Origin of the sequence: Nitrospira sp. (genome assembly GCA_016715825.1) — a bacterium.
Classification (GTDB): domain Bacteria; phylum Nitrospirota; class Nitrospiria; order Nitrospirales; family Nitrospiraceae; genus Nitrospira_D.
On the sequence record JADJXO010000013.1, the window covers coordinates 113,734 to 229,076 of the forward strand.

At 54.0% G+C, this 115,343-nt stretch carries 108 protein-coding genes and 2 pseudogenes (2 of these 110 only partly in view); 12 read left to right on the plus strand and 98 right to left on the minus strand.

Annotated elements, in window-relative coordinates:
• The 7 genes from IPM58_17590 to IPM58_17620 form a co-directional block, all read right to left on the minus strand.
• Nucleotides 1-624, minus strand: partial view of a DUF3386 family protein gene (locus IPM58_17590; protein MBK9308853.1) — the 5' portion only. The gene continues 84 nt to the left of window position 1, outside the view; only the first 624 of its 708 coding nucleotides appear in the window; the start codon lies at nucleotides 622-624; its stop codon lies beyond the left edge, outside the window.
• Nucleotides 621-1,655, minus strand: coding sequence for a GTP-binding protein (locus IPM58_17595; protein ID MBK9308854.1), 1,035 nt, complete (start codon nucleotides 1,653-1,655; stop codon nucleotides 621-623). The genes IPM58_17590 and IPM58_17595 overlap by 4 nt, the downstream gene beginning before the upstream one ends.
• Nucleotides 1,642-1,923, minus strand: a complete 282-nt coding sequence (locus tag IPM58_17600) for a hypothetical protein (protein ID MBK9308855.1) — start codon at nucleotides 1,921-1,923, stop codon at nucleotides 1,642-1,644. The genes IPM58_17595 and IPM58_17600 overlap by 14 nt, the downstream gene beginning before the upstream one ends.
• Nucleotides 1,920-2,987: a hypothetical protein gene (locus IPM58_17605; GenBank protein ID MBK9308856.1), complete on the minus strand. Its 1,068-nt coding sequence runs from the start codon at nucleotides 2,985-2,987 to the stop codon at nucleotides 1,920-1,922. Before IPM58_17605 ends, IPM58_17600 begins: the two co-directional genes overlap by 4 nt.
• Nucleotides 2,975-3,952 carry a GTP-binding protein gene (locus IPM58_17610; GenBank protein ID MBK9308857.1) on the minus strand — a complete coding sequence of 326 codons (978 nt, stop codon included), beginning with the start codon at nucleotides 3,950-3,952 and terminating at the stop codon, nucleotides 2,975-2,977. The genes IPM58_17605 and IPM58_17610 overlap by 13 nt, the downstream gene beginning before the upstream one ends.
• Before the next feature lie 205 nt (nucleotides 3,953-4,157).
• A complete protein-coding gene (locus IPM58_17615; GenBank protein MBK9308858.1) occupies nucleotides 4,158-4,463 on the minus strand; it encodes a hypothetical protein in 306 nt (101 codons plus the stop codon).
• On the minus strand, nucleotides 4,454-4,870 hold the full coding sequence (locus tag IPM58_17620; protein MBK9308859.1) for a transcriptional repressor: 417 nt from the start codon (nucleotides 4,868-4,870) through the stop codon (nucleotides 4,454-4,456). The genes IPM58_17615 and IPM58_17620 overlap by 10 nt, the downstream gene beginning before the upstream one ends.
• 153 nt (nucleotides 4,871-5,023) lie before the next feature.
• Here IPM58_17620 and IPM58_17625 point away from each other — a divergent pair, with 153 nt between their 5' ends.
• Nucleotides 5,024-5,797: a TatD family hydrolase gene (locus IPM58_17625; protein MBK9308860.1), complete on the plus strand. Its 774-nt coding sequence runs from the start codon at nucleotides 5,024-5,026 to the stop codon at nucleotides 5,795-5,797.
• On the opposite strand, the gene IPM58_17630 is transcribed toward IPM58_17625, so the two are convergent.
• Nucleotides 5,784-6,305 (minus strand): NYN domain-containing protein, encoded by a 522-nt coding sequence (locus IPM58_17630; GenBank protein ID MBK9308861.1) that lies wholly within the window; start codon nucleotides 6,303-6,305, stop codon nucleotides 5,784-5,786. The two genes, IPM58_17625 and IPM58_17630, sit on opposite strands and share 14 nt — an antisense overlap.
• A 127-nt stretch (nucleotides 6,306-6,432) precedes the next feature.
• On the opposite strand from IPM58_17630, the gene IPM58_17635 reads away from it, so the two are divergent.
• Entirely contained in the window at nucleotides 6,433-7,731 is a 1,299-nt protein-coding gene (locus IPM58_17635; protein ID MBK9308862.1) for an N-acetylmuramoyl-L-alanine amidase, read from the plus strand.
• 43 nt (nucleotides 7,732-7,774) lie between these two features.
• The gene (truA, locus tag IPM58_17640) at nucleotides 7,775-8,512 is read left to right on the plus strand and encodes a tRNA pseudouridine(38-40) synthase TruA (GenBank protein MBK9308863.1); all 738 of its coding nucleotides are present in this window, start codon (nucleotides 7,775-7,777) and stop codon (nucleotides 8,510-8,512) included.
• A 20-nt stretch (nucleotides 8,513-8,532) separates the two neighbouring features.
• Here the strand turns inward: truA and aepX are convergent, their stop codons facing one another.
• Nucleotides 8,533-10,167: a phosphoenolpyruvate mutase gene (gene aepX, locus IPM58_17645; GenBank protein MBK9308864.1), complete on the minus strand. Its 1,635-nt coding sequence runs from the start codon at nucleotides 10,165-10,167 to the stop codon at nucleotides 8,533-8,535.
• A gap of 229 nt (nucleotides 10,168-10,396) precedes the next feature.
• Here aepX and IPM58_17650 point away from each other — a divergent pair, with 229 nt between their 5' ends.
• Nucleotides 10,397-10,705, plus strand: coding sequence for a phosphate starvation-inducible protein PsiF (locus IPM58_17650; GenBank protein ID MBK9308865.1), 309 nt, complete (start codon nucleotides 10,397-10,399; stop codon nucleotides 10,703-10,705).
• Between the two features lie 107 nt (nucleotides 10,706-10,812).
• On the opposite strand, the gene IPM58_17655 is transcribed toward IPM58_17650, so the two are convergent.
• Entirely contained in the window at nucleotides 10,813-11,115 is a 303-nt protein-coding gene (locus tag IPM58_17655; GenBank protein ID MBK9308866.1) for an antibiotic biosynthesis monooxygenase, read from the minus strand.
• Between the two features lie 101 nt (nucleotides 11,116-11,216).
• Here IPM58_17655 and IPM58_17660 point away from each other — a divergent pair.
• A pseudogene (locus tag IPM58_17660) lies at nucleotides 11,217-12,184 on the plus strand (helix-turn-helix domain-containing protein).
• Between the two features lie 190 nt (nucleotides 12,185-12,374).
• Here the strand turns inward: IPM58_17660 and cysE are convergent.
• From cysE to bamA, 68 genes are all read right to left on the minus strand, one after another.
• Nucleotides 12,375-13,013, minus strand: coding sequence for a serine O-acetyltransferase (gene cysE, locus IPM58_17665; protein MBK9308867.1), 639 nt, complete (start codon nucleotides 13,011-13,013; stop codon nucleotides 12,375-12,377).
• 20 nt (nucleotides 13,014-13,033) lie between these two features.
• On the minus strand, nucleotides 13,034-13,507 hold the full coding sequence (locus tag IPM58_17670; GenBank protein MBK9308868.1) for a 2-C-methyl-D-erythritol 2,4-cyclodiphosphate synthase: 474 nt from the start codon (nucleotides 13,505-13,507) through the stop codon (nucleotides 13,034-13,036).
• 92 nt (nucleotides 13,508-13,599) lie between these two features.
• Nucleotides 13,600-14,310, minus strand: a complete 711-nt coding sequence (gene ispD, locus IPM58_17675) for a 2-C-methyl-D-erythritol 4-phosphate cytidylyltransferase (protein ID MBK9308869.1) — start codon at nucleotides 14,308-14,310, stop codon at nucleotides 13,600-13,602.
• Between the two features lie 124 nt (nucleotides 14,311-14,434).
• Nucleotides 14,435-15,985, minus strand: coding sequence for a DegQ family serine endoprotease (locus IPM58_17680; GenBank protein ID MBK9308870.1), 1,551 nt, complete (start codon nucleotides 15,983-15,985; stop codon nucleotides 14,435-14,437).
• 36 nt (nucleotides 15,986-16,021) lie between these two features.
• Nucleotides 16,022-16,945 (minus strand): class I fructose-bisphosphate aldolase, encoded by a 924-nt coding sequence (locus IPM58_17685; protein MBK9308871.1) that lies wholly within the window; start codon nucleotides 16,943-16,945, stop codon nucleotides 16,022-16,024.
• Nucleotides 16,946-16,998: 53 nt separating this feature from the next.
• Entirely contained in the window at nucleotides 16,999-17,997 is a 999-nt protein-coding gene (gene fbp / locus IPM58_17690; protein ID MBK9308872.1) for a class 1 fructose-bisphosphatase, read from the minus strand.
• Nucleotides 17,998-18,074: 77 nt separating this feature from the next.
• Complete coding sequence (locus IPM58_17695) at nucleotides 18,075-18,896, minus strand: DUF3108 domain-containing protein (GenBank protein MBK9308873.1); 822 nt, start codon at nucleotides 18,894-18,896, stop codon at nucleotides 18,075-18,077.
• Nucleotides 18,890-20,290 (minus strand): phosphomannomutase/phosphoglucomutase, encoded by a 1,401-nt coding sequence (locus tag IPM58_17700; GenBank protein ID MBK9308874.1) that lies wholly within the window; start codon nucleotides 20,288-20,290, stop codon nucleotides 18,890-18,892. The genes IPM58_17695 and IPM58_17700 overlap by 7 nt, the downstream gene beginning before the upstream one ends.
• Before the next feature lie 76 nt (nucleotides 20,291-20,366).
• Nucleotides 20,367-21,818: a mannose-1-phosphate guanylyltransferase/mannose-6-phosphate isomerase gene (locus tag IPM58_17705; protein ID MBK9308875.1), complete on the minus strand. Its 1,452-nt coding sequence runs from the start codon at nucleotides 21,816-21,818 to the stop codon at nucleotides 20,367-20,369.
• Between the two features lie 9 nt (nucleotides 21,819-21,827).
• Nucleotides 21,828-22,307 (minus strand): HAD-IIIA family hydrolase, encoded by a 480-nt coding sequence (locus tag IPM58_17710; GenBank protein MBK9308876.1) that lies wholly within the window; start codon nucleotides 22,305-22,307, stop codon nucleotides 21,828-21,830.
• 185 nt (nucleotides 22,308-22,492) lie between these two features.
• Nucleotides 22,493-23,377: a glucose-1-phosphate thymidylyltransferase RfbA gene (gene rfbA / locus IPM58_17715; GenBank protein MBK9308877.1), complete on the minus strand. Its 885-nt coding sequence runs from the start codon at nucleotides 23,375-23,377 to the stop codon at nucleotides 22,493-22,495.
• The gene (gene rfbD, locus IPM58_17720) at nucleotides 23,374-24,270 is read right to left on the minus strand and encodes a dTDP-4-dehydrorhamnose reductase (GenBank protein ID MBK9308878.1); all 897 of its coding nucleotides are present in this window, start codon (nucleotides 24,268-24,270) and stop codon (nucleotides 23,374-23,376) included. The genes rfbA and rfbD overlap by 4 nt, the downstream gene beginning before the upstream one ends.
• Before the next feature lie 5 nt (nucleotides 24,271-24,275).
• Nucleotides 24,276-25,337 (minus strand): dTDP-glucose 4,6-dehydratase, encoded by a 1,062-nt coding sequence (gene rfbB, locus IPM58_17725; protein ID MBK9308879.1) that lies wholly within the window; start codon nucleotides 25,335-25,337, stop codon nucleotides 24,276-24,278.
• An 81-nt stretch (nucleotides 25,338-25,418) separates the two neighbouring features.
• Nucleotides 25,419-26,417, minus strand: a complete 999-nt coding sequence (locus IPM58_17730) for a polysaccharide biosynthesis protein (protein MBK9308880.1) — start codon at nucleotides 26,415-26,417, stop codon at nucleotides 25,419-25,421.
• Nucleotides 26,363-27,313, minus strand: coding sequence for a hypothetical protein (locus IPM58_17735; protein ID MBK9308881.1), 951 nt, complete (start codon nucleotides 27,311-27,313; stop codon nucleotides 26,363-26,365). Before IPM58_17735 ends, IPM58_17730 begins: the two co-directional genes overlap by 55 nt.
• Nucleotides 27,310-28,422: a glycosyltransferase family 9 protein gene (locus IPM58_17740; protein MBK9308882.1), complete on the minus strand. Its 1,113-nt coding sequence runs from the start codon at nucleotides 28,420-28,422 to the stop codon at nucleotides 27,310-27,312. The genes IPM58_17735 and IPM58_17740 overlap by 4 nt, the downstream gene beginning before the upstream one ends.
• Before the next feature lie 70 nt (nucleotides 28,423-28,492).
• Nucleotides 28,493-29,308 carry a glycosyltransferase family 2 protein gene (locus IPM58_17745; GenBank protein MBK9308883.1) on the minus strand — a complete coding sequence of 272 codons (816 nt, stop codon included), beginning with the start codon at nucleotides 29,306-29,308 and terminating at the stop codon, nucleotides 28,493-28,495.
• The gene (locus IPM58_17750; GenBank protein ID MBK9308884.1) at nucleotides 29,305-30,105 is read right to left on the minus strand and encodes a glycosyltransferase family 2 protein; all 801 of its coding nucleotides are present in this window, start codon (nucleotides 30,103-30,105) and stop codon (nucleotides 29,305-29,307) included. The genes IPM58_17745 and IPM58_17750 overlap by 4 nt, the downstream gene beginning before the upstream one ends.
• A complete protein-coding gene (locus IPM58_17755) occupies nucleotides 30,102-31,424 on the minus strand; it encodes an O-antigen ligase family protein (GenBank protein ID MBK9308885.1) in 1,323 nt (440 codons plus the stop codon). Before IPM58_17755 ends, IPM58_17750 begins: the two co-directional genes overlap by 4 nt.
• A gap of 59 nt (nucleotides 31,425-31,483) precedes the next feature.
• Nucleotides 31,484-32,644: a glycosyltransferase family 4 protein gene (locus IPM58_17760; protein ID MBK9308886.1), complete on the minus strand. Its 1,161-nt coding sequence runs from the start codon at nucleotides 32,642-32,644 to the stop codon at nucleotides 31,484-31,486.
• 201 nt (nucleotides 32,645-32,845) lie between these two features.
• Entirely contained in the window at nucleotides 32,846-33,841 is a 996-nt protein-coding gene (locus IPM58_17765; GenBank protein MBK9308887.1) for an NAD-dependent epimerase/dehydratase family protein, read from the minus strand.
• A complete protein-coding gene (locus IPM58_17770; protein ID MBK9308888.1) occupies nucleotides 33,838-34,995 on the minus strand; it encodes a glycosyltransferase family 4 protein in 1,158 nt (385 codons plus the stop codon). The genes IPM58_17765 and IPM58_17770 overlap by 4 nt, the downstream gene beginning before the upstream one ends.
• A complete protein-coding gene (gene asnB / locus IPM58_17775) occupies nucleotides 34,958-36,925 on the minus strand; it encodes an asparagine synthase (glutamine-hydrolyzing) (GenBank protein MBK9308889.1) in 1,968 nt (655 codons plus the stop codon). Before asnB ends, IPM58_17770 begins: the two co-directional genes overlap by 38 nt.
• A gap of 24 nt (nucleotides 36,926-36,949) precedes the next feature.
• Complete coding sequence (locus tag IPM58_17780; GenBank protein MBK9308890.1) at nucleotides 36,950-37,840, minus strand: glycosyltransferase family 2 protein; 891 nt, start codon at nucleotides 37,838-37,840, stop codon at nucleotides 36,950-36,952.
• A complete protein-coding gene (locus tag IPM58_17785; protein MBK9308891.1) occupies nucleotides 37,841-39,055 on the minus strand; it encodes a glycosyltransferase in 1,215 nt (404 codons plus the stop codon). It lies immediately after the preceding gene.
• A 121-nt stretch (nucleotides 39,056-39,176) separates the two neighbouring features.
• The gene (locus IPM58_17790) at nucleotides 39,177-39,938 is read right to left on the minus strand and encodes an FkbM family methyltransferase (protein ID MBK9308892.1); all 762 of its coding nucleotides are present in this window, start codon (nucleotides 39,936-39,938) and stop codon (nucleotides 39,177-39,179) included.
• Nucleotides 39,939-40,072: 134 nt separating this feature from the next.
• Complete coding sequence (locus IPM58_17795; GenBank protein ID MBK9308893.1) at nucleotides 40,073-40,822, minus strand: class I SAM-dependent methyltransferase; 750 nt, start codon at nucleotides 40,820-40,822, stop codon at nucleotides 40,073-40,075.
• Nucleotides 40,815-41,552, minus strand: a complete 738-nt coding sequence (locus IPM58_17800; protein MBK9308894.1) for a DUF268 domain-containing protein — start codon at nucleotides 41,550-41,552, stop codon at nucleotides 40,815-40,817. The genes IPM58_17795 and IPM58_17800 overlap by 8 nt, the downstream gene beginning before the upstream one ends.
• Before the next feature lie 96 nt (nucleotides 41,553-41,648).
• The gene (locus IPM58_17805) at nucleotides 41,649-42,674 is read right to left on the minus strand and encodes a hypothetical protein (protein ID MBK9308895.1); all 1,026 of its coding nucleotides are present in this window, start codon (nucleotides 42,672-42,674) and stop codon (nucleotides 41,649-41,651) included.
• Nucleotides 42,611-44,941, minus strand: a complete 2,331-nt coding sequence (locus IPM58_17810) for a hypothetical protein (GenBank protein ID MBK9308896.1) — start codon at nucleotides 44,939-44,941, stop codon at nucleotides 42,611-42,613. Before IPM58_17810 ends, IPM58_17805 begins: the two co-directional genes overlap by 64 nt.
• Nucleotides 44,942-44,968: 27 nt before the next feature.
• Nucleotides 44,969-45,841 (minus strand): SDR family oxidoreductase, encoded by an 873-nt coding sequence (locus IPM58_17815; protein MBK9308897.1) that lies wholly within the window; start codon nucleotides 45,839-45,841, stop codon nucleotides 44,969-44,971.
• A complete protein-coding gene (locus tag IPM58_17820; protein ID MBK9308898.1) occupies nucleotides 45,838-49,320 on the minus strand; it encodes a B12-binding domain-containing radical SAM protein in 3,483 nt (1,160 codons plus the stop codon). The genes IPM58_17815 and IPM58_17820 overlap by 4 nt, the downstream gene beginning before the upstream one ends.
• A gap of 270 nt (nucleotides 49,321-49,590) precedes the next feature.
• Entirely contained in the window at nucleotides 49,591-50,055 is a 465-nt protein-coding gene (locus IPM58_17825) for a TIR domain-containing protein (protein ID MBK9308899.1), read from the minus strand.
• A gap of 27 nt (nucleotides 50,056-50,082) precedes the next feature.
• A complete protein-coding gene (locus tag IPM58_17830) occupies nucleotides 50,083-51,360 on the minus strand; it encodes a glycosyltransferase (protein MBK9308900.1) in 1,278 nt (425 codons plus the stop codon).
• On the minus strand, nucleotides 51,357-52,991 hold the full coding sequence (locus IPM58_17835) for a hypothetical protein (protein MBK9308901.1): 1,635 nt from the start codon (nucleotides 52,989-52,991) through the stop codon (nucleotides 51,357-51,359). The genes IPM58_17830 and IPM58_17835 overlap by 4 nt, the downstream gene beginning before the upstream one ends.
• Nucleotides 52,988-54,463 carry a hypothetical protein gene (locus IPM58_17840; protein MBK9308902.1) on the minus strand — a complete coding sequence of 492 codons (1,476 nt, stop codon included), beginning with the start codon at nucleotides 54,461-54,463 and terminating at the stop codon, nucleotides 52,988-52,990. The genes IPM58_17835 and IPM58_17840 overlap by 4 nt, the downstream gene beginning before the upstream one ends.
• 70 nt (nucleotides 54,464-54,533) lie before the next feature.
• The gene (locus tag IPM58_17845; protein ID MBK9308903.1) at nucleotides 54,534-55,721 is read right to left on the minus strand and encodes an ABC transporter ATP-binding protein; all 1,188 of its coding nucleotides are present in this window, start codon (nucleotides 55,719-55,721) and stop codon (nucleotides 54,534-54,536) included.
• Nucleotides 55,722-55,899: 178 nt separating this feature from the next.
• Nucleotides 55,900-56,721 carry an ABC transporter permease gene (locus IPM58_17850; GenBank protein MBK9308904.1) on the minus strand — a complete coding sequence of 274 codons (822 nt, stop codon included), beginning with the start codon at nucleotides 56,719-56,721 and terminating at the stop codon, nucleotides 55,900-55,902.
• Between the two features lie 129 nt (nucleotides 56,722-56,850).
• Nucleotides 56,851-57,483 (minus strand): adenylyl-sulfate kinase, encoded by a 633-nt coding sequence (gene cysC / locus IPM58_17855; protein MBK9308905.1) that lies wholly within the window; start codon nucleotides 57,481-57,483, stop codon nucleotides 56,851-56,853.
• A gap of 163 nt (nucleotides 57,484-57,646) precedes the next feature.
• A complete protein-coding gene (locus IPM58_17860; protein MBK9308906.1) occupies nucleotides 57,647-58,585 on the minus strand; it encodes an NAD(P)-dependent oxidoreductase in 939 nt (312 codons plus the stop codon).
• A 42-nt stretch (nucleotides 58,586-58,627) separates the two neighbouring features.
• On the minus strand, nucleotides 58,628-59,329 hold the full coding sequence (locus tag IPM58_17865) for a nucleotidyltransferase family protein (GenBank protein MBK9308907.1): 702 nt from the start codon (nucleotides 59,327-59,329) through the stop codon (nucleotides 58,628-58,630).
• A 7-nt stretch (nucleotides 59,330-59,336) separates the two neighbouring features.
• Entirely contained in the window at nucleotides 59,337-60,491 is a 1,155-nt protein-coding gene (locus IPM58_17870) for a DegT/DnrJ/EryC1/StrS aminotransferase family protein (protein ID MBK9308908.1), read from the minus strand.
• Between the two features lie 81 nt (nucleotides 60,492-60,572).
• Complete coding sequence (locus IPM58_17875; protein MBK9308909.1) at nucleotides 60,573-61,109, minus strand: hypothetical protein; 537 nt, start codon at nucleotides 61,107-61,109, stop codon at nucleotides 60,573-60,575.
• 8 nt (nucleotides 61,110-61,117) lie between these two features.
• Nucleotides 61,118-61,717: a hypothetical protein gene (locus IPM58_17880; protein ID MBK9308910.1), complete on the minus strand. Its 600-nt coding sequence runs from the start codon at nucleotides 61,715-61,717 to the stop codon at nucleotides 61,118-61,120.
• A 99-nt stretch (nucleotides 61,718-61,816) separates the two neighbouring features.
• Nucleotides 61,817-62,782, minus strand: coding sequence for a GDP-L-fucose synthase (locus tag IPM58_17885; protein ID MBK9308911.1), 966 nt, complete (start codon nucleotides 62,780-62,782; stop codon nucleotides 61,817-61,819).
• A 7-nt stretch (nucleotides 62,783-62,789) separates the two neighbouring features.
• The gene (locus IPM58_17890) at nucleotides 62,790-63,791 is read right to left on the minus strand and encodes a kinase (protein ID MBK9308912.1); all 1,002 of its coding nucleotides are present in this window, start codon (nucleotides 63,789-63,791) and stop codon (nucleotides 62,790-62,792) included.
• A 48-nt stretch (nucleotides 63,792-63,839) separates the two neighbouring features.
• Nucleotides 63,840-65,366, minus strand: a complete 1,527-nt coding sequence (locus tag IPM58_17895) for a B12-binding domain-containing radical SAM protein (protein MBK9308913.1) — start codon at nucleotides 65,364-65,366, stop codon at nucleotides 63,840-63,842.
• Nucleotides 65,367-65,533: 167 nt separating this feature from the next.
• Nucleotides 65,534-66,481, minus strand: coding sequence for a glycosyltransferase (locus IPM58_17900; protein ID MBK9308914.1), 948 nt, complete (start codon nucleotides 66,479-66,481; stop codon nucleotides 65,534-65,536).
• Nucleotides 66,482-66,615: 134 nt separating this feature from the next.
• Nucleotides 66,616-68,127, minus strand: coding sequence for a hypothetical protein (locus IPM58_17905; GenBank protein MBK9308915.1), 1,512 nt, complete (start codon nucleotides 68,125-68,127; stop codon nucleotides 66,616-66,618).
• A gap of 12 nt (nucleotides 68,128-68,139) precedes the next feature.
• Nucleotides 68,140-68,616, minus strand: coding sequence for an NUDIX domain-containing protein (locus IPM58_17910; GenBank protein ID MBK9308916.1), 477 nt, complete (start codon nucleotides 68,614-68,616; stop codon nucleotides 68,140-68,142).
• A 125-nt stretch (nucleotides 68,617-68,741) separates the two neighbouring features.
• Nucleotides 68,742-69,278, minus strand: a complete 537-nt coding sequence (locus IPM58_17915) for a UpxY family transcription antiterminator (protein ID MBK9308917.1) — start codon at nucleotides 69,276-69,278, stop codon at nucleotides 68,742-68,744.
• Nucleotides 69,279-69,329: 51 nt separating this feature from the next.
• A complete protein-coding gene (locus IPM58_17920) occupies nucleotides 69,330-69,917 on the minus strand; it encodes a winged helix-turn-helix transcriptional regulator (GenBank protein ID MBK9308918.1) in 588 nt (195 codons plus the stop codon).
• A gap of 105 nt (nucleotides 69,918-70,022) precedes the next feature.
• Entirely contained in the window at nucleotides 70,023-71,042 is a 1,020-nt protein-coding gene (locus tag IPM58_17925) for a glycosyltransferase family 9 protein (protein MBK9308919.1), read from the minus strand.
• On the minus strand, nucleotides 71,039-72,127 hold the full coding sequence (gene waaF / locus IPM58_17930; protein ID MBK9308920.1) for a lipopolysaccharide heptosyltransferase II: 1,089 nt from the start codon (nucleotides 72,125-72,127) through the stop codon (nucleotides 71,039-71,041). Before waaF (IPM58_17930) ends, IPM58_17925 begins: the two co-directional genes overlap by 4 nt.
• Nucleotides 72,128-72,200: 73 nt before the next feature.
• Complete coding sequence (locus IPM58_17935; GenBank protein MBK9308921.1) at nucleotides 72,201-73,193, minus strand: class I SAM-dependent methyltransferase; 993 nt, start codon at nucleotides 73,191-73,193, stop codon at nucleotides 72,201-72,203.
• 54 nt (nucleotides 73,194-73,247) lie between these two features.
• On the minus strand, nucleotides 73,248-74,999 hold the full coding sequence (gene waaF / locus IPM58_17940) for a lipopolysaccharide heptosyltransferase II (GenBank protein ID MBK9308922.1): 1,752 nt from the start codon (nucleotides 74,997-74,999) through the stop codon (nucleotides 73,248-73,250).
• The gene (gene lpxK, locus IPM58_17945) at nucleotides 74,992-76,083 is read right to left on the minus strand and encodes a tetraacyldisaccharide 4'-kinase (GenBank protein MBK9308923.1); all 1,092 of its coding nucleotides are present in this window, start codon (nucleotides 76,081-76,083) and stop codon (nucleotides 74,992-74,994) included. The genes waaF (IPM58_17940) and lpxK overlap by 8 nt, the downstream gene beginning before the upstream one ends.
• 5 nt (nucleotides 76,084-76,088) lie before the next feature.
• Nucleotides 76,089-77,444, minus strand: coding sequence for a 3-deoxy-D-manno-octulosonic acid transferase (locus tag IPM58_17950; GenBank protein ID MBK9308924.1), 1,356 nt, complete (start codon nucleotides 77,442-77,444; stop codon nucleotides 76,089-76,091).
• 101 nt (nucleotides 77,445-77,545) lie between these two features.
• A complete protein-coding gene (locus tag IPM58_17955) occupies nucleotides 77,546-78,091 on the minus strand; it encodes a DUF374 domain-containing protein (GenBank protein ID MBK9308925.1) in 546 nt (181 codons plus the stop codon).
• A gap of 85 nt (nucleotides 78,092-78,176) precedes the next feature.
• Nucleotides 78,177-79,922 carry a lipid A export permease/ATP-binding protein MsbA gene (msbA, locus tag IPM58_17960; GenBank protein MBK9308926.1) on the minus strand — a complete coding sequence of 582 codons (1,746 nt, stop codon included), beginning with the start codon at nucleotides 79,920-79,922 and terminating at the stop codon, nucleotides 78,177-78,179.
• On the minus strand, nucleotides 79,910-81,040 hold the full coding sequence (lpxB, locus tag IPM58_17965; protein ID MBK9308927.1) for a lipid-A-disaccharide synthase: 1,131 nt from the start codon (nucleotides 81,038-81,040) through the stop codon (nucleotides 79,910-79,912). The genes msbA and lpxB overlap by 13 nt, the downstream gene beginning before the upstream one ends.
• A 59-nt stretch (nucleotides 81,041-81,099) precedes the next feature.
• Nucleotides 81,100-82,074 (minus strand): Gfo/Idh/MocA family oxidoreductase, encoded by a 975-nt coding sequence (locus IPM58_17970; protein ID MBK9308928.1) that lies wholly within the window; start codon nucleotides 82,072-82,074, stop codon nucleotides 81,100-81,102.
• Between the two features lie 96 nt (nucleotides 82,075-82,170).
• On the minus strand, nucleotides 82,171-83,025 hold the full coding sequence (gene lpxI, locus IPM58_17975) for a UDP-2,3-diacylglucosamine diphosphatase LpxI (protein MBK9308929.1): 855 nt from the start codon (nucleotides 83,023-83,025) through the stop codon (nucleotides 82,171-82,173).
• Nucleotides 83,026-83,048: 23 nt separating this feature from the next.
• The gene (gene lpxA, locus IPM58_17980) at nucleotides 83,049-83,867 is read right to left on the minus strand and encodes an acyl-ACP--UDP-N-acetylglucosamine O-acyltransferase (GenBank protein MBK9308930.1); all 819 of its coding nucleotides are present in this window, start codon (nucleotides 83,865-83,867) and stop codon (nucleotides 83,049-83,051) included.
• Nucleotides 83,868-83,974: 107 nt separating this feature from the next.
• Entirely contained in the window at nucleotides 83,975-84,430 is a 456-nt protein-coding gene (gene fabZ, locus IPM58_17985) for a 3-hydroxyacyl-ACP dehydratase FabZ (protein MBK9308931.1), read from the minus strand.
• A 38-nt stretch (nucleotides 84,431-84,468) separates the two neighbouring features.
• The gene (locus tag IPM58_17990) at nucleotides 84,469-85,011 is read right to left on the minus strand and encodes an OmpH family outer membrane protein (protein ID MBK9308932.1); all 543 of its coding nucleotides are present in this window, start codon (nucleotides 85,009-85,011) and stop codon (nucleotides 84,469-84,471) included.
• Between the two features lie 21 nt (nucleotides 85,012-85,032).
• Nucleotides 85,033-85,530, minus strand: coding sequence for an OmpH family outer membrane protein (locus IPM58_17995; protein MBK9308933.1), 498 nt, complete (start codon nucleotides 85,528-85,530; stop codon nucleotides 85,033-85,035).
• Nucleotides 85,531-85,612: 82 nt separating this feature from the next.
• Nucleotides 85,613-87,850: an outer membrane protein assembly factor BamA gene (gene bamA / locus IPM58_18000; protein ID MBK9308934.1), complete on the minus strand. Its 2,238-nt coding sequence runs from the start codon at nucleotides 87,848-87,850 to the stop codon at nucleotides 85,613-85,615.
• 505 nt (nucleotides 87,851-88,355) lie between these two features.
• On the opposite strand from bamA, the gene galU reads away from it, so the two are divergent.
• The 4 genes from galU (at nucleotide 88,356) to IPM58_18020 (ending at nucleotide 94,980) form a co-directional block, all read left to right on the plus strand.
• Complete coding sequence (gene galU, locus IPM58_18005; GenBank protein MBK9308935.1) at nucleotides 88,356-89,252, plus strand: UTP--glucose-1-phosphate uridylyltransferase GalU; 897 nt, start codon at nucleotides 88,356-88,358, stop codon at nucleotides 89,250-89,252.
• Nucleotides 89,253-89,482: 230 nt separating this feature from the next.
• Nucleotides 89,483-91,981: an endopeptidase La gene (lon, locus tag IPM58_18010; GenBank protein ID MBK9308936.1), complete on the plus strand. Its 2,499-nt coding sequence runs from the start codon at nucleotides 89,483-89,485 to the stop codon at nucleotides 91,979-91,981.
• A gap of 21 nt (nucleotides 91,982-92,002) precedes the next feature.
• Nucleotides 92,003-93,547: a thiamine-phosphate kinase gene (thiL, locus tag IPM58_18015; protein MBK9308937.1), complete on the plus strand. Its 1,545-nt coding sequence runs from the start codon at nucleotides 92,003-92,005 to the stop codon at nucleotides 93,545-93,547.
• 14 nt (nucleotides 93,548-93,561) lie between these two features.
• On the plus strand, nucleotides 93,562-94,980 hold the full coding sequence (locus IPM58_18020; GenBank protein MBK9308938.1) for an HD domain-containing protein: 1,419 nt from the start codon (nucleotides 93,562-93,564) through the stop codon (nucleotides 94,978-94,980).
• A 32-nt stretch (nucleotides 94,981-95,012) separates the two neighbouring features.
• On the opposite strand, the gene IPM58_18025 is transcribed toward IPM58_18020, so the two are convergent.
• Nucleotides 95,013-95,780, minus strand: coding sequence for a hypothetical protein (locus IPM58_18025; protein MBK9308939.1), 768 nt, complete (start codon nucleotides 95,778-95,780; stop codon nucleotides 95,013-95,015).
• 225 nt (nucleotides 95,781-96,005) lie between these two features.
• On the opposite strand from IPM58_18025, the gene IPM58_18030 reads away from it, so the two are divergent.
• Complete coding sequence (locus IPM58_18030; GenBank protein MBK9308940.1) at nucleotides 96,006-96,377, plus strand: hypothetical protein; 372 nt, start codon at nucleotides 96,006-96,008, stop codon at nucleotides 96,375-96,377.
• A gap of 14 nt (nucleotides 96,378-96,391) precedes the next feature.
• Here IPM58_18030 and IPM58_18035 read toward each other — a convergent pair whose 3' ends face one another.
• Nucleotides 96,392-97,123, minus strand: coding sequence for a Fic family protein (locus IPM58_18035; GenBank protein MBK9308941.1), 732 nt, complete (start codon nucleotides 97,121-97,123; stop codon nucleotides 96,392-96,394).
• Between the two features lie 463 nt (nucleotides 97,124-97,586).
• Here IPM58_18035 and IPM58_18040 point away from each other — a divergent pair, with 463 nt between their 5' ends.
• Nucleotides 97,587-98,423 (plus strand): hypothetical protein, encoded by an 837-nt coding sequence (locus IPM58_18040; GenBank protein ID MBK9308942.1) that lies wholly within the window; start codon nucleotides 97,587-97,589, stop codon nucleotides 98,421-98,423.
• A 202-nt stretch (nucleotides 98,424-98,625) separates the two neighbouring features.
• Here IPM58_18040 and IPM58_18045 read toward each other — a convergent pair whose 3' ends face one another.
• The 9 genes and pseudogenes from IPM58_18045 to thiS all read right to left on the minus strand — a co-directional run bounded on the left by IPM58_18045 (nucleotide 98,626) and on the right by thiS (nucleotide 108,111).
• The gene (locus tag IPM58_18045; protein MBK9308943.1) at nucleotides 98,626-98,883 is read right to left on the minus strand and encodes a hypothetical protein; all 258 of its coding nucleotides are present in this window, start codon (nucleotides 98,881-98,883) and stop codon (nucleotides 98,626-98,628) included.
• Between the two features lie 104 nt (nucleotides 98,884-98,987).
• On the minus strand, nucleotides 98,988-99,974 hold the full coding sequence (locus IPM58_18050; protein ID MBK9308944.1) for a M23 family metallopeptidase: 987 nt from the start codon (nucleotides 99,972-99,974) through the stop codon (nucleotides 98,988-98,990).
• Nucleotides 99,975-99,979: 5 nt separating this feature from the next.
• Complete coding sequence (gene pafA, locus IPM58_18055) at nucleotides 99,980-101,356, minus strand: Pup--protein ligase (GenBank protein MBK9308945.1); 1,377 nt, start codon at nucleotides 101,354-101,356, stop codon at nucleotides 99,980-99,982.
• An 89-nt stretch (nucleotides 101,357-101,445) separates the two neighbouring features.
• Nucleotides 101,446-102,132, minus strand: coding sequence for a proteasome subunit alpha (gene prcA, locus IPM58_18060; protein MBK9308946.1), 687 nt, complete (start codon nucleotides 102,130-102,132; stop codon nucleotides 101,446-101,448).
• A gap of 2 nt (nucleotides 102,133-102,134) precedes the next feature.
• Nucleotides 102,135-102,950, minus strand: coding sequence for a proteasome subunit beta (gene prcB, locus IPM58_18065; GenBank protein MBK9308947.1), 816 nt, complete (start codon nucleotides 102,948-102,950; stop codon nucleotides 102,135-102,137).
• Nucleotides 102,951-102,972: 22 nt separating this feature from the next.
• A complete protein-coding gene (locus IPM58_18070; protein MBK9308948.1) occupies nucleotides 102,973-104,472 on the minus strand; it encodes a proteasome accessory factor PafA2 in 1,500 nt (499 codons plus the stop codon).
• A gap of 7 nt (nucleotides 104,473-104,479) precedes the next feature.
• Entirely contained in the window at nucleotides 104,480-106,249 is a 1,770-nt protein-coding gene (arc, locus tag IPM58_18075; protein ID MBK9308949.1) for a proteasome ATPase, read from the minus strand.
• A 136-nt stretch (nucleotides 106,250-106,385) separates the two neighbouring features.
• Entirely contained in the window at nucleotides 106,386-107,012 is a 627-nt protein-coding gene (thiE, locus tag IPM58_18080) for a thiamine phosphate synthase (protein MBK9308950.1), read from the minus strand.
• Between the two features lie 109 nt (nucleotides 107,013-107,121).
• Nucleotides 107,122-108,111 (minus strand): annotated as a pseudogene (gene thiS, locus IPM58_18085) (sulfur carrier protein ThiS).
• Nucleotides 108,112-108,210: 99 nt separating this feature from the next.
• Between thiS and IPM58_18090 the strand changes: the two are divergent.
• Nucleotides 108,211-108,681: a histidinol-phosphatase gene (locus IPM58_18090; protein MBK9308951.1), complete on the plus strand. Its 471-nt coding sequence runs from the start codon at nucleotides 108,211-108,213 to the stop codon at nucleotides 108,679-108,681.
• Here the strand turns inward: IPM58_18090 and IPM58_18095 are convergent.
• The 9 genes from IPM58_18095 to rimM all read right to left on the minus strand — a co-directional run.
• Complete coding sequence (locus IPM58_18095; protein MBK9308952.1) at nucleotides 108,678-110,039, minus strand: S41 family peptidase; 1,362 nt, start codon at nucleotides 110,037-110,039, stop codon at nucleotides 108,678-108,680. The genes IPM58_18090 and IPM58_18095 overlap by 4 nt on opposite strands.
• 67 nt (nucleotides 110,040-110,106) lie before the next feature.
• Complete coding sequence (locus IPM58_18100; protein MBK9308953.1) at nucleotides 110,107-111,303, minus strand: peptidoglycan DD-metalloendopeptidase family protein; 1,197 nt, start codon at nucleotides 111,301-111,303, stop codon at nucleotides 110,107-110,109.
• Entirely contained in the window at nucleotides 111,300-112,199 is a 900-nt protein-coding gene (locus tag IPM58_18105; GenBank protein MBK9308954.1) for an ABC transporter permease, read from the minus strand. The genes IPM58_18100 and IPM58_18105 overlap by 4 nt, the downstream gene beginning before the upstream one ends.
• Nucleotides 112,196-112,876, minus strand: a complete 681-nt coding sequence (ftsE, locus tag IPM58_18110) for a cell division ATP-binding protein FtsE (protein ID MBK9308955.1) — start codon at nucleotides 112,874-112,876, stop codon at nucleotides 112,196-112,198. Before ftsE ends, IPM58_18105 begins: the two co-directional genes overlap by 4 nt.
• Nucleotides 112,877-112,914: 38 nt before the next feature.
• The gene (locus IPM58_18115) at nucleotides 112,915-113,295 is read right to left on the minus strand and encodes a YraN family protein (protein ID MBK9308956.1); all 381 of its coding nucleotides are present in this window, start codon (nucleotides 113,293-113,295) and stop codon (nucleotides 112,915-112,917) included.
• A gap of 11 nt (nucleotides 113,296-113,306) precedes the next feature.
• Complete coding sequence (locus tag IPM58_18120) at nucleotides 113,307-113,960, minus strand: ribonuclease HII (GenBank protein ID MBK9308957.1); 654 nt, start codon at nucleotides 113,958-113,960, stop codon at nucleotides 113,307-113,309.
• A gap of 67 nt (nucleotides 113,961-114,027) precedes the next feature.
• Nucleotides 114,028-114,438 (minus strand): 50S ribosomal protein L19, encoded by a 411-nt coding sequence (rplS, locus tag IPM58_18125; protein ID MBK9308958.1) that lies wholly within the window; start codon nucleotides 114,436-114,438, stop codon nucleotides 114,028-114,030.
• Between the two features lie 4 nt (nucleotides 114,439-114,442).
• Nucleotides 114,443-115,228: a tRNA (guanosine(37)-N1)-methyltransferase TrmD gene (gene trmD, locus IPM58_18130; GenBank protein MBK9308959.1), complete on the minus strand. Its 786-nt coding sequence runs from the start codon at nucleotides 115,226-115,228 to the stop codon at nucleotides 114,443-114,445.
• Between the two features lie 3 nt (nucleotides 115,229-115,231).
• Nucleotides 115,232-115,343 carry the 3' portion of a 16S rRNA processing protein RimM gene (gene rimM / locus IPM58_18135; protein ID MBK9308960.1) on the minus strand. Its footprint extends 407 nt past the window's final position, so 112 of the gene's 519 nt are visible here — the last part of the coding sequence; its start codon lies off the right edge, out of view — the gene reads right to left on this strand; the stop codon is at nucleotides 115,232-115,234.

A 115,343-nucleotide genomic window follows, 5' to 3' on the forward strand; every position in this document is an offset into this window, starting at 1 on the left:
CCATAGACCGTTGACGTCGGTATATTCGTTGACGTAGCTTTCCATTCCGATCACGGCCTGCCCATCGAGCGAGAAATAGGTCATCACATAGTGGCTGGAGTATTGTTTCCCGTCCGGCGCGTGATCACAGCGCTCGATGGTATTGACTCGCCGCTCCGTCATCGGCGTCAACCGCCCGATCTGGGTGTATTGTCCATCCTTGATCCGGTACCAAGAGTCGAGTCGCCCCCCGGTCAGCAGCACACGGCGACCCCGTGGATGCGGCACAGCGGGGTCATCTTGGGGATCGAAGGACAGCACATACTTGCCGTCACCCTCCTCGAACGTGGAAAACGCCAGGTGCATCCCCTGGGTCCAGAGCCGTTCTCGCACCCACTCTTGAAGGGTCGCGTCGGCTCCATCCAACCCAACCGTCGTCTCCTTCTTCGGCACCAGACTGACCCGACCGGTGTAGACACGCCTCTCATCGTTCAGCGAGAGTCTCGCTCGATAGCCTCCAAAGCCGGTCGGCCACCGATACATGCGACCATGGGCATCTTGAACCAGCCGGCGCGCCGCAGGATCATCGGCGGGCGATGCCGTCTGGGCTTCCATCGGTTTCGCAGTCCCACTTCCTTGCATCATGACCTCCTCCTTGTTGCACCACTCCATTGCTTTGTTTGGCGCTTCTTCCGGCGGACCGGCTTCACAAGACAGGTCTCCAAGCCTTCGAGAAATCGTTGCCAAGGCACGCGCCGTCCAATGACGACGAGTCTGGCTTGTGATTGCCTGACTCCTGTGTAGGGAGTCAGTGCCAACGACCCCATAATCCATTGAAGCTCTTGAAACCCAGTTCGCCCCTGCACTTTCACGAAGCCCTTCATGCGGATCACGGATCGCTCGAACCGCTTCAACCAGGCTTCGAGACGAACGGGATCAAAGGGTTTCAGAATCTTGAAACTCCCACTCTGATACCCAGTCGCTGAATCCTTGACCGTCCCCTGTTCAATCGATGGCGTCTTCATCGTCGCCATTCCCGTGAACAGTCGGCCCACTTCCACCTCGGCATGCACCGCCCGGACGATTGTGGCCGTCGGATTCACAGCCTTGATGAGCCGTTCCACGAGATTCGCCTGACGACTGTTGATTTGATCAAGCTTGTTTAACACCACCACATCAGCCTGCTTGAGGTGATCTTCCGCTGCAGGCCAATAGGTCCCGAGCTTCAAGAACCGAGGCCCATCGACCATGACGATCACCGAGGCCAACGTCCCTCTGGTTCTTACATTCGACTGGGTCAGCGCCTTCTCCACTCCCATGACCACTTGGCCGGTATCCGCCAGCCCGGTGGTCTCGATAAAGAGCGGCGCCCCCTTCGTCTCCTTCACCAGGTGTTCGACTTTTTCACTGAATTCTCCCGACAGGTCACAACAAATACAGCCGCTGAGCAGTGCCTGAAGCTCGATGTCCTTTGAACGAGGATGGTCGTGGAGCAACGCTCCATCCACATCGACTTCCCCAAATTCATTCATGAGCACGGCCGGCTTCACGCCCCTGTTCAGTTCATGCTCCAGTGCCCGCTTGAGCAGAGTGGTTTTTCCACTCCCCAAAAATCCGGCGATCACGTAGATCGGTGTCACCTTGTTGCGGCGGCGGGCATGATCAGTGCCGGTCATGATGCGCCTCTCCCTTGACGGCCAACTCCTCGACATCGGATAGCCCGATTTCGTTGGCTGTCTTATGAATCTTGTACTGTTGGGTATTGCCCGGTCCTTTGAGTACGGCAATCACGGTTTCGATCGGTGGACAGCCTGGTTCGCGACATTCCAATTCCGTGACCATAACAGTCGTCTCGTCGTTTAGATGAAACACCGTTCGAGCCCAAGCTTTGATGCGATCGGCTTGGTCCACCGGAATTGTCCGCTTTCCACTGAACAGGTTCATGCCCGATCCTCAAGACCATGAACGGAAAAGAGTGATACCCCTCCGTCACTGGCGCCGGTCGCCAACCAGGCATCGGTGGAACTCCAGGCCACGCAGGACAAGCCACCCGTCTTATTCACCTCTTGGCTCAACAGCGGTTTCGTCGTCTGCGGTTCCCAGAGGTAGAGCAAACCCTCTTCTCCCACCGTCGCCACAAGCGATCGGGCGGGATGGCAGGCAATCTCCTGAATCCATCCCAAATGTCCCTTGAAGAGCCGACCGCCGGTCCCTTCGAACTTCTTCATGTTCCACGAGACCAACGATGGACCGGAGGCAGTGAACAGATTGAGCCCGTTGTGGTCGAATCGCACCGAGGTCACCTTTACGGGGTAGCCGGACATGTGCCAGTTCTGCTCACTGTCCGTGCGGAACAAATGGACCGATCCGTCGAGGTTTCCCGAGGCCAGATATTCCCCACTCGGACTCACGGCAATCGTCAACAGGGCCCCATCGTAGGGAAATGGGCGAACCGGCTGCTCCTGGCCAACCTTCCACAACCAGGCCCCACCATAGGCAGAGGCGACAATACCGCCTCCACGTGGCATCCAGGTCAGGGCTGAAATCGTGGTTTTAGCGGCCGGCACCTCTGCAGCGAGTTGAGGAGTCGACGCAGGATCGATATTCCAAATACGAAGCACTTTGCCTGCCGATGCGGCCAGCAACTGGCCGTCCGGCGACCAAGCTAGATGTTCGACCCACGAACCCTGCCCGCCAACAGGAAGCGCTGCTCGTTCTTCCCCTGTATCCGTATTCCAGACTCGGACGACGCCATCTTGCCCCCCTGTCGCCAGATCCGACCGCGTTGGATGCCAAGCCAGCGTGAGGGCTGACTGCTGATGCCCCTTTAGGTCGCAGATCGGGTTGAGCGATGCCGTTTTCCAAACTGCCACCTGGCCCGACGCAGAGCACGCGGCAAATCTGGTTCCATCGGAGGCGAATGCCACGCGATGGACATAGTCACCAAGCATGGCTCGCCCGATCGGACCGAGCGTAACAGTCGCCTGGCGCTTGGCTAGACGAGGCATGATCGGAACCCCTTCGTCAGCGCATCCCGGTCCAAGTCTTTTCCGATGAACACCAGCTGGTTATTGCGGACTTCACCGGCTTTCCAGGCACGATCAGCCTTCCCGTCGAACAGCATATGCACGCCCTGGAACACAAACCGATGGTCACGATCTTCGACATTCAGAATGCCCTTCATCCGATAGATCTTTGTCCCCATGGTACTCAGTACTTCACGAAACCAGTCGTTCACTTTCCCCTCATCCACCAGTCCATCCTCAACAAGAGCCACGGAAAACACAGCGGGGTCGTGCTGGTGCGCCTCTTCTCCGAGAAAATTCGGGTCGATTTCGAGCTTGCGGCTCAGATCGAACGCGCCGATATTCAACAATCGATTGATCTCAATTTGCGCATCCTTGGTCCGATGAATCTTTGCCATCACGTTGATCGCCCGTACTCGCGCTTCCAATTCGTTGACCTCTCCCGCCGGAACGAGATCGATTTTGTTCAACAGGATGACGTCGGCAAAGGCGATTTGCTCCTTGGCCTCCGGGCTCTTATTGAGGTGCTCCCAGATATGTTTAGAGTCGACGACGGTCACGATGCCATCCAGCAACAGTCGCCGCTTCATCTCATCATCCACAAAGAATGTCTGCGCAACCGGCGCAGGATCGGCCAATCCGGTCGTCTCAATCACCATGTAATCGAATCGATCTTTCCGCTTGAGAAGATTCCCGATGATCCTGATCAAATCGCCGCGCACGGTGCAGCAGATGCAGCCGTTGTTCATCTCAAAGATCTCTTCATCTGCCCCGATGACGAGCTGGTTATCGATCCCGACCTCACCGAATTCGTTGACGATGACCGCCACACGCTTGCCGTGCTCGGTCGTCAAGATTCGATTGAGCAGCGTCGTCTTTCCTGCCCCTAGAAAACCGGCGAGTACCGTCACCGGCACTGGAGCCATCAATTCCGTCGCAGTTGCCATAGACACCTCCTGATGACACAGATTAAGAACCCCCACAGGCACCTTCTGCAGGAGAAGATCGGATGCCGTTCTTCAGGACAAGTGAAGAACGCCCAACCCCTTGAGTGTCGGACTCCGAGAGGCGGAGTGCGACAACTACCCGATCTTCCCCGCACAAGGTGCAGAGAGACACGATCAACAGAACGCTATTCAGCGTGAATGATTCCTAGGAGAATGAAGGAGGACCGCGGACAGAATCAGATAAGCGGGAAACTGACTTGAAGACGATACGAGATGGGGAGACCGTCGTAACAAGAACGGGAACAAGGACTGGCGGCGGTGTAACCGAATGCAATCCGGTACTGGCGGCATGATCCAGCCAGGTGCAGACATCTTGATCCGAATGTTCGTGGGATGTACCAGCCGCGAAGGTGTGCTCCAGCAACAACGGCTGAAGGGTCAGCACCAGCAACACATAGCCAACAACGAGGGCCCAACGGCTCACCGTCCTGAGCCAGACCTTTATCGGCATTGTGGACACCATCCGAAAAACTCCAAGGAATGACCATCCACGGAGAATCGAGTCTGTTCTTCAATGAGCTTTGTCAACTTCTTCAACGGGCAGAGCATCAGATCGATGATTTTCCCACAACCCCGGCACTGAATATGGTGGTGATGCGCCCGCCCATGCACCACTTCATAGCGCATCTGTCCTTCCTGAAATCCGACGGCATTCACCAGACCGAGCTCTTGGAGCATCGCCAGGTTACGGTAGACCGTCACAAGATCGACATCCGTTTTGGCCTTGACCAAACCCGCATGCACCTCAGCCACTGTAATGGGGAGTGTATTCCGCTCAAGAACGGCGAGAATGGCCTTCCTGGCCCTCGTGAGCTTCTTTCCACCCGACTTGAGGCTCTCAACAATAGAGGTGGTCATCACATTCCTAATTGCCATTTATTTGCATTTATCATCTTTGGAGATGCGATGTCAACTCTTGTGAGTGAAGCCCCTCTTGAAGAGGTTTACTCCATGAGCGGACGTTCAAAAATATCTAGCGACCTCCCCCCTGCACCATGTAGGATGCCACCCATGTTGATTGATACCCATACGCATCTCGACGACGCACGCTACAACGACGACCGTGAGGCCATGATCGCCCGTGCGCGGGAAGCCGGCGTTGAAGCCTTTCTCACCATCGGCTGCGATTTGACGACCAGTCGGGCAGCCGTTGCACTCGGTGATCACTACCCGTTTGTCTACGCCTCAGTCGGGGTCCATCCACACGAGGTCAAACACATCCAGGACGACTGGTACGATGAGTTTCGCCGCCTTGCAAGAAGCCAAAAGGTTGTCGCCTATGGCGAGATCGGACTCGACTACCACTACAACCATTCTTCACCGAAGGAACAGCGGGATCGATTCCGCGAACAGATTCAACTCGCACGCGAACTCACGCTTCCCGTGATCATCCACACACGGGAGGCGCAGGAAGATACGATCACAATTTTAAGAGAAGAGAAGGCCTCGGATGTCGGCGGGGTGTTTCACTGCTTTGCTGGAGATGTCTGGCTGGCGAAAGAAGCGTTGGACCTTGGGTTTTATCTGTCGTTTTCTGGAATCTTAACGTTTCACAATGCGACGGCGCTACGCGAGATCGCCAAGCAAGCACCGCTGGACCGCGTGCTCATCGAGACCGATTGCCCGTATCTCACCCCGGTTCCCCATCGCGGAAAGCGCAATGAGCCGGCTTACGTGACTCAGGTCGCACAGCAATTAGCATCCGTTCACGGCTCGGCTCTGTCTTTCGAGCAGATCGGCAGACAGACCAGCGACAACGCAAAGCGACTCTTCAAAATCGTTTGAATTGGCGATCGCGTTGCCGTTGAGACTTCGGCAGCTTTCTGGGGTTCCCCTTTTTCCCGGGACCACGGCTTGAACGAACGTCATCCCCTGGATCCAGTTCCTTGTGTGGAATCGTTCTGGGCGAAGCCGAGGCTCCCCGGAGCTTCTGGGCAAACTCCTGAGCCCCTATGATAAATGCTCCATGAGCCCGGGCGACGTTCATGATTTCATGGTCAGAACTGACGATCGCACAATCCGCCCCATACTCCCGTGCCGAACGCTGGATAACCTGATCCGCCCGCTCACCTCGTTTTGAATAGATCACCTGGACTCCGGCACGATGCTCCCGCTGTTCGGTTGATCGCCCCTGTTGCCACCCATCGAACACCACGGTGATGGCATGCCCTGTGCGATGCCGATAGCCGGCCAAATCATGCAGTAATCGTTCACGGTCAGATTCACTATATCCCCTGCGAACTCCACCGGTTCCGAGAAGATTATACCCATCGATGATCACATGTGTCGGCATCCCCGACGCTACCGTGGCAGTACCCGGGTAGTCAATACGGATCCCGCGCTACGTAAGCGGCGTAATCCTTGACAAGCTGCGGGACATCTGAGAATAGTTTCAGGATATCTATTTCCTGACTACAACCATGAGACATCAAGATCGCCGACCGTTAGTGCTCCCGCCCCGTCCCATTCTCTTGTCTTGTGTCGCTCTGTTCTTCTTGGTGGATGTGCTGGTCACTCAATCGGTTTGGTCCGACACCAAGGAGAGTCGTTCCCCCAACGTCTCAACCCCGTCGAAGAAGGCTCGCGTGAATAGCAGGCCGGCTTCCCTTGCCCCCGTCACCGTCATGGATCTGCGTGGCGCAAGCGGTCCAAGTAAATCCAGGCTTGTGCTGGATTTAGATCGCCAGCCCGATATCACTGAGAAGCGCGTGAATAATCCAAGTCGTGTGGTCATCTCCCTTCCCAACGCCTCCCTCAGCCAAACCGCACGCGCAAAGATGGACGATGGCACAGTCCCAGCTCCATTCATCGTCACGGAAACGACTCCCCACGCCGTTGCTATATCTCTTCCAACCGCATCCTACGGATCATACAGTCAGTTCACACTGTCCGATCCACCACGGTTAGTCATCGATGTGACGCCTCCCCTGGAACAAAGCGCTCCTCCGGCCGAAGAGACGCAGGCCTCTCCCCCGGCCGAAGAAAGCCCGAGCTCACCCTCACTCACGGTGGCTCCGGTCATCCCACAATCTCCGCCTCGGACGAAAGACTATACGACGATTGTGATCGACCCCGGCCATGGGGGGAAAGACCCTGGAGCGCTCGGCACTCGACGGACTGCGGAAAAGGACATCACGCTCAAAGTCGCACTCCATCTCAAGGAACTGCTCCGTAAACGACCCGACATGCGTGTGTTGATGACTCGAGATCGTGACGTGTATGTTGAGCTCGAAGAGCGAGCCAAGTTTGCCAACAGCCACGGTGCCGACTTGTTCGTCTCCATCCATGTCAATTCACATCCGTCTCGCTTAGTCAAAGGTATCGAAATCTATCACTTTGGTGAAGCGAAGGATCAGCGAGCCCTGGAGGTGGCGGCGCGGGAGAACGGGACACCCATCAGCAACACCGGAGTGGGATGGGAATATCTCGTCGCCGATCTCCTGACGACGAAGAAAATTGAGGCATCGCTGGAGCTCGCGTGGAATGCGAAGGAGGCCATGGTCACCCAGATGAATGAGGCCTACGACGTCATCGACCACGGTGTCAAGACAGCCCCGTTTTACGTGTTGAGATTTACGAGCATGCCCAGCATTTTGGCGGAAGTTGCGTATATTTCGAACCCTGACGAAGAAGCCCTCCTTCGAAGACCAACCTTCATCAAGGGCGTCGCGCAATCGCTCTACCAAGGAATTCTCTCGTTCCTTGCCAATAATAAGTAAGGCCCACGATAGTTCCCTCGGTGGTCAGCGTCCCAATTATTCCATGCCTACCATCAAACTCGTCCTTGAATATGACGGCACACCCTATGCCGGTTGGCAACGCCAGCCCGACCGGCCGACGGTTCAAGAGGCCATTGAAATCGCTATTCGCGGTGTCACTCAGACCCACGTACCGGTCATTGGAGCCGGGCGTACTGATGCGGGGGTTCATGCGCTCGGACAGGTCGCGAGTTTCCGTATCGGGCGTGACATGACGCCGCGTGAATGGACGAGAGCGTTGAATGCGCATCTCCCTGCCAGCATCGTGGTCCGCTCAGCCGCGCTCATGCCGGACTCATTCCACGCGAGACACTCGGCGAAGGGCAAACTGTACGAATACCGAATTCTGAACCGTCCAGAGCGTCCAGCCGTCCTACGTGATTACTGCTGGCATATCCATCAGACACTCGACGACGACGCGATGAATACGGCGGCCTCTCACCTCATCGGTACACATGATTTTTCTTCATTCCAAACTCAGCCGACTGAAAATGAGGACCCTATCTGCAACCTGCAGCAACTTGTTGTCGCCCGAGAGGGAGACCGATTGCGGATCGAGGCCTATGCCGATCGATTCCTGAAACAGATGGTGCGTTCACTCGTAGGAACACTCGTGGAAGTCGGCTTGAAGAAGCGCCAACCAGAAAGCCTAACGACAATCCTCACGGCACGAAACCGTTCGGCTGCCGGCAAAACGGCCCCACCGCAAGGACTCTTTTTAATTCGCGTGGACTACCAGTAACCAAGATTGCAGGGAGAAGATTAAAACACGCCTGCTTGAAGCACATCGTCCAGACTGTTGATATCCAGCCAGTGGCCAACCGTATACAGGACTCGAACGGCGTGCTGACGTTTCAGCAGCTCCTGGAGCAGATGCGGGATTCCAGCGGTGCGGTTAGCCGGATCGGCCATCATGATCCCAAGGATCGCCTGAAGCTGATCTCCTCCAGCCGGAGACACTTTTAGAAATCCCATCCATACACCATGGATGCGCTCGCTAGACACGGTATCCCCGAGCTGTTTGAGATAGATCTTCGCATTGAAGGCTTTCTTTGAATTCGGCAATGAGCATTCGGCAAAGCCCCCCAGTCGGGCGTAACTACTTTGGTTCTTCCAGTCGCTATCGACAAAGATCACGAAATCTTCTTTTTCCTGACACAAGGCCTGCGGGATATACTTGTTGAACAGCACATCCCCGTACGAGATGATCAGATCTTTGGCTCCACCCTTTCGTGCACGCAACGCTTTCTCCAAGGAATACAACTCACCGGATTCCGCAAACTCGTCGTTATCGAGATAGGTCAGGTTAGGCAGCGTCACCGCCTCCTTCTTATAGCCACGGACGACCGTGATGTCCTTAATCCCCACGGCGTTATAGCCGTCCACAATGTGAGCGAGGATCGGCGCGCCTTGAATCTTCACCATCGTCTTGGGTTGGTGCTCGGTCAACTCCCGCAGTTCCTCACCACGAGAGGCCGCCAGCACAATGGCACTGGTATTCTCGGCGCCTCGTGGAAGATAGCGATCTTCGGCATCTTGAAGTTCGGCCGCGTTTTGCAGTCGAAAGATTTCTGACACCGGCGCGACCTTATCTTCGATGGAAAGGAGATGCTCTTGCTCTTTCAAGGTCCGGGCTGTCTTCTGCATGGCCGCTACGGCCGCCCGCAACATGTGATTGGCCCAAATCACCATTGAAATTCCATGCTGCCGAAATACTTCTGTCGGCGTGGCATAATACTTGGTAGGAACGATTACCACAGGACATCGAGTTCCCCATTCCTGTTTAAAGGCCAGAATCTCGTCCGGCACCGCGAGGGCACTATGAATGAGAATGCCGTCGGCGCCGGCCAGACGATACGCCTCGGCCCGGCGCAGTGCCTCGGCCAACCCCCAGCCGCAGATAAAGGCTTCCACCCTGGCAATAATGCAAAAGTCCGGATCGATCTGAGCGTCCTTGCCCGCCTTGATCTTCCCGCAGAACTCCTGCATGTCCGCCATCGGCTGCGCGTCCCCTTTAATGAAGCTATTCGTTTTGGGGAAGAGTTTGTCTTCAATGCAGACTGCCGCGATGTGGCGCTGCTCCAGTTTGCGGACAAGCCGTTGCATATTATTGAAGTTGCCATATCCGGTATCCCCGTCCAGAAGAATGGGGATCGTGGTCGCATCGGACATAAACTCCAGGTCTTCGAGAACTTGTGTCCAGCTGGCTTCATTATTGTCACGTACCCCGAATTGAGCCGAAATAGAGAGACCGCTGGCCCAAATGCCTTTGAATCCTGCTTCCTGGACGATTTTTGCGCTCAGGCCGTTGTGCGCTTCGCAGATAAATTCCAACTGGTCCGACAAGAGCAGCTTGCGAAATTGACGCGATCGCGTGATACCAGGCGTTGAGCTCATGAGTCCCTTCCCTTACTGTCGAGCAAAATAATCTATAGCATGACGTCCTTGGAGCATCTAGCTCCTGCGACGGACCAGGATACTCTTTCTCCACAAATAAATCATTCCATCTGTGGCAGACAGTCCGCCTTGGTTTAGCCTACAGACACTTACGTATTTCTCTGTTATGATGCCACTCACATGTGCATCTCACCCCTTACCATAAAGGAGATTCAGTATGTGGACAGCCATGCGTACGCTCACTCTTGGGTTATTTGTGCTCAGCCTTGGCGGAACTCCATACGCTATGGGTGCACCTGCCCAACAGAACAAGATGAAAGCTTGTAATGATCAGGCAACTGCAAAGGGGTTAGGAGAGGGAAAAGGTGAAGAGCGGAGGGCCTTTATGAAGGAATGTCTCTCGGCTAAGTCGACGAAAGGTGGAGGTGGTAAAGAGACTCAGCAAAATAAGATGAAGACGTGTAATAAAGAAGCGGGCGAGAAGGAGCTGAAGGGTGATGCACGGAAAAAGTTCATGAGCGACTGTCTTTCGGCCTAAGCTTCGTTTCCGGCGCGGCATATGCCGCGCCGGAACGCTGCTGCTCAGCATGAGCCCCTTGCACCTGCCAGACTATGGGTGACGGTACCCACTCCTCACCCTGCGATTCAGACCATCACCTTAGAGGCGAGAATATCGATCTGCTCAATCATGGGCGGCTCAACGAATAGTTCAGAGCCTTTCGCTTTTAACGCTTTAGCGAGTTCTCCTTCCAAGTGTGCTGTGCGACCAGCCTCATCAGGAAATGCATTGAAGATTCCAAAAACCGACGGTTCCAGCCGGAGCGCAAACCAAATTGGCATGGCTGATTCCCCGTTCGCGATCTCTTGTGCACCTTCGAGCAATCGAGCAACCTCCATCTCTTTTCCTGGTTTCACTTTCAGTCTCACCAGTAATCCAACTTGTACCATGATGACCATCCTTTCCAGAAATTAGTGTGAGGCCTAACGGTACGTCGTACGGATGCCCGCACACTAGTGGCAAGACTGCCAATTGTGGTACCATTCTTGCCATGCGCATTTACTTGCTCGTACTTCAAGACGTGTTTGATACCGGCCTCGCGGCGTTACTTGATACATTCAGTATCGCGAATGCGCTCGCCAAATCCACAGGAATTTCTTCGGTTCCATTCACAGTTAGAACAGTGGCCGTTCGAACCCGTGTCACCACAGGACATGGGCTCGTGATCCCGACCAACACGCAACACGACTCGCACCACCTGATGTCGTGATCGTACCAGCGATCAGCGCCATGTCACCTCAGACCTTACAGATCGCGCTCGAGAGGCGAGATATAGCTGATGCTCAAGCGATCCTGCTTCGCTGGTCTCAGAAGGGAACACTGGTTGGAGCGGCCTGTACAGGAACGTTAGTGCTTGCAGGCACTTCCCTGCTTAAGGGGCGACCTGCGACGACAACTTGGTGGCTGTCTCCGTTCTTCAGGGCTCGATACCCCGATGTTGTCCTGGACGAGTCAAGAATGATTGTAAGCTCCCCAGGGATCGTCACTGGGGGTGCAGCACTGGCTCACTTCGATCTCGCGTTATGGCTCGTGCGCCGTACGAGTCCGGCTTTGGCATCGCTCACGGCCCGTTACTTGGTGGTGGAGCCGCGGCCATCTCAAGCAGCCTTCATCATTCCGGACCAACTCGCCCATACAGACCCTCTTGTCGAACGGTTCGAGCAATGGGCACGTAGCCGCTTGGATAAGGGCTTCTCTCTCAGAGAAGCCGCCCACGAGACAGGAACCAGTGCACGAACGTTAGCGCGGCGGCTGCACTCTGTGGTCGGCAGATCTCCACTAGGCTACTTCCAAGACCTTCGTATCGAACGCGCCGTCCATCTGCTACAAACTAGTGATTCAAGCCTAGAGCAGATCGCAGCGGAAGTCGGATATGAAAACGGAGTTTCGCTACGTGCACTTATCCGACGAAAGATTGGATGTGGTGTACGCGAAATCCGAACACGCCACTGCCAATGATGTTGGATCACCCCTCTCATCCAACCTAACCACCATGGTTTTTAGGCAATGAGCGGTCGAAGCCGTCTACCACCTCACAGCCGTCATCACAGGCGTTAGAAATTTGGCAAGATACGAATTCAGATTGAGATATCGCCTAGGCAGGTAAAACAGGTAGCTAGATGGGAACGTCGAGGAATGGTGCTGAAGGTTAGACGTTGCGGTCGTCGACTTTTTTTCGGAGCTCAATCAACTCTTGTTCGAGCGCGATGAAGCGGTCACTGATAGGATCAGGCAAATCGACTTGATCCATCGTGGCATCCGGCAGGCGCTCACCCTGGGATTTGATGACGCGGCCTGGAACACCGATCACGGTTGAATTGGGAGCGACATTTTTAAGCACGACGGAATTGGCCCCGATCTTGACGTTATCCCCGATGGTGATTCCACCGAGGATTTTAGCCCCGGCACCCACCACCACGTGATTCCCGAGTGTCGGATGCCGTTTACCTCGTTCCTTGCCAGTTCCACCCAAGGTCACGCCTTGAAAAAGAGTCACATAATCGCCGATCTCGGCCGTTTCTCCGATGACGACCCCCATCCCATGGTCGATAAAGAAACCCGTTCCAATCTTGGCTGAAGGATGGATCTCCACGCCGGTCAACCAGCGAGCGAGCTGAGAGAGTACGCGTGGCAAGATAGGAACATCGTGTCCCTTCAGCCAGTGGGAAATCCGATAGGCCAACAGTGCGTGAAACCCCGCATAAGTGAGAATCACTTCCAGTTTACTGGTCGCGGCAGGATCTCGGTCAAAGACCGCTTGGAGGTCTTGTTTGATCTGACTCAACATGTACAGAATATCTTACGACGTCAGATCGATTCGATCAAACAAACGGCGTGCGCGATCATTCCCTCTTCATGCCCGACCGCATCCAATCCTTCTCCGCTTTTTACTTTCACATTGACCAAATCGGGATCAATCTTTGCCACCTCCGCAATTTTCTTTTGCATCGCCAGAAGATGCGGTCCGAGGCGAGGCGCCTGAGCCACGATGACCGTGTCGATGTTTCCCACCTGATAGCCCTTGGCCGTGAGCTTCGACATGACGTCTTCCAACAGTTTCAAACTGGAGATCCCTTTGTACTTGGGATCTGAACTGGGATAGTGCCGACCAAGATCGCCTTCTCCCATGGCACCCAAGAGCGCATCGCAGATCGCATGAACCAGCACATCGGAATCAGAATGGCCCAATAGCCCTTTAGTGTGCGGGATTTCAATGCCACCCAATATCAGTTTACGATCTGGGCCGAGCGGATGAACGTCGTAGCCATAACCGATACGCATGGTTTCTCTCCTTCTTCTGCCGACAAGCCGGCACGAAAGAACACTGACACGTCAAGACCCACCAGCTTGCGCCCTGTCAACCTGCCCACTTGTCAGCCTATCTGCTGCTTGCTCCTCGCCGCCAAAATTGCTTCGCCGATGACCATGTCTTCCGGACGCGTGACTTTGATATTTTCTCCGCTCCCCTCAACCACGACGACCGGATAACCAGCCCACTCGAACAAGAACGCATCATCGGTCGCATGCACGCCCTCCGCATGGGCTTTACGATGGGCATTCAGCAATGGCTCTCGCCTGAATGCCTGCGGTGTTTGAGCCAGCCAGAGCGGCCTCCGATCAACCGTCCGTTCGATACGATGTTCAAGCCCGACCTGTTTGACCGTATCACGCATCGGCAAGGCGACAATCGCCCCTCCCACACGACGGGCAGCCTCAACCACCTCGGTCACCATGTGCTGGGTCAGTAACGGCCTCACCGCGTCATGCACAACTACGATTTCCGTTTCCACCGGCACATGTTCGAGTGCGTGTCGGACGGAATCCTGGCGTTCTTTTCCACCTTCGACCACCCTCGTAATTTTAGAAAATCCGAATCGGACAGCAAGATCGTTGAGGCAATAGTCAAGATCGGCCTGCGGAACAGCCAGTATGATCTGATCGATGACCGGGGAGCTTTGCAGAATGCGAAGCGAGTGCACGACCAGCGGTTCACCGCCCAAGGCTAGAAACTGCTTGGGGACGGCACCGCCCATGCGGAGCCCACGCCCGGCGGCAGGAACGAGGGCCACAGTACGATTACTCACGAGCAGAAACTAGGCTACCTTTCCCATCGTATTGAGATACGGCTTATTCACAAGTTCCAGGTTTCAAGTTTCTAGCCTCAAGTTGTGTGGAAAGCCAAAATCTGAAACCTGCAACCAATGTGCCCTAAGGGCGGAGCGTGAGATAGATCGTCCGCCCCTGCCGCTTTAACAAGAGCAATACCGCGTGGTCATTCGGCAGTTTCTCGGCAATCCGTTCAAAGGCTTTCACTGATGTCACGGCTTGCCTATTCACCTCAAGCACGATGTCCCCTTCACGGACACCCAATTCTTCCGCCGTGCTGCCGGACTTGACTCGGACGATCACCACGCCGCGTTCGCTCGATTTGAGTCCATACCGATTCGCCAGCTCTTCGTTGAGCTCTCGCACCTCAAGGCTGGAGAGTACACCTGTCGCGGTGGCGGATTCGCCTCCATCGTCTTCACCGCTTTGGGACATCGACTTAGGCTGTTCAACGATGGTGAGATCGACGGTCTTTGTCTTTTTGTCACGAATAAACTTGATCGCCACCTTCTTCCCGACCGGCGTCTGGGCGACGGCGTTCCGGAGATGGGTCGGCGAGTCCATCGATTTCCCATCATACTCAAGGATGACATCGGCCCGTTCGAACCCAGCCTTTTTTGCGGGACTATCATCCATGACATCACTGACTAACACGCCTTTTGTATCCCCGACGCCGAATTGAGAGGCCAATTCAGGCGTCAGCTCTTGAATCGAGACACCGAGCCAGCCGCGGACGACTTTTCCTGTCTGTACGAGCTGTCCCATGATGGAGTGAGCCATGTTGCTCGGGACGGCAAACCCAATCCCCATATTACCGCCGCTCTGACTGAATATCGCCGTATTGATCCCCACCAATTCGCCACGGACATTCACCAGTGCTCCACCGGAGTTACCAGGGTTGATGGCCGCGTCTGTCTGGATAAAATCCTCGTACTCCGCGATGCCGGCCGCCCGCCCCAATGCACTAACGATCCCCAACGTGACGGTCTGTGTCAGCCCAAACGGATTGCCGACGGCCAGGACAAACTCCCCGACTTCCAATTTATCGGAATCTGCCCAGGCGACAGTGGGAAGTCCCGTCGCCTCGATCTTCACGACAGCGACGTCGGTTTTGGGATCAGTACCAATAAGTTTCGCCTTGAACTCACGCTTGTCCGACAGCGTGACCCGGATTTCATCTGCTTTGCCGACGACATGATTGTTGGTGATGATCAAGCCATTCGACTCGACAATCACGCCGGATCCAAGGCCGCGCTCTTTTCGTTCCTTCTGGTGGTCGAACTTCCTGAAAAATTCGTCGCCAAAAAACTTTCGAAACAGGGGATCATCGAAGGGTGTCGTGCCCGATCCTCCGCTGTGCCCGTTTTTGGTCGCGTAGATATTCACCACCGCAGGCTTCACAGACTTCGCAATTTCCACGAATGTGTGACTACCACCGGCGAGCGTAGGCTGGGGAGCAGTCGAAACAGGCCTGACAACCGGAGGAGATGCCGCAATCGATGATGAATCAGGCACCGCATGTCCCGTAGGAAGCCACCCAAGATCCGAAGCCACCACCACGCCAATAATAGCCCCCGCCGTCAACAAGGTGGCCGCTACCATCCATTTTTTGATGCCCTGCACCGGTTTTTTATCGACATCCACCTGTTTCATAGCCTCAATTGACTATAATGAGAGACCTAACAACGCTCACTGAATCTCGCCGGCATAAATTCCCATAATGGTGTGGAGGAACTTGACCGCTTCCGGCTTCGGACGTTGGAATGAATTCCGCCCAATGATACTCCCGAATCCTCCTCCATCCCTGATGGCCCGCGCTTCGTCGAACACGTTTGTATCTTCGCTTTTCGCACCGCCTGAAAAAATCACGATTCGGCGGCCATCAAACGCACTCTGCACGACGTGTTTGACACGTTCAGCCAGCGTCTTGATCGGAATCTTCTCGGCTTCGTAGACCTTTTTGGCCGCAGCCTGTTCAAGATGGGCACTCGGGAGCTTGACTTTGATCACATGCGCCCCAAGCTGCGCGGCGATTTGCGCGGCATAGGCCACCACATCGATCGCTGTTTCTCCTTCTTTGCTTAACACCGATCCGCGTGGATAAGACCACACCACCACGGCGAGGCCGCTCTCCTTCGCCTCTTCACTGATTGCACGCAACTGCTCGTACATGGCGTTGCAATGGGACGAACCTGGGTAGATCGTGAACCCCACCGCAGAACAGCCCAATCGAAGTGCATCCTTGACACTCCCCGTCACCGACGGGAGCGGATCCTTCTCATCATGCAACACATCGTGATTGTTCAACTTCAAGATAAGAGGAATCTGCCCGGCAAAGTGGCCCGCCCCGGCTTCCAGGAACCCGAGAGGAGCTGCATAGGCATTGCATCCCGCGTCAATGGCAAGCTGAAAATGGTAGTGCGGATTGTACCCTGGCGCGTTCGGCGCGAAGCTCCTTGCCGGACCATGCTCAAACCCCTGATCGACCGGCAGAATGACCAACCTGCCTGTCCCTGCAAGTTTTCCTGATCGCAGTAACCGCGCGATGTTGGTCCTTGTCCCGGCGTTGTCACTCCCGTACCAGCTCAAAATTTCTTGTACTCGGTCTCCCATAGTTTCCTCCCGACGACATTACCGTACCATATCAAAAAAATAGGCGCTTAGGCTCAGCCCTGAATATACCGCTCCGCCTGCTCAACATCGTGTCGGCTTCCAATAAACAAAGGCACGCGCTGATGAAGTGCCTTGGCCTCCACCTCCAAAATTCTTGATGTCCCTGTTGAGGCTTTTCCACCGGCCTGCTCCACAATCAACGCCATCGGATTTGCCTCGTAGAGCAACCGCAGCTTCCCTTCAGGTTTATCCACTTCCCCTGGATAGAGGTAGATCCCACCCCCGAGCAACAGGCGGTGCACATCGGCCACTAGGCAGCCCGAATACCGGCCACTATAGGGGCGACCGGTCGCCTTATCGTTGACTTTTAGTGAATCAAGATATTTTTTTGTGCCTTCCGACCACTTGGCAAAGTTCCCTTCGTTCGTGGCATACACTTTACCCTTGTCAGGAATCTCGATCCGTTCGTGCGACAATAGATATTCCCCGATGCCGGGCTCGAGCGTAAATCCGTACACCCCTTGCCCGACGGTATACACCAGCATGGTGCTCGACCCATACAACAGATATCCGGCGGCTACTTGTTCCGTTCCCCGTCGTATCAGCTCCGCCTCTGTCGGCAAGCGATCCGTTCGGTCATACTTGAGGACGGAAAAAATGGCCCCGAGCGGCATATTGTTGTCCGTATTGGATGAGCCATCGAGCGGATCGAAGAGCAGCATGTACTTCCCATGCGGCCAATTCCCCGGTAAGAAAACGGGCTTTTCCATTTCCTCCGACGCCAAGGCACAGACGTACCCACTGGATTGAAAGACCCTGACAAAGTCGTCATTGGCAATCGCATCCAGCTTCTTGACGGTTTCGCCCTGGACGTTCGTGTCACCGGTGGTTCCCAAAATGTTAATCAACCCGGCGCGCCGGAGATCCTGCGCAATAAGCTTACCGACCAGGCCGATTTGGGTCAGAAGGCTTGACAACTCTCCCGTTGCCTCTGGATAGGCGGCCTGACTTTGAATAATAAACTGGTTTATCGTAAGGGGGAATTCTCTCATGGTCTCTTCGGTGTGGCTCAGTATAGCCGGTTTAGTTTGTGTGAACAACAATCTACATTCACACCATTCCTTTTTCTCTACAGCGCCCCCTTCTCCAGGCCATCCACCAAATTTGCAACGATTGAGCCGAGCGTCACTTTTGCTTTCATCCGCAGCGGAGTTCTTCGTTCATCTGTCGTCACCCATACTCGGATATTGCCTTGATTCATAAAGAGGCCATGAAACGGCATGACGACGAGTACACGAATGGTCTCCGCCTTTCCCCAGGCCCCCTCAATGATCTCAACCCCCTCGACACGCACCTCGACCGGTCGATTCTTCTTGTCATGATACACGTTCATCTTGAGAGAAGCGCCCGGCGTTGGTGCCAAGGCTACGCGCGTGTAGTACAAACATGAAAGAATGTCCTGCGTCCCACCTGGAATAGACAGCGACTCGGTGGTACCCCCTCTGCTAGCTGTCACCAACCCTTCTTTTTGGTGAAAGGTGTATTCAATATCTTCCTTCTTTTTCCCTTCGCGCCGACGGAACGTCATATGCTCCGGGGCAAGGGTATCAAGATCGAGTTCCGACTCCACTCGGCTATCGACCGGGAAAAACTTGGTGAGGATCGGGGTCGATTGCGCCGTACCTACCAGCTTGGCCACCTCACGATCAGCACTGCCCGGAATCGGTGCCACTTCCATCACCGCCGTCACCGCCGTCATATTGAGCCAGGACACCTTGTAGGTCAGTCGCTCACCGACCTGAAACGGGCGTTGGGCGTCAGCCCACGGTTTCGATTCGATGGGAACCGCAGACAACGGGAGAAGAACGATGCCCGTAACAATCGCAACGGACCAACGAGGCGTCCCGATGCCGCAAGAGACGGTGGATTTGGAAGAATGAGGTCCTAACACCCGAGAGCTCGTCTCGCCTCCATCAGCTCATGCTCAATCAGCGATTGAATGACACCGAGTTGTGCAGAAGAAACCGCTTCAAACCGTAACACGAGAGCCGGCTGGGTGTTGGACGCCCGAATCAGCCCCCACCCCTCCTCAAATATCGCGCGAACGCCATCGATGGTAATCAGGTCGCGGAGGACGAGCTTCTTGGGTCCGAGACCTTGCTGTGCGTTCAAACATTCCACGAACTTCTTTTTCACTCGTTCGACCACCTCGAACTTCACCGTATCCGGGAGATCCACTCGAATCTCCGGAGTGACGGCCGAGGGAGGAAGATCTGAGACTAATGCGGAGAGCGGTTGTTCGGATTTCGCCAGAATTTCAACTAATCGACATGACGCATACACGGCATCGTCATATCCGAAATACCGATCCGCAAAAAACATGTGCCCGGACATTTCACCGGCCAACACGGCGGACTCCTCCTTCATCTTCGCCTTAATCAGTGAATGACCGGTCTTCCACATAAGGCCACGTCCACCGTGCTTGGCGATATCATCGTAGAGACTTTGCGATGCCTTCACTTCCGAGATGATGGTACTGCCGGGTTTCACGGCCAGAATATCCCGTGAGTACAACACCAACAGTCGATCACCCCACAGGACATTGCCCTGCTCATCAATCGCCCCGATCCGATCCGCATCGCCGTCGTAGCCAATTCCCACATCGGCGTGATGGTCCTTCACCGTCTGTATCAGGTCGGACAGATTCTCCAGCACGGTGGGATCCGGATGATGGTTCGGGAAGCGCCCATCGAGATCGCAATAGAGACCTGTCACTTTACATCCTAGCAACTCGAGCGCCTGCTTGGCGACGATCGACGCGGCCCCATTGCCGCTATCGATCACCACATGCAATCGATCCGCCTTGACGTGCGAAAAGCTTTTTTCGATGTAGGCAAGATAATCAGGAATAATCGGGTGTTCCGAAAGATGTCCTGCTCCTGAGACAAATGTGCCGTCCTCCATCACACGCCGAATTTTCTGAATTTCCTCTCCATGGATGGCGGTCTTGCCGATGCAGATCTTGAATCCATTGTACTCTGCCGCGTTGTGACTTCCTGTAATCATGATGCCGCCGCCGACCGGCAGGGTAAATAACGAGAAGTAGAGCAGCGGAGAGGTACAGATTCCGATGTCGATGACATCGAGACCGCCGGCCAGCAATCCCTTGAGCAGCGCCTTATGGAGAGCCGGAGAGCTCAGCCGGCCATCACGCCCAAGGCTGATCGTCGTGACCCCACCCGCTTTCACATAGGTGGAATAGGCTCGGCCTAACCGCTCAGCCAACTCCTCTGTCAATTCACTACCGACAATTCCTCGAAGATCATACTCGCGAAACAACCCCACAACCCCCTCCTTCAAGAACACAACTACACGATAATCTCGGCTTAGTATCTATGCAAACGTATCTCGTTCCTTCCGGTCAGGTATTGGCTATCCGGCCATAATCATCCTTAAACCTCACAATATCGTCCTCTCCCAGGTATGGTCCATTCTGCACTTCAATAATATGGACGGTCTCCTGCCCAGGATTCTCCAAGCGATGCTTCGTTTTCACCGGGATGCCCGTACTCTCTCCGACCTTCAAATCAAAGACTTCCTGATCTCTGGTCACACGTGCCGTCCCCGCGATCACCACCCAATGTTCACTGCGCTCATGATGCATTTGAAGCGACAGCTTGCCGCCGGGATTGACCGTGACACGCTTGACCTTGAATCCCGGCCCCTCCTCCAGCACCGTGTAGGACCCCCATGGCCGTTGAACCGTCAGATGTTCTAAGTGTTCGGGGGCCTGCTGTTTTTTGAGAATATCAACAATCGCCTTCACATCCTGTGCGCGTGATTTCGGGCATACCAACGTGGCATCGGGAGTATCCACCACGACCATATCTTGCAAACCGATCGTTGCCACGACACGCCGATCTGCATAGACGATCGACTGCTTGCTCTCAAGGTCGATCACTCGCCCGGTCATCACATTCCCAGCCCGATTTTTCTCTGCCACTTCATCCAAACTGCCCCAACTCCCGACGTCCGACCACTTGAACGTCACCGGCACGACCGCAGCTTTCGACGACCGTTCCATCACTCCATTATCAATTGAAACCGGCTTGATTCGGCGATACACATCATCGATCGCTTGTTGAGTCGCACCATCCTTCTTGAGATCCCGTATTCGCTCCATCGAAGCCAGAATAGCCGGCTGATGAGTACCAATCTCTTCCAAAATTGTTGCCGCTCGCCAGACAAACATGCCGCTGTTCCAAAAATAGTGCCCCGCTTTCAAATACTGAGCGGCCTTCGCCACGTGAGGCTTCTCCACGAATTTTTGAACCAGGTAGCCTCGTAATTTCCCTCGCTTACCGAGCAACACGGTGCCCTTCGGCTTGATATAGCCATAGCCCGTTTCCGGCCGGATCGGCTTGATCCCGAATGTGACCAAGTAGCCACCGACTGCCAATTCGGAAGCCAACTCAACCGCGGCTTGGAAATCCCGTTGCCCCGTCACCACATGGTCGGCTGGGACCACCAGCATCAGCCCCTCGGGATCCCGAGCCAATACTTCAAGCGCAGCGAGGGCAATGGCTGGTGCGGTATTTCGACCTTCCGGCTCAAGGAGGAACCCCTTAGTGAGCTCCTCCTTCCAATCGACTAACTGCACACGGATGAGATCTGCCTGAGCGGCATTCGTCGAGATAAGGACGTGTGAGGCCGGTGCGCAGCCTAAGACCCGCCGCATGGTCTGCTGAATCAATGTATGCTCCCCGCCGATCCGCAAGAGTTGCTTGGGAAATAGATGACGACTCAACGGCCAAAACCTGGTTCCGCTGCCTCCCGCCATGATCACCGGATACAATGCGTATGTGCGCGCCATACTTTCCCCTTAACGCTCTCGCTTGGTGGTTGCTTTGATTCGGGACTGAAGGATCATTTCTGCGAGCTCTCGCACCGCACCTTCCCCCCCCTTGAGTCGGCAAATGTGGTCAACGATCTTTCGCACTTGCGGGAGGCCATCTGCGGGAGCGGCAGAAAAGCCCACCGCTTTGAGCGCGTCCATATCATTCACATCATCCCCAATATACGCGATCTGCCGTAAAGAAATTCCATGTCGTTCAGCCATATCTCGAATCACCGACAATTTGTCCATGACTCCCTGGTGAAGCTCAGGGATGGCAAGTTTTTCTGCCCGCCTCGCCACAAGTCGGGTTCTTTCCTGTGTCACAATAGCCGTGATGAGGCCGGCCTTCTGGAGGAGTTTGATGCCCATCCCATCGCGGGTGTTGAATTTTTTCCACTCATCACCCGACTCGGAATAGTACATGCCGGCATCGGTAAGAACACCGTCCACATCGGTCGCGAACAAGCGAATCTGCTGAAGGACTTCGCGGGATAGCCTTTTTTGCACAGAGCTTCGTCTTGTTGGTTTACGCGCCGATACCATGAGGTATACTCAAGAGCCTACCTAAGGATTTAAGATACTCGCCCGATTGGACTTTGCAAAGCACAAAAACGTGATCCACGGTTACCAACCGCGCCCTGCTGCTTCCTTCAAAGGAGCCTTTCTTTAAGCACCCGCAGCAGATATTGCCCATACCCATTCTTAGTTAATGGCTGCGCGAGCTTTTCCAGTTGGGCGGCGTCGATCCACTGTTGCCTGAAGGCGATTTCTTCCGGACACGCGACCTTCAAGCCTTGGCGGTTTTCGAGGGTGGCAATGAACTGGCTGGCATCAAGCAAAGACTCATGGGTTCCGGTATCCAGCCAGGCATAGCCTCGACCCATGACTTCGACGTTGAGCTGGCCTTGCTCCAAATACAAGCGGTTGAGATCGGTGATCTCCAACTCGCCACGCAACGAGGGCTTAAGACTTTTGGCCAGATCCACCACCTGTTGATCATAGAAATATAGACCTGTGACTGCATAGCTGGATTTCGGTTGTTTGGGTTTTTCTTCCAACGATCTCACTTTGCCATCTGCGTCAAAATCAACGACGCCATAGCGTTCGGGGTCCTGAACATGATAGGCAAATACGCTCGCGCCTTCGGTGCGGCACATAGCATGGTCGAGCAAGCGATGAAAGTCATGGCCATAAAAGATGTTGTCGCCTAATACAAGGGCGGAGAGATCATGGCCGATGAAAAACTCCCCAATGATGAACGCTTGTGCCAGGCCATCAGGCGAAGACTGCACGGCATACTCGAGGTGTATCCCCCATTGCTTCCCGGTCTGGAGCAGTTGCTCAAATCTCGGGGTGTCCTGCGGAGTGGAAATGATAAGAATATCCTGTATCCCTGCCAACATCAGGGTGCTCAGTGGGTAATAGATCATCGGCTTGTCGAACACGGGCAGCAGCTGCTTGCTGATGGCGAGTGTGGCCGGGTGTAGTCGGCTACCGGAACCACCAGCCAGAATGATGCCTTTGCGCTTGCTCATGATTCTCTCAGAATTTGCTGCAAGATATGCCGAACCCCACTCTGCCAGCTAGGTAATTCCAGATCAAATGTCTTGCACAGCTTACCGGTAGCTAACCGCGAATTGGCTGGGCGCTCGGCAGCCCTAGGATATTCCGACGAAGGAATCGCCCGAATGGCATCCGGCGTGAGCATAAGTGGTCTACCAGCCGCACCGGCTTCTGACACGACAAACCGTGCATAGTCATACCATGTGGTCTCGCCGCCTGCCGCCAAGTGATACAAGCCAAAGGGGAAGGTGTCGCTGCCCTCACGTTGCTTCTGACGAACCAACAGCGCGGTGACATCTGCCAGCAACGCCGCAGAGGTCGGCGCCCCATGCTGATCTGCCACAACATTCAGACTCTTCCGTTCACGCGCCAAGCGAAGAATGTTCTTAGCGAAATTACTTCCATGCGCGCCGACAACCCAGCTTGTGCGGACTATGACATACCGGGCCCCACTCGCTTGTAGCGCGATCTCGCCGTCCCTTTTCGTCCGTCCATACACGTTGAGCGGGCGGGTGACATCATCTTCGGCATACGCGCTCGGCTTCACACCATCGAAGACATAGTCGGTCGAATAATGGACGACCCATGCGCCCCGTTTGGCTGCCTCCTCTCCCAGAACTGCAGGAGCCACGGCATTAACGGCGTACGCCAGTTTCGGCTCCGACTCGGCCTTGTCCACCGCCGTATAGGCTGCGGAATTGACGATCAGATCTGGCTTGACCGAGCGTACGAGTTCACACAGAGCAGAGGCATCCGCTAAATCACATTCAGCACAATCGACCGCAACCACCTCGCCCAAAGGAGCGAGCGTTCGCTGTAGTTCAGAGCCGACCTGACCATGTTTGCCCGTTAACAGTATTCTCATCGCGCTTAGGTACCGTACTGCCTGTTTATCCAGTGACGGTAGACACCGCTGGTGACATTGGTTACCCAACTCTGGTTCTCAAGGTACCAGAGAACCGTCTTGGCAAGACCTGTGTCAAAGGTCTCCTGAGGTTTCCAGCCGAGTTCACCTTCGAGCTTGCCGGCATTAATGGCGTACCGGCGATCATGTCCCGGACGATCCTTGACAAAGGCGATTTGTGATTTGTAGGAACACCCATCACCCCGAGGCTTCAGTTTATCCAGGATGGTGCAAAGCTTCTCCACGACGTCCAGATTGGCTACCTCGTTCCAACCTCCGATATTATACGTTTCCCCCACACGCCCCCCTTCAAGCACCAAGCGAATGGCACTGCAGTGGTCTTTCACGTAGAGCCAGTCTCGGATTTGCCGGCCATCGCCATACATAGGGAGCGGTTTCCCTGCCATCGCATTAAGGATACAGAGCGGAATTAACTTTTCAGGAAACTGGAAGGGACCGTAATTGTTCGAACAATTCGTGGTGAGAACCGGCACGCTATAGGTATGGTGATAGGCGCGAACAAGATGGTCGCCGGCCGCTTTGCTCGCTGAATACGGGCTATTAGGCTCGTAGCGATTCGTTTCACTGAACGCAGGAGCATCTGCCCTCAATGAACCGTACACTTCATCGGTGGACACGTGGAGAAAACGGAAGCACGCGTTGGGGTTACCGGTCAGCCCTTCCCAATAGGCACGCACAGATTCAAGGAGGGAAAAGGTGCCCACGATGTTGGTGTGAATAAATTCGCTTGGCCCATGGATCGAGCGATCGACATGACTCTCTGCGGCAAAATTGATCACGGCACGAGGACGGTGTTTGGTCAACAATCCGCTGACGAGGGTGGTATCGCCGATGTCACCGTGAACAAAAATGTGGCGCGCATCGTCCTGCAGCCTGGCGAGGTTCTCCACGTTCCCCGCGTAGGTGAGCTTGTCGAGATTGATGACAGGTTCCTCGTGTTGGGCCAGCCAGTCCAGAACAAAGTTTGAACCAATAAACCCGGCCCCGCCGGTGACGAGAATGCTCATACTCCTACCGTGATTTTCGTATCGGATTTGAACGATGCGCGAAAGACCTTGGCAGTCTATAGCCGCGACGCCTGGAATACTTCAACAGGTCCTTCGAGCGAGGACCGATTCATAGCTCGGCACCAGCCGCCTGAGATCATCAAGCACCCGCTCTTCACTCCACTTCGGAAGATTTTCCTGCAAAGATTCCAGCCATGCCCCCAGCTCGCCGACAGGAACAGGGGCCCCCACAGCCCGACGAATCTTCGGATGACTCGTTGGCTCGGCTTGCTCGTGTTCTTCGAACAGTTCCTCATAGAGTTTCTCTCCAGGCCGTAGGCCGGCAAAGACAATCTCGACATCTCTACCCGGGACGAGGCCGGCCAAGACGATCATATTTCTTGCCAGGTCGGCAACCCTAATCTGTTCCCCCATATCGAGGACGAACACCTCTCCACCCTTGCCAATGACACTTGCTTGCAGAACGAGTTGGACAGCTTCCGGAATGGTCATAAAGAATCGTTTGATCTCGGGATGAGTCACCGTCACCGGTCCACCTCTGCGAATTTGCTCACAAAACAGCGGAACGACACTCCCATTGCTCCCTAGTACGTTGCCAAACCGCACCACCGTAAACTTTGTCAGGCCTTCTTGATTGAACTCCTGCATCAGATGCTCGGCAACCCGCTTGGTCGCACCCATGATGCTCGAGGGGTTGACCGCTTTATCGGTCGAGATCAGCACAAAACGCTCCACACCATTTGTCACAGTCGCTTCAGCCACCGTACGAGTCCCCAAAATATTGTTACGAATAGCCTCCTTGGGGTTCAGTTCCATGAGAGGAACATGCTTGTGGGCTGCAGCGTGAAATACGATATTGGGGTGTGTCTGATGAAATATTTCCTCCACACGATCCGGCACCGTCACATCTCCGATGACCGGGAGGATCCGCACCTCCGGAAATGTCGCTCCCAACTCCAGCGTGAGCGAGTGAAGGGCATTCTCGTATCGCTCGAACAGGACTAACAGACGAGGTGAGTGCTGAGCTATTTGTCGACATAATTCCGATCCGATCGATCCTCCTGCTCCTGTGACGAGCAGTGTCTTCCCATGATTAGGGGGGTAAGCGCTTGACGATCGGTCTCGACTGGCTCACGCTGCAACAAATCGTCTAGGTTCATCGGTCTCACTTGTCGGAGTGAGACCGGATCATCGAGCAGGCGTTTAACGCTCGGCAAGGTCTTAATAGGAATAGTACAGCCCTCTGACGCCGTAAGGATTTTTTGCATGACCGTGGTTGATGCGGACGGAATGGCGATGATGATCTCGTTGGCCTCAAGCTTGTCGGCGGCTGGTTTGATGGTGGCGATGGTTCCTACGACCGGGATTCCATGAATCCTCATCTTCCGCTTGACTGGGTCATCGTCCAAAAAACCGACCGGACGACAGTCGTAGTCTCCACCTGACAGCATATCTCGAGCGAGCAACTCTCCGGCATTGCCGGCGCCGACTATCAACGCTCTTCGGGCGCCGGCTCCCACAATTCGCAACCATTCCTTGAACCAGCGCACCGCCAACCGTATGCCGACCAAGTACAATGCGTTCAGCAGACCCGTTAGAATGATGACAGATCGTGGATATTGAATGACTCCTCCGACTACGTGGAGGCCGACGTACAATACCCCGACGCTGGCCAGAGAGGCTAAAATGATCTTCCCAATGTCGTAAAGGCCGACGTATCGCCAGAGCCCTCGTTGGGTACCAAACAGCCAGAGACTGGATGCAAATATCAGCAACACGGCGGGCACGTGATCCCAGATTACCTGCCGATACTCAGGGGGAATGTCCGCGTCAAAACGAAGCACGACCGCCGTAAGGTTGGCCGCCAGAATCAGGATCAATTGCACGCCGATGACCAATACCGATCGATACGCAAGCACCGTATGGCCGTATCGGGCTGCAAGCGCATGAAGTAGCTGAGCGACGACGTGTTTCATGTACGTACTGAGGTTGGGATTACACACTCACGCACTCCAAGCATGGTTTCGGCGGCTTGGATCACGCGCTGTACGGGAAGCTGCTGCAGGCACGCGCTCAAACTCCCGACATGACGGTCGCACCCTTCGCCGAGACAGGGGACACAATCGCCTTCGCCTTGAAGGAGAAACACATTTCCTTGCCGTTGAGACCCCTGTCTGCACCATGGACTTTGAGCGGTCGGAGAAAAGTCCTTCGGCCACGGTCCCCACTTCACCGGATTCGATGGTCCGAACAGCACTACCGAGGGCGTCCCGACGGCGGCCGCCATATGGCTCACAGCGGTATCGGTTCCAATATACAACGCGGCACGGCTGAGCAGACAGCTAAGCTCCGGCAGAGCCACATGATCCACAAGATTGACGGCGCCAGGCAAACCCTGGATGATCTGCTCACAATACGCAGTCTCAGCTGATTCCATTCCGGTTACAACGACCGTAAGCCCTTGCCTCATCAACCACCGGCCGAGGGCGATCCATCCCGCTACAGTCCACATCTTGTAGGCGAACTTTGGTGAGACGTGGATCACCGCGTATCGTTGCATATCCCGGTGAGGAAACCGACGTTGAATGGACACCTCATCCGCCGGCATCCAGCTGACAACAGGCGTTCCAAGCCTCCTCACTCCAAACGGCGCGAGCAACTGCAGATTCATGGCTACCGTATGCGTGTGTACGTTGTCGAACGAAACCCATTCGTGAAGCAGACGCCGCTTCCACCACGATTTGTTGTCCGGCAGCAGCGTTCCGACTCGATATCGACCGGCCACCCATGCGTGAAACGTCGGCCGGTCTCCGGCTAACACTGAGATCGCGACATCATAGCGACGCCAGATCGCACGAAGTAGTTTGACGTGAGCCCCAGCCGATGGACGTTCGGAAATGGTCAACACTCGCCGGAGATCCCTGTAGCCTGACAAGACATCTTGAGTTCCTTCGAAGACCAACATATCGATCAGGAGATGAGGCATGGCCACCTTGAGCGAACGGATGACGGGTGTGGCTAAGAGCACATCCCCTATTCGACGTGTACAGACGATCAAGGCGCTGGCGATATCTGGCTTCATCACGTGCCCTGTCTCTAGCAGGATTCGTCGATCTGGCTCATACGTTGGCCACAACTCAAGCAGCTCACCTCCATCAGACACCATCAAGCTCATCGAGCCCGACCCTGGCGCGAACCGTGTTCGATCGAAAAAGGTTCTGCAGGCGCTCCTGATTGACCGGCAATTGCGTGCGATCCTGCTCCGGATGCCATAAATGAAACACCGTCGCGGCAAACCGCGCATTCTTGTGTTTCACTCCGGCGTGAAGCAGCCGAATGACTAAATCGGAATCTTCCAAGCCCCAGCCTTGGTAAGACGCATCCAGCCCGTTCACCCGAAGCAGATCTGTCCGCCATACAGAGAGATTGCAGGTCTTCATCCCGCTCCAACGATTCGGTGACCATTTTCGAAACGGACCATCAGGCAACTGCACCAGTGGGAGCAGGCGATTGACATCCCGCCGCAACCAGCGACGTGCCCACTCGACCTCACTCCACGCATGAATGGGGACTCGCTCACGCACGACACGGTTCGTCAATTCCGCTGAGAGCAATACGCGATTCGCGCCAAGAAAGTACCCAGCCTCGGCTAAATGCTTATGGGCCCACACGAAATGCCGGGAAGGGACACAATCGCCGTCGGTGAAAATCACGTACTCGGCACTCGTCGATGCAACGGCACGATTACGGATCTCCGCCGCTCGAAATCCCTGGTCTTCCTGCCACACATGCATGATTGAGAATGACGCACGTCGAGCAAACTGCCGGACGACATCTACCGTCTCCTCTCGAGAACCATCGTCCGCTACGATCAGATCAAACGCTTGATCGCTTTGACCACAGTAGCCTTCCAATACAACCGCCAGTGCATCAGGACGATTGTACGTCGTCACGATCACCGTCGTTTTCATTTCGATGGTGAGTCGCTGCGGCGGTGAAGAGGCGCCTGTTTGGGAAGCGCCCACATCTCTTGCTGCTCGAACCGCTTAGCATACCGATAAAACGTTCCCTCAAAATTTCCGAAGGCAATGACAAACCCGGCCCAGCCGTCCAGAAACCCTCGCTTCGCCACATAATGTTTAAGGAACGACCACATGCCGTGTAACAACGCGGTTCCCATCGACACTCGCTGGTCGGCGAGCTTTAGGACCCCAAGCGACGAATACCGGTTGGCCTTCTTGACAACCTCCTCAAAGTCCCTGAACGGAATCTGCCAAATGGCATGTTCCAACCGACCGACTGGTTTGGCCGTCAGTAATTCATACCCCTCGTGGACGGGAGACTCCACGTATTTCATAGATCCTTTCCTGAACAATTGCGGTTGGCGAAAATTCGGATACCAGCCGGAATGTTCGACCCAGCGCCCCATGAAATAATTCCGCCTTGGCACAAGATAGGCATCATGTTTGGGAGTTCCGGCAAGAATCGTAAAGATTTCATCTCGAACCTCTGGCGTGCACTGTTCATCCGTATCAAGACTGAAAATCCATTCATGAGTACAGGCCTTGATGGCTTGATTTCGCAAATGGCCAAATCCATGGAATGGAATCTGGACCACCCGGGCTCCCAATTCCTGTGCGATCCCAACCGTCTCGTCGGTGCTGGCAGAATCGGCCACGATAATTTCGTCGGCCCACAGCACGCTGTTAATGGTATCGGCGATCTTCTTCGCCTCGTTGTACGCAATGATATAAACCGAAATACTCATGTCCTGGCATCCAGTTGCGGATCAGTCCCCGAATACATGAGACCGGAGAACAAGCAGTAAAACAGTTTCTCGGTATGGTCATTGAGGGCAGGTTGGAACAGACAACCAATTGCGATGGTGACCACCAGCCCTCTGGCAAGCAGTCCGTAGCTGGCATCACCAACAGGGCATGCCGATCGCCATTGCTGGACAAAGAGCCAGAGCAGCAGACCAAACCCAACAATGCCTACTTGCACCATGACCAAAAGGTATTGGTTGTGCGGATGAGTTGGGACAGGCAGGCCAAGTTTTTGCACATGTTGCGCGTAGGCTTGTGTAAACCCTCCAGTACCGACGCCCATCAGAGGATGATCCTGAATAATCTCGACGGTGTAATGAAAAAATTCAATTCGTTCGGTAACCCCATCATACGTAGCCGTCCGGGGATTCCATTGTGCGACACCAGTGGCGACAAGGTCGACCCGATCATGGAACGATGTCGAGACCTGATAGGCAGCTGAAAATATCACACTGATGGCGACGACCGCCGCCACCATGCCTCGCCACCCGAAATACATATGGAAAGCCATCATGGCAAGCCCGGCCAACACCACATACCCCGTTCGGCCTTGCACCATCAATAAGACATTACCCGCCGCCAGGCATGACGCCCCCACCCACCCCCATCGGACCCATCGGCGTGAGGATTTCCAGGCCAACACCCCGAACAACAGCACACCGAATGCCATGAGCATGTTATGCGTAGTATGCTTTTTAAATACACACGGGTTAGAAGGTTCACAGACGGGATGGTAATTGTCGGGGACACAGGGGATGGATGGATCACAAGAGATCTGCTTTTTTAATAGGCACGGGTTGAAAGGATCGCAATTAATGAGCCCGCCGGTTGGAAGGATCCCCACGTTCAAGGCAAAGGACATCAGCAACGTGACCACTAGCGAGGCGGCCAAGGCCAGGACCGCTCGACGACGCTCTTGACCATCAATCGCCATCGAAACCAATAGCGGAATGAGTAGGAGATCAGCATACTTTTTCACCGCGAGCATTCTTTCCTCTAGCGAACCCATCCCCCATAGAGTTCCCACAAGCAACCAGCCAAACAGTAACAAGGCGCTCAACCCAACGGGGTTAGAAATAACGCGACGACCTCGTTCCCGCCAATTTCCACTGATACCCCAGCAGGCGACAAGTAGGATGACAAGAATACTGTCCGCTACAACCCATATGGGAATAGTGAATCCCAAAGGCGTGATCGCCCAACCTGCCGCTCGTCTCCCTTCTCTTTGCAAGCGATCAAAGCCCCAACTCATTTCTTGCATACGAAGATGATCACAGATATTCGAAATAATTGGATACCGTGGCGTTCGGAAAGAATCGACTACACTTTGACGATGACCCTTGGAGGGTCTTGGGGCGCTACAACAGGTACAGAAGTGCCGACACGAGTCGCAGCATGACTTTGAGCCGTTCCGGAAGCAGTTCGTCGCTGTTCCAATTTATATACCAGTCTCCCGAGAACGAGAAAGACACCCACCCACACGCCAAGAATCACGAGCCTCCAGCTGTCCGTCGAGTGATGATACAGAACGGCCAGACCTCCGCACAGTATCATGATTCCGTACTCCGCTAGCACAGCCCGACGATGACTCCATCCGCTCAAAACCAAACGCTGATAATAATGCTCGCGGTGAGCTTGCCAAATCTTTTTTCGATGGAGCACCCGCCGCATCAACGTGATCGTTGCATCCACGATGAACGGGGAGAAGATCATGATCGGCACCCATATCTCGAATATTCCGTCGCGAACGCCAAGAATCATCAATGTCCCCGCCAAGAATCCGACCGTGATGCTCCCTGCATCGCCCATGAAGATACGCGCGGGTGGAAAATTATGGGTGAGAAATCCTAGAGCGGCCATCGCCACGAACACGGCGATGATAAACATGACCGGGAAGTGGGCTTGCCATCCAAAATATGCGAGAAATCCAAACCCCCAAAATGTCATTCCCCCTGCAAGGCCGTCCATACCATCCATGAAATTATAGAGATTCGCCATCCAGAGTAGGATCAGGACACTCACTGGAATGGCCGCGATCCCAAGCAGGAGGGTCGGTCCTCCTGGTATCGGGACAGCAGACAAGGTTAAGCCGACCCCCCTGATAATGATGAACGCGGAGACCGCTTGGACACCTAATCGAAGAACAGCGGGAAGACCGACACAGTCATCGATGAAGGATACGACAAAAATGAGCAGCATCGACACCACGATCCAGAGACTCCCTGAAGCCACACCTTTCGGTAGCACAGCTTTCGAGGGCTGGGTAATCGCCAACACACTCACAGCCAGAATGAGACTGATCACTACGCTACCGATGACGGCTAACCCTCCCGTCTGGGGAGTCGGCATGGAATGCAATGTTCGTTCGTTGGGATGAGCAAGGATAGAGAGAAATGATCCCGGCAAACATAAACGGTTGGTGAACCACCAGGCCAGTACAAATGCAAATACTCCTGGGAAGGCGATCATCAGGATTGACATGTTGCCCGTGCTGCCTTGTTAGGTTGTAACTCCAAACAATCCGCCTCTAAACCAGAAGAGACCTCGCTGACTTGGGCAAGCTCTATGACTCATTTTTACATTGAAATCAAGACGCACAAGCCTTCCAACCAGGAGTTTTTAAAATTGTCACTCGGTCTGCTCGGACGTAGGCGACACAAGGATTCAGGCGATGAGATCGGCTCAACAGCCTGGACGTCCCACATCACGATAAAACGCGATCAACTCCGGAACCGTTTCCTGGAAGGAATACGCGGGTTGATATCCCAATTCATGCGCAATGGCCGACGGATTGTACCAGGCCCAACCGATGAGCTTTGTCAGTTGTGGTGTCGTCATGGGAACAGACTTACCACTGATTGCCTGCAATACATCACCACATCGCGCACCACTTTTGAGAATCCACAGCGGTACTCGCCATTGCGGAGGTGCCTGGCCCAATCCAGCTCGTAACCAGTCATAGAGATCAGTCGCCGAATAGGGGTCGGCATCGGCTACGATATACGCCGCTCGCTTGATACCTAGTGCGCGAAGACACAGCAATACAGCCTGTACGAAATTCTCGACGTGTAAGAGGCTCCGGACTGCCGAGAGACGAGGCAAAATCGGAAACCGTCCATGATCGATCGCCTCAATCATCCGATACAAGTTACCTTTCTTTGTCGGACCATAGACCATCGGAAGACGAAGCGAGACAGCAGTGAGACCATATCGCACTGCATACTCCGAAACTAGCTGCTCGGCTTGCCATTTTGATCGGCCATAAGCGGTCTGTGGATCGGGAGTCTGTGTTTCATCGACACACCCACTCGTTTCCTCACCAAAAACTTTAACCGAACTCGCAAACACAATCCGATTTACCCCGGATCTCACGGCCGCCTCTAGGACATGTCTCGTACCGAAGACATTAACGGATTCATAGTCCTTCCATGCGGCGGAATCATCGATCGCATGAACCTTTGCCGCCAAATGCACGATGGCTTCGCAGCCTACTGTCACCTCTTGTACTTTACTCACATCTCGGATATCTGCCGTAACGGTCTCGACCTCCGGAGAGAGCGAAAAGGATCGAGATGTATTACGAAGCAACGCACGAACCTGATATCCGGAGCGGGTAAGCGCTTGGACGAGGGACAAGCCCAAAAACCCCCCAGCCCCTGTGACAAGCACTTTGCTCATGCATATCCATGAGAACGATCAATCCCCGAGGCCGTCACCATATCCCGGTAGAGAGCTAGTACCTGTTCGGTGATCCGTGGGCTTGACCATTCCGCCAGAACACGGGTCCGGCTTCGCTGTCCCATCACCTCTCGCAACGCCTGGTCGGATAACAGTTCTTCAATGGCCGCCGCCAACGCCGTGGAGTCCTTCGAGGCAACCAGCAGCCCATTAAACCGATCCCGTACGATCTCCCGACAACCGGGAACATCCGTGGCCACTATGGCCTTGCCACAGGCTGCCGCTTCCAACAACACTTTGGGAAGCCCCTCTCGATACGACGGCAGCACGACGAGCATGGCCGCTGCATAGACAGCCGGCATATCATCTCGATGTCCCCACCACTCAACCATCCCTTCCTGCACCCACTCCTTCAGGCGGATTTCCGGAATGGCCGCCGGGTTATGTTCATCCCGGCGACCAACGAGAATGAACCGGACATGGACGCCTTTTTGCTTCAGCCGTCTGGCGGCTTCTACAAATTCCCCGACGCCTTTGTCCCAGAGCATACGTGCCGGCAGCACAACAACCGGAATGCCGGATGGCTGCGGCTGCATGGAATAGGCCTCGACATCGATGCCTGACCCGGCAATAATCCGCGATCGAGAGGCAGGAACCACCCCCTCTCCGACGAGCCGATCCTGATCATCTTGATTTTGGACCAGTACGACGGAATGGCTCACACGGAGTACGGTTCTGAATGCCGTCTTGACGCACCAACGCAACAGCCCGTTCCGTTCATCCATGAAAGCATACCCAAGACCGGCGAATGCGTTAATGACGGACGGGACTCGGGTAAGCCACGCAGCCAGGGATCCGTACAGAATCGGCTTCATGGCCACATGATGCACCACATCGGGGTTCACGCGGCGATACAACCGCACAAGTTCTGCCACGGCAATCACCTCGCGAAACGGGTTGTGGCTCCGACGGACCATTTCCAACGGTTCGAGCTGAAACCCTTCTCCCCGGATGCGTTCTCCGTGATCGGTTACGCGAGTCGCCACGATAACGTCGTAGCCTGCTTCCCGTGCGGCTCGCGCCAGATCGAGACGATGAGACCAGAAATACCAGTCTTCAGTGATGAGATACAGAAGGCGCGGATGACCTGCCATGAGCGCTCGACCAAGCTTGAAACATCAGCACATTCCAGAGCCAATACTGCCAATTGCGCCGACCTGAAAGGTGCTCCTGCCATTTCTTCCGGATTGGAGCAGGATCGAAATACCCTTCATGCCGGAGACGCGATTCATCTAACAGCGCTTCGGCCCAATCCTTCAAGCTGCCTCTGAGCCAGGAGTCCAACGGAATGCCAAACCCCATCTTGGGCCGCTCAACCAAGTGCTTCGGAACATAGCGGTACAGTACCTGGCGAAGCAGCCATTTCCCCTGGTTTTCTGTCCTGATCTTCATCGAAAGCGGAAGACTCCAGGAAAACTCCACGACGCGATGGTCCAGCAAGGGCATACGTGTTTCTAGGCTGATCGCCATGGCAGCTCGATCCAGCTTAGGCAAAATGTCATCCGTCAGATATCCCACCAAATCGTGAAGCATCATCTGTTCGCTGAAATCCTGCTTTGCCACCTGTCTTGCTTGGTCGTCGGCCCATATCGGTTCTTCATGAGCACCGATGACCAAGGAGGCGGTCTCTCGCTGAAGCGACACGAGCCGTCGATACAATTCCGTCTGACTATTCGAATCCAGAACTGCGGCAAGTTTATGAACCTTGTCCCCGAGCGTCGACAGATGGAATGACGCTGGAAGCCCTATCTTCAATATTCTACCGATCCGATCCCACTGCTCAGGCGACAGGACCGTCAGTGCAGAGGCCGTGATCGTTCTCATGGAAACAGGCACTCGTGCGACTCGACGCCAGATCGAGCTCCCCCACGAATACCGATTGTAGCCTCCGAATAACTCATCACCTCCATCCCCAGAAAGCGCGACCGTGACCTGTTGCTTGGCCAATCTCGCGACAAGATGGGTTGGAATGGCGGACGAATCACCGAATGGTTCGTCATACATCGACGGCAGGAGCGGAATCACGGCCAAGGCATCGGCCGGACTCACATAGAATTCGGTATGGTCCGTTCCCAGATGTTCAGCGACAGCCTTCGCGCCGGGCGCTTCATTATAATCATTTTCACCGAAACCCAGCGTGAAGGTCTTGATCGGACGAGATGAGTGTGCCTGCATCAGTGCCACCACGGTGGAGGAGTCGATGCCACCTGAGAGAAACGCACCAAGAGGTACATCGGCGATCATTTGTCCCTTGACGGCAGCACTCAATAACCGGTCTAGCGCATCCTCGGCCATGCGATCGGTCCAATCGGATCGACGGGTCTGTCTCGCAACCGCCGCCGCAGACCAATAGGGTGTGGGTTCCGGCCAGTATCCTGGCGCGCAGGTGGAAGCGATCGTCGTATAGGTTCCAGGTAAGAGTTTTCGAATCCCAGTGTAAATCGAATATGGTAACGGCACATAGGCATAGCGCATGAACAAGGCCAAGGCCTCCCGATCAATCTCACCGCGCCAGTCTGGGTAGGCTTCCAACGCTTTCAGCTCCGAGGCAAAGAGAAACGTTCCGTTGGACCACCCATAGTAGAGCGGCTTCTCTCCGATTCGGTCACGAGCCAGGATCAGGCGTCGCTCGACGCGATCCCAGAGAGCCAAGGCAAACATCCCCGCAGTGGCCTGAAGCGTTTTTTCCACACCCCAGGTTTCAAAGGCCGCCAACAGCGTCTCAGTGTCAGAATGCCCGCGCCACGATAGGCCCGCGAGTTGCCCCCGGAGTTCCAGATGATTGTAGATTTCACCGTTGAATACGATGACATATCGACCGGAAGCCGATTCCATGGGTTGATGGCCCGCGGGAGACAGGTCGAGGATCGACAGGCGGACATGCCCAAAGGCAAGCCCGTAGTTGGAATCGCACCACACTCCTGAATTGTCAGGACCACGATAACGAATCCGCTCGGCCATTCCTGAAACAATATGGCTATGCTCAGTGCCCCGATAGGACATCATTCCGGCAATGCCACACATCAATGTACCGAACGAACTGAATGGTCAGGCATGCGTGAGTATTGTCTGTTCATGGGCCAACCCCGCCCACACCGATTGCCACTGGTCTCTCTCTGCTTGACCAACGGAGCCCCAGGACCTGTGAGATCCGCTCCCAACCGTGCGGCCCAACTGAAGGACCACGTCTCTTGCAAAAGCGACGCTATGCACACCCACGCCCATCATCGCCCACCGTAATGAGGAGCAGTCATGCACTCTAGCAAGAAGCCGACGACAATAGTTGCGCCGACCACGACCCAGCTTTCCAGCTTTGATTTCAGTCATGCGATAGCCCAAGAGCACTTCCTCCAACGCGGCAAAGCGACTGAGGGAAAAGCATTGAAGGAGGAGTGCTTGATCTTCACACCGACTATCTTGGTCAGAATAGGGATGAGAGAGGAACCAGGCCCGCTTGCCCATCCATGTCGGATGGGCAAGCGGAAATCCCCACCATGGACGTCGGCAAATAGCCTCGTGCGAGCAGGCCGTTGGATAGAGACCAACACTCTCTCCTTCCTCCTTGAATATCACAGCGCCAGTTCCCAATAGATCAATGTCGGGATGCTCCTCAAGAAACCGAACTTGCCGTTCGAAGCGCTGCGGATACGACACATCATCGGCATCCATTCGGGCAACATAGTGCCCTTTCGCCAGACGTACACATTGATTCAACCGCGATGCTAAACCCATATTACCAGATGGCTCCTGAATGAATCGGACACGAGGATCCTTGACCTGCATCACACGTTCCGCTGTCTGATCAGTCGAGCCATCGTCGACAACGATCAGTTCCCAGTCTTGATACGTTTGGGTAAGAATCGACCGCAACGCAAGGTCGATGGTCCCCGACGCGTTGTACGCCGACATCACCACTGTGACCAGAGGCCGTGCGTTCAATCAACTTTCCCTGTAAAACATCCGGCCAGGCCACCCCGCGGCGCCGTAGGTCCAGGCTCCCCGCAAGCGCCAGGACAACTCAAATGCCAGCCGACGCGCGGCACGAGCTCCCCGTCGTTTTCCCCAGATCAACCCAGCACATGAAACACATAGAGTTCTGAGCAATGCTAACCATGGGCCGATCTTGTGCCGGCTCGCCACTCGTTCAAAGCTCGGCCAATCGATTGACCGGAGGGGTCGTTGAGTCACCGGTTGAACCAGTTTCTCGATCAACTCCTCAAATCGCTGATCATACGTATGCTCCTTACGGACTCGCTCGAATCCTCGGTATGCAATGGCATCTCGTTTTTCAGGATTGGCCAGAAAATAATTAATCCGCTCGGCGAGTTCATCCGGACCATTGAATACGATGATTTCTTCACCGATGCGAAAGTACTCTTCAAGGTACTGAGCGGGTTCAGTGAGTAGGCAACCGCCTGCACCTGGCACTTCGAATACGCGCGCCTTGATTTGGCGGCTACGGTACGGCAGCAATCCGCGAAAGTGAATGCCTGAGTCTCCGAAGTTTAAGGTGAGCACAGACTCACGGTAGAGACGCAGAAGATCCGTGGCAGAAACTGGCCCTGCTGGCCAGCCGTGACCGAAGCACTCGACCTGGATGCCTCTGGCTCGTAGGATTTCGACCCACTTGCTTCTGTTGCCATACGCACTGCCCACGAACGTCACAGGGTGCGTACACTGCCGGGCAGGCAACGGCTCAACCAACGTGTCACGGCTTGCCCCCCACTGAGTCAACACAAAGTTGTCCAACTTATTGTATTGGGCTTTCCCGACTGCCTTCGGATAGGTAGTCGCATAGCAGTCGACGTGCGGGGCCACGAAGCGCGAAAACTGTTCATATTTCCAGGAGTCGTCCGTACCCCAGTTGATGATTACAACGGACCCGTTCGCCCGAACAAGGTCCAACGTCTCCCGCCACAACTCGTAACTCAGGAGTACACAAAAGATTACGTCCGGTTGTTCCTGATCGACTCGGCGTAGAAATGCTCGATTCAATTCCGCAAAGTCACAATAGGCGGAACGATCCCAGGAATCAAAAAACGACACATCATGCCCCAGTGCCCGAAATGCAGGCAGAAAATTTATGTACTCGTACCCATCCCCACGGAGAGGATCACCATAGTTGTGCCGGCCAAAGACACAGAAAATTCGCATCAATGGAACGTTCTCGTGGAGGAACGGGCACGATATATGCCCCCTTCACCGATACATACTTTGGAAAGAGCACATACATTGCCCTCACAAGCTGTACGGCAAGTCCTTATCCCATACAGGCTCACGAAGATATTACGCCCCTTGCGGAAACGCGCTTACAGGTTTGGAGTAATTTCCGATTCGCCCACGCCTGGCGATCAACGGCAATCGTGTTGATATAGGTGTCCGCGTACATTAAGTAATCGTTCTGTTGCAAAAGACTCTGCAGTTCACCTATTTTCTCCTCACTTCCATCCTCGGTATAAGTCAGCGTTTCAACGCAGAACACCTTGGGTCTGAACCGCTTGAAATCCAAACTTTTCAAAATCGATAGATCCATTCCTTCTACATCTATCGACACAAAATCTGGTGTCAGCTGAAAGTACTTTTCAAGAACTTCATTGACTGTTTTGATCTCCACCGGAATCACCCGCTCAATTCGCTCTGAACCATACGCCTGGTACCGTTCCGCCTCCTCACGGGAAAAGGTATTGAGCGTCGATGTGGTCATCACAAAAAGCTCCGCCATGCCAGACACCGGTCCGATGCCCACAGGCAGGCAAATATCACGAGGGCGAACTTGTTTGAATGCCTTGAGGGCATTCGGGTCCGGCTCAATGCAAACACCACAACCACCTTGCGCGTAGAAATAGTAGGTGTTGCTGAGGTAGCGGGGATGATGCGCACCAATATCAAGATAAGACACCTTACCGACATCAAGCACGGCCAATACGTAATCGACAATAAGATCCTCGCCACACTGAGCATACGAGACTCTCTCGGATCCGATTGCCCAATTCGCCAAATGGCTGAGCCGCCGCCTAAGTCGACTACCAAGCCCCATAGTCCCTGCCCACTAATTCAATATTCATCTCTCCACACATTACTACTTTGCATGCAATGAGCTAAGGCCAGCCACTGCCCAGCGGATCGCATGCGGTTCCAGGCATATCCTACAGAAACCTACACTATTTACTGTCACTGGGGTGTAGGAGCACGCCGAGCCGTGACATGGTACCCTACAGTAAATCGCCGATCCTGGTCGAATTTGTCCAACCATTTACATAATAGGGGTAGGATCAGGCCAAGCACGGGGAGCAGCGCAACCCACGCCGGAAACCACAGGAACCGTGCTCGCCTAGGCAGAGTTTCGTTCCATGGACTGGTCGTTTGAAGAAACCGTATTGATTCCTGCCCGAAAAATCGAAACGACCCTTCGTTCGGTTCAATGGTGATGTCTTCAAATCCGGCCGCCTTCAAAAAGCGTTCGTACCACCAAGGTGTATAACCACCGTAGTAATGATAGGGCTCTTGATGAATTCCGGAACCGAGCGGCGCGGTGAGAATAAGTGTCCCTCCCGACTGAAGAATCCTCGCCAATTCAAAGACTACTCGGATCGGCTCAGGATGATGCTCCAACACCTCCGTGCAGAGCACTACTCCGAAACTGCGGTCAGGAACTGGGATAGCGGTCACATCCGACACGAAATCAATCGCCCCATAGCCGCCATGCCGAAGCTGGTCAGCCCGTAACGGGGCAAGATCCTGGGTACGATAGTCGCAATGTGCGAACAACGCACGATACGGACAGGAGCCAGCGCCGACATCCAGCACCCTGGTCCCACTCTTCACTCGCGACGCCTGTTGGGCAATCCAACGATCGCGCCGCACGACGTTATAGGCGAACAATTCGCTCTCAGCGAACCAAGCACGGAGACTGTTACTCACGTGTCTTCACGAATTCAAAAAGACCGCAGCCATACTCGATGTTAGCGACAGTCTCAGGCGAAACGTCCTCGGTGAACTGTCCCGCATCGTTAACGAGAGAAAACGACATCAGTTGGAGTTCATCAAAACAGTCCCTGACGGTCTTCGTGGAAAACACTCGATGTGCATTAAAACACACCCGCTCGCGGCCGACCGGCACCGAGAGAAACAGCCTTCCACCAGGCTTCAACACGCGCTGAAGTTCAGATGCCGCGAGTTGACTCCCATCGGGATTCAGCGGATCGCCATATCGCCCCAGACCCACATGTTCAATGACGTGCAAGGATGACAGCGAAGCAACGCTATTATCAACAAATGGCAACCGCACAATATCTCCTGCCAGCGAAGTCAAATTAGAAAGGCTGACACGAAGTGGACGATAATCGACGAACACGGTTTTCACGGCGGCACTCAGCACATTGATCATCATCACACTCGAACCAACGTCGACATGAAAGGTCGGATAGAGTCCTTGCAGGCGCCGCGCAAGCCATGCAGCTTGAAAAAAATAATGTGGATCGAACGGTGTGTCCACGACACGATCAGCGAGACATGGATACGAATCGCGGAACGAGATCTGTTGTGTCGCGGCCCTCTTATTATAGGTGTTCCATTCCACAAAATAGCGAGGCAATGCGGCAATGCTGGTCAGGAGGTGAGGGCCAAGAAACGCCGCACCCCACCGAACAATTGCACTGTTGCGGAAATGATGTCTCACGAAGGCGATAGGGAAACGATCACCATTGATAGAAGCAGCCGGAGAACAGTGGTGAGCGATCGAGATCCACTAGTGGCATACTCGATCGGTGATACTCCAGTATTCAAAAACGTCATGAGGAAATGGTCTTTCCCGCTCAAACCTCTGGGCCATGGCAGAATAGCTCACAAGGTCTCTCATATAGATCGACTTCCAGTCATCGATGCACTGTTGCACTATACTGACCCAATCATGATCCTGAATATCCAACTGAGTACAACAGGAGGCTATCTGGGAGGTATCGTGTGTTCCCAGCGAGATCGTAGCCCGGCCGGCTTGGAGTCCGGCGACGATCCGCATCAGTGACAGCCACTGCCACCCTCCCCTCTGAGGAATATTCACGATCACTTTCCCCAATTGATTAATAGCGTTGCGGCGATTCCTTGAAATAAATTTCCGCGGACAGCCCACCGACAAGCCCTCCTTCTCCAACAAGGCGAGCAACGTGGTCCGATACTCCGTCATGGCCCCTGTAAACACAAGGTCGTAAACAGTATTAAACTCCTTACCAACCGATTCACATGGAGCATCCCCAAGGGCAGGAAACGGGATCGTTCGCACATCTAGACCAGGCAACATAACCGATATGTTTCGCAATTCTGGCAAGTCGCCTAAGACAAAGAAACACCGTAGATAGGGCACGCACTCCATAAGATGCCTGATCCGATTCAAGATCGTGGTCGAGTGCATGTAATCGTTCTGACTACCAAGGGGGGCACCGTGGAAATAGACCTGACCATGTTGGAAATCCACATGCTCCGTCATGATCACGGCGACTCGTTTCCGTGATGATCGGCAAAACTCTAGCAATACATCTCTACTCTTTGCCGTCGGAAACCCTTCAATGACGACATTCAGAGAAGACCGGCGTGGCTGTCTTCCGACGGAAACTGGATAGCCATGCTGTCGGAAAGCGGTGACCGCAAAGCTCACCTGATCACCAATCCCATACAATTGATGATTGTAGACCCAACAATGGATCGAGGGCTTCTTCAGCGGATGCCTCGTCTTGCCGCTTCGATAGAATCGACGGGACTCCCCCAGTCCTGGAGCCATGCCGCCTCGGCAGTGAGTGCACTCAGAATTTTGTGCTGAACCTCTTCAAGCGAGGGGCCTGAAAAAGAGGGGGTAGATTGTCTCAAGAGCAATTGTGATCCTGCAAATTCGCCTTCACTTTGCAAGATGGCATGGAATTCCTTGCCTTGACGGACTATGTTGAAATTATGAAAACCCTCCAAAACGACCTGGACCGGTTCAGCCTCTTCTTCGCAGGCGAACGACTTCAACGCCGGAATACTTGCGGCAATACTTCGGAGCACCTCACTGACAGAATCCCCACGATGACATGAGGAATAGCCACCGGCCTCGGCCTTCTCCGGAGAAAATTCTCCTTCCCGCTGAAGAATGGCGTAGTATCGATCACGATGACGAATAATGTTGTAGCCGTTTACTCCCTGGCGAACGAGCTCGATCTCGGGTACTGCCTGAGGCCTGAAAAACCTGAGCCCTCCCTGCCGACGATACACCGCGAGGACTTGGGCGGCATACTGGTACAAGGCAGGAAACGGCCTGAGAGTTTTGGAAATCCATTGAACCAACCTGCGCCGCAATCCTTCGCGTCGCCCACCGAGCGGGTGAAGGTATGTTCCTTCCAGTTCTTCCAAGGTACTGGCGTACATCCCAGGCGGAGCGTCGTTTTTGCAATACTGGGCTAATACCGACCAGTCATTCAGCTCGATGCGAGAATTTCCATAGGTCTGGATCATAGCGCCACTCAATTCCCATACCATGCCGAACTCCGTCTTAATTCGTAACATCGGCTGTGAGGGGCTTTCAAATACTCGTGACCAACCATGATTCTGAATCGTACAATCGCTCAAGGCCGATTTCAGTTCGTCAGAAGCAACTTCCGTTGAATCAGACGTTCCTCTGAATGTCGTGTAGAGATCAGAAACCGAGCCCCAGAAGCTCTCGGCAAAACTCCGCCCTAGAAACTGCTTTTGTGCATGGGCGATGGTACGCCGGTGCATGTCCCAATATGCATCATGATCTTCAAGAAGCCGACATATACGGGTGGTCAGTTGCTCCACAAGAAAGCGATCAAGCTCCGGCCTTCGGTAATAGTGGTCGACCAACATGCCTGTTGCTGCGTCTCTCTGCCAGACCTCCGTTCGCACACCGCACAGAACAATCCCATTCTCCTCATCGGTGACGTACGCCGAAGTCCCCACGGTGTCAGTCACGATTGGAATCGCTCCCGCCCTCATGGCCTCCATAATTGAGACAGAGTGCAGAGCGACACTGGGAAGCATGACAAAATGCACGCTGGCCATTAAAGACTGTATTTCATGGCCTGCGAGATAGCCTTGATCCCAGACGATACTCCGGCCAATCTCATCTTTGACCCAAGACACATCAACGCCATATTCGCATAATTCGACATCGTTGGGCATTGCGCAACGAAGCATCAGAAGGCCGTCTCGACCACTGGCTACAATCTCTTTCCAGGACCGTAAGACAAGATGCCCGCCTCGGCGAAAGAAATTCGCTGAATTCTGGTTGGCAGAGTTGATAAACAAGAAGCGCGGTCTAGAAAACGAGGGCTTTTGCTCTGGTTTGTGCGTGGAGAACGCATCGGCACTTAACCCCATTCTCGATGAAAACAACTTCCCATCGATGGTTGGGTCGGACAAAAACGAGCTCAGCGCATGAAGCGTGTCCGGTACATGGGAAAAGATTCCGAGACACAGAGGATTCGCAAAAATGCTTCGATAATGCTCTTTGAGTTGCTCCTGGTTTTCAATATTACCAATTCCTTGCTGAGCAAACGGGAACAGAACTGGCGCAAACGACTCGCAGTGAAACACAAATGGGCGTTTGAGAGAGGGAAAGGGAGCGGTATGATGAAATTCCAGGTCACCCGTGAGCGCGGTTGTCAGAACGTGATCAGGAGGCCAGAAATACTCCTGATATCTTCTTGCGATAGAACTTCCATGAGATCGATCATGACAATGCTCTTCCCACTTTGCTCTCTCTACCATCGTCCTACGTACGGAAACATCATCTCGGAACTTGCGATAGAGCTTGACGTTATCCCAGGCGGAAAGCTTGACGGTATCCGGAACATGATCGAACAATGCCCGATAGAGCGGATGAAACCCATCTAATGGAATGTAGTGGCTAAGACTCCAGGGAATCGCGACGTGTAAGAGAGGGCTGGTCACTTTATGTTGTGTCGCCGGTTCATCACCCAAGAGATGTGTCACACTGCACAACCCGCTTCGGCCATTCATCGAGAAGCTGATCGTTCTTGTCGCCGCCACACCTCATGCTCTCCCAGATGTGGAGCATTAGTGCCCAGCCAAAAGTGGTTGAGGATACTCTTGAGTATAGGCAAATGCGAGGTGGCGCCCATCACGATTGAAGAAGAACCCGTTAGGACCACCCGGCGGGTGTGACAGGAGAACTAGTACCATGCTGACTACGGCGTAAGGGCTTTCCGTCGATCCCTGATTCATTTCGGTACGTGCCTCACCGGGCACCAATACGTTGATCTGCACATCCTTCCCCGGATATCTCACCGTACATTCAGCTGCGAGTGATGCCCCCAGCGAATTGACGGCTGATTTGCTGATATTGTATGACCCAAAACCCGGGGTCGATGCCCAGCCTGCAAATGAGGACAAGAAGAGGATCCTAAATCCATCGCCGTTACTGAGGAGCGGCAAGGCCACTTTACAGGTCAACCATTGCCCTGTCACGTTCGTCGCCAGGATGTCCGTCCAAGCAGCTGTGCTTTGAGCAGCGAGTGGAAACGCCGTCTCTCCCATTTGAGGAAGGGCCGCGCAATTGACTAGCCCATAGAGACTAGGAGTAACAAGCTGAATATTTCTCACCGCACGAGCAAGATCGCTCTCCGATCTAATATCCACGGGAACAGCGATACAGCCTCTGACATCGATACCAAGCGCTGCACCCTCGTCCATCGTTTCACGTATTTTCTCGATTCGTCGCCCTGAAATAAAGACCCGAGCTCCTGCAGCAGCAAGCGCCAGTGCAATACATCGTCCATACCCAGTGCCCGCGCCCGTTATCCAAAAATCCTTTCCCTTCAGCCGCTCCCATCTCGGTTGCGGCAAACCGAAACGATGTTCCCGCCAAGAAGCCGGATAGACGTTTTGCAAAATGCCTGGCGTTACAATGTTTTTCTGAAACAGCTTCATACTTCAACGGCGCTACACGACCTGCTGTTATTTTGGCCTAGAGCCAGGATTTCATTTTCAACGGCGTCACGGGATACGTCACGAATGACCCCAGGCATCTCAATGACGTCGATCTCGGTTAGATCAATAGAACCTAACGCATGCGGCATGCCATAGATCCAACCTTCATAGGAGATGACGTCGTAGCCTTCCTCCGGCATGGCACGAAGTAACACAGGTGATTTCGTAAACCCGGACGCGCGGGAGCGACCGCCAGTTGCAGCGACAGAGATCTCCCCCGCTCCCCCTCTGATTTTCCGGATCATACCGTCAACTTCAGCAATGTTTTCTCCGACCAGCATGCCGGGAACAGACGCGAGTAAACCGGAATCCCATTCCACATAGGCCCCATGCGGGACTCCATAGAACATGCCGTCAAATTTCACGAGATTGTAATTGCCGATCGTCCACAACAATTCCGGTTGAGCATTCTTTGTGACGACGGACAGAATGGAGTAATCTTCTCCTTTCACCGGCACGCCGACTCGCAGTTCGTGACCAACACCCCGTCCGGTCACAAGGCGTATGATACGTTTCAGCGGCTCTTTGACATAGGCGACAGCTACCGCGTGCGGGAGCAGACGGGCAAGTTGCAGATCACTCAGGTACCCTCCGTTTCCGCTATTAAAGCGTTCCTGACGGATGAGCCGCCGAAGCTCCTCTTCAAATGATGCAGGCAGCAGCTCAGCGATTTGACGCCATACACTGACATTACGTTTGCTTTCTCCCGTGCACTTGGGTCTTCTTTCGATCAATGATCTGCGACCAAATGGATTATGTAAGGCTTCCGGATCCACGGCAATGTACATCTTACCGAATCGCAGAATACGAGGTTTGCTGGGGATCGTAGCGGATTCAGACATGTCGCCCACGCTATCTACTCGCATGTAGGATCCGGACGCGCGCTGTTTTTTTTGATCATCGTAATGACCGCGTGAATTTGCCCATCGACCACTCTCTTCAATAACCGCGACAAGCTCTTCTTCCGTTGGATAGCGCAGGATTCCCGCGATTGCGTCCGACTCAGGGCTTGTCACATCAACACTGCTCAGTGCGGCAGGAACGCCATAGTACCAGCCGCTGTAGAAAAGGATCACATGCGTGTCCATTTTACGCACCAGGCGGGGCGATTCTCCCGCGATCCTGAATAACGGAGGCTCCGCCAACGGTTTGTCGGCATCCAACGTTTGGGTATCTTGCGCGGGGTACATAGGAAGTGCTTTTACTGGACGCACCGAAGGTTCCTCAGCGAGCGGCGACCGCTGAGTGGCAACTTCAAGCGCCCGCTCCTCTTCCCTAGGACTCGGGATATTTCCGGCATCTTTTCCCCCCGCCACTTCAAATTCTCCGGCGCTGATTGCGTCGCCATTCGCTGAACCGGTTCGCGCTTTGTCGCGATTGAATTTGACGTCCTCAATTACCCGATGAGCCCAAGCTCCCACATTAAATCCCGCATCATAGAGGGCAAGGACGATACGCTCAAACCGCTCTTTTCGTACCTGAGCGTCGATGTACGGATCGGTGCTGTGCCACTGGTCTGCCGGAAGGGCTCTCGGATACTTCTCGTACATTATTTCCTGAGGTTCCTTCAAGACAATGTTGTGGGAGGCCGGATCAATCCAGTAGACGCTGCCGTTCACCAATATCAACGGATTGATATTCGCCAGCCGACCGATATACTTGCGGTTCTTGAGAATGAGTTCGATCCCCTCCTCAACGTCTTGGTCGGTTTCTCCTGGCACGCCGATGACCCAGTTGACCTCTGTAAAAATCCCCACCTCCCAGCAATCCTTCAGATTCTGGGTAATCATGTCAACCGTATACCCTTTCATCTGCAGCCGTAACGTGCGCTCTGAAAATGCGTCGATTCCGAAACGAAGCGCGACGAAATTGGCTTCCCGCAGCTTTTCGAAGAAGGCTCGGTTTTGCTTCCTGTTGACACGCAGTTGACCGGTGAGCTTCACCTTGCGGTGGAGACCACGGCGAATAATCTCATCGCAAATCTCCATGACACGCTCGGGCATGCCGCCAAGATCGCTCTCATTGAACATGAACAGGTGGCAGCCCTGTCCGACCAACCATTCCAACTCATCCACGAAATTTTCCTTGGTGCGAATGCGCCAATAGAATCGTTCGGCACAGAACGTACAGCGAGACCAACGACACCCTCTGCTCGCGATAATGGGCGTCAGTTGGTAATCATTGAAGTTTCGGTACACGTCTAAATCACACCACTCGTACTTGGGAAATTCAATCTGATCAAGATTGTGGATCATAGGTGCTGGAATATAGGTATAGTCTGACGTATCGAAACGGGACAGCACACCAGGCTGATTGAAGGGTCGCTCGCCTCTGGCCAATGCCTCCAACAGCGGACCCGCGGTGAGGTCTGCTTCGCCAATACACATGTAGTCGCACTCCAGGAATGCGCGGCGGCCGACATCCGCATTGTAACAACTGAACCCACCAACCACGATCATGATATCCGGCAACTGAGCCTTAACGCCAAGCGCAACTTCCCTCGCCGCGGCCTCATTACACCCCTGGATTGAAAGCCCTAGTACTTTGGGCCGCGCTGCAACCAACGCCGTGATTGTTTCATCAATGACCGGCCTGAAGAACTCCAATACTTCGTTGCGCCCTGTTGAACCGGAAGCCCCTCCACCAGTCGCCGTCCACAGGTCATAATGTTCCGCCTGCCAAGGATCTTCCGGCAAAACCAACTCACCAGGAAGCGTGATGCGACCGCCCATGTCGAAAAGCCGGTGAACATGAAAGCGGTGATACGCAATAATATCGAGGTCGACGATCTCAAAATCCACCGCAGTCTTCTTCAGTGCATTATTCAAATATCCCAGTCCATTGGGCATCAACGACAAGTTGCGTGAGGGGCAGTCGACAATGGCCACATCCAGATTCTTCCTGAACCGGATCTCTGGGATTCTGATCGGATAAATATTGCGCGGTAACGGCGTCCATCCCCGGGTTGGGATAACGTCGGGCGCAATGTCCGCCAAAACCGTGAGATCAACGACGGCAACCGTCTCAGACAAGTATTTCATCATTTGCATGCGTGGGAAGGCCAACGTTTCACAAAGGAAAGCCGTTTGTGTTCCCACGGGCAACGTTCCCAGCTTGATGCCGGATAGGCCATGCAGATGGTGCAGCTCCGACAGGTTTTCGTACAACACAGCGCCGACAATCCGCATCTTGAGACCAGGGGCATGCTGCAAAAGATACTCGACAAACCTCTTCGAACCAACCAGAGTAAGGCCGGGCAACGTCATAAGGTGCATCCCAAGCGCACGCAGACACGCCACATCGTCTGGCCCGTTGTCGAAGGCGAAGCATTGGTGAGGGCTGAATGTGACACGTGCCCCCTCCACCTTGGCAGATGCAGAACCTTTCTTAAGAGTCAGAACGACGGCTGTATCAGTCATCACTCACCTCATATGCAGTTAAAGAATCCATCCCTCAACCGTTGGTCGGCCGCTTAAAAAATTCCTTCCGTTGACCAGGATATTAGGGCAACCGAATAGATATTCCAAAATACACAGGCAGATGTGCGATATCAATTACCGATCTACCGGTGCACCTTCACGTAACAATACCAGCATTGGACTCCAACAACGCACTGTTCCACCACACGGCCTTCTTCTAGTGGCCAGTTCCAGCGTTCTATTGCAAGCCGGTAAATCGCCCAAGCCCGATCATCGTTTCAGAGGCTGCGCTGCATATCTTGGTAGGGACCGCACTTCATCTATGGTGGCGATCAACCGTGCCGCATCCCAGCTGCTGCTCGCGTCGCACACGGCAGCGAGCTCACTCGGTATTAACTCTTTGTTGATCGCAGGCATCGCGATAATCGGCTTGGCATGTTTCTTCGCCATTTCGACTTCCATGTCGACCCAAAGACGGGCACTTCTAATCTCATACACTCCAGCTAGTAGAATAACGACATGGACGGGAAGGATCTGGCTTTCCAGCGAACTACGAATGAATCGGCCGCCGGCCTCCGTATTCGGACTGATGGCGGGATCATGCCAGGGCAGACTAAAGTTACGCCACAAAAGTCCCGGTATCTTGTCCATGAGTTCTGTAAATTTTGTCCAATCTTCATGAAACCGCCAGGCATGGGTAACGAAGAGATCGTAAGTTTTGGTATTCCCAGTCATGATCCGCTCAAAAATAGTGACGCGTGTCTATCCACGAGATACAACGTGAACTTTTTCCAAAATCTCCTCGTAGCTTTGAGAAACAAGCAGGTCGGGGTGGACCCTTCCCTCATCCGTCGACAGGTCGAGATGGCCGATGCGCGTCGGCACCGCATAATATTCATCCTTAAATTTAACCAGGTTGTATTTCTTTACGGAGCACAAGAGAGTTGGGGCATCGGCCGCCACTTCGGGATTGATTCGATGCGGCGTGACATAATCTTGGACCATGGCTCGAAGTCGTCCTGTAATGCGTTGCCCAAGAAGGGCGACAATGCCTTTGCGGATGGGTTTCCATAGATGGTCTTCACAATACCGCCCCATAATTTCTCTCGCCAGCGACATCCATAGCGACCCTACCACCCATGGGGAATAACCACCATGTCCAGTCAAGCGTGCATACCGCATTTCCAGCTCAGACCCAATGCGCCGATCCTGCATCCGCAACGCCCAGATTGTTGGATTTTCACGCAGAGGTTGAAATCGACCCGTCGAAAATGCCTCAACCGCCGTCAGCGCATGGCCATCGACATGTGGATAGGCCTTTTCCAGTAGCTGTTTTAGCGATGCCTTCTGACCATTCGTACCGATGGGATCCGGGTGCGCGAAATGCCAGAGCGCCACTGATGGGTCGTGCCAGAGCTCAGGCCATCCGGCATTGACGAGGCGCCAGCCCAAATCATAGGGCCCGCACAGATACCCCTTATAACTGGGATGCTCATCAAAGCCTCCAAATCGAATCGCATCGGCTCGGCGCACGGTCATACACGCGCCTTCGTTCACAATGAGCGGCCACCATTTCCACCGTGTCTGGTCCTTGAGCGTCTCGGTGTCGGCCAGGTCCTCGGGATAGAGCAGGGACGTGCGCCATTCATAGTGCATGAGCACCAGCGGCACAGCCGATCTCTCGCCCTCCATCTGAAATGATCGAAAGACCGACCGAACAAAATCAGGCGGAAACACCGCGTCGCTATCGCAGATACAGATCAATTCACCGCGTGCATGCAACAGTCCCGCGTTATAGCCCCTGTGCTTGTGATAGATACCTTGCTGATTGCACGTAATAACGACGTCCGCCTTCTTGAGAACTTCGTCGACGACACGGTCGTAGACTTCCACCCAGATGAGCTCATACTGACCCTTCGGCACATCCTGTTGCAGCAACCAGTCCAGAGTGGTGAATCGTTCGCGACAGCTCCAGTCTAACAGAATAATGGACAAGCGCGGGGAAGTTGGTGCTGCATTCTTATGAAGGACGGCCGTCATGACCTATTTTTTTGCTGATTGACCAAACCAGCAAATCCCATTTTCTCAAGTACACCGCCAAATGCTCGACCCGGGTTATTCGTATGTTTTTTCAAATCCTTGCCACGCTTACCCAGTCGTCCCATTGCCAGACGAAGGATCTCCATCTTAACATCGCTGATGCTGACGCCTGACACACAACTTCCCCTTCTCTTCAAGTCTTCGATTGCTGGCTCGATAAGAGTCCTGATATCTATCGAGCCTAATGCTTGATCGAAACCATAAAAACTACCGTTGTGACGAACGACGTTGAATCCGCAATAACCTTCGACGACCAATTCTGTTCCAGGAACTTCCGGGCGTGCCTCCGCAAGAGTAGCCGCTGCGTCGCTATGGATCACAGCATCAACGGCGTCGCGCAAGCTCATGAACCCCTCTTGCCCAGACGAGAAGAGCTTGGCCTCCTCCGCAGACATGACGTTCACACCTTGTCGGACTGGAAAATACTTCCCCGCAATCTCAGCAATGTTCCAGCCCAGCAGGCCTTCACGGACTAATCGCGGAGTGTAGAGAACATTTGGAGACAGCTCTTTTACGACCAAAGGGCGTCGCCGAAGTTCCTTGGCCTTCGAAGAAATCCTCGAACCGTAGGCATATCCGAGACTTTGCATAAAATCCTGCGGCAGGGAGTTGAGCAGTGTGAGATGGCGCTCTTCTAAGCACTCCATGTGACGACCAATCCGCCCTTTGGAGAATGTGGCGCTAGCCGGATCGTAAAGCCGCGAACCATATTCCTGTGGGCTTCCGCCAATGTGGAGTTTCAGCTGCATGGCCCATATCGTGTCTAGCTGCTCGGTATCACTTCCGCCCCCACGTTCGCCCACTAAGTCCTCGTAACTCACTGGAATCACGTTGCTGAAATTCAACCAGCCGGCATATCTGTTGATTCGGTCGCGGATGGTGCCCATCACAGTGCTATCCGCAATCAGCCGATCAAGTTGCTGGGAACTGTCCGCACAGCAATTTAGATACCCGGAGAACGCATGCTCAGGCTTAACAAACCAATCCCGCTCCGAAACAACAATATCGAGCGGATTACGGTATACAAAAATCGCCGGTGATCGAAACAACAATTGACGCCCCATCGGATCGAACCAATCATCACGCATAAACTCTCGGCACGGAGCGTGATAGTGATACCCGACAGGAGTAGACCAGGTACCTGGCTGTGGTGCACGTTCCGGCGACCGGCTCACCCCCATTAAATCAAGCAGCCGGATTACCATGTGGGTTCCAGCTTTGGGGATGGAAAGGAGGAATACCGTGCGTTTACTGCAATGATGGTCAGTAATCGGAGCGATGGCGGCGATATTTCCGTCGATGCAGGCATGGAGCACGCGTGAAACATCCCCGCCGTTTCCACCGGTCACAAGAACTAGATCTGCATCAGCAATATCTAGCCGCTGAAATGTCGCCAACTGCCCTTCACTCCATGAGATTCCACTTTCATGAAAGATATCGGCCAATTCGTGGCCACAGGGCTTCGGCCCAATCACCATGGCTTTGCGAGCACCCAGCTCGAAAGCACGTTCAAGCGGCTTTCTCATTGCCCCACCGGTACCCGGTTCAAAAAAGTCCAAATGCCGGTTCACGCCTTGGTCGTCCTTACGATCGCTTGAAGAGCTTCATCATATGTTCGTGAAACCAGAATCTTCGGCGGGAGTGTGGACCTATCAAGCTTGCCCAAATCCATGGGACCCAGCGATTGGGGGACAGAATAATGGTGCCCTCCCAAATAGACAATGTTGTATCCAGCAGTACTCCCCACGAGCCGAGGAGGAGCGGATGTCGCGTTAGACTCCGTCACTGCAGAGAACAAAGCTTCAGAACGATCCCCAAGCCATTCGGAAAATACCCTACTGTAACGCGCTCGGAAATTCATGAGCGGCCCATCGTTACCTGCTGCCACAGTTTTAGCAACCTCCTGCAACTCCTGAAGGTACCTAAAAACAACCTCAGAGACGGGCGCCATACGGGCCATAAATCCTGACTCTAATCTTTCATCCCTCATGGTCGACTTCTCAATCTCGACTGCACCTTGACGAGGATAGTGCTTGAATTTGAAACGGGGAGACGGAGTAAAGTTCGTCTTATTAAATGCGAACGTTATCAAGTCGTCGTCCAGATTCTCTGCGTACGGCTGCCCTCGCCTAATGTGCTCCTCGATCAGCAGTTGGTCTGGGGTATAGTCACTCTCCCTAAAATAAGCAATCGGATCATAACCAAATCGTTGCAAGTATTCCCCGAAACCAGCGTCCTCAAATAATTTGAGGTGGGTATTGGTAATATTGAACTGCCAATCGTACAACAAACCACGACGAAAACTATGCCTGTGATAGCGAGTCAGATTGCGATGATCCAACTCGCTCCAGACCCGGGCGGCGTATTCCGCACTGGCTGGTTCACCGGTCGCCAGTGCAATGCGTTGAATTTCCTCGGTCGGGTTTTGAATTAAATCTTCCCAGCGCATCACATGATCAAATCGGTCGGAAACTGGAACGAATTCGTCCAGGTATTTCTTGAGAAAGACAATCAGTCCGGAAATAAACTCCGGGTTGGTGAGTTTATTCAGCGCAAGCTCGCGTCGAATCAGGTGCTCGTCCAGCTTCAGCTCGCGCTGAATGTATTCGCTCGCCAGAGCATTGATGGAGAAAACGGAGGAATGGATAATATCGATCGGATTACGGATCGAGGCAAACTTCCTGAATTCTGAATAGTCGGACATTGCCGGCCAGCGCGCCGGGTGGCTGTGCGAATGAATAATCTCGTCGAAAGCCAGCACCCATCGCGGCAAATACAGCAGGAACGTGAAATCCCCTACCCCTTTGATGCCGAGGTACTTGCGAACACAGACGGTAGCTTCATCTTCAGTAGAAATCCATTTCGGGCCTCCCACGAGAATCGAGAATTCCTTATTGAAGAATAGCCTATCCTCGCCGACCTGTGTGCAAAACCAGTCTCGTACCGCAGCATCTAGATATTCTCCCGCAATGGCGATATAAGGATCGGCTATTTCCTGGGCGCGCGGCTTGACGTTGCCACGGTCACGATAGAGAAGCGACAACACTGAGAGCAGGAGAGTGAATCCTCCTCGTGGAGGTCCTACGACAAGAAATCGAGGATTGGTTGATAGATTACTCATGATGGTTCGGATTGAAAATCACCTCACATTTGAACGGAAGATCAAAAAACCCCGTTGTCTTGCCCCGAGGCGCTACCGAAAGATGGGCTGCTGCTCTCCTATTATCCAAGAAAGTCCATGTCCCGTTGATTATCTCTCCAATGCCAAAGTTTATGAAATAATCGCCTCCGCAAAGAGCAGGCCGCATGGAGACTGCATATACCCACGTTTCGCCACCCCCTGTTTCAGGCAGAGCAACCTCACGCATTGCGGTGTTTGATCCGGTTATAACAATTCCCTCCGGGCTAACGATAGCCCAGCCAAGTTCAGGCCGTGCAATTTTTCTTGTGAATCGAACCTTCAGATAGATCGTTATCTCTTCATCGCCTGATAGAAGGTCGAAATCCGAGAGGCCATCAGTGGTAATAAGGAAATCCACGATCTCGGCTTCGCGATTACCCATACGCCGTTCGTGTGAATTGTAATATTGAAACTTACTACAGAGAGGGTCTTGGCCCCCATTCAAGAATTCTTGGAGCGCAATGTCATTAGTTGAATTGCGAGCATGGATATGTGCCGTCTGCTTCTGTTCCGACGCTAACACCTTCGTCTCGATTTTTCCGGTTTGGCCTGATCCGTAGAGGAGGTCTTGATAGACAGCTATAACGGCGTCCACGGAATCATGAACAACAATCCTACCGCTGTCGAGTAACAGCGCCGTGTTGCAGTTGCGTTGGATAGCTTCGGTGCTGTGGCTCACAAAGAGGATACAGACGCCCCTGTCGCGCAGGGTGCGGATCCGGTTGTAGCACTTTTCCTGGAACTTTGCATCCCCTACGCCAAGTATTTCATCAACAATCAGCACATCAGGATTGACGTGAATCGCGCTGGCGAAGGCGACACGAGCAAACATCCCGGAAGAATAGACTTTCATCGGTTGATCAAAAAATTCCCCGATATCGGCGAAGGCTTCTATTTCCGGTAGCCTACCAAGCATGTCACTGCGGGACAACCCCAAGATCGCTCCACTCAGCAGCACATTGTCTCGGCCAGTGAATTCAGGATTGAATCCTGCACCTAGTTCAAGCAGTGCAGAAATGCGCCCATTGACGCGAACTTCTCCGACAGTGGGCTGCATGACGGAACAAATGATTTGGAGAAGCGTTGACTTTCCCGAACCATTTCGCCCCATGATGCCCACAGCTTCGCCCCTATAGACATCGAATGATACGTCTCGCAATGCCCAAAACTCATGATGATACTGCTTACGAAATGGGTGTAACGCCTCCCACAGGCGCTCTTTCGGAGAGGCGAAGAGCCTGAATTTCTTGGCAACGTTTTGAACGGCAATAACGGGAGGAAGCCGCATGGGGGAATAGCTATATCACGTCGGCGAATTCAGGTTTCAATCGGACAAAGACATAGGCGCCGGCCAGAAACGTGGCCATCACGACACACCAAAAATAGGCGGTATGCGCCGCGCTCGGCCACACGATTTCACTGAAGACCAAAAGGCCTCGATACCCTTCGATTATGTAATACATCGGATTGAAGAACAACAGCCCACGATACCCTTCAGGCATCATGTCGGGCGCCCATACAATCGGCGTGGACCAGAACAACAAATTGAGCACGATGGATAACGCATGCGAGACATCGCGATAGAACACCTGTATCGCAGACAGTAACCAACCGAGTCCGACGAGTAAGACACAGGTGCAGAGAAGAAAATAGACGACCAGCAATCGGTCGGCCGAGAACGGCACTTGGTACCAGGTCAACAAGCCCGCCACAATGAGCAGAAAGATCGAATGAGGAACCAGTCCGGCCGTGATATTGACGATCGGAAGTATCTCCGATGGGAAGACCGTCTTCTTTATTAGATGAGCATGACGGGTGATCGAGTCGGTCGCAGCCAACAGCGTTTCGTTGAAAAAGAGCCACGGCACCAATCCACACACAAACCAGAGCAAGAAGGGAGTGCCATCTGGCCCCTGCGATCTGAACCCGACCGCAAATACAAAATAGAAGACAGTGATCACTGCTAGCGGATGCGCAAACGTCCAGAGAATCCCGCCCAATGTTCCGACGTATCGACTCTGTAATTCTCGAACCGCAAGGGCAAAGATCATGGTCTGATGACGATGGAGATTGCGCAACAGTTGGGCGATTGGCGTCATCGTGGTTCCTACTGCAGACATGACCCTTATCTTATCGCGAAGGCCTGGCCACCATAAGTTGGGCTTTTGTTGTCACCGGGATCCATATGGCGACCGATGTCATGCGGAGACCTAATCTGCCTTTTCGAAACGTGCGGCAGCCTCTCTTGCTCATCTTGAAGCCAGTGGCAATTGACAGATACCGCGCTTCGTTATTCCTACAATAATTTGCTGTACGCAGACACCTACCTCCGCAACTCCGCTGTCAACGGTGATCTCGGGATCGTACGGAACTTCATACGGAGATGAGATCCCCGTAAATTCAGCAATTTGACCTAGACGAGCCTTTCGATAAAGCCCCTTCGGATCACGCCCTTCGCAGACTTCGATCGATGCATTGCAATACACCTCAATGAAGTCTCCAAATCCTACTAATCCGCGAACCTTTTCACGATCTGCACGATAGGGGGAAATAAAGGCCGTGAGCACAATAGTACCGGTTTCCATAAATAATTTTGCTACTTCGCCAACCCGACGAATATTTTCCCGGCGATCTTGCGGGGAAAAGCCAAGATCGCGACATAAACCGTGGCGGAAATGGTCTCCATCCAGCACGACAGTCTGGAAGCCGCACCCGTGAAGTACTTCCTCGACCGAATAGGCCAGTGTTGATTTGCCGGATCCGGACAATCCGGTCAACCATACGATTACTCCTCGATGCCCGTTTCTGGATTCCCGATGAGCCCTCATGAGGGACACAGGATGCCGAACAACATTGGGCACATCCTTAGATTGCATGCTCATGGCTGAGACTATCGCCCACCACTCCTCCTGTGGTCGAACCCGAGATACCATAACGCCGGTGGCCGTTGAGAGCTTCGACCTCCATGAAAATACCAACCTTCAATCATGCTAGTGCATGCTTAGTCATTACTACTTATAAATAATGCTCTTAAGAGCTGCTCGATCACACATTCCCATAGCGCGTGTTCTTGAGCATCGTATATCCCTTGATCAAGTCGCTGATTCCCGCGTCAAGCGAGTACATCGGCTTGAACCCAGTGGCTTCGATTTTGGCGTTGGACACGATATAGTTACGCTGATCCGGATCTTTACCGACCGGGGCATCAAGGAACACGAAGTCAGGCACCTGCTTCTGGATGTGTTCGCACAACTCTCGCTTCGACACATTGGCATCAGACAGTCCGACGTTGTAGATCTGGCCTTTCATCTTGTCGAAGTTTGAAATGGCATGTTGGAACACACGCGAGACGTCTCGCACATGGACGTAATTGCGTTTGAAGGAACTTTCAAACAACACCACAAAGCGATCATAGACAGCCCGGTACGTAAAATCGTTCACCAGCAAATCGATCCGCATGCGTGGCGACATCCCGAACACCGTGGCCAGACGAAAACTGATCGCGTTCTCCCGCTTCATCAGTTCTTTCTCGATTCCGACTTTTTCCTTCGCATAGATTGAAATTGGATTGAGCGGCGACTCCTCGGTACAGAAGTTATTTTCATCGCCGGTGCCGTAGGCGCTGTTGGTGGTGGGCATCAGGACCATCTGCTGCTTGGACAGCAGCTTCAGCATCAGAATGATGGCGTCATGGTTGACGGTGGTCGCGCCCACCGGGTCCTGGCTGCACATCGGCGCCCCCACCAGCGCGGCCAACGGAATCACGATATCGGCCTTTTTGATCAACGGAGCCATGACACTTTCGATGCGGATATCCCCTCGCACAACAGAAAAGTTGGAATGGTGGCACAGATGGTTGAGGCTGGACTGCTTGTACATGAAGCTGTCCAACACCGTCACCTTGTGGCCGAGCTGAAGAAGATCTGGGACCATGGTAGAGCCAAGATAACCCGCACCGCCCGTGACAAGGATGTTGAAATTCATGAATGTGTCCTTTTCTGCTGATTGAACCGTGATCGTACAAGCCTAGCCAGCTAGCAGGGTGGCGGCTCGATGATAGTCGTCAGGCACTCCGATGTCGATAAACGTCTCCGTGAATTCGAGCCCAAATAACCGCTGGCCGGCGGCAAAACCGGCAGGGAATACGTCGTCTTCCAACGACAGCTTGACACCCACGCGCCAAACCCCTGACAGGACGCGTGGATGTACCCAATAGACTCCCCCGTTGGCAAGGCGAGGCCCTTGCTCTACGCCAGACTTCAACGACGTGATCCGTCCCTCAGACGACAGCTCGATGCCCATGTACCGCCCCTGCTCACTCGTTCTGAACAACGATAAGCACCAGTCTGCGTCATGTTCCATGGCATAGGCATTCAACACACTCCAGTCCACCCCGAAGTAGGTGTCTCCATTCAGAAGCAAAAACGGTTCGCGAAGGCCGGTTTTCTCTGCGGCAAGCAGAAACGCACCGCCAGTCCCTAATGGTTGTTCCTCAATAGCGTACTCTAGGTCCACACCGTTGTATCGAGGCCCGAAATGCTCCGTGATAGCTTTATGTCGGTACCCAACAGACAACACGAATCGGCTCACGCCCTGGCTGATCCAATAATCGAGTTGATATTCAAGAAATGGGCGTCCGCTGATCGGAGCCATGGGCTTCGGAAGGTCGGGCACAGCACTGCGCAACCTGGTCCCGAGCCCGCCGGCAAGAATCACGGCCGAGGGCATGACAGTCTCACGCGGAGTTTAGTACCTTGCACAACTCATCGATCTCCTCATCATGCAGATCCGGATAGTTTCCGATGTAGAAACCATAAAAGTGCACGCGCTCGGTTTCCGGAAACTGCAGATGGTGATCATTCGGCACAACGCCTTTTAGATACGGCTGGCGAATTTGATTACCACCACCCGCACTCCCACGTCGAAACTCGATGCCCGCCTCGCGCATTACTCTCATGAGGCGCTCAACCAATGCGTTGTCCGGACGTGTCAGGATGAGATTGAAGGCGTAATTACTTGACCCTTCAACCTTGAAATCGGTGCGGTATCGATCGGCATCAAGCTGCCGCAGAAATCGCAAGAGGTTTTCCGTCCGACGCTTTACGTTACGATCCAGACGCTTCAGTTGGCTTCGACCCAGGATGCCGCCGATCTCTGTATTCCTAGTGTTATAGGCTGGAAATGCAAAAATGAAATCAGGATTCAATTCTGGATTAGCAGATCGGTAGGCCGCTTGGACCGCCGGATCGTTGGCCTCCCGAACCATGCCATGAGACCGCAGCATACGGACCTGCTGATACACCTCCTGATCATTCGTGCAGATCATACCCCCCTCAATTGTGCTCATATGGTGCGCGTAGTAAAAGGAAAAATTCGAGATCCATCCAAAACTTCCCAGCTTCCGGCCATGGTGCGTGGCCCCATGGGACTCGCACACGTCCTCGATCAGTGGAACACGCCGCTGCTGCAACTCGTTCAATAGCCGGTCCTCCAGCCCATTAAAGCCTTGCACATGGGTCAAGAAGACTGCGCGGGTCCGTTCCGTGATCGCGGCGCAAATCTTGTCCGGATCCATCCCCAGAGTTCGAGGATCGATATCAACAAAGACCGGCGTGAACCCATTCTGCAAGACCGATGCGATATCGGAGACCCATGCTAACGGCGGCACGATCACCTCCCCACCCTCGGGGTAACGGATTTTTAGGACGGCCATCGTCAAGAGATTCGCCGAGGCTCCGGAATTGACGAAGACACTGTGCGTCACTCCCAGCCACGCCGACCATTCAGCCTCAAACGCCCGCACATTCGAGCCGTGCGTCAGGATCGGATCTTCCTGTTTGAGATGCTCGATCACCGCATCCAGATCTTCACGAAGGATATTGTTGCGCATCAGTGGATATTTCATAGACACCTAATCACACCCCTCAAGGGCATTCCGATACAGATTGCACCGCTCCGCAACTGGACGTCGCTACTTCTCGCTGTAATAGTCACCATACTCGACGATGATGGTACTGTGCCCATCATCGCGCGACAGCGCCCACTCATAGGCTGGGAAGATATCTTTTGGTTCTTCCAGCTTGATGATTTCTATCGTGCTACACATCATACGAAGCGCTTCTGTAAAGTCTCCCACATGCTGATGCTGTGGATGGAGCGGACGCTGAGATCCGATTCCTGTCCGGATAATGGTCTTGGTCTTGTACCCCCCGTTGGACATCACCTGAATTTTATCCAGGTGATTGACCAACTGATTGATCGCCAAGAGCAAGAAATTCCAGCGCGGGAAAATACTCACAGGAACGCGTCCGGTGAGCGCGAGGCCGATCGTCATTCCCATCTGCATTTCCTCGGCAACCGGAAGCTCGATTAAACGATCAGCCGGCACCTCTTTAAGCGTGTTGCTCATGGCGGTACCCGCAACGGAGACCGCTTGCCCGAGAAAGAGTGTTCGTGGGTCCTGCGCCAGGAAATTCATCGACCGTTTCAGCTCGTCAAAATATTTCATGGCTCACCTTAGAACTGAACCCGTACGCCGGCACCGGCATGCGGATACTTGGTTTCGTAGCGATAGTAGCTGATGTACTCATCGGCCGCGCCCTCGAAGCTCAACCGGGGCTGATTCCAGACCTCTCTGGTATCGGTGCAGACGGACTTCGCGTTATCCTCAATGACAAAGTGGATCGGCAAACGGTGGTTTCGACTATACTTGATCGATTCGTGAGCGATGCCCGTCTCAGCCGTCATATCGCCCATGAAACAGTAAACTTTGGCATCCTCACCCCGCCGTTGGATGGACAGCGCTGCTCCGACAGCGATCGGCAGCACACCACCGACAATGGCAGAAGAAAAAACACGCTGCTCCGGAAAGCATAGTGAGATGGAGCGTCCAGCCAAAATTTCACCTCGCACACGATCTTTCGGTACTCCCTTTAACAAGCATTGATAATGAGAGCGCCATGAGCAGAATACCCAGTCCTGCGTTCGGACCTTGTGGAACACTTGAATGATTGCCTCTTCATTCCCATAATACAAATGAATAGGCGCACGAATTTTCCCCGCATTGAACAACACGGCAATTTCTTCTTCAAATGCGATCAATTCATCTTTGGTCATTTCCCCATCCTTTTCGTACTGCACACGTGTGCGCAACTCGTCCCACCGTGGACTATCTCGCTGTGCAACACAGACGGCACCCTACCCATTCGACTACCTTCAAGCCTCGTGTACGGATGCAGTCGCCGTGTCGACATGATCCACATACCACTGATAGGTCTCCGCCAGACCCTGACCAAGCTCGACTTGAGGCTTCCATCCAATCGACTGAATTCGTGCACTATCCAGCAGTTTCCTAGGCGCACCGTCCGGCTTGGTCAGGTCCCATCTTAGTTCTCCTCGATACCCGACGACATCAGCTATTAACTCTGCCAGCTCTTTAATGGATATATCATTCCCAACCCCAAGATTGAGAGGAAGCTCGAGGGCAAGATTATCCTCTTTCAACAGAAGCACACATGCCGTCGCAATATCGTCTGCATGGATGAACTCCCGTCTCGGCATACCGCTTCCCCATAGCGTGACTGATTCAGCACCGGTCACCTTGGCCTGATGAAAACGCGCCAGAAGTGCCGACAGCACATGAGCTGAGCTTGGGTCAAAATTGTCGTACGGCCCATAGGCACTATTCGGGATCACCGGAATGAAACGGGTTGCATGGTCCTGCTTGTTATACGCCAGACACAGATACGTCCCTGCGAGCTTCGAAATCGCGTACGGCAAGCTCGTCGGTTCAGGCTTGCCCGACAAGAGCGCATGTTCAGCCATCGGCTGAGGGCATTCTCTAGGATACATGCAGGAAGAGCCGAAAAGAATCAGCCGCTGCACCCCGACCCGACGCGCAGCCATCAGCACATTGAGCTGTATGGCCATATTCTCATCCATGAAATCGGCGGGACATGTCTGATTTTCCATTATTCCACCGACTCGTCCAGCAGCGAGAATCACGTACGCCGGATTAATCTTTTTGAAGAACGCTGAGACCTGTTTGCCGTCCTGCAGATCTAATTCACTTCGCTGTCTGGTGATCGGAGTGCGGTACCCATCCCGCTCCAACCGCCGAACGACCGCCGAGCCGATAAGCCCGGCATGGCCTGCAACATAGATGGTGGCATCCCGCTGCATCATTCCTTCAGGAAAGACCATTGGGTTGGTATAACACGACGCGACTGCCTGAGTTTTCAAATCGGAATGGCACATGTACCAGATGCTTCAAACGTTCCTGAACTTTTGCTTGTAGCTCAGGCCTCACAAACAGGAGGAGAAAGCCGCCGCCACCTGCTCCGAGAATCTTCCCACCCAAGGCTCCCACTCTCATCGCTTCTTCATAGAGCGCGTCGATTGCCGGTGTCGATACTCTGTCAGAGAGACTGCGTTTACAGAGCCAGCTCTGATGCAGCAACCTGCCGACTTCCTCGATCGGTATCTTGGGGTTCTGAAGGATCATGATGGCTTCGTCAACCATCTCTTTCATGCGATGAAGCTCTGCCTCCCGACTCTTGAAGTTATCGATCTTTGATTTGGCAACCTCCGATGCGATTCGTGAGAATCCGGTAAAACACAGCATGAGATGTGATTGAAAATCATGCAACCGGTCTTTCGCTAAGACGATAGGCGAGACCTGGAAGGTATCGTTCCGCTTGAAGTCGATTCGATTGAATCCTCCGAATGCAGCTGAGATCTGATCCTGCGACCCGACATTCTCCTTGATGATGTGCTGCTCCATATTGATCGCTTGGTTAGCAAGCTCGTCTTTCGGAATGTATCTGCCCCGCAACGCGGCTAACGCATGAATCAACCCAACCGTAAACGACGAACTTGATCCGAGGCCCGATCGTGCAGGCAAATCGCCGTCGTGATGAATCTCAAGCCCCTGATCATCGCACCCTGCCCACGCAAGAATGGCGCGGACGGCCGGGTGCTTGATCTCCTCGACACGACGCACATTCTCGATAATCGAATAGACGATGCGGTGCTTGTGTTCAAAAAAAGGTGGGAGGTACCGGCAGCTGATATGGCAATATTTATCGATCGAGGTCGCCAACACAACTCCGCCATGCTCCTGATACCAAGCCGGATAGTCGGTACCGCCGCCGAAAAATGAAATACGGAATGGTGTTCGCGTGATGATCATGCTGGAAGATCCTGCGTTTTCTTCATACACATGGGCATGGCATATGAATCAATCGCCGAGCAGTTTCCGACGTAACCGCACCTTGGCCATAGCTTCGACGTTTGCCCGCTCGTTCTCTCCAAACTTCGTTTCGACCAATTTCAGGTATGCAGGATTCGAAAAGTACTGCTGCCATGCCTCATCTCGAAACTTCAGCACCTCCGTCGCCGTGACGTGTTTTGTCGGAAGAGGCTGACTATCGTACGACAGGAAGGCGTACCCGCTGTAGCTCTCCGGCAGCTTCCAACCCTGTTGTTTGGCCATGTGGTACATCGGACTTCCCGGCAAAGCTTGACAGGGATACATATTGGCCATTTCCGTATTCAGTTCAAGCGCTAAATCCGATGTCTCCCTCATCGTCTCCAGCGTATCGTCTGGAAATCCAAAAATGTAGTTACTGATGATGTTCATCCCCTCGGCTCGAACCTTATCGCACACCGCCCGGATATTGACTTCTTGGAAAGATCCCTTCGAGACCTCTTGCCGCACCGTTTGGTTGCCGGCTTCAATTCCAAGCGCCAGCCAATTGATGCCGGCTCGCCTAAACAGGTCGATATATTCATGGCGTACCGTATCGACTCTGGCATAGGCCCACATCCGCAAAGCCAAATTGCGCTGGATAACGTCCTGTAACAAAGGCTCGTAGTACTTCCGATTCAAGAAGAACATTTCGTCGCTGATGCGGATAGTTTCCACCCCCATTTCCGCCAGCTTCTCCAGCTCTCCGGCAATGAGCTTCGCACTCCAGAAACGCATACCACGTGACTGCGCCGCATCAACCGAACTACCATTATCGACACGGTTGAGGATATTGATCATGCAGAAATCACAGGCAAACGTGCATCCCAAGGATGTGTAGATCGCGGCGAAGGGCGTGCGCTTCTCATGATCGAACTCAGCATGCCAAAAATGCGCCCGATACAAATCCAGCGGCCGTGACCGATATGGCAAAAGATCCCATGCGTAGCCCGGCATATCGGTGTCCATCCGATCTTGCGGTACAACCGATTGCGGCTCATTCAAGACCACTCGACACGATCCTCCGGAATCCCGTGTCTTGTACCCAATTCCCTTCACAACCTCCAGCCGGGACTGGAGGTCAGTCTGCAAAAGATTCTGCAACGCATACACGCCTTCGTTAAGAAGCACGAAATCGACAAACGGAAGCTGCAGAACCTCGATCGGCAAGGCGCTGATATGAGACCCGACGAAACAAACGGGAACGTTCGGATGCTGCTGCTTCAGTTCGGCTGCAAGTGCGCTGGCCCCGATCATGCCGGTCGTCCCAGAATTAGGATTTTGCCCGTACACCACGAACACGACGAGACGAGGACTTTCACCTTGAATCCGAGTCACAGCTTCGGACAGCGATAATTTCTCCGCGTCACAATCTAGAATCATCACGCCAAAACCCCTTGCGCGACATGATTGTGCGAGCAAGAGAGCCCATGTGGGTGGCTCAATCGCCGAATAAGTCTTTGCCAACCCTTGATAGGCCTGTAACGACGAATCGGCGTTGACAAAGAGCACATCCAACCGCTTAGTCGGCAGGCGTGATATAGCCATCGCTACCCTTCTCGCTCATTCACTTGTATCAGAATGTTTCTCATCTGGACCGTTTAGCCATCATGCCAAGCTGACCATACAACTGCAATCTTGAAAGTATGCCGGACTCCCCGATGCTGCTGGTCCCTTACTTAGGATCAGCACTTTATACGCCCTTTGAGTTTCATCACGAGCGTATACGGATCGCTGCGGAGCAGGCGAGACCGAAGTAATCGATGGCGCCACATGTTCCTCCGTAACGAGCGGAGTTCGTGTGGCTGAATTTGACCAACCACCTGCAGCCTACCATTCCGAAATCGATGCGCCACTCGTCCACTAAGGACGCTCTGACCGTACTCTTTTATGGCGTTTCTGTAGGCAGCTTCCGCCGGTTTCTCCACTGTACTCAAGCGCCGACTCCGTTGATCGTGATGTGTTCGGCCGAAATTGGCGACCGCTGGGATAAAATACGGACTATACCCCTCCGTAAAAAACCGATACAAAAACCCGAGATGCGGGCACGTACGAAGCCAACCTTCCGATTGTGCATCAGGGAACCACCTTCTGATCACATCACTTCTCACACAATAGTTGCCTTCGGGTAATGGAAATCCGCTCACAAGCCAAAAAGCCAGAAAGTCTTGTTTCTGCGGAGGGGGATCCAAAAACAACTCTTGAAAGCAAACATTCAGGAGATCACCCTCCTCAGACATGGTCTGGGCAAATCCCCATACCAACGAGACCTCTTCATCCTTATCCAGGACTTCCACGCATTTCCTAAACCAGTTTGGATCAAGAAAGCCATCCGAGACACAACACTGGACGATGTATTGACCTCTCGCCATCGATAAAGCTTTCTGATAGGCCTCAACAACGTGATCATCCCGTTCAGACACCCAGCGGAGATGAGGAAACTCTTTGAGGATCTTCACCGTCTCATCCGTCGATCCCCCATCGACGACGATGTGTTCAACGCCTCGGAATGTCTGCGCTGCGACACTTTCGATCGTTTGCCTCAAAAATCGTCCATGATTGAGCGACGGTGTCACAACCGAGACCACCGGCTGCATTACCTCTTGTCGCCTCTCGCCAACTTTGGCATCCATGATCGTCTAGGAATGTAGAGACATCTCTACAAATTCTTAGAATTCAATTCTTTGACTCTGTTGGTCGACAATGTTTCCACAATCAACTTCCATGATTTGAGACACGGCCGACGGACATCCGTCGCCAGACAGTTTCACTGGGGAGAACCCGTTCCATATTCGGAACAAGTCTTGGTCTCCTGATAAACCCTACCCGCCACGGGGCGAACCTGACGAATCCACTCTTTTGCCATGACATACTGCATAAACACCATGGTGAGCCCCGAGATCACCAATGCGACCATCGCTTCGGCTTCCGATACTTCACCGAACCCGACACCCATCGCACGTCCTAATAAGTACAGCGGAACAGCTAAGGCTATCGCATACCTGATCCGACGAACCGGCCACACGACGGGTAAGGCACGCCAACTGATGGGAACAACCGCCGCAAGTGCCACCACCGCAGCTACCAAGAGCGCCACTGCCGTTCCAAGCAGCGGCTCGTGAGAAGCCAAAAAGTACACGAGCGTCGGGGCAACAAGCGCGCCAAGCGCGACGGGCAGGACATTAACCGTCATGTCGACTTTGGCCAATCCAAGGTGATGGAGCGTCGAGGAGATCGCACGAAAGGTCTCGGTTAAGGCAGGCCATACGAGAATCGATGCAATCGCTTGGAACTGTTCACCCAACAGGAGCTTCACCAGAAATGTTGCATTCCCAATCAAGAAGGCACCAAACAAAATGACGGCGGGAATGTAGGCTGCCGCATAATCGTTCCATGCGCGAGCCATCCCTTCCCTGTCTTGACCTTTGAGTGCGCGAAACAGTGTCGGACTGTAAAATTCGTTAAATAGGTTTTCAAACGTCTGCATGGGTACCGAACAAATCATGTATCCGGCTGCAAACAATCCAACAGTCGTAATGTCTGCCACCCAACTGAGCACAAACCGATAACTTTGCGTCTGGACCCAGAAAAACAAAAATGCGACCGCCTGCGGTGCCACAAAGACCAATAGCGTGCTCCAATCGAATGGGAGCACGCCAGGCAGGTGAGGCCTCCCTGGCAGAACATGTTCTCTGGCATACCGATCCAAAATGACATACGAAAGGGACGAGAGAAGAAACCCGCAAAAAATCCCAAGCAACCATATCTCCGGACTTGGCTCCTGCCTTGACCACCACATGGCCAGGAGAAGTCCTCCCCAAGCCGCAAGGTTGACGAACAAAATATAGAGAAATCGATGCCCTATGAGATTCAGCCCAGAACTCCCCATCGTATGCAGCGCGAAACCAATTGTAAAGAGCACGACCAATCCCGCAACCCAGACCGGAGCCATTCCTGAGACTACCATCAATTGAGTTTGAATGGCCCAGGCCATCGAACCAGATAGCAACGCAACGGCTAATATAATGAGCAGATAGGAACCCAACCTGCGACATAATATTCCAGCGTCCATCCACTCCAGACATCCACGACCAATATAGGCCGTCACGGGCATCAACAATGCCGACGTCCCTAAGATGGCAAGGCTCATCAGCTGATTCATACTTCCGACCTCGCCAGGTGACAGCATCGTCGTGGCCGTCCTGATGGTGATGAGCCCAGCGAGGACTTGGAGGCCTCGTCCAAGTCCGAGAATCATGATGTCACGGAATGGTGTCATGATGCGTCAATCCTATCGCAGGACTCCGCTCCGCGCCTCAAGTGCGTCGGCAATTGGTTGCCGTGCCGGGGGCACAATCTCCTCGGGCAATTGAGATGCGCTGAAGAAGCGCACCTCTTCACTCTCGGGACTGCACATGATTTGACCAGACAACACCCGTGCCCCCACGACAACATCGATCAGTTGAACCACATCGCCGTTATCTGGATAGGTCACAATCCGGCCGTTGGGATCTGAATACACGCCGATCAGATGTGTGACTTCCACGGTGAGACCAGTCTCCTCAAGCACCTCTCGCACGGCCGCATCAATAAGCGACTCTCCAGGCTCTACCTTTCCTCCGGGTAATCCCCACCATCCACAATCACGACGCCTTTCTAAGAGCATGGCGCCTTCTGCTCCTTCGACAATTACTCCGACGCCCACGCGTACCCGCATCCCCGTCACAACAGTACTTCCATACATCGAGCGAATCTCGACCTTGTTCATACGTGTGGCCCCGACATGTATACTCTTAAGGAATTAACCAATTCGGCAGCCTCCCCGTAGCAGGCAACGGGAGAAATCTCTTGATTTGGAAGGTTAGGATATCGCCCAGTCCGACGACAGACTGTTCACGCTGGCACCACATCATTCACATTGATCTCGACCACTGCTGCCTGCTCAATCAGTCGAACACCAATGACAAGCCGATGTCGCTTCTCTTTCCGGAGCAGAATTCCTTCAACACCCTGCAAGGGACCACGTATCACTTCCACCTTCGTCCCTTCATGAAGGTATGGATGGGGATCATACGGAAGCACGCTGGTTATGAGACGGCGCAACGCATCGATCTCTTGTTCCGGAATCGCCTCAGGCCGATTTGCACTGCCCACGATTTCAACAACACCGGTGACCTTTTGCACCGGCGCCTTTTCTCGCTCAGCAAACCGCACGAAACAATAACCGGAAAATAAGGGAACCTCGATTTCCTTTCTTCGATCCTTCCATTGGCTCAACCGCTTGACGGTCGGGAGCAACGGCTCGATTCCCTGCTTGTCGAGTTGATCTCGCACCAGTTTTTCGTGACGTGACCTCGTACGCACCGCGTACCAGTGAAGGCTTTCTATCTCGATGCGTGCCTTATCCTGATCCCCGCTGTCGTCGGACACAGCTTCGCCCTCTCACTTACAGTCAGGAAAAAACACTGCGCGCTCGCGCCTCTACTCCGATGGACCCAGCACGAGAATCTTCGTATCCGGAACACATCGACGGCCTAGCTCTGCCTGGTACCGTGAACTTTCTTCTAAGTCTGCCACCAGCACGGTATCAAATTCCCACTGATCTAAGGCCTTCGATCGCCGAACCGGATAGGAAAGAAACGACTCCTGTTGCCCATCATCGACAAACCCGACTAACGTCAACTGCATTTCACGAAGGGCAAGATATGCCATCTCGGCCAACTCACCGGTCCCATAGATGACCACCCGTTTCATCCCTTGTTGCGCAGCAAGTGAGAGCGTTGCCCGGAGCTGTGCCCGCATCTCTCGATAGTGGGATAATGAGTGTTGCATCGAGAGATAGGCGAGCCTCGATTTTTCGGCACCCCCCTGCGGCGTCAACACATATCGAACCCGTTGAGACGGAATGGCGGTGATTTTGATGTATCCTTTCCTGGCAAGTCGCTTGAGATAGAGATTGGTCAAACCAAGAGCAACCCCTAGCTTCATAGCTAAGAACCGTTGAGTTACCGCCCCATCGCGTTCAACTTCGGTCAGTAAAAGAAGGTCTCGTTTACCTTGTAGATTCATGCAGTTATGGATTGACCTTAAACGTTCAGAATATGAACATATAAAATGAAAGGAGTCAAGCACAATACCGATGCATCTGCCCTTCAAGCTCGTTACAGATCCTTCCTAAACGTGCAGAATAGTAAACGCCGAGGAAGGTTCTAGCGCCTGGCCGATGGCTGCGACCACCTTCTCTATCGTAATCCGATCGAGGCAATCCCAGTAGGGACAGATCGCTCCCAGGCATTTATCACAGGTAGGGACGTCCGGCCGCAGCAAGATTCCCGGACCAAGAGGTTTCCATCTCACTGGTAAATTGTTTCGCCGAGGATCAAATAGGCTGACTGTTGGGATCTTGAGCGCTGCCGCTATATGAGCCGGCCCCGTAGCTCCGGATACCACCACGTGCGCATTCGCAATGACGGCCATGAGTTCACGGATAGAAAGTTGCCCCATGCAGTTGATGGCCCCTGCAGGAAGTAGTGCGGTAGATGGTGCATCCTGTTCGAATTGGCTCCGTTCAGTTTGACTCCCGGTCAACATCACACCGTAACCAGCACGTCCGAGTTCGACCACGAGATCCCGATAGTGCCTTGGCCTCCAGCGACGTGCGGAGAGGCCCCCTGGGTGAACAACGATACGCGGGCTCGACACAGCCGTCCAGCGTAACGCCCCCGCCTCTCGCTCCTGATCTGTGAGAACCAGAGTGGGAGGATGAACCTTCCCAGGATGCAACTGCAGTCCGCTGAGCATCTCCACATTGTATTCCGATTCATGCTTGGAGAATTCACTGCGGTGTTCGTACACGCGTCGATTGGCCAGTAGGCTATACCATCGATACCCGGTGGCCACGCGCACTGGAACTCGAGCCAGCCAGGCAGCCCACATCAAGCGATGAAAGGGTTTCAGAAAGATCGCCGTGTCGACTCCCCCGGAAAACGCACGACGCAATTCGCTCAAGGGAGCCGTGAAACGAATCGTTCGAACATAGTCGACATCTGGATGAAATTCCAAGAGAGGGGCGACTGTCGGGCTGGTGAGAAATCCTATTGTGACACCCGGCAGAAGGCTTCGGAGCTGTGTCGCAACAGGGAGGGAAAGGAGCACATCTCCAATACCATCTGGCCGGACTATCAGCACGTTCATGGAGATGGTCCATGGGCCGCTAACAGCGGTCGTACCGCATCCGCCACGTGAGCCGGTGTGATGAGCGTAAGACACTCCATCTCCGGATCGTGACGGCAGACACGACTAAAGCATGGGCTGCAAGAGACTCGCCCCGTGAGCACATGATGGCCTTTCCCATACGGACCAGTCCGAGTCGCACTGGTCGGCCCAAATATCGCGACCACCGGTATCCCACATGCTGCAGCGATGTGCATGGGTCCTGAATCATTAGTGATCAGGACCGTCGCCTTTGAGAGCAGAGCCGGCAAACACCTCAACGGGATCTGACCACTCAAATCAATACATGGTCGTTTCATCAACTCACGAAGCCTCTCGACAGACGGCTGGTCATCTGAGCTTCCTATGAGAACCATCGGATCACGATATGATTCATATACCAAATCCGCAGCAGCAGAAAAAGACGTGAGCGGCCAACGCTTAGTCGGCCAGCGCGCCCCGACATTCATAGCAACCCAGGGTCTCTCGATGGAAAGGTGATTGCGTTCAAATAACCCTCGAACAACTTCGAGATCTTCATCCAATACTTTAAAGGCAAACCGTGGCCTCTTAGGCACGACTATCCCCAAAGCCGCAGCAACGAGAAGGTATCGGTCAACAGCATGGACATCCGGATTGAGAACAGGTACACGATGCGTATAGAACCACGGACTCCCTTCCCGTCCATTGGCAAACCCAATACGCAACGGGGCCCCGCTCACGTAAGCGAGAACCGCACTACGAAACAGTCCCTGCAAATCAATGGCGAGATCAAATCCCTCCGTTTGGAGCGCCCGTCCTTGCTTCACCCAACTCCATGCGGTTGGATCAACCGGCCACACACGATCAACCCCTTCAACACGCTCGACGAGGTCGGCCCACTGACGCTTAACGAACCAGGTAATATGTGATCCCGGCCATTGCGCCTTGATGACCGACACCACAGGAAGCGTGTGAACGATATCCCCCAACGAGCTGGGTTTGATCAGAAGTATACGGCTGCGATCCGAAACTGACGAGGAGGCACCATCGAGTGAAGTTACAGATGATACCGGAGGATCTTGCACGGAGCCTATCCCTTAATGAACAGACCAACGCCCGAAGAACACACGTGCCTGCTCTCTCGCTCCTTGAGTTGATTCATTGTCTTACGGAATAGGTTCTCAACGAATGCGAATAGAGCTGATCAAGGAGCACCTTGCCATTAGTGGCGCCTGCGGTTTCTCTTCTCTCTCTCAGTGCTCGATAAAGACGTTCCCATGCCCTGAGGTAAGGGAGTGGTGTCAGGTGGCGACGGAGATCGCTGTGTCCTCGCACAATCTTGGACACCCACTCATAATTCCCTGGAATCTCCGCTTCGTACGGCTGTTCGGGCAACGGTTCGGCGCGCGTGAGAAACATGGTGATATTACCGCCGTCTCGTGAGATCACATGCCAGGCTTCTTGCATCCCATGTTTCTTGGCCAACCTGCGCAATGACACCACGTTAAAATTGTAGAGATGCGCCTCATGAAATGTGTTCTTCGGAGCCTGACAGGTCGATTCGATATTGGGAACCTCCACGACCAGTATCCCCTCCACCTTCAGCCATGAGCGCAACAAGGCCAACACACGACCTGGATCTTCCGTGTGCTCGAGCACATGCCACATCGTCACCACATCGAACGATTCAGGTAAGAATGCCGCGTCCTGCACAAACCCAACTTGCACGTTGAGATCATATTCTCGTATTGAATGATCGGCATAGCCTCTATTTGGCTCAACCCCATGGACGGAATGTCCCAACGCGTGCAGCAGGTATGCAAATTCCCCTCCGCCGGTCCCAACATCGAGCACAGCCTTCGGGCTCGATAACAGCTGCGCAATCTTTTCGAATCGTGATAAGGCCACCTTGCCTGCGCGCAACACATGTTTCGGTTTCGGGCTGTAGGTTTGCTTATAGGAAAGACGATAGTCGTCCTCATAAAACTGCCTGGCATCATACGGTCGGGGATCCGACCATACGAGCCCGCAGGCACGGCAAATGACGGTCTGCAAAGCTTTCCCACTCCGACTTCGATTCGACAGAATCGAAACCTCTTTCCCACCGCAAAGATTACATGGGATCGAACACAAACCGACCAATTGGCTCATCTCCAGGTCCCTCAAAAACTGTACATACCCGGCTCTCGTACGATCACAACCTCACTATGGCATGACTCGTCCGTCGTTTCTCTGAGCCGATACGTGACCTGCATCGGACAACACCCAATCGGCAGCATCGGTCAGTGACGATGCGATCCACTCTGGGGCTGCCGGCGACGCTTTCAGTCCTTCAATCTCTTGCGGACGAATCATTCCCGTCGTCACTAAGATACTCCGCACTCCGACACGCTTGGCGAGTTCGATATCACGGACGTGATCGCCGATCACATAGGCGCGTTCGAGGTCCACTCGTCTTTCGCGCACTGCTTGGTCGATCATTCCCCGATTCGGCTTTCGACAGGCACACCCGTCGTCCGGATGATGGGGGCAAAAATAGATGGCCTCGAGCGATGCCCCGGCACGATCTAGAATATGACTGAGCTTCGTGTGAATCGCCGCAAGGTCATCGTACGACAAGAAGCCTCGAGCGATCCCAGATTGATTGGTCACAAGAATCAATCGGGCACCAGCGCGTTTTAACTTCGCAAGGGCCTCTGGAACCCCGGGAAACAACTCGAACAGATCAGGAGACTTGATATAACCGGGATCTGAGTTCAGCGTTCCATCTCGATCAAGAAAGATGGTGTAGCCATCAAGGACCGTTGACTCGCTTCCGGATTGATTGGCTGAGCGCTTCGCTGCCAGGGTGGCCGGTTCTTGACTCTTCAATTTGTTTGCGTTCACCGTGCCTTCCGTGATTCTGCCTGCACTGATTTGTTTCAGGGCCGTTTCATGCACTCGATCGACCGAAAGACGGGTCATACAACGGTGATCGATTGGGCAATCTCTGAGAAGGCAGGGCGCACAGTCGACGGGCTCTCGCACCACCGACTGTTCTTGCCCATAGGGGGCTGTCGTGCGAGAGTCTGTCGGCCCAAAGACCGCAACAATTGGGACACCAAAAGCCGCAGCAATATGCATCGGACCGGTATCATTCGTAATAAGTAGGCGACAACGCTTTACCACGGCCATGAGCTCTCGAATGGTCGTCGCTCCGGACAAGACAATCGATCGACAGTCAAGGCGAGACGCAATATTTTTCCCGAGCGACTCTTCCCCTCTCCCTCCGAGAATGGCTACAGCGACACACACCCCCGCTTCCTTCTCCAGTTGCCGAACCATCCGTTGCGCAACTTCCGCGAATCTCTCTGGCAACCAACGTTTGGCACCGCCATAGGTCGAACCAGGGTTGATACCGACCATGAGATGTGCCGAATCAATTCCGGCCGATGCCAGTCTACCATCGACCATGCGGTCCTCATCGGTCGACACACGGAGTCTAGGCAACGGAGCGTCACCGGAGACCCCGAGCGGTTTCAACATGTTCCAATAGTACTCGACTTGATGCACCAGGTTTTCAGGACGGGGAACAGCGACGGGCTGAGTGAGAAACAGAACCCTTCCGTCGGTGGCGTACCCATAGCGCCTGGGGATGCCGGCAAGCCACGCAAGAAATGCCGCTTCGAAGGCGTTCTGAAACAGGACGGCCAAATCGAAATAGTGCCGGCGTAACAATCCTGCAAGTGCCCATTTTCCAGCAATCCCGACATGGGTCCCCTTGTCATCATAGACCAACACGTGGTCCACTCCCGAGTAACCGGTGTAGAGTTCTGCGATGCTAGGTTTGGCCAGCATCGTCAACTCCGCCAATGGAAACAGCGACCGAAGCCCACGAAGGGCAGGCTCACACATCACAGCATCACCGATCCAATTCGGCGCCCGTACGAGGATTCGCTGTGGGAGCGTCCTATGCACGAGCCTCCAATGGCTGACCGTTTTCTGACAGTGGTAGACCGAGCAGGGCACGCAGCGGTTCTTCACCGTGCACCACTTCTGCCCCAACCCGAAGCATCCACCAGGGATCGCTGGGCGTCAGCAACGGACTGAGTTTCCCTCCGTCCTTTTCAGTGGTCAGAACGATCTCGCTCCCTGTGCCCTGCATAGCCTGACGAATGTGCACGATCTCACTGGGCGTATAGTGATGATGATCTTCGAATGCAGATTCTCCCACGATCTCGACCCCAAGAGACTCCGCAGATCGTCGAAAAGATGGGCCATTCCCGATCCCACTCACCAACCACGCCTTTCTCTTCAGGCCCCATCCCACTGACTCTTGCTTACTTCCAATAACCGAGACGAAGAGCACCGGTTTAAACACAACCTCAATCGTAGGTACTGGGAAAGGACCAGCATCTCGCAATCGGTTCCGAATCGCGTCAACCTCCTGACGAACCTCAGCTCGAGTCATGATGATAGCGCTCGCTCGCATCAATCCAGTCAGAGGTTCCCGGAGCCTCCCAGCGGGAAGCAGCGCATCCAGTCCAGCTGCATCAGTCGCATCCAGCAAGACCAGATCGACATCACGATGAAGCGCCACGTGCTGAAAGCCGTCGTCAAGCACGATGCAATCGACAGGATACTGCTCCAACACCCAACGACCGAGTGCCACCCGATCAGCACCGACCGCAACAATGGCTTGAGGACACCGCTGTGCGATCAGGAATGGTTCATCCCCCGCCTCTGATGGACCGGCCAGAAGTTCCGACCCACTCGACACGAGAAAATACGGTGCCGTACTCGTGCGTTTGTACCCCCGACTCAAGATCGCGACTCGTTGTCCCTTGGCTAACAGCCTCTGTGCAAGGAAAATGACGACGGGCGTCTTGCCCGTTCCTCCGACCGTAAGGTTGCCCACACTGACGACACGACAGGGCAAACGAGTAATCGAAAACCACCCCTGACGATAGCACCATAGGCGCAGTTGAGTCACGAGGCTGTATAGCCCGGCAACCCATTGAAGTCCACGGCGGACCGGCTGGCCAGGTTGCAACAACGCCATATTCGTTATGGTTTGGCCATCAGTGGCCCAGGCCCTTCCGATGCACACCGATCGGAATAGGATGGAGCCGTCCTGAGACAGGATTCAATGAACTCCACGCTCCGAGTGAGCGCACCTTGGTTTTCCGACACAACACGTTTCGCAACCTGCCCAACTCGAATTCGGGTTTCAGGCTGCCCTAGCCACCCCGCTAACAGAGTGACCAAGTCTTCACCTCCTGTCACACGATGCCCTCCTCCTGCGTCCTCCAAGAGTGCGGCAACCTCAGCACAATGGTCCGTATACGGCCCAAACACCACCGGAGTGCCCCACACAGCCGGTTCCAGCAAGTTATGTCCGCCTACCGGAACGAGTGTTCCTCCAACGAAAGCCACGGCAGCCTCGCGGTATGCAAGCGCCAGCTCTCCTCTCGTGTCCAGAATAACCACACGTGGACCAGAGTGGCTCTCTCGAAGGTTGCTCTTTCGTTGTACCGTAAAGCCGGCCTCCTGAACCATCGTAACGACCCGGTCAGCTCGCTCGATGTGCCGAGGTGCCAACATCAACACCGTGGATGGATAGGTCTCGGCCACCTGGCGATAAGCCGAGACCAAGATCTCCTCTTCCCCAGGATGGGTACTACCTGCGAGGATGAGTAGTTCATTCTCGAGGAGTCCGAAGCTCCTTCGAAGAGACTCATCCGAGGTACCAACCGGTAGAGGTTGGTCGAACTTGATGTTGCCTGTCACACGTACACGATCCGGCTCAGCTCCCAACGCCACGATCCGCTGCCGATCCCTCTCAGTTTGCATCAAACAGAAGTCTAAGGTCTGCAACATGGATCTATAAAAGGAACGAATCAGAGGAAGATCCTGACGGCCAAACGACCGCGACGACAACCGCCCATTCACCAACACCGACGGTACATGCCGGTCTCGCAACGACCACAAAAGATTAGGCCAGAGTTCGGTTTCGACGAAGATGTAGAGAATGGGCTGCATGCGCCGGATCATGCCGGTCACGGCCCAGAAAAAATCGAGCGGGGCATACCGATGTTCGGCAATACCCGATAACCGCTGGAGAACAGCCTCACGTCCCGTTTCAGTCACGGTCGTCACAACATAGCGATACTCCGGATGGCGAAGATGGAGCGCCTTCACGAGTGGGGCAACCGCCACCACCTCACCAAGGGACACGGCGTGAATCCAGATAAGCGGCCGAGACGAGCCATCAGCTTGGGACGGCGGAGCCTTCCACCCCATCCGTTGGAAGAATCCGGCTCGGCAGCGTGGCTTGGCGAGCAGGACACCCACAACAACCGGGGCAGCAAGGGTGAGAAGGACATTATAGAGGAATCGCCACATGACAAACTTGTCGGCCACCACTCGTTAGATCTCAGCCGTTGAATCACTCGAACGGCCCGTCTCAGAGTCACGCCTGTTGGCTGGCGGCTGGCGAGTGACGGCGTGCTCCGCTTCATCCGTCAATCGGTTGAGGACCCTCTCAAGTTCCTGGCGAGTCTCCTCCAGTGAGGCCGCATCCGCTTCCCGTGAGACCCAGAGCGGATCTCCGTACAGAAATTGCCCCCTCGAAAATGGGAATGGGACCATGTAGCGATCCCAACTCGCGAAGAGTTTTTTTTTGAGCAGGCAAAGGCCAGCGGTATAATCGGAAGACCCGTTGCTTTTGCGAGATGAATCACTCCAAGCTTTGCCACGTGCCGCGGCCCCTTGGGGCCATCCGGCGTCACTACCACGTCCCGACCAGATCGCCCCAGCTTGATTAAGGCTCGAAGTGCGCCTGCCCCTCCCCGTGTGCTCGACCCGCGAACCGCCGCATGCCCGAACCGAGCAATAATTCGCGCGATGATCTCACCGTCGCCATGTCGGCTGATCAGCGCATGCGCCCCAGGTCCGCGGTATCCGAACGGAATCATTAACTGCTGTGCGTGCCAGAACGCAATAATGACGTTGCGCCCGTCTCGATACAAGCCATCAACCACTTCATGGTCACGAGTGTCCATACACATCGAGCGGGAAAGTGCGCGAATGGCGACCGCCCCGACGGGAGGGAGAATCGAACACTTCACCCAACGTTCGCAGGACTTGATGAGATCAGACACTGGTCACATCCTGAAATTGCATGGCGTGCAGCTTGTGGTAGACGCCTCCTTGCCGCAGCAACTCCTCATGCGATCCCGATTCGGCAATGATGCCTCGATCCAAGACAATAATGCGATCGGCGTTCTGGATGGTCGAGAGACGATGGGCAATCACGAGGGTCGTCCGATCCTTCATCAAGTTGGCCAGCGCCAATTGCACGATCCGTTCTGACTCCGTATCCAACGCCGACGTTGCTTCATCCAGAATCATCACTGGTGGGTCGCGCAGAATGGCCCTGGCGATCGCCAGACGCTGCCGTTCTCCGCCAGACAGTTTGACTCCCCGCTCGCCGATCATTGTATCGTACCCTTGCGGTAAGCGGAGAATAAAGTCATGGGCATACGCCAGTTTTGCCGCCTGCTCGACCTCAGCTTGGCTGGAGCCGGATCTGCCGAACGCGATGTTGGTTCTGACGGTTTCGTCGAATAAGAACACTTCTTGCGAAACAATCCCGATATGCGAGCGCAGCGAGCGCAGCTCGTAGGACGTGATAGGGAGGCCGTCCAGGAGAATGCGTCCTGCCGTCGGCTCATAAAAACGAGGCAGCAAACTCACCAAGCTGGTCTTTCCACTCCCGCTGCTCCCGACCAGCGCAATCACTTCACCCGGTCGGATCACGAGATCGATATCGGCCAGCGCGGGGATCGTGTGATTCTCATACCGCAAGGAGACGCTTTGAAATTCGATGGCCTGATTGATCCCGACCAACGGTACGGTCCCGCTATTCCGAGCATACTCGGTCTTGAGGTCCAACACGTCGAAGACTCGTTCGGCAGCCGCAAGCGCTTGCTGAACCAGATTATTCGATCCTGAGAGCTTCCGAATCGGGGTATAGGCCATGAACAAGGCCGCCATGAACGAGAAAAAGGCACCGGGAGTCATGGTGTCGTGGATGACCAAATAGCCGCCGTACCAGATAATGGCTGCGACACCGATCACTCCGATGATTTCCATCTGGGAATGCCCCAGCGACCAGACCTGATTACTTTTCAGAGTCGTCGAGAGTACTTTTCGGTTCCGTTCTTCGAATCGCTCCGCCTCCGCCTCCTCCCGCCCGAACGCTTTGACCGTTCTGATGCCGGCCAACATCTCTTGCAGCGTAGAGGACAGGTCACCCAGTTGTTCTTGCCCGCTTGTGGCCAATCGTTTCAATCGCTTGCCGACCCGCACCATGCTCAACGCCGAGAGTGGAATCACGATGAGCGAGAGCCCTGCCAACCTCCAATTCTGATACAGGATGACGCCGATCATGGCCAGAAATGTCAGGCCGTTCTGAAAAATATCTTTGACGACGCTTGATGCGGCGTTGGCCATCATCCCGACATCGTTGACGACGCGAGAAACCAGGCGCCCGGACGTGTTCGTATCGTGAAAGCCGACGGAGAGTCGCATCAGTTGTTGGAACAATTCCTGTCGAATATCGGCCACGACTCGATTGCCGACATAGGCCATGAGATAGCCCACACCATAGCTGAATAGTGCCTTCAACGTGGCCACGCCAAGGAGGACCAACGGCAGGACCAGCAACATCTGCTCATCTTTTTGGATGAAGATATCGTCCAACACCGGCCTGGCGAGCCAGGCATAGACGCCACTGAGAATTGCCACAAGGCCTGAACAGGCAAAGGCTGCCAGGAACCGTCCTTGGTACGGTTTTACATACCGCATCAGGCGTTTGAATCGTGCTACACCCGACATCCTGCCAACACGGCTTCCGCCGCCCTCTTTGACGCGCCTGGTTCACCCAATGCATCTCGCACTTCGGCTAAATCTCGTCGCATCTCATCATAGACGGATCGGTCTTCCAAGACCCTGATCGCCTCTTCGTACAATCGCTGACCGGTTGCCGCGTCCTGTACCAACTCCGGTACGATCGATCGTCCTGCCACCAAATTGACGAGCCCAATCCATTTGACCCGGATAAAGAAACTCCCGATGAAAAATTCCCATGCCGTCGTTCGATAAAACAACACCATGGGTGTACCGACGACGGCGGCTTGCAAGATAGCCGTACCCGACTTGACCAACGCAAAATCCGAGACCGCCAACACTTCACTGGTCTGCTCTTTCACAACGGTGACCGACACTCGGTTCTGTTGGAGGAACGGTTGCAACAGATTATCCTGAATTGTGGAGGCTTGTGCCAGGAGAAACTGTGTTCCTGGCTTATGCCGCGCCAATTTCTCTGCTGCGTCGAGAAGGATCGGGAGCAGAACCTGTACTTCGTGCGCCCGACTCCCTGGCAACAATGCAACCACGCGTTCCTCAGGAGCAAAGCCAAACTTGGCGCGAAGCGCCGACCGATCATAGGCCTCCTCAACAGCATCCAATATAGGATGTCCCACAAACGTGCAACGAACACCTGCTCGGTCGAAGAGGGGTTTCTCAAACGGCAAAATCACCAACACATGATCGATCCGTTTCTTGATCCAGTACATCCGCCAGGGCCCCCAGGCCCAGATCTGCGGTGCGATATAATAAAATACGCGTAACCCAGCGCATTTGGCAAAATAGGCGTACCGCAGATTCAACCCGGGATTGTCGATAAAGACGACTGCATCCCATGGTTCCGACCTGAACAGTCGCCGCATGAAGAAAAACCGTCGAATGATGGCCGCCAACGCCAAGGGCCCAACCATGCCCATCACGTCGAACTGCCCCATCGTGCAGACCGACTCCACTCCGGCTGACTCCATGGCACGCCCGCCGATTCCCGCCAGTGAAACCTCGGGATCACAGGCCTTGAGGGCCTTCGCGAGATTCGCTCCGTGGAGATCGCCCGACGCTTCACCGGTAACGATAAGAATGCGTGCCATGATAATCTACAGACGAATAGACCGTAAGTGCGACTCGATGTCCGCAGGTGCAAGGACGTTCACCCGTGCACCTGTCTGCGATACTCGGGCATCGGCTTCCAATCGGGCCCGTTCATCGCGGACAGCACACGATGCGCAAGTTCTAGAGCATCGGCGCCGTCTTGACCCGATACAACAGGACGAGAGTTGGCACGAACCGCGCGGAGGAACGACTCAAGCTGTAATTTCAACGGCTCGTCATGATCTGCCTGCACCTCGTCCACCGTCATCATCGGCGTAAGACCCTGTTCAACCGACGGTTTTCCAATCATTCCCTGCCGAGTCTGAAAGTCGATTGAGAGACACGCGGCTGGCTGGAACAGACGCCATTGACGCATGGGTTTCGGTGAAACTCGACTGGCCGTGAGTGTCGCAACGCAGCCGCTCTGAAACTGGATTCGCGCGTTGGCGACATCGCTCGTTGCGGAAAGCACCGAGACCCCGACTGCCTTCACATCCTCGACCGGACCCGGATTGCACGACAACAGCAGGTCAAGATCATGAATCATCAAGTCCAACACGACGTCAACATCGGTGCCACGCTCACTATAACTTCCCAATCGATGACACTCGATGAACAACGGCTCGCGAATGTGAGGCCGCATCAACGGCATGATCGGGTTGAAACGCTCGCTATGTCCAACCTGGATCGTACAGGCATGGCGGTGTCCCAACTCCACCAGCTCCTGCGCTTCCGTCGGCGAGACCGCAATCGGTTTTTCGATCAAGACATGCTTACCGGTCTGGAGACAGACTTTCGCGACCGAATAATGACTGGACGTAGGGACGGCAATAGTGACGAGATCAACGTGCTTCAGCAAATCTTGTAGATCAGAGAAGACCTGTACGCCGTACTTCTGGGCGACGGTAGACGCTCGGTCCTGATCGTGGTCAACCACGCCAACCAGCATCGAGTCTGGAGACGAGGCGTAGAGACGCGCGTGGTGCTGCCCAAGATGTCCAACCCCGATCACACCAGCACGCAGCTTTGTCATAGGCCTATTTGGTTAACGTGTGAAGGGGCTTCGCACCAAGATACTGATCGGAAGCCAAGCATTGGAGGATTCGAGAGTCTCTCAGGCTCTGGGCGGTCATGGGTTGGTTGAATGCTCCGGGCTTGGTGCTTCTTGACGCGTAAGCCCCACCACAGCAATCCCCGCTTCCTCCGCCTGACTGAGCAGTTGTTCTCGATCCAACATCACAGAGCGGCCAGCTTCAACAGCGAGCACCGACGCCTTGACGGAGCGCATGACCTCAATTGTTTTCGGTCCGATAGCCGGCAAATCAAAGCGGAGATCCTGTTGCGGCTTACACCGTTTCACGACGACCACTCCGTCTTTGGCAAGGATGCCACCACGTTTAATCGCCTCATCGGTTCCTTCGACCGCTTCGACTGCCACAATGGTTCGATCCTTGACAATCACACACTGGCCGATGTCTAGGCGTCCAGTCTCTTTGGCCACATCCCAACCATATCTGATATCGATCCACTCCTTCTTGGTCGGTCGGCGAGATGTCAAAGTTCCTTCCTCGACCAAGATTCCTTCGAGTCCGAACGTCGATTCACAGATCGTGATGCCATCCCGTTCGAGCTCCGCCGCCAGTGCTCGAAGGATGTCATCATCCTTCCACAGCACCAATTTCGTGGCAAGCGCCAAGACACGAAAGTCGGGGCGCGCTTTGCTATAGATATGGGTCTTCTTGATCCCTCCCAACAGCACGACGTTCCGAACGCCGTCGGCCTTGAAGGCATTGATCAGTTTATTCAGCTGCCCAATCTTGACCCAATGCATCTGATCGACATGCTGTTCAAGCTCCGGGTCTGTTTCCCCCTCATGCGCCACCGCAGACACGTGCAGCCCCATCTTGCGCGCGTTATCGGAAAAGATGATCGGGAAACGTCCGTTCCCCGCGATCACGCCGATTCGGCCGTCAGGTATGGGCATCGTACTGGTCATGGCGGATGATCTCACACTTGTTGATCAAACTCTCGCTCCGTATCGAGATTGACTGCCCGTGAGATCCCACGTTTGGTCCCCTCCATAAAGCTGAGAATCTTGGCCACATCGGCCTGTCCTTTGAACTCCTTTTTAGCCAGTCGAACCGCCTCCGCAGTTCGATGCCCTTCCCGAAATAGAAGATCAAACGCCTTTCTGAGCGTGGCAATGCGGTCGACCGAAAAGCCGTGCCGTTGTAACCCGACCGTGTTCAGCCCATAGAGATGGGCTCGATATCCACCGGCGGCAAACGCAAACGGGGGAATATCCTGACCAATCGCGCAACAACCGCCGACCATCACATAGTCACCGACGCGCACAAACTGGAGCACACCGGTCAACCCTCCGATGACGGAATGATCCCCGATCGTGATGTGCCCGGCTAGGCTTGCCGCGTTGGCCATGATGATGTTGTTGCCGAGCCGACAATCATGAGCCACATGCACATAGGCCATCAGAATACTCTTCGATCCGAGGGACGTCACGCCACCCCCTTGAACAGTTCCTCGGTTGATCGTCACATACTCCCGGACAGTATTGTCATCGCCGAGAATAACCTTCGTTGGTTCGCCCTTATAGGCGAGGTGTTGAGGCGGACCGCCGATCGACGCAAACGGGTGCACTTCATTTCGCTCTCCGATCTGCGTCCATCCATCGATCGTCACATGCGAGCGCAGTCGACTTCCCTTTCCGAGAGTGACATGTTCCCCGATCACACAGTACGGCCCAATCTCTGCGTCGCCGTGAATCTGCGCCTTGGGATGAACGATTGCTGTTGGATGTATCTTCACACGTCCCCCTTTGCGAACATTAGACGTCTCTGGTGATTCGTCGCCTGCTAGAAGTAGGTGTCTGGTGGATCATGCACTCTTGTGGTATCACAGTTGACGCCTAGCGACTACTTACTTCCCTGTTCCGTTTCATCCATTACCATCGCAGTTACCACGGCTTCACAGACCACCTCGTTCTCTACAAAGGCCTTGCCTTGCATTCTCCAGAACGGTGGACGCTTCTTGATCACCTCAATCTCAAAACGAAGCTGATCGCCCGGGACCACCGGCTTCCGGAATCTTGCCTCGTCGACCCCCGTCAAATACAGGACCGTCTTCCCGACCGTTCCTCCTGACTTGAACACCAACACACCACCTGCCTGCGCCATCGCTTCAATAATCAGTACTCCAGGCATGACCGGACGGCCAGGAAAATGTCCTGGGAAGAACGGCTCATTCACCGTCACATTCTTGATGGCAACAATCCTCGTATGTGGTTCAAAATCTTTGACCCGATCCACCAGCAGGAAAGGATACCGGTGGGGAAGTAATGCCTGAATTTCAGCCTGCTCAACCACTGCCATTGGCTCTGCCTCCTCTCGCTCATAGAAAATGCGGATATTTAAGGGTTCTGTCGATCGAACTCCTTGATCACCGCCTGCGTCACATCCAACGCAGGCTGGTGATAGAGGACGATCCGCATTAATGTATCGCTGCCCTTGTCGACAATCGCGACATAGCCTTCCTTCTGTCCCACCGCCTGTGCTGCGGTGGCGATCTTCCGTGAATATTCCGTGACCAGCTCGCGTTGCTTCAGCTGAACCTCTCGGTTGAATTCTTGAAGACGGTGCTGAAAGGCTTCGGCTTTGCCTCGGAACTGCTCTTCTTTTTCTTGCCGCGCGGCCTCGGTCAATTTCCCATTTGGATCCTCGAGAGACAGTTGCAGATCTTTGAGCTCTTGCTCATCAGAATTGATGATCTTCTGTCTCGTCATCGAATAGCCTTTCATATCTTCCAAGGCCAACTTGCCGGCCTTGGTCCGTTCCATGACCATCTGTTGATCGATGACACCGACCCGTACCGGTTCTGCTGCATGGAGCAGTCCAACCCACTGCGCCAGCACGACCGCACTGCCCACCGCTACTGCTCGCACCGCACTCCTCATGGTTTTTCCTCCCACCGCTCCCTAGGGGTATTCGCGGTTGAATTCTTCAATGACCTCGTTTGATATGTCGAGCCCCTCTTCATGATAGACCGTCGGACCGCCCTTACTCTTATCGATGACGACCTGCAACCCCAGACGTTTGGCGACCCTGGCCACCACCGTTTCGATTTTGTCGCGAAACCCTTCCAGCACGTCTTTTTGCTTTTCTTGGACCTCTCGATTCAACTCCGCCGCCTTTTGCTGATACTCCTGCATGCGCCGACGAAATTGCTCTTCTCGATCACGCTTGGCCGCAGGGCTGAGGATCGAAGACTGTTTGGCAAAGTCCTCTTCCATTCGCCGCAACTCTCGTTCTTCCAGTTCCATCAGGGCCTGTCGATTTTTTGAATAGGCGGTCAGATTCTCTTTCGCCCGCTTGCCGGCGTTCGTATCATTGAGCAACCGCTGCGAATTGATCACCCCCACCTTTCCGTCAACCCTGGTGACCGTTCCCGCACACCCACCCAACGAGATTGTCATGGCCACCACACTGAAGAAGCACATCCATCCTGTTAGCCATCGCCGTGTATTCGCCATCAGACCCATCACGTTCATGCTCCGCTTAGAACAACGTCCCGATCGTAAATTCGAACACACCTTGACGCTCGCCGGTGCGTGCATCAAGATTGATCCCATAGGCCACGCGCAAGGGACCGAACGGAGAGATCCACCGTCCCTCCAAACCAGCAGCAGGCCGGAGATCGATCGACAATGGTTCACCGTCATCAAAGCCCTTCCCATAATCAAAAAAGAGGACTCCGTTGAGTTTCGCCTCGGCAGAGATCGTAAAGATCAATTCCGTGTTGAAGATCAACTGCTTCGCCGCACCGAATGGCGCGCGCGTCGTGGGAACCACAGGGCCCGCGCGACCGAACGCAAACCCTCGCATGGTATTGATCCCACCCACGAAGAATCGTTCGTTCAGCGGCACCTGTGTGCCGCCCAGCGCATGGACCTCTCCATACCGAGCCCGCAATGAAATTCGCATGTCGAGTGGAAGAGGTGTGACCTTAATGATGTCCACATAGTACTTGATAAAGTTGTTCGTCCCACCCAAATACGGGGTTCCGACATCGAACCCGCCGCCAAACCGCCAGCCGCTTCTGGGATCGATGTAATAGTCTCGAGTATCTCTGAACAACGTGGTCCGAAATCCTGTGGAAGACTGAGTTCCCAATTGCCGACAGACGATCGGGACCAGATCGGGGCAGATCCCGAGCTGAGGGTCTCTGAATGTGATTTGTTCAGCAAACATACCGACACTGCCCGTGACATACTCCGATAACCATCGACCGAGTGTGATACTGCCTCCCGTTCGTTCCTCGCGATAGGACAGGAAATTAGTCAGACTTCGATAGCCGTCCACTTGCAGCGAGGTCAACGAGTCGTTCAGGTACGGGTTGCGAAATGTGATGTGCCCAAGGGTTCGTCGCTGGCCGAGCTGCCCGCGAATACGCCCGAGCCAACCATACCCTCCCAAGTTCCCCTGCGTGATATCGGCAATCGCCACGAGTCGATCCAACGTACTGAACCCTCCACCGACGCTGAACATGCCGGTCGGCTTTTCCTTGACACGGACGTTCAAATCCACCTTATCCGGAGCCACTTGCGCCGGTAGGATTTCGACCGTCTCAAAGAAATTCAAATTGTTCAATCGTTGGAAGCTTCGTTTCAATGAGGCGGTATCGATCACATCCTGTTCGTCCACCCGAATTTCTCGGCGGATCACGTTGTCCCGTGTCTTGTCGTTTCCATACACATTGATCTGCCGAATCCGCATCATCTCTCCTTCTTTCAGGCTGAAGATGATGCTCACCGTCCGTTCTTCGTTGTTCGGATTGACGCCGGGTATCACTTCGGCAAACGAATACCCTTTACTCCCGTAGAGATCCGTCAGTCGGGTGATCTCATCCCGGATTTTGGCCCGTTGAAAAATCTCTCCTTCCTTGATCTTTAATCCTTCCCGAAGCTCCGGCTCTTCAAACACCGTATGTCCTCGGAACCCGATTTCACCGATGGTAAAGGGCTCGCCTTCCGCGATCGGATAATTGACGATGAACCATTTCTTGTCTTCGGTCAGCTCCACGGACGGCTGGCCGACCCGAACGTTGAAGTAACCTTTATTGAGCAGCACTTCTCTGATCCGTTCCACATCGTTCGCCGACTCGTCGCGCTTCAATACACCGGCATCAGAGACCAAAGAGGGTAGTTTCAATTTGGTAAAGAATCCGTACCATGGAATCCACTCTCTGGTTGACATCGCCTTGAACATCTCAGCTTTTGTTGCCGCCCGCAGCCCCTCGAAAACCACCTCTTTAATTTTGGCTTTCTCTCCCTCCCGAATATGAAACATCAGACGCTTTCGGTCTTCATCCAACGTCTGAATGACCGGGATAACCTGCGCGCTGTAATATCCGTCATGCTGATACAGCTGCCGCATGTTCTCAGCGCTCTCCTTCACCAGCTGCTGGTCAAGAAATGTCTGGCTCTTGATGGTCGTCTTCTCCTTCAACTTATCGTCGCTTAACTGATCATTCCCGTCGAAAACAATTTCTGTGATAAACGGCTTTTCCTGCACCATAAAGGTGACGGCCATTCCATCGGCAACAGAGTCCGTTTCGACCTGAACATCTTCAAAAAAACCTGTGTTATAGAGAATCTTGACCTGGCCACGCACGGTCTCAGCGGTGTAGGGATCGCCGGATTTCAGAGTGAGCCGTCCCGTAATGGCTGGCACTTCGATTCGTTTGACTCCACGGATTTCGATCGACGCCACCCTGGGCTCAGGCACCTGAGCCAGGGCCTCGACCAGGCCCCACAACACGGAGGTGACCAAGGCCACGACTATAAACGAGCGAGCCCTGTAGACGGCATGCAGGGTCACCGATAAGGATTCCTAGAGAGAACTGTCGAGAGAGATAGGGCGAGCGGACTCACCCCACAGTTCCTCACGATGCTCAACCGCCCACGACAAGCCTCTGTCACTCGGCTTCACTCCGCATAGCATTGTTTGTCGGAACGCACAGCCACCATCAGAGAACGGTCCCACTACGCCAACCAGCACACAGACGTGGCTTCCAAGCTGCCCATGCAAAACTTCAGGATTATATTGAGGCCATCCAATATTGTAAAGGAGTCGACGGTCCTCCGAACGCCACACAGTGGGATCGTTCCTGTTTTCCGATTTCTCATCCATACTGCGCGGCACCCTCCATCCTTAGGGAAATGTGTCAGAAGCATCGTCGTAAGACGAGTGGTGCAGCGGTTTCTTGACTTCATGCACCCCATCACATAGTATCGGCTGCATGTCTCGTTTTACCGTACGAAAAGCGGTCATTCCTGCGGCTGGCTGGGGAACCCGATTCCTTCCCGCGACGAAGGCCTCTCCCAAGGAGATGTTGCCTTTGGTCGACAAGCCACTCATTCAATACGCCGTGGAAGAAGCCGTAGCTTCTGGCATCGAGGATATCATCGTGATTACCGGACGAGGTAAACGAGCCATTGAAGATCACTTCGACCGTTCGGTTGAATTGGAAGAGACGCTGAAAGGAACCGGCAAGAGTCAAATCCTGCATCAAATCAGACAGATTTCGAACCTGGCCAATTTCTGTTACGTCAGGCAATCGGAGCAACTCGGTCTCGGACATGCTGTCCTGTGTGCGCAACACTTGATCGGTGATGAACCATTCGCCGTGATACTGGGAGATGAGATTATTGACGCACATGTTCCCGCGCTCGCGCAATTGACGCACGTGTATAAAAAGCGGCGTGGCGCAGTCCTGGGAGTGCAGGATGTTCCAAAGGCAGATGTCAGTCGATACGGAATTGTGACTCCCAAACGCCTGGCGCATGGGCTACATCGGGTTGAAGGCTTGGTTGAAAAACCATCTCCTGCTGATGCGCCCTCCACACTGGCCGTCATCGGGCGATACGTGCTGCCTCCGGAAATCTTTCCCATTCTGAGAAAGACTCGACCAGGAAAGAATGGAGAAATCCAGCTGACCGACGCCCTGAAAGAGCTTGCAAAGAAATCTCCCATGTATGCGCTAGAGGTCGAGGGACGACGTCATGACGCAGGAGACAAACTTGGCTTCTTGATTGCCACTGTCGAGTTTGCCTTGAAGAATCCGGCACTAGGAGCCGAGTTCCGAGACTACCTTTCGACCCGTATGCGTACCACACCGACTACTCGACGGAGTTGATCTCATCAGTTTACGCACCGTGTCTCAAGACGCTGCCTGTAGCGCCCTCAGCGCACCAAGAGGAGCGACGGAGCCATTCATACACGTCGAGACAGTGTTCTGGCGAGCGATTCAGTGCCTGTGAAAATGGTTGAAGGATTAGGAAAAGCGCCGGCATATGATATGCTGGATGACCAGTATGGCTGCGTAGTCGACACTTCGCTCATTGATGTAACGAACAGGCACATATCATGACTGACCCAAACGAGCAAGATATTCAGCCTCCCCAAAATATTGAAGTTCCAACCCAGCTGCCGTTGCTGCCGGTCCGGGATATCGTGGTCTTCCCGTACATGGTGCTCCCTCTCTTTGTCGGTCGCGACATGTCGATCAAGGCCATCGAAGCGGCCCTCGCTGGAAATCGGATGATCTTCCTTGCCACTCAAAAGGTGCTCGACGTTGAAAATCCTTCCCCTAAGGACATCCATACAATCGGCACTGTCGGCATCATCATGCGGATGCTGAAACTGCCGGATGAGCGCATCAAGATTTTGGTTCAGGGGATCGCCAAAGCAAAAATCACGAAATATATTCAGGCCGACCCCTATTACTCTGTTCGAATCGATAAGATGAGCGATTCAAAACCGACGGCGACGACGCTCGAGGCAGAAGCCGTCATGCGGACCGTCAAAGAGCAGATCGAACGGATCGTGAGTTTGGGAAAAGTCTTAATTCCTGATGTCATGGTCGTCATCGAAAATCTCGAAGAGCCCGGCCGGTTGGCTGATATGGTGGCATCAAATCTCGGGTTGAAAGTCGACGCCACGCAGGCCGTCCTGGAGATTGTCGATCCCATCAAACGGCTTCGCCAGGTGAGCGACATTCTCGGGAAAGAGATCGAAGTCCTCTCGATGCAGCAAAAGATTCAGGCACAAGCCAAAGGCGAGATGGACAAGACCCAACGCGAGTATTTTCTTCGAGAACAGCTCAAAGCCATCCAAAAAGAATTGGGTGAGCTTGATGAGCGGGCTGAAGAAGTCACGGAATTTCGTAAACGCATCAAAGACGCCAAGATGCCGGAAAAAGTTCTGAAAGAAGCCGAGAAACAGCTCAAGCGACTTGAAAAGATGCATCCGGATACCGCCGAATCCGCAACCGTACGAACATACTTGGAATGGATGGTTGAATTGCCGTGGTCGAAGCGGTCCAAGGACAACCTCGAGCTGAAAGCGGCTACAAAAGTATTAAACGATGATCATTATGACCTTGAAAAGGTCAAGGAACGGATCCTGGAGTATCTCGCCGTCCGAAAACTGAAAGAAAAAATGAAAGGGCCGATCCTGTGCTTCGTGGGTCCGCCGGGGGTCGGAAAGACCTCTCTCGGCAAGTCGATTGCCCGGGCATTGGGGCGAGAGTTTGTGCGCATCAGCTTAGGCGGCGTTCGAGATGAGGCGGAAATCCGTGGACACCGGCGAACCTATGTCGGTGCATTACCCGGACGCATCATCCAGGGAATGAAGCAAGCCGGCACCGCCAATCCTGTCTTCATGCTCGACGAGGTAGACAAGGTTGGGATGGATTTTCGGGGGGATCCATCGGCAGCCTTGCTGGAGGTGCTCGACCCGGAACAGAACAGCGCGTTCACCGACCACTACCTCGGAGTCCCGTTCGACCTGACCGAGGTCATGTTCATCACTACGGCCAATTTGATCGATCCCATCCTACCCGCCCTACGCGATCGGATGGAGATCATTGAAATTCCGGGATACACGGAAGAGGAGAAACTCGGCATTGCTCAGAAATACCTGGTTCCCCGTCAGCTTGAGGAACATGGAATCACAAGTAAACACGTCCGGCTGACAGAGCCGGCGATCAGGCAGATTATTTCCCACTATACCAGGGAAGCCGGAGTGCGGAATCTCGAGCGTGAGATTGCCAATGTGATGCGCAAGGTTGCAAAGAAAGTCGCTGAAGGTAAAAGCCAAGGATTTCCGATCGATCATTCCAATCTCCACAAGTATCTGGGTGTTCCGAAGTATGTGCCGGAAGCAGAACTCGAGAAAGACGAAATCGGGGTGGCAACGGGCCTGGCCTGGACTGAGTCAGGTGGCGACGTCCTGTACATTGAGGCGACGGTGATGAAGGGGAAAGGCCAATTGACCCTTACCGGACACCTCGGAGATGTCATGAAAGAATCTGCACAGGCGGCCCTCAGTTATGTTCGCTCACGAGAGAAGACCTTGAATCTCAATCCAGGGATGTTCAGCAGACAAGACCTCCATATCCATGTCCCAGCCGGTGCTATCCCTAAAGACGGTCCTTCCGCCGGCATCACGATGGCTACAGCAATCGCGTCGGCGTTTTCAGGAACGGCTGCAAGGCGGGATCTCGCCATGACTGGAGAGATTACCCTCCGAGGTCGTGTGCTCCCGATCGGTGGCCTCAAAGAAAAAATCTTGGCGGCGAAACGCGCCAAACTGAGCACCGTCATCCTGCCACGTCGAAATAAGAAGGACCTTGAGGAAATTCCTAAACATCTCCTAAAAGGCATCCAATTGGCGTTCGTGGATACCATGGACGATGTCATGAGAATTGCCCTTCGAAAAAGACCCAAGACGCCCTCGACTTCGAACAAGCCGTCGGCCCCTCCGGCACCTGCCCGTATCCACCCTTTGCGATCCGGCAAGAGCCGTCGATCACCTGAGCTCCCTGCCGCTTTGAAAGCCAGGCGTGAGCCGTCTCGGCCATAGGAACGTGTCGTGGCCCCTCGTATGGCCAAACCTCTGCAAGAATTCGCTCTGATTCGAGAGTTGAAGGGTCAGTTTGCCCGTCACACACCGGGCCTGGTGCAGGGCATCGGTGATGACGCGGCGGTGGTTGAGACGACTCTACCGATCTGGTGGCATTTCACAACCGACTTGCTCGCCGAAGGCATTCATTTCGACCTGAAATCTGCTGCGCCCAGATCGATCGGATACCGGGCCGCAATCGCCAATCTCAGCGATCTTGCTGCAATGGGAGCGACCCCTCGGTATCTGCTCATCTCGCTCGCTATCCCCAAACAGGTGAGGCACTCACACATCTACGACTTTTATAGAGGACTGATGAACGCCTGCCGGCCTTACGGCGTGGCTCTGATCGGGGGAGATACCTCTGCATCCAAGATGGGGCTCTTTCTCAGCATCACCCTCATTGGGACCACGACAAAGCGCCGCGCCCTATTTCGTCACGGAGCAAAGGTGGGAGACTTTATCTATGTGTCCGGCACGCTGGGGGATTCACTCGCCGGGTGTCGGTTGCTGGCACAAGACACGTCTCGGCGATTATCTGAGAAAACGCCGTCACCATTCTCACGAGTTCACCGACAGTTTCTGATACGCCGCCACTTGTATCCTTCGGCACGGGTCACGGAAGGGCAGTGGCTCAATACCGGACGACTGGCCTCAGCCGCCATCGACCTCTCCGATGGACTCTCCGGGGATCTCCGGCATATCTGTGAGGAAAGCGGGGTTGGCGCAGAGGTGGAGAGCGACAATCTTCCGCTCTCACCCGCTTGTCGAGCCTATGCGAAAGCCCGTCGTCTCTCGCCGGTTCAACTCGCCATCACCGGAGGCGAGGACTACGAGCTGCTGTTTACCGTGTCGCCGAAATCCCATCACACGCTCGAACGACAAGCAAAGGCACACGGCTATCGCATTACCCGTATCGGAACCATTCGCTTAAGAAGGTTTGGCATCCAGATGACATCTCAGGGACACAGGCAACCCTCTCCCCTCGACCAGTTACGAGCATTTTTGCCGATGACGGAGACAGACAAACATCCTTCTGCCGGAGGAACACGCTCATTCCGAGGACTGCTCCGGCAAGTGCTCCATCTTCAAGAGTCACCACGACGCACGGCGCTGGCTTTTGCCCTGGGGGTCTTCATCGCGTTCTCGCCGGCCTATGGCCTCCATACCGCCATGGTGGCACTGTGCACATGGTTATTCGGTCTCAACTTTTTGGCCCTATTGACCGGAGCCTTTATCAACAATCCTTGGACGATCATTCCGATATTGGGCGCAACCTATTGGACCGGCGCTCTGTTGTTGGGTCGCACAGACGCGCCGACGTTCGACTGGAACGATTTGACCACCAGTGGGATTTACCACCAGGTCCTTCCATATGTAGGTCCGTTCGTGCTGGGGGGATTCGTGCTCAGTGTGCTCGGAGCAGTGTTCTCGTACCCCATCGCATATTCCTTCTGTGTGAAGTATCGCCAGAAGTCAGACGCTTCCACTCATGAAGCATTGCCGCCTTCAGACTCGGTAGGCTAAGATGAGCATTGACTATGGAACGAGCAGACCGATCGACCGCCCCCTATGATGGATCGGCCCTCATCGCTGATCCGATTCACAAATACGTGACCTTCACCGTTCCCTTTGCGACCCCCGATCCGCATGAACTCACCGAGAAGGATTTGATCGATTCCCCATGGGTCCAGCGACTACGATACATCTTTCAGCTTCAAAGCGCCCGTTGGGTCTACCCGTCGGCAGAACATACCCGGTTTGTTCATTCCTTAGGGACCATGCACGTGGCCGGACGATTCGCCCGGCATCTGTACCCTTTTCTCAAGAAAGCGGTCAACGATGTTCCTTCCGCCAACTTTGTGGAGGAACTTTTACGGGTGACGGCCTTGGTGCATGATATCGGGCATGGTCCGTTTTGCCATTTCTTCGACGATAACTTTCTCCATGCCATGGGGCTTTCCCACGAACGATTGGGGCAGATTATCATCCGAGAGTACTTGGCGCCGATCATCAGAAAACTACGCCGTAGTCCCTCCGGGCCTTTTGAGAAGGGCGAAGCATTGGACCCGGATCAGATTGCGCATCTCATCCTCAAAGAGAAAGGAAAGGATAATTCAAGACTTCCTCGGTGGCTCAATATCCTCCAACCGGTTATTTCAGGAAGTTATACCGGTGACAACCTCGACTATGTGCTGAGGGATTCCTACATGTGCGGCGTGGCTGTGGGCCCTGTCGATCTGACACGGTTGATTCATTACACGATCGTGACAGACAAGGGATTCACGATTCATAAAACTGGGCTTCCCGCGCTCCAAATGTTCTTGAACACACGGATGTACCTTTACTCCAACGTATATTTTCACCGCACAACCAGGGCGATCGACATCCACCTCCGCGATATCTTCGGTGAAACGATGCAGCTGCTGTGCCCGCGCGACCCGCGAAAGAACATGGAGCAGTATCGCACGCTGACGGATTGGTCGCTCCTGGAAGAAGTTCGCGGCTGGACCCACTCTCGCCAGAAAATCCGCCGGCAATTGGGCCAAGAATGGGCGCGAATCGTAGACCGTGACGTCAAATGGAAGATGGCCTACAGCACGACCCTAAAGGAAAAAGGTCAGGAGCGCGGTATGGCGTTTCCCAGCCATCGGCACTTCGAACAGCAGATTAGCAAAGAATTGCCGGTCGGCTTGAAGCGACTCCCATTCCGGGTAGATATGGCCCTCTTGGATCCACGACCCGATCCCAAGGATCGACGCGGGAACCCCTTATACGTCTATGATCCCGGCACCGGCCAGGTGTCGCCCGAACCACTGGAAGAATTCCTGGACCTCCTACCCACGCGACTGATCCAATTTCGGATCTATTCGCTCGACCATACCCACGATGCCACCTTGTCGCAAGCTGCCGCAACCGTGCTGAATAAAACACCGACCAGTCTGGAATCGAATTATTAGGGTGTGGCACGCTTCTGTGGCAGTGAGAATCTCTACGCCGACATTTTGAGCGGCAGGCTTTTCATCAACTGAGCTTTTTTTGTTTTCATGACTTCCCGCTGTTTCTCCGACGGAAAATGCGGGCCCCGTTTGGTCGATGGGAATCGGCTTTCAAAGCGCGCAATTACTTCGAGTGCTTCAGCCTCTTCACCGGCCCGAAGAAGCAACTGAAGGAGTCGAAGATACGCTGGAACAAGCAGCAGCAAGTGTCGAACTTCTCTGGCCTCTTCCACAACATAGCGATACCCTTGAATGGCAATTTCCTGGTTGATTTTTTCATAGGCGAGTGCCTCGATCATCTGGATTCCCAATCGATCCGTATCGGCACTGATACACCGTTCCCATTGCCCGTTCACCAAGGCCCGTACTTCTTCCGCTGAGAGTTGGATCCCCCCATTCTTGATATTCCGGCGAAGATTCTCCAACACACCCCTGGCTTCGAGCCACGCCCCGTACAGCCCAATGAGCACTCCGACACAGGGAGTCGGTCGTTGGCATTTCCCATCAAGCGGTGAAAAGTTTTTCTTCGCAACTTGGGACGGTGAGTACACGCCCCCATTCGCAGCGGCACAGACTTCACAGATGTGGTCATCATCAGGAGTGACATAGAGATACATGCGGATACCGGAGCGGTCGAAGATGTCGACGGCGAGGATGCGGCCGGCCATGATCTGCATCTGGTAGTATTGCCACACAACAAGAAGGCCAAGAATGCCCACCAAATAGACGGTCATGTCCGGAAATTGCCACCCCTCAAGCATTGAGCCCCCCTCCATCACTAGCTTCAAATGATGTCCAAGACCAAAATCGTCTCAGAAATTCCGTGTGTTCTCAATTGGGTATAGGGCTCTATCGGCTAACATCCCGGCATACTTAACTCGTCTGAACCCCTTTATGACTACCTAGCCGTTTCACCGGAATCTGGCAGGCATCCTGCAGGATTGCTTGGGCACCACACGTACCAGATCCACAGAAAGGAGGCTGACATGGGGATTCTAGGGAAATGGCTGATTGCTCTCTGTGGGATTCTTATCTCATTGGGTAGTCCATCTTATGCGCAACTTGGAGGGGGACAACAGGGAGCGCAAAGAATCCTCAATAGCATGCCTCCGGATATGCTGGCGAAAGTTCAATCCTTGGCACTGATCATCCAGCAAAACATCAAGGAGGGAAAACTCACGGACGACGAGGTCCAACGAGGCATGATGTCGGGTCAACTGGGAGAACGGTTGAAACAATTGAGCCCCGAAGCTGGGCAGCTCTTCTCTGACATCACCCAGGCGTCAAAAGAGGGCAAAGGCCCTGGTGAAGAGAGCTTGATGCCGTTGCTGGGAGGATTGGGCATCTCGCCGGAATAGGCAAGAAGTCGGGCCTATTGCAGGGCGTTCAGGTACTCTCCCAGAGTCGCGTCCAGCCTTTGATGCATGAATGTCTGAAAAGGCGTCAGATCTTCCCTCATTGATGCATGTTCCAGCGTATCGAGGTAGGCTTTTCGGTCTTCTGGTCGAACGGCAACCGGTGGATACCCGCCACGCAGAAGTAGGACATTCATCACAAGCCTGGCCGTACGTCCGTTGCCATCCGCAAATGGATGAATGGCCACCAGCCGGTAATGCGCATCAAAGCTGGCTGCTGGTTCAGACGTCGCCTGCGAAATCCATTCACCATAGACTCGCATCAACTCGGGAATTTTCACCGCGTTTGGAAACACAACAGGAGAACCAGCAATGCGGTGGGGAAGAGTACTGTATATCCCGCCGATCTCAGGCTGGCTGCGAGAGACAATCCGTCGATGCAACTCACACACGGTGTGTTCAGTAATCGGTGTCGTCTTGGCCGCAAGTTCCCTCACCCATAAGACCGCCTCGTAGTGGTCGACCGCCTCAAGGTGGTCTCGCAAGGGTTTCCCTCCAACAGTAATCCCATGTTCGATCAGTTCTGCCGTCTCCCGTAGAGTCAACGTATTGCCTTCAATGGCGTTGGACGTAAAGGTCAAGTCCACATCATAGGATGTCTGCAAGGCTAGCAACGCCGCGCGTGAGATCGGACGCAACGCGTCAAGCTGCATCTTCTTTGTGGCGATCGCAGTCAGGAGTTCATTCATGACGTGTCATTAATACCACGTCACGCTCCATTGCACAAAACCAAAGCCATTCATCTATGGAATGAAGACAACAGGGGCCAGTTATGAAACAGCGTGCATGCTGGCAGGTGGCGTTGTCGAACTTCTTGGATAGTCCGGTCGAGTTTGAAACCCCCTGTGCCCCACATCCGTCAGAAACTGTCCGTCCCACTGAGCGCGGTCGAAGTCTCAGAAGATCCCACTCATTACACGCACTATCCTGAGAAACCGTGACAGCTCAAGCAGCTATCGTTGACCGTCAAAAGTAAGCGCTCGGGCATTGTGCATCGAGCGGGTCGTACGCCTCTTAGAAACCAGTAGCGACCATGCTATATATGTCAGAGAACTCGTCGCGGCACGGTCAGACAGGTGCTCAAGTCCTAAAAACTATTCGGAAATAACTCAGAGCGCTAGCGCTTTCATGTGCTTCTGATAGGATTTGCGTATGCAGCGCTATTCCTTTGACCATATCACCCGTGCCGGCGTGATTATGCTGATTGTTATGTGCTTGATGGGGGTGGTTGGAGCAAGTCTCTTCATATGGTTCAGCACTGAGCCAAGCCATAAACTAATCATCTTCATCCCTATCATCATTGGGTTGATCGTTGTAGCCGGGTGGCTTGTTCTGTATTACCTTCGCATGCACGATTCTATTGTTGTCACCGACGCCGGGCTTGCCTATGAACCTGCTTCGGGACAGCCCCTTATAGTCCCATGGCATCGCATTGCCCAACTGATGCCACACAGCTTACGCGGTCGATATGACGTGCTCGACGAGCATGGTTGTTGTCTCATGTACATCTACTACGACCTTGATAACTTCCTCCAATTGGACGCTAGGTTGCGCGAACACCTGAGACAAAAATCTCCCGACGGACGTATTACGTTTACACTTCATAGGGCTGGAAGCAAGATGATCTTCACCATCGGCATTTTCTCTTGTGTGGTTGGAGTTCTCAGCCTTCTCCCATTTCAAACCAAGGGACTAGATCTCAGAGGGGCGCTATTGGCACTTGCGTCTCCAGTGCTCGTCTGGTGGGGGTTGTACGGCACAATCGAGCGAATCGTGATAATAAACGAAGGCCTCTTGATCAAGTACTGGAAACGAACGACGATGATCCCCTTCAACATAATTCAAGGTGTGACGTTACAAGGCATCGCACTTTCCATTCATCGTATGGGCCGGAAGTCGATCACTTTGCGATCTAGGGACGTAAATCAGATGTCGATACTTCAAAGCGCTATCGAATCCGCCTGGAAACAGGCAATGTCATCGAAATAACTGCCTAACAGTATTGCTGTCGAGCCATAATTCCTCGCAAGTGGCGAGATTAATTCCGTTCTATATTTGATAAGGTTGGGCGTGTCAATTTCTTGCTTGTTGAAGAATAGTCCGGATGAAGATGAGATACCGAGAAATAGGTTCATCAACCTGATTGGCCAACCAGTTCCTTCAGTCTAACGCTCCCACTGCGCTCTCACGATCACTTTCCCAGTTCCCTCGATGCGTTCACATCAGTTGGATCGGCTCCAATTCTCTGTTCCTTATTCGCGGATGTCGATGGCTTTCTAGAACACTCTTCTCGATGTTGTGAAATGAGAGCCGCGGCAATCAGCAGCTGGATGCCGATCAGAAGAAGGAAGAGTGCTCCCTTGAACTGGCCCGTCTGTTCAGTAAGCGAGAATTGATGCGCGGCGAGCAGGAGGGAAATGATTGAGAGGACAAACAGAAAGATTCGCATGGCAGCCTCTCGCCAAACGCTTAGAGACAGGGTATGCCCGCAGTGGGACGAGATCAACCTGAAATTGCATGGAAGAAAAACCTGGAGATGAAAGGCGGTCAGGATTAGGGATGCGGCGCGCCGATACCGGAGCCTGGAACCGTGACCGGCACCGGAGCAGCCGATTGCACACTCCTCGTGAACGGGAGATCCAGCAAGGCATAAGGATTCACGCGCGCGCCGTTGAGCTTCACCCCCCAATGGAGATGCGGTCCGGTCGCGCGACCGGTGGCGCCCACTTTCCCAACGATCTCTCCAGCCCTGACGAGATCTCCCTCCTTGACCAGCACTTCGGAGAGATGAAAATACATTGAGAACAAGCCCAGCCCATGGTCCACAAATACCCCCTTCCCGGAGAAGATATGATCGACGGTCAACCGTACGAGGCCATCGTTCGTTGCCACAACCTCGGTTCCGAGCGGAGCACCGATATCTTCACCATTGTGCGGGTTGCGGGCCTGCCCATTCATGATCCGGACACTACCAAAGATCCCGGTTCGCTTGCCTGCAACAGGCTCGATGAATCCTCCCTGCCAGAATTTTGTCTGAGAATCATTCGCCAGTAGCTTCTTGACCTGGGCTTGTTCCTTTTTCCATCGTGCCAGGCTTTTTTTATCGAGATCGACCTTGTTTTTTGGCAGCGTAAGACGCTCCACATGAAAGTTCTCCTTGAGAACCTCGACTCGGTATGTCGCCGCCTCGCTTCGTTCTCCAGTCTCTACTTCGACGCGTAGCTCATGGATTCCTGGTTCGTCTTGCAGGTCGATCCCGAGCAAGCCGACAAACCTGTTCGACTCCTCAGGTCGCGTGTCGGGGAAGAAGCTGATGGAACGGCCTAGAAACGTTCCCTCCATGCCGGTGACTCCACCATCAGTTGGAACGTTGACTACCAATATTTGACCCTGCTTGCCGCTATAGTGAGCATCACTCGCTTGAGCGCCCAGCTGGGGGCCCGCAAAGAGATCGACAGGAAAGACAAGGGCGAGAAGAATGACCACGCCAAGCCTGAACCGTCGCACGGTGGCATGATATCGAGCATTCAGCTCGTCCATCAATCTCATCGGTAGAACCGTCCTCCGGACACTTGGGAAATTAATTCTTCGACCCGTCGATTCACCGCACTGAATGGATCCATACAGAGAATCGTCTCTTCCCAATACCCGTTCAGCTTCAGATACGTCCAGTCCACGGTATAGGACCGGTTCTTGGCTCGTGCAAACCGGATAAAGTCCCCACGGACCTTGGCCCTCGTCGTTTGTGGAGGCGTGGACATCGCCCGTTGCACCATCCCTTCTTCCACGATTCGTTCGATCAGCCCGCGAGACTCCATCAAATAGTACAAGCCTCGTGTCCGCTTCACATCATGGTACTGTAAATCCAACAAGAACACCCGTGGGTCATCCCACCCGCACTGCCTCTTATCGACGTACGATTGGATCACGTGTTTCTTCGTCACCCAGTCAACCTGATGCGTAAGCTGCATGGGGTCGTCCTCCAATTGCTGCAGCACGGATTCCCACTTGTCGCATACGTCATCCAAGATCGGCTCATGGTCCTCCTGGGCCAAATATTCTTGAGCCCGCTTCAAGTAGACTCGCTGGATTTCGATCGCCGTCAATTGCCGACCGTCATCGAGCTTCACCTTCTTTTTCAGCGTCGGATCGCGTGATACCTCCCTGATGGCTTTCACCGAATCTTCGAGCTCCATCCCATGCACCGTGTACCCTTCTTCGATCATCGACAGGACCAAGGCTGCTGTCCCCACTTTGAGGTACGTGGCATACTCAGACATGTTGGAGTCACCGACGATGATATGGAGCCGTCGATACCGTTCCGCATCGGAATGAGGTTCATCGCGGGTATTGATGATGCTCCTGGAAGAGGTCGTAGAAGACGACGTTTTCTCATGAATATGCTGCGCCCGCTGAGAAATGAAGTACTGAGGCTTTCCGGATACTTTCAGAACTTTTCCCGCCCCACTGAACACCTGACGGGTCACAAAAAATGGGATCAATTGTTCAGTGACTTTCCAAAAGTCGACGTCGCGCCGCATGAGGAAGTTTTCGTGACAGCCGTACGTGTTGCCCAATGAATCCGTATTATTCTTAAAAATATAGATCTCTCCCGAGAGACCTTCTTCGCGAAGCCGCTCCTCTGCCGCCGGCAGACAGGCTTCCAGCAGCCGTTCACCGGCCTTATCATGGACCACAAGGTCAAGGATGTTGTCACATTCCGGAGTCGAGTATTCAGGATGGCAACCGGTATCTTGGTAAAACCGTGCCCCGTTGACCAAAAACGCGTTCGACGGCCAGCTGTTAGGGATCAATCCTTCGAAGATGTACCCGAGCACCTTCTCCATGGGGAGGTAGATCCGGCCATTGGGAGAAAAAATAAGGCCGTACTCGTTTTCGAGACCGAATATCCTCTGTTTCATAGGACGTGAAGGCACCATATAAGCTGTAGAAACAGGTTACACGCCCATTCCGGGATGTGCAACAAACGACACGTTCGCGAAAGTGGAAGCTATGAAGAGAGGATTTGTCGGACGTCACTCACCGACAAACGACGAAACCTTCGGCCTGTGCGAGTCCGGTCCAAGACTGCCACTTCCAAGCCTTCAGGTTGCAGCTTTTGATTCGCCGTCTGTTCAAGTGATTCAACACATAGTTTCAACGCAGCGTTGAGGACAGGAGCGTCACTGGAGCTTTTGTCCTTCAACAGAGTTTGGACGGCTTCGGACCGTCCCCCGATCACCGCAAAGTTCTTTTCATCGATGATGCTGCCGTCGAAGGAAATCCGATAGATCTCATTCGGATGGTTATTCGTACCGGCCTGCACGACCAAAATCTCCACCTCAAGCGGTTTCATTTCTTGGCTGAATACGGTGCCGAGGCTTTGTGAGTAGCCGTTCGCCAGGGAACGGCCTGTGACATCCTCACGGCTGTACATAAACCCCTTGAGATCGGCGTGACGGATTCCCGCTTTTCGCAGATTTTCGAACTCACTGTATTTGCCCGCTCCGGCAAACGCGATGTTGTCGTAAATTTCAGACACCTTGTGCAGGGAAGCGCTCGGGTTATCCGCCGTCAACAGAATGCCGTCGGCATACTCGATTGCGATGATTGAACGGCCTTTTGCAATCCCCTTCCTGGCGTACTCGGCCTTGTCCTGCATCATCTGTTCTGGGGACACGTAATAGGGCATGGCCATAATTACGTCTCCCTCGAACGGCGTGCGGTCATCATCTCGTCATACACGGCCTTCAACTTGTCATCCATCACATCAGTAATGCCTTGAGCAGTGACAAACTTGGCTGTCGGGTAGATCCCCCGTATCAAATCCGGTCCACCCGTTCCAACATCGTCGTCGGCGGCATTGTAGAGCGACAACAACGCCAGCTTGAGCGCTTCAGCCTCGGCCAGGTTCTTCCGAAAATGCTCACGCATCGTATTGCGGGCATCTTTCCCGCCGGAACCAATTGCATGGTAGTCGGACTCTTCGTATCTCCCACCGGTAATGTCATACTTAAAAATGCGCCCTTCCTCCCGTTTGACGTCGTACCCGACATAGAGCGGCATCACCACCAACCCCTGGAATACCATCGGGAGGTTCGCTTTGACCATCTGCCCGAGCTTGTTGGCTTTCCCCTCGCATGACAGCACCATCCCTTCCAATTTCTCGTAATGCTCCAGCTCAGTCTGAAACAATTTGGCCATCTCGATGCAGGGCCCGGCTGCGCCGGCAATGGCCATCGCCGACCATTCATCGATTTTGAAGACCTTTTCGATACGGCGATCCGCGATCTGAAATCCTTCTGTCGCTCGACGATCTCCGGCAATCACGACACCCTCTTGATACTTGATCGCCAGGACGGTCGTGGCATAGGGCACGGCCATGGGACCGGTGGCTCGCATCGGCTCAGATGCCGAGGCCATGCCATGACCGCTCAACGTCAATCCTGGATGCTGCTTGGTGAGAAAGTCAAAGAAACTGGAGTCGTCGTGGTTGGGGAGATACGGCAGCTTCATCGTGTTCTTAGGCCACCATCTCTCATACTTGAAGTCGCTCGAGCAACTCATCAACCGAATCTGCGGTATCCAGCAGTTCGCGCGTTAATGATTGCGTGCCCCGATGTGGATCCATTAACGGCACTTTCTTGATGGTGTTATTGCCCGCATCGAGCAGAACGGACGTCCAACTTGCACCGTAGAGAGACTTGGAGAACTTCTGTGCACAGCGCCCACGAAAATAGGCCCGTGTGCCGGTCGGAGGATTGAGCTCAGCCCGTTGAACCTCCTCCTCCCCAACCATTCGCTCGATGAGATGACCACGCTCCAGTGTATAAAACAATCCTTTTTCCGGACGGACATCATGATACTGGAGATCCATCAGCTTGATTCGTGGATCAGTCCATCCACACGCTTTCCGTTCCATATACGACTCGATCATGTGGCGCTTGGCCACCCAATCCAACTCTTTCACAAGCAACCGTGGATCACGTTCCAGCCTGGTCAAGACATCATCCCAACAGGCCAGCACATCCTGTGTGGTGGATGGGCAACCATAGGCGGTATAAAAGGTCTGGGCGGCGTGTAGGTACGCTCGCTGAACCGCAAGCGCTGTGGTGGGCCTCCCACCGGCCAGCTTGACCGTCTGCTTCACCTCAAGGTCACGTGAAACTTGCTTGAACACTCGAACCGGTTCATCAAGTTCCACTTGAGGCAAGTCCGCTTCGAATTCGAGCAATTCCAACACGATATCCAATGTCCCCACCTTCAGATAGGTCGACACCTCGGCCATATTAGCGTCACCGGTGATGACATGGAGTCTTCGAAAGCGTGCGGCATCGGCATGCGGTTCGTCTCGTGTATTAATGATCGGACGCTTGACCATCGTGTTGAGATCCATGAGACACTCAAAGAAGTCCGCACGCTGAGAGATTTGATACTCTGTCGGACTGGTCTGGTTTTCGGCTCCAACCTTGCCTGCTCCGGAAAAGATCGGCCGAGTCACGAGAAAGGGGGTCAAAACACGCGCAATCTTATCGAACGACACCGCCCTGGAGACGAGATAGTTTTCATGGTATCCGTAGCTGTTGCCTTTGCCGTCTGAGTTATTCTTGTACAAGAGATATTGTTCGCTTCCCCTCACACGCGTCATCTCCTGAAGGCACTTTGCGAGGATTCGCTCTCCGATGCGCTCAAACGCCACCACTTCACGCGCGGTTGAACATTCCGGCGTCGAATATTCAGGATGAGCTCCATCGACATATAACCGGCCTCCGTTGGCCAATACCTTATTCAGCTGTCGGTTATAGTCGGGATTCGGACGCTCCCGTTCACCATCAACCTCAAAGCCACGGGCATCCAGAAGAGGATTTTCATGTTCGTAATCCCATATCGCTCCTGGCGCCGGTAAGGCCGGATAATGACCGATCACAGCAAAGGAGCCGGAGACCGGATCCATTGCAAACCCGTCCTTCGCCGCAATACCAAACTCAGTCTCGGTTCCAAACACTCGCGGGCGGTTCTTGGGAATGGAATCGTGCATAAGATCGCTAGAGATAGTGGCCGGTGCTGATGGTTTCAATTTGTCGATGGTCCGTCGGCCCACCGCTGATGGTGCGGATGTGAACGATCTTTTCACCTTTCTTTCCGGCGACTTTGGCCCAATCGTCCGGGTTGGTCGTGTTGGGGAGATCCTCGTGCTCCTTGAATTCTTCTCGAATAGCGCGAATCAAATCGTCCGAGCGCAATCCCGAACCTTCATGTGCGATCACGCGCTTCACGGCAAACTTCTTCGCACGCGAGACAATCCCTTCGATCAATGCCCCGCTGGAAAAATCCTTGAAGTAGAGGACTTCTTTTTCACCATTGGCATAGGTCACTTCGATGAACTTGTTTTCCTCACTGGCCGCATACATCGTATCGACAGTCAACGCCGTCAATTGATCGACGAGTGCCTGCCGATCGCCTCCATGCCGTGCTAAATCCTCATCGGCAAACGGAAGATCCGTCGAGATATATTTTGAAAAAATGTCTCGAGCTGCGGCAGCATCCGGTCGTCCCACTTTGACTTTCACGTCCAATCGGCCGGCACGCAGCACGGCCGGATCGATCAAATCTTGCCGATTGCTCGCTCCGATGACGATGACATTCCGCAACCGCTCCACCCCATCGATCTCCGAGAGGAATTGGGGAACGATCGTAGACTCAATATCCGACGAGATCCCAGTACCACGTGTCCGAAACAGCGCATCCATCTCGTCGAAGAACACGATCACCGGATGGCCATCGTCAGCCCGTTCCTTGGCTTTTTTGAAGACCTCACGCACCTGCCGTTCAGATTCACCCACATACTTATTCAGCAGTTCAGGTCCTTTGACATGGAGAAAGTAACTGCGAATTTCCTTCCCGGCTCGATGGCCCAATTTCTTGGCGATTGAGTTGGCTACGGCTTTGGCAATCAGAGTCTTCCCGCAGCCAGGCGGACCATACAGCAGGACCCCCTTCGGGGCGCTGAGTTTATACTCAGAAAACACCTGAGGATGCAGGAAGGGCAGTTCGACTGCATCGCGCACATGTTCCAATTCTTTTTGAAGACCGCCGATATTCTCATAATCAACGTCAGGAACCTCTTCCAACACGAGCTCTGCCGCTTCGGACTTCGGCAACTTCTCAATCACATAGCCCGAGCGGGCATCATAGAGGAGATGATCCCCGACACTCAGTCGCTCCGCCAGCAACGGATCACCCAACTCCGCCACTTTCTCTTCATCGAAATGGAGCGTGACGAGGGCTCGTCCTCCCTCCAGCACATCTTTGAGTCGAACGACCTCGCCCTGACTATCGAATCCTTTCACCTCGATCACATTCAGCGCTTCATTGAGCACAACTTCTCGTCCCTTACGTAACTCCGTTGGTCTGATCGAGGGATGGAGACTGACCTTCATTTTCCGCCCCGATACATAGACATTTCCGGTGCCATCCGCGTTCATACCTGAAAAAATGGCGTAGGACGACGGTGGTGCCGACAGTTTCTCGACTTCAGTCCGGAGCGCCTCGATCTGGGCCTTGGCTTCCTGCAGCGTCGCTGCAAGTCTTTCGTTCTGTTTATTGGCTTGATCAAGTTGATGTCGAGACTGGTACAGTCGACGGATCTCTTCTTCCATCGATTGTATCTGGACACGCAGCTTATCCATTTCCCGCGTGTGTTCGTCGTTCTTGTGGATCATCTCTCCATCACCCTCAGACAACCGCTTCCTAATCTTCTTGACAGAATCGCGGAGGGACCGGAGTCGATTTGGCTGACCTTTGCTTTCCGCCATATCGAAACGACATGAATAATTCGCAGAAGCGAACACGAATCAAGCTGGTTTTTGGATTCTAACACCCGACCTAGAGGCGGTCAACTCCAACGGGCGATCTCGCGGTGTTGCTGAGCAGGTCACGTGGTAAAAGTACTCACACCTCCAATGCACGCATGAACTCATGGACCGCCACCCCGATATCGTCCCGTATTAACAGCGCTCCCATTACGGCAACGCCATAGGCGCCGGCTTGGCGGACTTCAGAGACTCGTTCACATGTAATCCCTCCGATGGCAAAAATCGGGATGGGCGAATGGCGACACGCCTCATGCAATAGACCAAGCCCTAACGGAGGCCCAAAAGATCGTTTGGTGGGCGTGTCGAAGATGGGGCCAAGAACAACGTAGTCGGCACCGTCGCAACCGGCACGACGCACGTCCTCTGCCGAATGAGTAGACACCCCAATCAGGTGCCCCGGACCAACAATCCGACGTACAGAACGAGCAGATAGACTATCCGCTCGCAGGTGAACACCTTGCAGATCGAGGGCCATTGCAAGATCCATACGATCATTCAGGATCAATGAGACTGAACGCGATGCTGTCATGCCCTGCATCTCCTTCGCCAGCGAAAGGAGCTCGCGGGTGGAGAGATCGCGCTCTCTTAACTGAATAGCCTTCACACCAGCCTCAATCGCGTGTTGGAGCACCGTTGAGAGCGCGCGTCCTCGTACTTGGTGACGATCAGTAACCAGAAGCAAACGGAAATTGACTGGCGGCATGTTTGAAGACGGTTAGACTCACACACTGCGGCGTGAGGAGCCTCACGGTAAGTTATCGCATTTTTCTTTCCCCACTCTTACCTTTCACTTCTCACAATTTACTGAATCACTACAGCATCCCTTCGATCGGGCTACTGGCCGTTGCGTACAACTTTCGCGGAATACGGCCGGCCTTGTAGGCAAGACGCCCGGCATGAACGGCACACTTCATCGCTTCCGCCATGGCAATCGGATCCCGAGCGCCCGCAATCGCGGTATTCATGAGCACCGCATCCGCCCCTAATTCCATCGCAAATGCGGCGTCGGATGCAGTCCCCACACCGGCATCGACGATGATCGGCACCTTGATCATTTCCATAATGATTTTCAAGTTATAGGGATTGCGGATCCCAAGCCCCGATCCGATCGGCGCCGCCAGCGGCATGACGGCTGGACATCCCACATCGACGAGTTTCTGCGCGACGATCGGATCATCATTCGTATAGGGCAATACGATAAAGCCTTCTTTGACGAGAATCTTCGCCGCTTCGATCAATCCCGCCGTATCCGGAAACAGAGTCCTCTCGTCTCCAAGCACCTCTAACTTCACCAAATCAGAAACGCCGGCCGCGCGCGCCAAACGGGAATACCGAACGGCATCCTCCACACTGTAGCAGCCTGCCGTGTTCGGCAAAATCGTGTATTTTTTGGGATCAATGTAATCGAGCAGGTTCTCTTTCGATCGATCCGTGATGTTCACTCGACGAACTGCGACGGTGACCACGTCGGCGCCCGATGCTTCAATCGCCTGTTGTGTCTCGACAAAATCCTTATATTTCCCAGTCCCGACCCAGAGCCGAGACTTGAACTCCTGCCCAGCAATAATCAGCCGATCCTCTGCCATTATATCCTCTTAAAATGACCCGCCGCCGATAAAACCAAGAATTTCAAGCCGATCCCCATCGTTGAGCACACGTTTCCCGAATACTGCACGATCAAGAATCTCAAGGTTTAGTTCGACTGCAACCTGCTCCGTCTTAATATCCAGTTCTTGCAGGAGATCAGCAACCGTGGCGCCGCCGCGCCAGGGCCGAGCTTGTCCGTTTACATGAATCTGGATATCGCTCATGATATGGGTCATCCTATGAGACCCGAATTCAGCTTGTCAACAAAGCGACGCTTGCGTGACACCTCCTCAACACCCGACAATAGGATCATCATGAAAGAGAATAATCGACAGCTGGCCACCATCTTCCGATCGATGGCCGATCTCCTGGCATCTCGACGAGCCAATCCCTATCGAGTCCGGGCCTATCGACGGGCCGCCGATGCACTGGTCGCAATCGAGGAAGATGTGGCGATAGTAGCTGATCGCCATGGGCTTGAGGAAATTGATGGAATCGGGGCTGATCTGGCAAAAAGAATAGACGAGTTCCTTGCAACGGGAACAGTCCGTGCCTATGAAGAGCTCAAAACCCCTCTTCCGGCAGAAGTTCAAGATTGGGCAACGCTTCCTGGACTTTCCGATTCACTCGTGACGTACCTGTATTTCCGACTCGGGATACGGACGCTGGCCGATCTCGATCAACTTATCAGGTCACACCTGATTCGCACGTTGCCGAACTTCTCCGGTTCAGAGGAGCAGTTGTTGCACGCTGTTCACCAACGCATGCAAAATCCCAATCCCTAAGAGACCTTCAGTTCTTTGAAGATCTTCCAGCTCTTCAACAACTCCACCGCCTTCTGCAGTTGGACATCCTGTTCAAGCGACAGTTCCCCGCTCAATTCCGGCAAGGCCGGGGGAGGCGTTCCATTTTTCAAACCAGGTTCGTCTGGAGACTTTCCGTCGTGTGGTGAGGCATCCTTCCCGGCCGGCGGTTTCACTGCCTTCGACTCCCTCTCCGTCTCTTTCTCGTTCGGTTTACCATCAGGCCCTTTGGCCGGAGAAGCGTTGGCGAGCTTGACCACAATATCCGGAGTAATCCCCGTTGACTGAATGGACCGACCTTTTGGCGTATAGTACTTGGCAGTCGTCAAGCGAAGCCCTGAACCATCCCCTAAAGCCAGGATCGTCTGCACGGACCCTTTCCCGAACGAGGTGGTTCCAACCACAACGGCTCGTCCCCAATCTTGCAGGGCCCCAGCCACAATTTCCGACGCACTGGCTGACCCCTCGTTGACAAGGACAATCACCGGAAGGTCTTCGAGCTGATCTTTAGCCTTTGCGAACCACTCGTCCTTTTTCCCTTCCCGGCTTTTTGTGTAGACCACCAACTTGCCGCTGGGGAGGAATTGTTCGGACACATCAACGGCCGCCGTCAGGAGGCCTCCAGGATTATTGCGGAGATCGAGAATCGTTCCCTGCACTTTCTGGTCACGAAACTGCTTGATGGCTTTGGAGAGATCTCGACCGGTCGCTTCTTGGAACTGCGTCAGCCGAACATAGCCGACGTTCTCGATCACCTTTGATTTCACACTTTCTATTTTGATGGTATCTCGAACCAGTGTGAACACCAATGGATCCGGTGCGCCATCCCGCTGAATCGTCAAGTTGACTTTGCTGCCTTTTGGGCCTCGCATCTTGGTGACGGCATCCATCAAGCTCAGATCTTTTGTCGAATCGTCATTGACTTTGGTGATGAAATCACCGGCCTTGACCCCAGCGCGATGAGCAGGCGTACCCTCGATCGGGGCAATGACCGACAAACGGTTGTCCTTCACCCCGATTTGAATACCGACCCCCCCAAATTCTCCTCTGGTCTCAACCTGCATCTCCTTGTACATCTCAGGCGTCATGTAGGCCGAGTGTGGATCAAGCGTCGCCAGCATGCCGCGAATGGCACCTTGGATGAGGTCTTTGGGCTTCGCTTCCTCAACATAATGTTTTTGAACCTGGTTCAGGACTTCCGAAAATGTCTTGAGCTCCTCGTAGGTTTCGCTCGCATGTCCGGTCCGTTCCCACCCCTTCCCAATGACAACTCCGCAGAGAAGGGCAAGTGCGATCATCGGTCCGACCACCCAAGAGTTCCGCCGCGGCTGCTGTTCCATCATCGTGATTTCCCTTCTTTGCTGCGTCATCCGACGGTCCACTTACCCAACCGCGACAAGAACCGACTCAGCGCTTGGCCAGCCACTGAAGCGGATCGACCGGTTCGGCTCCTTCCCGCAATTCAAAGTATAATGTATTTTCGCCGATCATGCCCGTATCCCCAGTCTCTCCGATGGCTTGGCCCTCGACAACGTGCTCACCGACTCGCGTCAGTATCTTGGACGCATGCGCATAGAGCGAGAAGAACCCATTGGCATGATCGACAATTATAACGAGTCCATACCCTTTCAGCCAGTCAGAGTAGACCACACTCCCGGGCATCACTGCATGAATCAAACTTCCCTCTGAGGCTCGGATTTCAATTCCTTTACGCTGCACATAGGTATCGAACGTCGGGTGCTTCTGGCGTCCAAAGAATGAGACGACCTTCCCCTCCACCGGCCAAGGCAGCATCCCCCGGCTAGCAGCACGCGGCGGCGGCAAGGTCGGCGCCGAAGTCGTCGGTGGACTCATAGCGATCGCACGTCGGCGCGTTTCTAATTCCTGTAACAAGCTATCCAGTCGTGAGGCAGATCGTTCCAGCTCTTTCACGGCACGATGATAGGAATCTTTTTGGTGCCGAATCTTGCCGAGATAGACTTTCTTTTCCTTTTGAAGGCTTCGAATGTCGGCCAATTTCTTCTCAATATTCTGTATAAACGTCACCATTCCGGCTCTGGCCTCAGCGCGCTGACGCTCAACCTCCTCCATCCTCGCCATATCTGTCCGAAAGGCCGCGAGCAATTCGTAGTCCTTTCCCGAAACGGTGGAAAGATACTGTGCTCGACGTTGGAGATCTCCGTAGGAATCAGACGTCAAAAGCGCCTTCACATACCCGAACCGCCCTTCCATATATTGCACCCGAAGCCGTGAGCGAATCGCCTCACGCCGAGCCTGAATACCAGTCCGCATCGCTGTCAGTTCTGCGGTGATCTCCTCGATCTCTCGATCTTTTTGTCGGATTTTCTGGTTGATGTCTCGATGATCCTGTCGGTGACGGATTAACCGTTCGTCCAATGATTGAATGCCATGGAGAACCAATTCCCATTTCTTTTCCGCCTCATCCGCTCGCTTCCGTTTTTCTTGTATCCTTCCCTTCAACGCCTCCAGAGTCTTACGTTGGCGTTCGATCTTTTCCGAAATGGGATCACCCGCAGCCTCCACGGCAGATACCAACCCACCGAACGCAGCACAACACAGGAAGAAGGCGCAAGCGAGCTTCATGTGCGTCCCTCCCCGACTCGGAGGAGCGACACCACACTTCCTGCAAGCCCCAACCCCATTCCAGCCATGATGAGAGCCAAGCAGAGCGGCAATGGGAAGAACGACAACATGCTCTCGATTCCACTAAACCGACCAGTCAATTGTATCTGCTGACGAAACAGTTCAAACCCAATCTTCAAGATCCCCAACGATAACGCGCTACCGAATGCTCCAAGCACAGCCCCTTCGAGAAAATATGGAAAATGAATGAATGTACGCGTCGCCCCTATCGAACGAAGGATCCCAATCTCCTCTCGCCTGGTAAAGAGTGCTAGTCGAATTGTGTTGCCGATGATCGTCACTGAGGCGGTAGAAAGCAGCATCCCCACGCCAATCGCAACCAGCTCGATGTAGCCGATCAGCTCCGTCAGCACGTTAATCCATTCCTGATTATAGTCGACCTTGGCGACACCTTCCATCGTTTGCACCCGGTCAGCCCAGCCTTGCATCGACTCTGGAGACCGATAATTCTGGGCAAGCGTGACCACAAACGACGCCGGAAGCGGGTTCTCACCCAACCCCTCAAGCAAATGAGAGTCTGCAGGGAATTGTGCGCGGAATTCCTTCAGCGCTTGCTCCTTTGAAATAAACACCACCTCCGATACCATCCGATCCACCTTGAGTTGTTGTTGCAGCGTTTGTCTCAAGGGAGAAGAAACGCGGTCATCCAGATAGACCATAATCTTGACGTCTTCCTGGAGCCACCCAGCTGCATGGCGGAGGTTGACGTACAGAAGCAGAAAGATCCCGACGCAGGCTAGGGTAAAGGCTGTGGTCAAGACGGCCACGATCGTCGTCGTGCGATTGGTCCGCATATTGGCCCAAGCTTCACGAACAATATATAAAAACCGTCTCATGCTTCGACTCGCTCGGCCGATCGGCCTTCCTGCGTCAGCACGCCGTCCACCAATGTCACCGCTCGCCGATGAATCTGTTTCACGACCTGAGGGTCGTGCGTGGCAACAATCACCGTCGTCCCACGGGCATTGATCAGCTTAAACAACTCGATAATCTCCCCGGTACGCTCGGGATCCAGGTTCCCCGTCGGTTCGTCGGCAAGGAGCACGACCGGGCCATTGACAATCGCCCGCGCAATGCACACACGCTGCTGCTCTCCGGCCGAGAGACTATTCGGAGGCTGATCCTTCTTGTGATCAACACCCACGGCGCGCAACGCTTCAGTCACCTTGCGTCGGATGTCCCGTTCCGAGACACCTTGCACAACCAGCGGAAGCGCGACATTGTCAAAAACGGATTTTTTCGACAACAGCCGAAAATCTTGGAAGACCGTTCCGATCTTCCGCCTGAGATACGGAACCTCGGATGGTTTCAGTTTGGTCACGTTTCTCCCGTGAACAAAGATCTGCCCTTCATCAGGCCGCTCCTCACCAATCAGCATTCGTAGCAAGGTGGATTTCCCTGCTCCGCTTGGCCCCATGAGAAGAACACACTCCCCCTTTTCGATCTCCATCGTCACATCGGAAAGCGCCGGTCGCCGATCGTAGCATTTGGAAACATGAATGAGTTGAATGATCGCGTCCACAGAGTTCCCTTACAGAAAGATCAACACCATCACCGCTCGGTGAGGTCAAACGCATTCTGGACATGCTCGATGTGTCCCTGCACGGAAGGTCGCCCATGGACCAACACCACATCAAATCGGCAGAGTCTGTCGAACCAATGGCGCCGCGCCAAGTACTGTCCCGCCAGTTTTGTCAACTTGGCCTGCTTCCGATGATTCACCGCGAGCAACGCCCCACCAAACGCATTGGTCGCACGCCCTTTGACTTCGACAAAGACGACGACCCCACGGTCTTCCGCGACAAGGTCTAATTCTCCGATGGTTGTCCGGACGTTGCGATCAAGAATCCGATAGCCTTTGGCTCGCAAAAACTGTTCCGCCAAGCTTTCACTGGCTTGACCATCCACATGACGTTGGTCAGGACTAGCCATGCGCGTATAGTTTAGAAGAGCTTTGGACTCCCCAGATGTGCAGACTTCACCTTCGATGCCATCATCACGTCCTGCACCGGAGAAAACGTTCGTCGGTGTATGGAACAGGGGCCGTGGCGAGCGAGCCGCGCTAAGTGCTCGGCAGTGCCATACCCCTTATGGGAAAGGAAACCATATTCAGGGAACGTCTCGTGATAGCTCGCCATCAGGCGATCTCGCGTGACCTTCGCAACGATGGAAGCCGCGGCAATCGATAGGGAGAGAGAATCCCCCTTGATGATAGGCCGAGTCGGTATTGTCAGCCCCGAAAGCACCACGGCATCAATCAGTAGATAGTCGGCAGGGGGAACCAGTTGATCGACGGCTCGACGCATCGCCAACCGGGTTGCCGTAAGGATATTCAGCTGGTCAATCTCGGCAACATCTGCCGACCCGATTCCGATCGCGACGGCCTGCTGAAGAATCGCAGGATACACATCCTCACGATCCTTTGCCGACAGTTGTTTCGAATCGTTGATCCCCAACGGTCGACATCGAGTTGGTAAGATCACGGCTGCCGCAATTACAGGACCAGCCAGGGGGCCTCGTCCGGCTTCATCGATGCCGGCGATGCGTCGATATCCACAGCGCCTGGCAGCCCGCTCAAACTCTTGGGTGGGCCCCATCGAACAATCCCTCACTGGCAATCATACGATCATTGTGCCATGACGGAACATAGTAGTAGGATGGGTTCTAGGCCGTGACTGTCGGTTCCTCCGATGCAGCGGGCTGTGTGAGCGTCTTGCTTTCTCCCCCTCCTACAAATTCCCGCTCCTCGACTTTTGCAAATTTCCCCTTCTTGCCGCGCAGGTAGTAGAGTTTTGCCCGTCGAACCTTCCCCTGTCGGACGACATCAATCTTGGCGACAATCGGAGAATGCACCGGAAAAATTCGCTCAACCCCGACTCCATACGAAAGTTTTCGGACCGTAAACATTTCCGTGTTCAGGCTTCCCTTGCGGGCAATCACCGTTCCTTCGTAGACCTGAATGCGTTCCTTTTCGCCTTCGACGACTTTGACGTGGACCCTGACGGTATCCCCGATCTCAAAATGTGTCACCGACTTCTTCGTTAACGATCGTTGAATTCGTTCCAACTGATTCATATCCCTATCCCTCCTCCCGGCATGATATCGGAGCCGCTCCTAAGCCTTCGCTCATCAACTCATCTAGTAATCGTCGATCTTCCTCCGTAAACAACCGATCCCGCAAAAGATCGGGGCGTCTGAGATACGTCCTGCGCAACGCTTGTTTCCGACGCCACAACCGAATCGCCTCATGATGACCGGACAACAAGACTGCGGGCACCCCGATTCCGTCGATCTCAGCCGGCTTCGTGTACTGCGGATACTCCAACAGCGATTCGGAAAAGGACTCTTCCACCACAGACTGTGGATCTCCTAAAACACCAGGAACCAGCCGTGCGGCAGCATCGATCAACACAAGCGCCGGCAACTCACCCCCAGTCAAGACATAGTCTCCGAGCGACACCTCTTCCGGAGTCAAGGCCAGACGCACACGCTCATCCACGCCTTCATAATGCCCGCAGAGAATCACGATACGGCGAGGCTCACCGGCCAACTCTTGCACATAGGACTGCGTCAATCGACGCCCTTGAGGAGTCGGAAATACAAACCGAATATCCTCACCAATCGACTGTGCGTCTGCACGCACAGCGGCAACCGCTCGAAGGATCGGCTCGGCCTTCATGACCATCCCGGCCCCGCCTCCATAGGGCGTATCATCCACCATCTTATGGCGATCTATCGCAAAGTCACGAAGGTTGCGTAGGCGTACGTGAAGAAGACCCTTCTCTTGTCCTCGCTTCAGCATGCTGTGAGCCAAAACCGGCTCCAACATCCCAGGAAACAATGTCAAGAGCTCGAACCGCAACATAGCCTAGGCATCCAATCCGTCGATTATCCGCACCGTCATGGTTCGCGCGCGGAGATTGACCGCTCGAACCACGTCTTTCGCCGCTGGAATCAGGAATTCTTTCTCGTCTTGACGG

What these genes read in the sequence shown, in the direction of transcription:
- IPM58_17970 (MBK9308928.1), bottom strand. Translation starts at nt 82,074, where the DNA reads ATGACAAAGCTGCGTGCTGGTGTGATCGGGGTTGGACATCTTGGGCAG.
- IPM58_17880 (MBK9308910.1), bottom strand. Translation starts at nt 61,717, where the DNA reads ATGACCAAAGATGAATTGATCGCATTTGAAGAAGAAATTGCCGTGTTG.
- IPM58_17995 (MBK9308933.1), bottom strand. Translation starts at nt 85,530, where the DNA reads ATGACAATCTCGTTGGGTGGGTGTGCGGGAACGGTCACCAGGGTTGAC.
- IPM58_18095 (MBK9308952.1), bottom strand. Translation starts at nt 110,039, where the DNA reads ATGGAACAGCAGCCGCGGCGGAACTCTTGGGTGGTCGGACCGATGATC.
- IPM58_17620 (MBK9308859.1), bottom strand. Translation starts at nt 4,870, where the DNA reads ATGACCACCTCTATTGTTGAGAGCCTCAAGTCGGGTGGAAAGAAGCTC.
- IPM58_17850 (MBK9308904.1), bottom strand. Translation starts at nt 56,721, where the DNA reads ATGTCTGCAGTAGGAACCACGATGACGCCAATCGCCCAACTGTTGCGC.
- IPM58_18050 (MBK9308944.1), bottom strand. Translation starts at nt 99,974, where the DNA reads ATGGACGAGCTGAATGCTCGATATCATGCCACCGTGCGACGGTTCAGG.
- IPM58_18115 (MBK9308956.1), bottom strand. Translation starts at nt 113,295, where the DNA reads ATGGCTAGTCCTGACCAACGTCATGTGGATGGTCAAGCCAGTGAAAGC.
- IPM58_17750 (MBK9308884.1), bottom strand. Translation starts at nt 30,105, where the DNA reads ATGAGTATTTCGGTTTATATCATTGCGTACAACGAGGCGAAGAAGATC.
- pafA (MBK9308945.1), bottom strand. Translation starts at nt 101,356, where the DNA reads ATGAAACAGAGGATATTCGGTCTCGAAAACGAGTACGGCCTTATTTTT.
- msbA (MBK9308926.1), bottom strand. Translation starts at nt 79,922, where the DNA reads ATGTCGGGTGTAGCACGATTCAAACGCCTGATGCGGTATGTAAAACCG.
- IPM58_17685 (MBK9308871.1), bottom strand. Translation starts at nt 16,945, where the DNA reads ATGGGAGACCGAGTACAAGAAATTTTGAGCTGGTACGGGAGTGACAAC.
- IPM58_18025 (MBK9308939.1), bottom strand. Translation starts at nt 95,780, where the DNA reads ATGCTTGAGGGGTGGCAATTTCCGGACATGACCGTCTATTTGGTGGGC.
- IPM58_17755 (MBK9308885.1), bottom strand. Translation starts at nt 31,424, where the DNA reads ATGCAAGAAATGAGTTGGGGCTTTGATCGCTTGCAAAGAGAAGGGAGA.
- IPM58_17990 (MBK9308932.1), bottom strand. Translation starts at nt 85,011, where the DNA reads ATGAGGAGTGCGGTGCGAGCAGTAGCGGTGGGCAGTGCGGTCGTGCTG.
- IPM58_17825 (MBK9308899.1), bottom strand. Translation starts at nt 50,055, where the DNA reads ATGACTGGGAATACCAAAACTTACGATCTCTTCGTTACCCATGCCTGG.
- IPM58_17635 (MBK9308862.1), top strand. Translation starts at nt 6,433, where the DNA reads ATGAGACATCAAGATCGCCGACCGTTAGTGCTCCCGCCCCGTCCCATT.
- IPM58_17670 (MBK9308868.1), bottom strand. Translation starts at nt 13,507, where the DNA reads ATGCGTATCGGTTATGGCTACGACGTTCATCCGCTCGGCCCAGATCGT.
- prcB (MBK9308947.1), bottom strand. Translation starts at nt 102,950, where the DNA reads ATGAAGCTGCCGTATCTCCCCAACCACGACGACTCCAGTTTCTTTGAC.
- rfbB (MBK9308879.1), bottom strand. Translation starts at nt 25,337, where the DNA reads ATGAGCATTCTCGTCACCGGCGGGGCCGGGTTTATTGGTTCAAACTTT.
- IPM58_17615 (MBK9308858.1), bottom strand. Translation starts at nt 4,463, where the DNA reads ATGCCGATAAAGGTCTGGCTCAGGACGGTGAGCCGTTGGGCCCTCGTT.
- galU (MBK9308935.1), top strand. Translation starts at nt 88,356, where the DNA reads ATGTCTCGTTTTACCGTACGAAAAGCGGTCATTCCTGCGGCTGGCTGG.
- IPM58_17650 (MBK9308865.1), top strand. Translation starts at nt 10,397, where the DNA reads ATGCGTACGCTCACTCTTGGGTTATTTGTGCTCAGCCTTGGCGGAACT.
- IPM58_17805 (MBK9308895.1), bottom strand. Translation starts at nt 42,674, where the DNA reads ATGGCTCCAGGACTGGGGGAGTCCCGTCGATTCTATCGAAGCGGCAAG.
- IPM58_17705 (MBK9308875.1), bottom strand. Translation starts at nt 21,818, where the DNA reads ATGGCGCGCACATACGCATTGTATCCGGTGATCATGGCGGGAGGCAGC.
- IPM58_17905 (MBK9308915.1), bottom strand. Translation starts at nt 68,127, where the DNA reads ATGACACCATTCCGTGACATCATGATTCTCGGACTTGGACGAGGCCTC.
- aepX (MBK9308864.1), bottom strand. Translation starts at nt 10,167, where the DNA reads ATGAGCTCAACGCCTGGTATCACGCGATCGCGTCAATTTCGCAAGCTG.
- lpxI (MBK9308929.1), bottom strand. Translation starts at nt 83,025, where the DNA reads ATGCCCATACCTGACGGCCGAATCGGCGTGATCGCGGGGAACGGACGT.
- IPM58_18040 (MBK9308942.1), top strand. Translation starts at nt 97,587, where the DNA reads ATGCAGCGCTATTCCTTTGACCATATCACCCGTGCCGGCGTGATTATG.
- IPM58_17955 (MBK9308925.1), bottom strand. Translation starts at nt 78,091, where the DNA reads ATGTGTATGGACACTCGTGACCATGAAGTGGTTGATGGCTTGTATCGA.
- cysC (MBK9308905.1), bottom strand. Translation starts at nt 57,483, where the DNA reads ATGAGCATGCAATCTAAGGATGTGCCCAATGTTGTTCGGCATCCTGTG.
- lpxK (MBK9308923.1), bottom strand. Translation starts at nt 76,083, where the DNA reads ATGGCGTTGTTGCAACCTGGCCAGCCGGTCCGCCGTGGACTTCAATGG.
- IPM58_18105 (MBK9308954.1), bottom strand. Translation starts at nt 112,199, where the DNA reads ATGAGACGGTTTTTATATATTGTTCGTGAAGCTTGGGCCAATATGCGG.
- IPM58_17735 (MBK9308881.1), bottom strand. Translation starts at nt 27,313, where the DNA reads ATGAAACACGTCGTCGCTCAGCTACTTCATGCGCTTGCAGCCCGATAC.
- IPM58_17875 (MBK9308909.1), bottom strand. Translation starts at nt 61,109, where the DNA reads ATGAAATATTTTGACGAGCTGAAACGGTCGATGAATTTCCTGGCGCAG.
- IPM58_17790 (MBK9308892.1), bottom strand. Translation starts at nt 39,938, where the DNA reads ATGGGGCTTGGTAGTCGACTTAGGCGGCGGCTCAGCCATTTGGCGAAT.
- IPM58_17870 (MBK9308908.1), bottom strand. Translation starts at nt 60,491, where the DNA reads ATGCGCAACAATATCCTTCGTGAAGATCTGGATGCGGTGATCGAGCAT.
- IPM58_18020 (MBK9308938.1), top strand. Translation starts at nt 93,562, where the DNA reads ATGGAACGAGCAGACCGATCGACCGCCCCCTATGATGGATCGGCCCTC.
- lon (MBK9308936.1), top strand. Translation starts at nt 89,483, where the DNA reads ATGACTGACCCAAACGAGCAAGATATTCAGCCTCCCCAAAATATTGAA.
- IPM58_17865 (MBK9308907.1), bottom strand. Translation starts at nt 59,329, where the DNA reads ATGCCCTCGGCCGTGATTCTTGCCGGCGGGCTCGGGACCAGGTTGCGC.
- IPM58_18120 (MBK9308957.1), bottom strand. Translation starts at nt 113,960, where the DNA reads ATGGGGCCCACCCAAGAGTTTGAGCGGGCTGCCAGGCGCTGTGGATAT.
- cysE (MBK9308867.1), bottom strand. Translation starts at nt 13,013, where the DNA reads ATGTTGAGTCAGATCAAACAAGACCTCCAAGCGGTCTTTGACCGAGAT.
- IPM58_17610 (MBK9308857.1), bottom strand. Translation starts at nt 3,952, where the DNA reads ATGGCAACTGCGACGGAATTGATGGCTCCAGTGCCGGTGACGGTACTC.
- IPM58_18030 (MBK9308940.1), top strand. Translation starts at nt 96,006, where the DNA reads ATGGGGATTCTAGGGAAATGGCTGATTGCTCTCTGTGGGATTCTTATC.
- IPM58_17830 (MBK9308900.1), bottom strand. Translation starts at nt 51,360, where the DNA reads ATGACGGCCGTCCTTCATAAGAATGCAGCACCAACTTCCCCGCGCTTG.
- IPM58_17770 (MBK9308888.1), bottom strand. Translation starts at nt 34,995, where the DNA reads ATGGCAGGTCATCCGCGCCTTCTGTATCTCATCACTGAAGACTGGTAT.
- IPM58_17815 (MBK9308897.1), bottom strand. Translation starts at nt 45,841, where the DNA reads ATGAAGCTGTTTCAGAAAAACATTGTAACGCCAGGCATTTTGCAAAAC.
- IPM58_17765 (MBK9308887.1), bottom strand. Translation starts at nt 33,841, where the DNA reads ATGAGCAAAGTGCTTGTCACAGGGGCTGGGGGGTTTTTGGGCTTGTCC.
- IPM58_18035 (MBK9308941.1), bottom strand. Translation starts at nt 97,123, where the DNA reads ATGAATGAACTCCTGACTGCGATCGCCACAAAGAAGATGCAGCTTGAC.
- arc (MBK9308949.1), bottom strand. Translation starts at nt 106,249, where the DNA reads ATGGCGGAAAGCAAAGGTCAGCCAAATCGACTCCGGTCCCTCCGCGAT.
- IPM58_17680 (MBK9308870.1), bottom strand. Translation starts at nt 15,985, where the DNA reads ATGAAACAGGTGGATGTCGATAAAAAACCGGTGCAGGGCATCAAAAAA.
- rplS (MBK9308958.1), bottom strand. Translation starts at nt 114,438, where the DNA reads ATGAATCAGTTGGAACGAATTCAACGATCGTTAACGAAGAAGTCGGTG.
- IPM58_17600 (MBK9308855.1), bottom strand. Translation starts at nt 1,923, where the DNA reads ATGAACCTGTTCAGTGGAAAGCGGACAATTCCGGTGGACCAAGCCGAT.
- IPM58_17630 (MBK9308861.1), bottom strand. Translation starts at nt 6,305, where the DNA reads ATGCCGACACATGTGATCATCGATGGGTATAATCTTCTCGGAACCGGT.
- IPM58_17890 (MBK9308912.1), bottom strand. Translation starts at nt 63,791, where the DNA reads ATGATCATCACGCGAACACCATTCCGTATTTCATTTTTCGGCGGCGGT.
- IPM58_17595 (MBK9308854.1), bottom strand. Translation starts at nt 1,655, where the DNA reads ATGACCGGCACTGATCATGCCCGCCGCCGCAACAAGGTGACACCGATC.
- rfbD (MBK9308878.1), bottom strand. Translation starts at nt 24,270, where the DNA reads ATGAGAATACTGTTAACGGGCAAACATGGTCAGGTCGGCTCTGAACTA.
- asnB (MBK9308889.1), bottom strand. Translation starts at nt 36,925, where the DNA reads ATGTGTGGCATTGCCGGAATGATGTCCTATCGGGGCACTGAGCATAGC.
- IPM58_17935 (MBK9308921.1), bottom strand. Translation starts at nt 73,193, where the DNA reads ATGAGCCAATTGGTCGGTTTGTGTTCGATCCCATGTAATCTTTGCGGT.
- IPM58_17625 (MBK9308860.1), top strand. Translation starts at nt 5,024, where the DNA reads ATGTTGATTGATACCCATACGCATCTCGACGACGCACGCTACAACGAC.
- IPM58_17860 (MBK9308906.1), bottom strand. Translation starts at nt 58,585, where the DNA reads ATGAATTTCAACATCCTTGTCACGGGCGGTGCGGGTTATCTTGGCTCT.
- lpxB (MBK9308927.1), bottom strand. Translation starts at nt 81,040, where the DNA reads ATGGCACGCATTCTTATCGTTACCGGTGAAGCGTCGGGCGATCTCCAC.
- IPM58_17760 (MBK9308886.1), bottom strand. Translation starts at nt 32,644, where the DNA reads ATGTCAATCCTGATGATCGCCTTCCCAGGAGTATTTGCATTTGTACTG.
- IPM58_17885 (MBK9308911.1), bottom strand. Translation starts at nt 62,782, where the DNA reads ATGCAGCGGGATGCCACCATCTATGTTGCAGGCCATGCCGGGCTTATC.
- fabZ (MBK9308931.1), bottom strand. Translation starts at nt 84,430, where the DNA reads ATGGCAGTGGTTGAGCAGGCTGAAATTCAGGCATTACTTCCCCACCGG.
- IPM58_17655 (MBK9308866.1), bottom strand. Translation starts at nt 11,115, where the DNA reads ATGGTACAAGTTGGATTACTGGTGAGACTGAAAGTGAAACCAGGAAAA.
- fbp (MBK9308872.1), bottom strand. Translation starts at nt 17,997, where the DNA reads ATGAGAGAATTCCCCCTTACGATAAACCAGTTTATTATTCAAAGTCAG.
- IPM58_18090 (MBK9308951.1), top strand. Translation starts at nt 108,211, where the DNA reads ATGAAAGAGAATAATCGACAGCTGGCCACCATCTTCCGATCGATGGCC.
- IPM58_17785 (MBK9308891.1), bottom strand. Translation starts at nt 39,055, where the DNA reads ATGCGAATTTTCTGTGTCTTTGGCCGGCACAACTATGGTGATCCTCTC.
- thiL (MBK9308937.1), top strand. Translation starts at nt 92,003, where the DNA reads ATGGCCAAACCTCTGCAAGAATTCGCTCTGATTCGAGAGTTGAAGGGT.
- IPM58_18070 (MBK9308948.1), bottom strand. Translation starts at nt 104,472, where the DNA reads ATGCACGATTCCATTCCCAAGAACCGCCCGCGAGTGTTTGGAACCGAG.
- IPM58_17900 (MBK9308914.1), bottom strand. Translation starts at nt 66,481, where the DNA reads ATGGATGCCAAAGTTGGCGAGAGGCGACAAGAGGTAATGCAGCCGGTG.
- IPM58_17745 (MBK9308883.1), bottom strand. Translation starts at nt 29,308, where the DNA reads ATGAAAACGACGGTGATCGTGACGACGTACAATCGTCCTGATGCACTG.
- IPM58_17920 (MBK9308918.1), bottom strand. Translation starts at nt 69,917, where the DNA reads ATGAATCTACAAGGTAAACGAGACCTTCTTTTACTGACCGAAGTTGAA.
- IPM58_18045 (MBK9308943.1), bottom strand. Translation starts at nt 98,883, where the DNA reads ATGCGAATCTTTCTGTTTGTCCTCTCAATCATTTCCCTCCTGCTCGCC.
- IPM58_18100 (MBK9308953.1), bottom strand. Translation starts at nt 111,303, where the DNA reads ATGAAGCTCGCTTGCGCCTTCTTCCTGTGTTGTGCTGCGTTCGGTGGG.
- IPM58_17820 (MBK9308898.1), bottom strand. Translation starts at nt 49,320, where the DNA reads ATGACTGATACAGCCGTCGTTCTGACTCTTAAGAAAGGTTCTGCATCT.
- prcA (MBK9308946.1), bottom strand. Translation starts at nt 102,132, where the DNA reads ATGGCCATGCCCTATTACGTGTCCCCAGAACAGATGATGCAGGACAAG.
- rfbA (MBK9308877.1), bottom strand. Translation starts at nt 23,377, where the DNA reads ATGAGCAAGCGCAAAGGCATCATTCTGGCTGGTGGTTCCGGTAGCCGA.
- IPM58_17925 (MBK9308919.1), bottom strand. Translation starts at nt 71,042, where the DNA reads ATGAACGTGCTGATAGTCCGGCCAGATGGTATTGGAGATGTGCTCCTT.
- trmD (MBK9308959.1), bottom strand. Translation starts at nt 115,228, where the DNA reads ATGTTGCGGTTCGAGCTCTTGACATTGTTTCCTGGGATGTTGGAGCCG.
- truA (MBK9308863.1), top strand. Translation starts at nt 7,775, where the DNA reads ATGCCTACCATCAAACTCGTCCTTGAATATGACGGCACACCCTATGCC.
- thiE (MBK9308950.1), bottom strand. Translation starts at nt 107,012, where the DNA reads ATGCCGCCAGTCAATTTCCGTTTGCTTCTGGTTACTGATCGTCACCAA.
- IPM58_17605 (MBK9308856.1), bottom strand. Translation starts at nt 2,987, where the DNA reads ATGCCTCGTCTAGCCAAGCGCCAGGCGACTGTTACGCTCGGTCCGATC.
- IPM58_17910 (MBK9308916.1), bottom strand. Translation starts at nt 68,616, where the DNA reads ATGAACAAGGTCGAGATTCGCTCGATGTATGGAAGTACTGTTGTGACG.